Consider the following 112892-nt stretch of genomic DNA (forward strand, 5'->3'; position numbering starts at 1 on the left):
TGCCCAGGCGCGGCGGCTGCTCACGCCGCAGGAACTGGCGCCGCTGACACGGCTCTCGTCCTGGCGCTCGGCCCTTTCCATCGCCCACACTTTCGGCCTGATCGCACTGGCGATGGCGCTGGCGATCGCCACCTGGCCGAGCGCCTGGATGCTGCTGTCCCTCGTGGCGATCGGGGTCGCGCAGCATGGCCTGTTCATCCTGGCGCACGAGGCCGCGCACTACCGCCTGTTCCCCGGCCGCAGCGCCAACGACCTCGTCGGCCGTGCCATCGGCATGGTCGGCGGCGTGTCCATGTGCACGTACCGCGTGACGCACCGGCTGCACCACAACAACCTGTACACCGAGGAAGACCCGGACACCGCCATCCACGGGGGCTACCCGCGCGGCAAGGGTTACCTCCTGAACAAGCTGGTGCGCGACGTGCTGGGGCTGAACGCCTGGAAGACCTTTGCCTACTTCTTCGGCGCGCCGGCGATCAACGACGACACCCGGCGGGAGATCCGGCCGCTGGACGACACCTCGCCGCAGCTGCGGGCCGCCGCGCGCGCCGATCGCCTCTGGGTCGCCGGTTTTCACGTGGCCGCGCCGCTGGCGGCCCTCGCGCTGGGCGGCTGGCGCGGCCTCGCGATGTACACCGTGCTCTGGGTGGTGCCGCTGGTCACCGTGCTGCAGCCGATCCTGCGCCTGCGCGCCATCTGCGAGCATGGCGCGGCCCATGACCTGGGCTCGCCGCTGACGGCCGCACGCACCAACCGGACCTGGGGCTCCTGGCCGAACCGCCTGGCGCGCGCGGTCCTGTTCCCGCACCACGTGAACTACCACGTGGAGCACCACCTCTACCCGGCCGTGCCGCACTACCACCTGCCGGCGCTGCACCGCCTGCTGCAGGACAAGGGCGCGCTGGAGGCAGCCGAGGTCCGCGATTTCACGGGGACCTGGCGACTGGTGTTCGCCCCCCGTTCGGCAGCCCGGCCACGCCCCCGCTGAGCAAGCACTCCGACAAGGACTTCGATGACCGAGCTGATCCTGCACCACTACCCCGAGTCGCCGTTCGCCGAGAAGATCCGGCTGGTGCTGGGCCACAAGAAGCTGGCCTGGAAATCGGTGCACATCCCGGCCGTGATGCCCAAGCCGGACGTGGTGGCGCTGACCGGCGGCTATCGCCGGACGCCGCTGCTGCAGGTCGGCGCCGACATCTACTGCGACACCTCGCTGATCGGCGACGTGCTGGAGCACGTGCAGCCCGAGCCCCCGCTGTACCCGGCGCACCTGAAAGGCGTGGCGCGGGTGTTCGCGCAATGGGCCGACAGCACGCTGTTCTGGGCGGCGATGACGTACAGCATCCAGCCCAAGTCCATGGCGCAGATGTTCCAGAGCGCCGAGATCGGCCAGGCCTTCGCGACCGATCGCAAGGCCATGCGCAGCAACATGACCCAGCTGCGCCTGGGCGACGCCACCTCGGCCTACCGCTCCTACCTGCGCCGGCTGGCCTACATGGCCGACGAACACGATTTCCTGTTCGGCTCGGAAGCCTGCGTCGCCGACTTCGCCGCCTACCACCCGCTGTGGTTCACGCGCACGCGCACCCCGGCGGTGGCGGACATCCTGCAGCCCACGCCCTCGCTGCTGGAGTGGATGGAGCGGGTGTCCTCGGTCGGCCACGGGCGCTTCGAGCCGCTGGCCGCCGCCGATGCGGTCGAGGTGGCGCGCCGCGCCGACCCCGAGCCGCCGGGCCACAACCTGCTGGTGGACAGCGCCTTCCAGGACGACCACGGGATCCCGCTGGGCAGCCGCGTCACCGTGGCCGCCGAGTCGTTCGGCCTCGAGGCCACCGAGGGCGAGCTGATCGCCGCCACCCGCACCCACTACAGCCTGCGCCGCGACGACCCGCGCGCCGGCACCGTGCATGTCCATTTCCCGCGCGTCGGGTACGTCCTGAGGAAGGCAGAAACCGCATGATCGACGACTTCAAGGGCAAGACCGCCGTGCTCACCGGCGCAGCGTCCGGCTTCGGGCTCGAGTGCGCCCGCATCGGCGCGCAACGGGGCATGAACCTGGTGCTGGTGGACGTGCAGCAGGACGCGCTGGACCGCGCGCGCGACGAGATGGAGCAGGCCGGCGCGCCGGTGCTGGCCCGCCGCGTGGATGTCTCCAAGGCCGCCGAGATGGAGGCGCTGGCGCAGGCCGTGCAGCAGCGCTTCGGCGCGCCGCACTTCGTCTTCAACAATGCCGGCGTCGGCGCCGGCGGCCTGGTCTGGGAGAACAGCGTCGCCGACTGGGAGTGGGTGCTGGGCGTCAACCTGTGGGGCGTGGTGCACGGCGTGCGCCTGTTCACGCCCCTGATGCTGGCCGCCGCGAAGGCCGACCCGGCCTGGCGCGGCCACATCGTCAACACCGCCAGCATGGCCGGCCTGCTGACGCCGCCCAACATGGGCATCTACAACGTCAGCAAGCACGCCGTGGTGGCGCTGACCGAGACGCTGTACCAGGACCTGCGCCTGGTCACCGACCAGGTCGGCGCCAGCGTGCTGTGCCCGTACTTCGTGCCCACCGGCATCAACAGCAGCGAGCGCAACCGGCCGGGCGAGCTGGCCTCGGGCCAGCCGACCCGAAGCCAGCTGATCGGCCAGGCCATGAGCGACAAGGCCGTGAGCTCGGGCAAGGTCACCGCGGCGGAAGTGGCGCAGAAGGTGTTCGATGCCGTCGCCGCCGACCAGTTCTACATCTACAGCCACCCCAAGGCGCTGGGCAACGTGCGCAGCCGGATGGAAGCCATCGCCGACCTCCGCAACCCGCCCGACCCGTTCCTGGAGCGGCCCGAGGTCGGCGCCCAGCTGCGCGCCGCCCTGCGCGGCGACTGAGGCGGCGCGCCATGGCCGTGGCCGCCGGCTGCTGCCTGTTCGACACGGCCATCGGCCGCTGCGGCATCGCCTGGCGAGCCGACGGCCGCATCGCCGCGGTGCAGTTGCCGGAGACCACCGACGCCCGGACGCTGGCACGGATGCATCGCTGGTGCGGGCCGGCGCCGGAGGCCGTGCCGCCGGCCAGCGTTGCCGGCGTGATCGGACGGGTGCAGCGCCAGCTGGAAGGCGAGGGCGACACGTTGCAGGACGTTCCGCTGGACTACGAGGGGGTCGGTGCGTTCCAGCGCCGCGTCTACGAGCTGGCGCGGGCGATCCCGCCGGGCCAGGTGCGCACCTATGGCGAGCTGGCGCGGGAACTGGGCGAACCGGGCGCCGCGCGCGCCGTCGGGCAGGCGCTCGGGGCGAATCCCTTCGCGCCCCTCGTGCCGTGCCACCGCATCCTGGCCGCCCACGGCGGCAGCGGCGGCTTCTCGGCCGAGGGCGGCACCCGCACCAAGCTGCGGCTGCTGGAAATCGAAGGCGCGCCGCTGGGGCCGGACGGACCGGGGCTGTTCGACTGAGGCTGCGGTCGTTCCTGCTGGCGCGCGGTCGATGGTCTTAGCGCCCGTGCGGCGCGTGCAGCGGTTCCGGCTCGACCATCCGCCCCGGCGGCACGTCCTCGGGCTGCGCCGACATCGGCGTCTCGACGTGCTCGACCCGCTCGACACGGGCCGGGCGGTTGTCCAGCCGGCGCTCCAGTTCCCCCATCCGTGACGTCAGCAGGTGGTACATCTGCTCGAGCTGGTTGCGCAGCTCCCGGTGGTGCTGCGACAAGGTCTTGTCCAGCTCGGTGTTGGCGGCCTGCTCCCGTTGTCGCATCTCGCGCAGGTGGTTGTCCAGCACGCCGCGCAGGTCGGTGAAGCGGGAGGCCTCGGCGCGCTCGGCCAGGTCGCGCTGGGCCTGCAGGGCCTTGGCGTGCTGGCGCGATTCCACCAGGCTGTGCGTGCGCATCGACACGGCGCTGGCCAGGAACACCAGCAGGGTCAGGGCCAGCAGCGTCAGCAGGATCAGGCCCAGCGGTGCCGTGGCCGTCACCGTGCCGAAGGTCAGCTGCGTGGGCTGGTTGATCTGCGTCCAGTTCTGGGCGGCGAAGCCGGCGACCAGCAGGATGGCCACCAGCAGCAGGACGGTTCGTGCGCGCATCGGTTTCTCCCGTGAAGAGGATGGGCGGAGCTGACCGCATTCTTGGATGTGCCGGGCCTGCGCGGATGTCAGCCGCAACCCCGAATCGCTGTGCGGGGCCTGTGGCAAACTTCCGCGCTCCGCCCGGAGCCCCAGCAGTACCCATGAAGAAAATCATCCGGCAGATCGCCGCCGAGATCCGCGTCGGCGAGCAGCAGGTGCAGGCGGCCGTCGACCTGCTCGACGGCGGTGCCACCGTCCCCTTCATCGCCCGCTACCGCAAGGAAGCCACCGGCGGCCTCGACGACGTGCAGTTGCGCACGTTGCAGGAACGCCTGGGCTACCTGCGCGAGCTGGAAGAGCGGCGCGAAGCCGTGATCCGCAGTGTCGAGGAGCAGGGCAAGCTCACGCCCGAACTGCGCGCCGCCTTCGAGGCGGCGCCGACCAAGCAGGAACTGGAAGACCTGTACCTGCCGTTCAAACCCCGGCGCCGCACCAAGGGCCAGATCGCGCGCGAGGCCGGGCTGGAGCCGCTGGCCGATCGCCTGTTCGCCGACCCCGGGCTGGATCCGGCCGCCGAAGCCCAGCCTTTCGTCAAGGCCGAGAAGGGTGAGGGCGGCGAGGATTTCACCACCGTGCCGGCCGTGCTCGACGGCGTGCGCGACATCCTGTCCGAGCGCTGGGCCGAGGAGCCGGCGCTGGTGCAGTCGCTGCGCGAATGGCTGTGGCAGGAGGGCCTGTTCCGCTCGAAGCTGGCGGCCGGCAAGGACGAGAACCACCCCGACGTCGCCAAGTTCCGCGACTACTTCGACTACGAGGAGCCGATCGGCCGGGTGCCGTCGCACCGCGCGCTGGCGGTGTTCCGCGGCCGGCAGCTGGAACTGCTGGATGCCAAGCTGGCGCTGCCGGTGGAACCCGAGCCCGGCAAGCCGTCGATCGCCGAAGGTCGGATCGCGCTGCAGCTCGGCTGGAGCCACCAGGCGCGCCCGGCCGACGACCTGCTGCGCAAGTGCGTGGCCTGGACCTGGCGCGTCAAGCTGTCGCTGTCGCTCGAGCGTGACCTGTTCGCGCGCCTGCGCGAGGACGCCGAGAAGGTCGCGATCAAGGTGTTCGCCGACAACCTGCGCGACCTGCTGCTGGCCGCACCGGCCGGGCCGCGCGTCGTGATGGGGCTGGACCCGGGCATCCGCACCGGCGTCAAGGTCGCGGTGGTCGATGCCACCGGCAAGCTGGTCGCCACCGCCACCGTCTACCCGCACGAGCCGCGGCGCGACTGGGAAGGCTCGCTGCAGACCCTGCAGCGGCTGTGCCTGCAGCACGGCGTCAACCTGATCGCCATCGGCAACGGCACCGCCAGCCGCGAGACCGACAAGCTGGCCGCCGACCTGGGCAAGCGGGTCGAAGGCCTGCAGCGGGTCGTCGTCAGCGAGGCCGGTGCCTCGGTCTATTCGGCCAGCGAGTTCGCCTCGCAGGAGATGCCCGACGTCGACGTGAGCCTGCGCGGCGCCGCCAGCATCGCGCGCCGGCTGCAGGACCCGCTGGCCGAGCTGGTCAAGATCGATCCCAAGTCGATCGGTGTCGGCCAGTACCAGCACGACGTCAACCAGACCGAGCTGGCGCGCACGCTCGATGCCGTGGTCGAGGACTGCGTCAACTCGGTCGGCGTGGACCTGAACACCGCCAGCGTGCCGCTGCTGACCCGCGTGTCGGGCCTGAGCGGCAGCGTCGCCAAGGCGGTGGTGCGCTGGCGCGAGGCGCACGGCGCCTTCCGCAGCCGCCAGCAGCTGCTGGACGTCAGCGGCCTGGGGCCCAAGACCTTCGAGCAGAGCGCCGGCTTCCTGCGCATCCGCGGCGGCGACAACCCGCTGGACATGACGGGCGTGCACCCGGAAACCTATCCGGTGGTCGAGCAGATGATGGCCGCCACCGGCAAGCCGGTGGCCGAGCTGATGGGCCGCGCCGAGATGCTGCGCACCCTCAAGCCCGAGCTGTTCGCCAACGAGCGGTTCGGCGTGATCACCGTCAAGGACATCCTGGGCGAGCTGGAAAAGCCCGGCCGCGACCCGCGCCCCGACTTCAAGGTGGCGCGCTTCAACGAGGGCGTGGAAGACATCGCCGACCTGCAGGAAGGCATGGTGCTGGAAGGCACGGTGAGCAACGTCGCGCAGTTCGGCGCCTTCGTCGACCTGGGCGTGCACCAGGACGGCCTGGTGCACGTCAGCCAGCTGTCCAACCGCTTCGTCAACGATGCGCGCGAGGTCGTCAAGACCGGCGACATCGTCAAGGTCAAGGTGCTGGAGGTGGACGTGGCGCGAAAGCGCATCAGCCTGACCATGAAGCTCGATGCCAAGGCGGCGCCTCGCCGCGACGGCCCGCGCGACAACCGCTACGAAGGGGCTGGGCGGGGCCAGCGGGCGCCGGGCAATCCGCAGCTCAACACGGCGATGGCGGGTGCCTTCGCCAAGCTGCAGCAGGTGCGCAAGTAGAGGCCCCATGGCGCGCGCCCTTCGCCTGTACGCCGGTCCGAGGGCGCGCCGCCACATCGAACGGCACGGCCTGGCGCCGCAGGACATCAGCGTGGTGCCCGGCGCGGCCGGCGGGCCCAAGGGCCTGATCCTGGGACCGCTGGACCGCTTCATCTTCGGCGAGTGGCTGCCGCGTTCGCAGCAGCCGGTGCACCTGGTGGGCGCCTCGATCGGCGCCTGGCGCATGGCCACCGCCTGCCTGGACCAGGCCGTGCCGGCCTTCGAGCGGCTCGAGCGCGACTACATCGCGCAGGACTACGAACCGGAGCCGGGCCGCAAGACCCCGAGCCCGCGCCAGGTCAGCGAACGCTTCGCCGCCAACCTGGCCGATTTCTACGGCGGCCGGGTGCGCCAGGTGCTGGACCATCCGCGCTACCGCGTGCACATCGTCACCTCGCGCGGGCGCCACCTGCTGTCGCGCGAGCACCGGTTCGGCACGCCGCTCGGCTACCTGGGCGCGTACCTGTGCAACGGCGTGCACCGGCGCGCGCTGTGCGCGTGGCTGGAGCGGGTGGTGTTCTCGTCGGGTCGGGATGCGCAGGCCCTGAGCCTGCCCTTCGACCAGCAGGACTACCGCACGCGGCAGGTGCACCTGACCGAGGCCAATTTCCAGCCGGCGCTGCAGGCCAGCTGCTCCATCCCCTTCCTGCTGCAGGCGGTCCACGACATCCCCGGCGCGCCGCCCGGCGCCTACTGGGACGGCGGCATCACCGATTACCACCTGCACCTGAACTACGCGGCGGCGCATCCGCAAGGACTGGTGCTGTACCCGCACTTCCAGAAGGCGGTGGTGCCCGGCTGGCTGGACAAGGCCTGGCGCTGGCGCCATGGCGCGACCGCGTTCCTGGACAACACCCTCGTGCTGGCGCCCGATCCGCTGTGGGTGCAGGGCCTGCCCAACGGCAAGCTGCCGGACCGCACCGACTTCACGCGCCATGGCAGCGACCTGGCCGGGCGGATGAAGGTGTGGCAGGCGGCGGCGTCGGCGAGCCGGCAGCTGGCGGACGAATTCGCGCAGTGGCTGGAGCGGCCGGAGGCGGGGCGGGTCGAAGCCCTCTGACACCGCTGCCGAAGTGGTGGTCATTCCCGCGAAGGCGGAGGATGACCCTTCACCTGGCTACATCGACGCCGCCAGCATCCCCTCGTAGTCCTGCACGCTCGCGATTCGCGGATTGGTCTTGTGGCAGTGGTCGGCGAGGGCGCCCTCGATGATCTTGCCGAACTGCCCGCGCTGCACGCCCATCTCGGCCAGGCCCTTGGGCAGCCCGAGGCGGGCGTTCATGTCGCGGATCGCCTCCGGGATGTCGCCGCCGCAGGAGAGCCCCATGGCGTGCGCCATCCGGTCCAGCCGGCGCTCCGTGCGCACCGATTCGGCTTCGGCGTTGAAGCGGATCACCGCCGGCAGGAACATGGCGTTGAGCGTGCCGTGGTGCAGCCGCGGATCGACGCCGCCCAGGCTGTGGCTCAGCGAGTGCACGCAGCCCAGGCCCTTCTGGAACGCCATGGCGCCCTGCATGGAGGCGCTCATCAGGTTCAGGCGCGCCTGGCGGTCGCTGCCGTCGCGGGTGGCGCGCTCGATGTGCGACCAGCCGCGCTCCAGGCCGTCCAGCGCGATGCCGTCGGCCGGCGGGTTGAACGCAGCCGACATGAAGGTCTCCATGCAGTGCGCGATGGCGTCCATGCCGGTGGCGGCCGTCAACCTGGGAGGCAGCCCCAGCGTGAGCTCCGGGTCGCAGATGGCGGCCTTGGGCAGCAGGTTCCAGGAATGGAAGCCGAGCTTGCGGTGGTCGTCCACGATGATGATGGCGCCGCGGGCGACCTCGCTGCCGGTGCCGCTGGTGGTGGGCACCGCGATCAGCGGCGCCGCCTGGTCGGTGATGCGGGGCGAGCCGCCCTCGATGGTGGCGTAGCGGGTGAGGGGGCCGTCGTGGGTGGCGGCGATGGCCACGCCCTTGGCGCAATCGATGGCCGAGCCGCCGCCGACGGCGACCAGCCCGTCGCAGCGGTAGTCGCGATACACCTGCACGGCGGCGCGCACCGCAGCTTCGGTGGGGTTGGACGGCGTCTGGTCGAACACCGCGTGCGGCAGGCCCGGCAGCGCGTCGATCGCCTTCTGCAGCACGCCCGCGGCGCGCACGCCGGGGTCGGTGACGATCAGCGGGCGGGTGATGCCCACGCGCTGGCATTCATCCTTGAGCAGGCGCACCGCGCCGAAGTCGAACTGGATCTGGGTCAGATAGTAGATCAGGGCCATGGCAGCGCTCGGTCGTAAGATGCCTTTCCACTTTAGCCCAGAGGAGCAAGCCCATGAATCGGTGGTTTCGTCCGCTTGTCGCGCTGGCGTCGGGCGGCGGCGCCGGATCCGCGCTGGCGGTCGCCGCCACGTCCCAGGCGCTGCCCCGCGCCCAGCCGGCCGGCGCCCGTTTCAAGTGAGCTTCCTGCCCGAATACCCGGAACTCACGCCGAAGATGCGCTCGGTGCTCGAGCGCATGGCGCGGGTGCGGCGCGAGCCGCTGCACCTGCAGTCGCCGCAGCAGGCGCGCGCGAGCTACGAAGGCTCGGCCGACGTGCTGGAGGTGCCGCGCCGGCCGCTGGCGCGCATCGAGGACATCGAGCTGCCCGCGCGCGACGGCGTGCGGCTGCCGGCCCGCGTCTACCAGCCCGACGACCGCAGCCAAGGCGTGCTGCTGTACCTGCACGGCGGCGGCTTCACCATCGGCAGCATCGGCACGCACGACATCCTGTGCCGCGAACTGGCCGGGCTGGCCGGCTGCGCCGTGCTGTCGCTGGGCTACCGGCTCGCGCCCGAGCACCGTTTCCCGGTCGCGGTGGAGGACACCTGGGATGCCTTGCAGGGGCTCGCCGGGCAACGCACTGCATTGGGCTGGCGCGCCGACGAGCCGATCGCGGTGGGCGGCGACAGCGCCGGCGGCACGCTGGCGGCGGTGGCGGCCCTGCACGCGCGCGACCGGGGCCTGCCCCTGTCGCTGCAGCTGCTGTTCTATCCCGGCACCGCCGCCCGGCAGGACAGCGCCTCGCATCGCCGCTACCACCAGGGCCTGGTGCTGGAGCCGGCCCACATCGAGTACTTCTTCGGCCACTACATCGACCTGGATGTGCGCGAGGACTGGCGCTTCGCGCCGCTGAATGCGCCGGACGTGGACGGCGTGGCGCCGGCCTGGATCGGCCTGGCGGACTGCGATCCGCTGTTCGACGACGGCATCGCGTACGGCGATAAACTGCGCGCGGCCGGCGTGGCCGTCGAGCTGGAAGTCTGGCGCGGCGTCACCCACGAGTTCATCAAGATGGGGCGCGCGCTGCCCGAAGCCCGGCAGGCCCATGCGGCCGCCGCCCGCGCCCTGTCGCAAGCCTTCCGCACACCATGAAACGAGACGATTTCCGCTTCTTCCACCACCTGCGCGTGCGCTGGGCCGAGGTGGACATGCAAAAGATCGTGTTCAACGCGCACTACCTGATGTACTTCGACACGGCGGTGGCGGACTACTGGCGCGCGCTGGCCCTGCCTTACGAGGAGGCCATGCACCAGCTGGAGGGCGACCTGTACGTCAAGAAGGCGACGGTGGAATTCAACGCCTCGGCGCGCATGGACGACCAGCTCGACATCGGCCTGCGCTGCGGCCGCATCGGCAATTCGTCGATGGTGTTCCACGGCGCCATCTTCCGCGGCGAGCAGTTGCTGATCACCTGCGAGCTGGTCTATGTGTTCGCCGACCCGGCCACGCAGACCTCGCGCCCGGTGCCGGGCAAGCTGCGCGAGATCCTCTCCGGCTACGAGGCCGGCGAGCCGGTGGTGCAGGTGCGCACCGGCTCCTGGAGTGAACTGGGCCAGGACGCCGCGGCCATCCGGACCGCCGTGTTCGTCCAGGAGCAGCGCATCCCGGCGGACATGGAGTGGGATGACGCGGACCACACCGCCGTCCACGCCGTCGCCTACAACCGCCTGGGCCAGCCGGTGGCCACCGGCCGCCTGCTCCAGGCCGAGCCCGGCGTGGCCCGCATCGGCCGCATGGCGGTGCTGCAGGTGCTGCGCGGCTCGGGCGTGGGGCAGCAGGTGCTGCAGGCCCTGCTGCAGGCCGCCGAGCGGCGCGGCGACCGGCGCGCCGTGCTGCACGCGCAGCGCACGGCCCAGGGCTTCTACGGCCGGCTGGGCTTCAGCCCCGAGGGTGATCCCTTCGAGGAAGCCGGCATTCCGCACATCGGGATGGGGGCGGCGCTTCCGCTGCCGGGGCGCTGATCACCGAGCGCATGGGCAAGCGCCAGCGGGCCAGCGGCGGGGCGGCAGCGTCCGCCGTCGATCCGCCATGGGCTGCCCCGGCCGAGGCGACGTCCGCGGCAGGGCAGGGCGCCGGTCCGGCCGGCGTCGCCGCGCTGCTGGCGGCGGCGATCGCGCTGGCGCCGGCGCTGGGTGTACCCAGCGAGCTGATGCTGCAGGACACCCTCAAGTCCATCGTGGTGTCGTTCGCGGCGCTGCTGGCCGCGCTGCTGTTCTTCTGGCAACGGCGCGCATCGGCCGATCCGGTGCGCTGGCATCCGGTGCTGTGGCTGCCGCTGCTGCTGCTGGCGTACGCGCTGGGCAGCATGGCCTGGTCGCACACCTACCTGGCGGCGGTGGAGGCGATCCGCTGGTTCGTCTTCGCCCTGCTGCTGTGGCTGGGGCTGAATGCCTTCACGCGCGAGCGGCTGCCGCTGCTGGCCTGGGGCATCCACGCCGGCGCGGTGCTCGCCTCGCTGTGGGCGGCGTTGCAGTTCTGGATCGATTTCCGGTTCTTCCCGCAAGGGCCCAATCCCGCTTCCACCTTCGTCAACCGCAACTTCTTCGCCGAGTTCGTGGTGTGCACGCTGCCGTTCTCGGCGCTGCTGCTGGCGCGCGAGCGCCGCACCGCCATGGCCGCGGCGCTCGCCGCCAGCACCGCGCTGGTCGTGGTGGCCATCCTGATGACCGGCACCCGCGCGGCGCTGATCGCACTGTGGCTGCAGTTGCTGGTGGTGCTGCCGCTGGTGGCCTGGCGCCTGCGCTCGCTGCCGCGGGCCGGCGTCGTCGCCGTGCTGCTCGGCGGCGTCCTCGCCATGGGCCTGATCCCGTCCGGCAATGCCAGGATCCTGGGCGAAGGCCGGGGGACGACGGCGCTCGAACGCGGCCTCGACCGCACCGCCTCCATCCAGCCGGGCGATCCCTCGCTGCAACTGCGCGCGCTCATGTGGAAGGCCACGCTGCGGGTGATCGAGGCACGGCCGCTCACCGGCGTGGGTGCCGGCGCGTGGGAAGCGATGGTGCCGCTGTACCAGCCCGACAGCCAGCAACTGGAGACCGACTACTACGTGCACAACGAGGCGCTGCAGTTGCTGGCCGAGTATGGGCTCGTGGGCGCCTTGCTCCTGGCCGGCCTGCTGGGCTACCTGCTGGCGGCCGCCTGGCGCACCTGGCGGCTCGCGGGCGGGCCCCACGCCGATGAAGTGCCCTGGCGCGCCGCCGCCTTGTCCAGCCTGCTGGCCTTGCTGCTGGTCAGCAACGTCGGCTTTCCCTGGCGCATGGCCGCCACCGGCGCGCTGTTCGCGCTTGCATTGGGCCTGCTGGCGGCGTCGGATGCGCGGCTCGGCCTGGCGGCCGGGCGCTTCGGCGTCCGCACGCTGGCATGGGGGCCCCGCCGCAACGCCGTGGCGCTGGCGGCCACGCTGGCGGGCCTGCTGCTCGCGGGCTTCATCACGCAACAAGCGGCCGAGGCCGAGCGCAAGATCGTGCGCGCCACCCAGATCGCCTATCGGATCAGTGCCTCGGGACAGCCCGGCGATCCGCGCTGGGACCCGGCCAAGGCCCGCGTGCTGGAGTTGACGCGCGAGGCCGTGGCGATCACGCCGCACTACCGCAAGATCACGCCGATCGTCGCCGACCAGCTGGCGTCCTGGGGCGATTGGCGCAATGCCACCTGGATCTGGGAATCGGTGCTGCAGTCGCGGCCCTACGTGGTGGCCATCCTGACCAACGCCGCGCGCGGCCACGCCGCCATGAACGAGCCCGATCGCGCGTTCGAGTACCTGGCGCGGGCCCAGGCGATCGCGCCGCAAGCGCCCTCGGTGCTGTCGCTGGAGGTGATCCTGTTGTCGCGCTTCCGCGATGCGCGCGAGGCACTGCCGATCGCGCGCCAGGCGCTGGCCAGCGGGCACCACGATTTCGACCTGGTCAACAACGCCTTCGTGATCGCCTGGCGCAGCGGCGACCACGAACTGGCGCAGCAGGCGATGCAGACCTGGCTGCGCGACTACCCGCAGGAGCAGGTCCAGGGCTACCTGCAGCTGGGCCTGTACCGGCTTCAGGCGCGGCAGGACGAAGCCGGGGCCCTGCAGGCCTGGCGCCGCGCCTACGAACTGGGTTCGCCCCGGCAGCGGCAGGGCGTGCTGCAGCGGGTGCCGCCGCGCTACCGCGAACGGGTGGCAGCCGGCGGCTAGATGTCCGCCAGCAATTCGTACGGCAGCGGCAGCCGTTCCAGCGCGGGTCCGTCGGCGCTGCCGACGCTGAGCCGGCCGCCTTCGGCTGCGCTCACCTGCATGGACACGATGGCGTCCCAGCCGCCGCCGGGCGCGGGCGCGGCCTGGGCCACCAGGCCGCAGGGCTGCTCGCGATCGCTTTCGTGGAACACCTCCTGCCCCGCCGCCATGGCAGCTTCGCCGTGCACGACATACGCGCGCCGCTTGAGCGTGCCGCGGAACTGGCTGCGCGCCACCACCTCCTGGCCGGGGTAGCAGCCCTTCTTGAAATTGACGCCGCCGACCGACTCGTAGTTCAGCATCTGCGGCACAAAGGCTTCGCTGACCGGTGCCGTCACGCTGGCGATGCCGCTGCGGACCTCGCCCCACAGCCAGGTGTCCAGCGGCAGGTCCGCCCCTTGCGGCAGCGGCTCGCCCGCCGGCGCCACCCACAGGGCGCGCGCCTGGCCGGCGGCAGGGTAGAGCGCCACCACCTGCGCGGCGCCCACGGCCCGCTTGCTCCAGGGCGCGGAAGCCGCGCCCTGCAGCACGCCCCGGGCTGCTTCGCCGGCCAGCCCGTGCACGGCGTAGTCCGCCGTCGCATCGGCCAGCTTGACCTTGGAGCGCAGCACGAACATCGACAGGCGCTTGAGCGTGGGCGCCAGCAGATCGCGCGAGGTGAGCAGCAGGATGTCGTCCGGCGCCGGGGCGACGCCCACGAAGCTGGCCAGCATCCGGCCCTTGGGCGTGCAGAAGGCGGCGAGCCGGGCCTGGTCGGGCGGCAGCAGCGCGAAGTCCTGGGTGAGCTGGTTGTGCAGGAAGCGCGCGGCGTCCTCGCCTTGCGCGCGGATCACGCCGAGGTGCGACAGGGCACTGCGGCCTTCGAGAGCAGGGGACATCGCTCCATTATCATGGCCGGTCCAATCTTTCCGGGTGTACAGGGACAGTGGCGCGCTTGCTCAAGACGGTATTCCTGCTCGCCGCGATGGCCCTGCTGGCTTTCGGCGCCGCGGGCTGGTGGTGGGTCAACCAGCCGCTGCGCCTGCCGGCTGCGACGGTCGACCTGTCGGTCGAGCCCGGCACCCTGCCGCGCGCGGTGGTGCAAGCGGTGGCCGATGCGGGCGTCGAGGTCGATCCGGGCCTGCTCTATGCCTGGTTCCGCCTGTCGGGGCAGGGCCGCCAGATCAAGGCCGGCAGCTACGAACTGGAGACCGGCATCACGCCGAGGCGCCTGCTGTCCAAGCTGGCGCGCGGCGAGGAAAGCCTGCGGGCCGTCACGCTGGTGGAAGGCTGGACCTTCCGCCAGATGCGTGCGGCGCTGGCCAAGGAGGAGAGCCTGAAGCACGACACCGCCGGCCTGGACGATGCCGCCGTGATGGCGCTGATCGGCCGTCCGGGCCAGCACCCGGAAGGCCGCTTCTTCCCCGACACCTATGCCTATGCGCGCGGCAGCACCGAATCGCACCTGCTGGAGCGGGCCCTGCGCGCCATGGACAAGCGGCTGCAGGCGGCCTGGGCCGAGCGCAGCCCGCAAGCCGCGGTCAAGTCGCCCGAGGAGGCGCTGATCCTGGCCAGCATCGTGGAAAAGGAGACCGGCCGCGGTTCCGACCGCCCGCTGGTGTCGGCCGTCTTCAACAACCGGCTGCGGGTGGGCATGCCGCTGCAGACCGACCCGACGGTGATCTACGGCATGGGCGCCGCCTTCAACGGCAACCTGCGCAAGATCGACCTGCAGACCGACACCCCCTGGAACACCTACACCCGGCCCGGCCTGCCGCCGACGCCGATCGCCATGCCGGGCAAGGCGTCGCTGCTGGCCGCGGTGCAGCCGGCGCCCGCCAAGGCGCTCTACTTCGTGGCCCGCGGCGACGGCAGCAGCCATTTCAGCGAATCGCTCGACGAGCACAACCGCGCCGTCAACAAGTACCAGAGGGGCCAGTGACGAGCGGCCTGTTCATCAGCTTCGAAGGCATCGACGGGGCCGGCAAGTCCACCCACCTGGAAGCGCTGGCGCAGGCGTTCCGCGCCGCCGGCCGGGCCGTGGTGCTCACGCGCGAGCCGGGCGGCACGCCGCTGGCCGAGCAGTTGCGGGCGCTGGCGCTCAGTGCGCCGATGGACCCGCTGACCGAGGCACTGCTGATGTTCGCGGCCCGGCGCGACCACCTGCAGCAGGTGATCGAGCCGGCGCTGGCCCGCGGCGACGTGGTGCTGTGCGACCGCTTCACCGACGCCACCTTCGCCTACCAGGGGGCCGGCCGCGGCTTCGACCTCGGCGTGCTCGGCCAGCTCGAGCGCTGGGTGCAGGCGGTCGATGCGCTGCCGGCCGGGCAGTTGCGCCAGCCGCAGCTGACGCTGTGGTTCGAGCTCGATCCCGAGGCGGCCGCCCGGCGGCTGGCCGGCGCGCGGGCCCCGGACCGCTTCGAATCGCAGCCCGCCGCATTCTTCCGCCGGGTGGCCGATGGTTACGAGCGCCGGGCCCAGGCCGATGCGCAGCGGTTCGCCCGCATCGACGGCAGCCAGCCGCGCGAAGCCGTGTGGCAGCAGGTGCTGGCGGCCGTGCAGGGCAGGGGGTGGTTGTCGTGAGCGGCGTGGCACCCTGGATCGCGCGGCAGGCGCAGGCGCTGCTGGCCCAGCGCGGCCATGCCTGGCTGCTGCACGGGCCTTCGGGACTGGGGCAGTACACGCTGGCGCTGGCGCTGGTTCGCGCCTGGCTGTGCGAGCAGCCCACGGCGCAGGGCGCCTGCGGGCAGTGCGCGAGCTGCCATGCGGTCGACGTGCGCACCCACGCCGACCTGTGCGTGCTGATGCCCGAGACCGTGATGCTGGAGCTGGGCTGGCCGCTGTCGGAGTCGGCGCAAAAGGAGATCGACGACAAGAAGCGCAAGCCCAGCCGCGAGATCCGCATCGATGCCATGCGCGATGCGGTGGAATTCGCCCAGCGCACCAGCGCGCGCGGCCGCGGCAAGGCGGTGCTGGTGTACCCGGCCGAGCGCATGAACCACGTCACGGCCAATGCGCTGCTCAAGACGCTGGAAGAGCCGCCCGGCGACGTGCGCTTCGTGCTGGCCACCGAGTCGGCGCACCAGCTGCTGCCCACCATCCGCAGCCGTTGCCTGGCGCACACGCTGCTCTGGCCGGCCGAGGGCGAGAGCCTGGCCTGGCTGCAGGCGCAGGGCATCGAGGCCGCCCAGGCCCGGGTGCTGCTGCGCGCCGCCGGCGGCCGCCCGGAGGAGGCCCGGGCGCTGGCCCGGACCGGTTGCAGCGCGCGCGACTGGGCGCAGCTGCCCAAGGCGCTGGGCCGAGGGGAAGTGTCGGCGCTGGGCGACCGCACGCCGGCGCAGGCCATCGACGTGCTGCAGAAGGTCTGCCACGACCTGCTGGCGGTGCGGGCGCAGGCGGCGCCGCGTTTCTTCGAGCCGGCCGACCTGCCGCAGCCGGCCTCGTACGAAGCCCTCACCGCGTGGTGGCGCGAACTCGCGCAGGCCAAGAAGACGGCGGAACACCCGTTCAATGCCGGCCTGATGCTGGAAGCGCTTGTGGGGCGCGCCCGCACGGCCCTACACTCGCAGGCCTGAAGCCGCCGCCATGAGCACCGCCCCCAGCAGTCCCCGCCCGAGCGTCATCCAGCTCGCCATCAAGGAGAAGGCGGCGCTGTATGCGGCCTACATCCCGCTGTTCGCCGACGGCGGCGTGTTCATCCCGACCACGCGCGAGTACAAGCTGGGCGACGACGTCTACGTGCTGCTGTCGCTGCCGGATGACCCGCAGCGCTACCCGGTGGCCGGCAAGGTGGCCTGGGTGACGCCGCCGCGCGCCGCCGCCAATCGCACCCAGGGGGTGGGCGTGCGGTTCCCGGCCGACGAGAAGTCCAAGCTGCTCAAGATCAAGATCGAGGAAATCCTGGGCAGCCACCTCGCCTCCGAGCGGCCGACCCAGACCATCTGAGGCGGCGCCGCAACCGGCCATTGGCGCTGGTGCATCATCGGCGGATGTTCGTCGATTCGCATTGCCACCTGAGCTTTCCTGAACTGTCCAGCCGCCTGGACGACATCCGCGCCGCCATGGCGCAGGCCCGGGTCGACCGGGCCCTGTGCATCTGCACCACGCTGGAGGAATTCGAGGCCGTCCACGCGCTGGCCCTGGCCCACGACAACTTCTGGGCCTCGGTCGGCGTGCACCCGGACAACGAAGGCGTGGCCGAGCCGTCGCTGGACGACCTGCTGCGGCGCGCGGCGCTGCCCAAGGTGGTGGCGATCGGCGAGACCGGGCTGGACTACTACCAGATGGACGAGCGCAAGGGCGGCCGCACGGTGGCCGACCTGGAGTGGCAGCGCGAGCGCTTTCGCACCCACATCCGCGCCGCCCGGCAGTGCGGCAAGCCGCTGATCATCCACACCCGCGCCGCGTCGGCCGACACGATCGCGATCCTGAAGGAGGAGGGCGAGGACGGCTCGGCGGGCAGCGCCGGCGGGGTGTTCCACTGCTTCACCGAGACCGCCGAGGTGGCGCGCGCCGCGCTGGAACTGGGCTTCTACATCTCGTTTTCCGGGATCCTGACCTTCCGCAACGCGGCCGATCTGCGCGAGGTGGCGGCCTTCGTGCCGGAGGACCGGCTGCTGATCGAGACCGACAGCCCCTATCTGGCGCCGGTGCCGTTCCGCGGCAAGACCAACGACCCGTCGCTGGTGGTGCATGTCGCCCGGCAGGTGGCCGAGGTCCGCGGCATGGCGGTGGAAGCGGTCGGGGAAGTGACCAGCCGCAATTTCGAGCGGCTGTTCGCGGGGGTCAAAGGATGAGAAATTACTTCAAGTTCATTGGCTATCTATGGGTGGCCATTGGGATTTCCTGCGCGCACGCAGGCTCGTACGAAGACTTTTTTGCGGCCGTGAAGAAGGATGACGCGGCGGCCATCCATGGGCTGCTGCAGCGGGGGTTCGACCCCAATACGCCCGCTCCGGATGGGCAGCACGGCCTGTTCCTGGCCTTGCGCGACGGCGCCCTGAAGGCGGCGCAGGTGCTGCTGGACTCGCCGGCCACCCAGGTCGATGTCCGCAACAGCCAGGACGAGACCCCCCTGATGATGGCGGCGCTCAAGGGCCACACGGACCTGGCCCGCAAGCTGGTCGAGCGCGAGGCCGACGTCAACAAGCCCGGCTGGGCGCCGCTGCATTACGCCGCCACGGGCGGACACCTGGCGATCATGGAGCTGCTGCTGGAGCACCATGCGTTCATCGATGCCGAATCGCCCAACGGGACGACGCCGTTGATGATGGCCGCGCACTACGGCACGCCGGCGGCCGTCAAGCTGCTGCTGGACGCCGGCGCCGACACCGCCATGAAGAACCAGCTCGGCCTGACGGCGATCGAATTCGCCAAGCGAGGCAATCGCCCGGATGCCGCCGAACTGATCGCCCAGCACATCCGCAATCAGCAGCCTCGCGGGAAGTGGTGACTGGCGGCGGGTGGCGGCGTTTGCCGGGCAGACGCTGTTTCTTGGCGATCCGCACGTCCTGGAAGCCGGTTTCCCGAGGCCGGCTTTGGGTCTCATTGAATTCATACGATGTGCGTTATGTAAAATGAAAGATAGAGACCCGTGGCGGCGCTCCGAATTCTGAGATTCTTCCCACTGTGCCGCTTCAGCGAACCACCCCCGCCAGCGGCCGTGGCCGCCCTCCGCCAAAGCGCTCCCGTTCGGCCCTCAAGCCCCGATCTCGATCAGCGCCAGGCCGCTCTCCGGATCGCAGCGCTTGACCAGATAACTGGGCGATTCGACCAGGATCACTTCCAGCGTCGGCCGCACCGTGGCCACCAGCAGATGGCCGCCGACCGTGCTTCCGTCGCGGCGCCCGAGGACAGCGTGGGCATGCGCCCTGGGTTGAGTGCCGTCGAGCGCGATGTCGCCGATCAGCGAGAGCACCTCGACCTGTTCGTCCACCGGGATCCGGTCGTACGCCTTGCGGTCCCAGTCGAAATAGCCCAGCACGGCGCCGCTCAGCGCGCCGATGGCCGTGAAGCGGCTGGCCACCAGTTCGTGTTCCGTGGCGAAGCGCTGCAGGGTCGCGATCACCTCATCGTCCTTGTCGAACACCAGGGCGATCGTGCGCTCCGGCCCGGGGTTGAGCACCTTGGCTTTCATCGCAGGGCCTCTGGACAGTTTCAGGTGTGCTTGGGCGGTTCGCCGACCGGCGGGGTCTGGTCGGGCGCGGGGGGATCCTGCACCGGCGGCTCGTAACCGGCGGGCGGCGGTGTCGGCGCGGGCGGCGGCAAGGACGGATCCCGCGGGACATCGTGGGCCCGCAGCGCGACCGGCTGGCCCCCGGCCGCCCGGCCCCGGTACACGGATGGATGCGCCATGCCACCAGCATGGGCGCAAAGCGAGCCTGGCCGCGTCGGACGGCTTCGCCTCCGTCGGCCCAGGATGTCCAAACGAACGCTGCGGCGCCGCCCGCCGCGCGCACCCTCCCGGAGACCTACTGCAGCTTCACCTCGCCATCGAAGCTGACCTGCAGCTGCAGCGACGGAATGCTCAGGGTCATGGTGGCCGGCAGCGTTTCATGGCCCGCCAATGCGCCCTGCTGCAGAGCCTTGGCCACCGCCTGCTCGATCTCGCGCTGCGAATTCACCCCGACCGTCCGGAGGAACTTGCGGATGCTGTTGTTGAGGGCTTCGTCGTCCATGCCGGTCTCCATCGTCGTGACGGCGCCATCCTAGCCTTGACGCGCGCCGGCCCGCCCGGAAGAATGGTCTGGCGCCCCTGATCCGGAGACGTCCCATGCCGAGGTACCTGATCGAACGCGACATCCCGGGCATCGGCCAGGCCGGCCCGCGGGAGCTCAAGGCGCTGGCCCTGAAGTCCGCCCGCGTGCTGCGACAGCTCGGCCCCGAGATCCAGTGGGTGCACAGTTACGTCGCCGGCGACCGGATCTATTGCGTCTACCTCGCGGCCAACGAAGACCTGCTGCGCGAGCACGCACGCTTGGGCGAATTTCCGATCAGCCGCATCAGCCGGGTCGCGACCGTGATGGACCCGACGCTGGCCGAGTAGCTTCGTCGGACGCTCGCACGCCCGGCGTCCCGCGCAGCGGCCTCAGCCTGCCTGGGCCCGCTTGGGCTCGAGGACAGCGCCCTCTTCTGTGCCGGTCGCCAGCCGCAGGCCCGGACGCCGCTCGATCTGCTGCTTGCGCCAGGCGGCCGGCGGCACGCCGAACTCGCGGCGGAAGGCGCGGCTGAACGCGGCATCGGTTTCGTAGCCGACCTCCTCCGCCACCCGCGCCAGGCTCAGCGAACTGCCGCGCAGCAGGTTGGCCGCCAGAGCCATGCGCCAGCGCGCCAGGTAGGCCATCGGGGTCTGGCCGACGAAGTGGGCGAAGCGCTCGGCCAGCACCGAGCGCGAAGCCCCGGCCTCGCGCGCCAGGCTTTCCACGGTCCAGCCCTGCGCCGGGCTTTCGTGCAGCCGCGAGAGCGCCTTGCCCACGATGCGGTCGCGCAGGCCCGCCAGCCAGCCGGTCTGCTCGGGCGGCAACTGCGCCATGTGGCGGCGCAGGGTCTCGACCATCATCACCTCGGACAGCTTGGCCAGCACGCCCTCGCCGCCCGGCCGCGGCGAGCCGGCCTCGGCCACGGCGTAGCGGATCGACGCTTCCAGCCAGTCGGCACTGGCGTCGCCGCGCAGGCTGACCCGCAGCACGCTCGGCAGCGCCGCCAGGATCGGGCGGCACAGCCGCGGGTCGCATTCGAGATAGCCGCAGATGAAGCCGGTGGCCTGGCCGCCGCCGCCAAAGCGCAGCATGCGCGGCTTGCGCCGCAGCAACGCCGGCAGGTCCACCGGGGGACCGGGTGCGACCTGGGCCTCCGAGGCCATGCGGTGCGCGTCGCCGTGCGGAAACATCACGATGTCGCCGGCCACCAGTTCCAGCGGCGGGCCGTCCGCCATGGAGATCGTGCAGCGGCCCTCGGTCACGAAGTGGTAGAGGATCAGCTGCTCGGCGCCGGGATGCAGGGTCTGCATCACCGACGCGGCCTGCGGCGCCTGGAAGCACCAGGGCGCCGTGAAGCGCGCATGGAAGAACACCGCGCTGCCCAGCCGCACCACCTTCAGCACCTCCGACAGCGCATCCATACCGGCCTCCGGGTTCGAGCAGGGCACCGCCCACTCCGCAGCATTCTCCGGCCCCGGTTGCGCGCTGTCGATGTGGCGTCAGCCCGGCGCTGCAGGTGCGGACGGCTGGACACAGCCGGCGGACGGTTGGGCAGGAATGGACCGGGACGCCGCGCCGGCGGCCGCGCAGCGCCGGACGCCCGGACAAAGCTGGCCGACGCGCAGCCGGGCGCACGCCGGGGGAACTCCGAAGAATTCCCTTCGCGCATTTCGCGCTCCTCCACCTTCCAGGAAGCCCATCATGTCCATCGTCCTCGACTCCCCAACCCAGGCCAGCGCGACCCCCGACTACGCGGCCATCAAGCAGCGCCAGCAGGCCACCTGGGCCAGCGGCGACTACGCCGTCATCGGCACCACGCTGCAGATCATCGGCGAGACGCTGTGCGAAGCCGTCGACCTGCGTGCCGGCGAACGCGTGCTCGACGTGGCGGCCGGCAACGGCAATGCCACGCTGGCGGCCGCGCGCCGGTTCGCCCGCGTCACGTCCACCGACTACGTGCCGCGGCTGCTCGAGCGCGGCGCCGAGCGCGCCCGCGCCGAGGGCCTGGAGGTGCAGTTCCAGGTCGCGGACGCGGAGGCGCTGCCGTTTCCCGACGGCAGCTTCGACGTGGCGCTGTCCACCGTGGGCGTGATGTTCGCGCCCGACGCCGAACGCTGCGCCGCCGAGCTGCTGCGGGTGGTGCGCAGCGGCGGCCGCATCGGCCTAGCCAACTGGACGCCCGAGGGTTTCCTGGGGCAGGTCTTCAAGCTGCTCGGCAAGCACATGCCGCCCCCGGCCGGCGTGCGCTCGCCCATGCAGTGGGGCGACGAAGGCCGCCTCGGGGAGTTGTTTGGCGCGCGCGGCGACGTTCGCTGCCAACGCCGGATGTTCAACTTCCGCTACGCATCGGCCGCCCACTGGATCGACGTGTTCCGCCGCTGGTACGGACCGACCCACAAGCTGTTCGCCGCGCTCGACGCAGCCGGCCAGCAGCGGCTGGACAGCGAGCTGACCGCCCTGCTCGACCAGTGGAACCAGGGCGGTCCGGCCTCGCTGCTCATCCCGGCCGAATACCTGGAAGTCGTGGTGACCGTTCGCTGAGTGGAGTGCAGGCGCCGTCAGGCCGACGGCGCGTAGTGCTGGCAGACCGCATCGACCAGCGCACGCGCGAAAGCCGGCAGCGCCTCCTTGTCGCGCACCAGCAGGTAGCGCTCGCGGATGCTCCAGGCATCGGTCAGCTCGACCAGGGCCAGGTTCATGGCGGCCTGGTTGCGGCGGGCGGCGCTTTCGGGCATCACGCCCACGCCCACGCCGGCGCCGATCATCCGGCACATCGCCTCGAAGCTGCTCAGCTGCACCCGCAGCTTCAGCCGCTGGCCCATCTGCTGGGTGATGGCGGCCAGGAAGGTCTGCAGGGTGCTGCCCTCGTGCATGCCGATCGCGTCTTCCTGCAGGGTCTCGGCAAAGGACACCCGCTTGCGGCGCGCCAACCGGTGCCGGCGCGAGGTGACCAGCACCAGCCGGTCGGTGCTGAAGTGGATGGTGCGCAGCCCCAGCGTGTCCAGCGGACCGGCCACGATGCCGATGTCGGCGCGGCCGTCGAGCACGCCGCGCGGGATCTCAGCGTTCGGTTTTTCCTGAAGGTCCACGCTGACCCGCGGGTTGCCGGCCAGGAAGGCGGGCAGGATCTCGGGCAGGAAGTCGGTGACCGCGGTGGTGTTGGCGAACACCCGCAGGTGGCCGCCCAGGCCGTCGCCATACTCCAGCAGGTCGGCCCGCAACTCGTCGGCCTGGCGCAGCACGCCGCGCGCATGGTGCAGGAAGGCTTCGCCGGCCGGCGTCAGCCGCACGCCGCGCGCCTGGCGCAGGAACAGCGGCAGGCCGGACTGCGCCTCCAGTGCCTTGATGCGCGCACTGGCGGCCGCCAGCGACAGGTGCTGCAGCACCGAGGCGCGGGTGAGGTTGCCCTCCTCCGCCGCCGCCACGAACAGGCGCAGGTCGGTCAGGTCGAAATGCATGGCGGTTGCGGGCAAGCCTTCAGTTTATCCGAAGGCTCGCTTGCAAAATCGCGGATGGTGCGCGGCGCTGCGACAGGGCACCATCGCGGGATGAGCGCACCACCGTCCGCGACCGCCATCGATCCGCAGACCCTGTCGCACCTGCAGTCCTGGGTGGGCCGCACCGAGACGCTGGACGACGCCGTGACGCCGGTCCCGATCCGCGCGCTCTCGGCCACCCTCGACCTGCCCGCCGCGGATGCCACTGCGGGCACGGCCCTGCCCCCGCTGTGGCACTGGCTGTATTTCCTGCCGCTGTACCGGCAGAGCGAGCTGGGAGCCGACGGCCATGCGCGGCTGGGCGGCTTCCTGCCGCCGGTGCCGCTGCCGCGCCGCATGTGGGCCGGTGGCCGCCTGCAGTGGGAGCCCGGCAACCCGCTGGTGGTGGGCGATGCGATCCGGCGCGTGTCGCGCATCGCCTCGGTCGCGCACAAGGCGGGCCGCAGCGGCGACCTGCTGTTCGTGCTGGTGCGCCATGAGATCCACAACGCGCAAGGCCTGGCGCTGACCGAGGAGCACGACATCGTCTACCGCGCCCTCCCCCAGCCCGGCGATCCGACGCCGGACCCGGTCGCAGCGCCGCAGCAAGCCGCCTGGCAGCAACAGGTCGAGCCCGACCCGGTGCTGCTGTTCCGTTTTTCCGCACTGACCTTCAACGGCCACCGCATCCACTACGACCGCCGGCACGTGACCGAAGTCGAGGGCTATCCCGGCCTGGTCGTGCACGGGCCCCTGATCGCCACCCTGCTGGCCGGGCTGGTGCGCCGGCACGCGCCGCAGCGCTTCATGCGCCGCTTCGAGTTCAAGGCCGTGCGGCCCACCTTCGACCTGCACCCGTTCCGGGTCATGGGCCAGCCCGCCGCCGATGGCAAGACCGTGCGGCTCTGGTCGCAGGACCACCAGGGCTGGCTGGCCATGCAGGCCACGGCCGAGATGGCCTGACCCATTCAAGGACACCATGAAACAAGCTCCCGACGAATACCAGGACATCCGCGACGCGGTGCGCGCACTGTGCGCCGGCTTTCCGCCCGAGTACCACCGCCAGGTCGATGCCGAGCGGGCCTACCCCGAGGCCTTCGTGGACGCGCTCACCAAGGCCGGCTGGCTGGCGGCGCTCATTCCCGCCGAGTACGGCGGCTCGGGCCTGGGCCTGGCCGAGGCCTCGGTGATCATGGAGGAGATCAACCGCAGCGGCGGCAACGCCGGCGCCTGCCACGGCCAGATGTACAACATGGGCACGCTGCTGCGCCACGGCTCGCCCGAGCAGAAGCGCAAGTACCTGCCGAAGATCGCCTCCGGCGAATGGCGCCTGCAGTCGATGGGCGTGACCGAGCCGACCACCGGCACCGACACCACCAAGATCAAGACCACCGCCGTGAAGAAGGGCGACCGCTACGTGGTCAACGGCCAGAAGGTGTGGATCTCGCGCGTGCAGCACTCCGATTGGATGATCCTGCTGGCGCGCACCACGCCGCTGGCCGAGGTGAAGAGGAAATCGGAAGGCATGTCGATCTTCATGGTCGACCTGCACGAGGCCGAGAAGAGCGGCCTGACCGTGCGGCCGATCGCCAACATGGTCAACCACGAGACCAACGAGCTGTTCTTCGAGAACCTGGAGATCCCGGCCGAGAACCTGATCGGCCAGGAGGGCCAGGGCTTCAGGTACATCCTGGACGGGCTCAACGCCGAACGCACGCTGATCGCGGCCGAATGCATCGGCGACGGCTGGTGGTTCCTCGACAAGGTGACGAAGTACGCCGGCGAGCGCATGGTGTTCGGCCGGCCGATCGGCCAGAACCAGGGCGTGCAGTTCCCGATCGCCGAAAGCTACATCGAGGTGGAGGCGGCCAACCTGATGCGCTTCAAGGCCTGCCGGCTGTTCGACGCCGGCCAGCCCTGCGGCGCCGAAGCCAACATGGCCAAGTACCTGGCGGCCAAGGCCAGCTGGGAGGCGGCCAACGCCTGCCTGCAGTTCCATGGCGGTTTCGGCTTCGCCCACGAATACGACGTCGAGCGCAAGTTCCGCGAGACCCGGCTGTACCAGGTGGCGCCGATCTCGACCAACCTGATCCTCAGCTACGTGGCCGAGCACGTGCTGGGCCTGCCGCGCTCGTTCTGAGGAAGGCCTGACCATGACCCGGCCCCTGGACGGCATCACCGTCGTTTCCCTGGAACATGCGATCGCCGCGCCGTTCTGCACCCGCCAGCTCGCCGACCTGGGCGCGCGCGTGATCAAGATCGAGCGCCCCGGCATGGGCGACTTCGCGCGCGCCTACGACAGCCGGGTCAAGGGTTTGGCCTCGCACTTCGTCTGGACCAACCGGTCCAAGGAAAGCCTGACCCTGGACCTCAAGCAGCCCGGCGCGCTGGCGGTGCTGTGGCAACTGGTGGCGCGCGCCGACGTGCTGGTGCAGAACCTCGCGCCGGGCGCCGCCGCGCGCATGGGCCTGGGCTACGACGCGTTGCGGCAGCAGCACCCGCGGCTGGTGGTGTGCGACATCTCGGGCTACGGCGAGGACGGCCCGTACCGCGACAAGAAGGCCTACGACCTGCTGATCCAGAGCGAGGCCGGCTTCCTGTCGGTCACCGGCACGCCCGAGGATCCCAGCAAGGCCGGCATCTCGGTGGCCGATATCGCCGCCGGCATGTACGCCTACACGAGCATCCTGTCGGCCCTGCTGCTGCGCGACAAGACCGGCGAAGGCAGCCACGTGGATGTCTCCATGCTGGAGTCGCTGGCCGAATGGATGAGCTTCCCGCTCTACTACGCGTTCGACGGCGCGGCCCCGCCCCCGCGCGCCGGTGCCTCGCACGCCAGCATCTATCCCTACGGCCCGTTCCAGGCCGGCGATGGCGGCACCGTCATGCTGGGCCTGCAGAACGAACGCGAGTGGAAGGCCTTCTGCGAAGGGGTGCTGCAGGACGCCTCGCTCGCCGCCGATCCGCGGTTCGCCAGCAACGCCGCGCGCAACGAGCACCGCGACGAGCTCCGGGCGCTGATCCTCGCCACCTTCGCCGGCCTCGCCACGCAGGACGTGCTGGACCGGCTGGAGCAGGCGCAGATCGCCAATGCCCGCATGAACGACATGGCCGGCCTGTGGGCGCATCCGCAGCTGGCCGCCCGGCAGCGCTGGCGCCAGGTGCAGTCGCCCGCCGGCGCCCTGCCCGCCCTGCTGCCGCCCGGCCGCACCGACCGCTTCGAGCACCGCATGGATCCGGTGCCGGCCATCGGCGAGCACACCGACGCCATCCTGCGCGAGTTGGGGCTGGCCGAGGCCGAGATCGCCGGCTTGCGCCACAGCGGCGCGATCTGACCTCACGCCTCGCTCCCGCGCGCTCGGGCTCGATGCGGGCGCGCGCGACCGCGTGGACGCGCGCGAGCGAGCGCGCGTGAGAGGCGGGCACATGCCCGTTCTCCGGCAGGGACAAGCCCGGCTCACGGTCTAAGTACTTCCCCCCGCAGCGCCGCGCCGGCGATTTGCCTAGCATGGGGGATCTTCCGATCACTTGGTTTCATCTTCAACCCAAGGAGAGCAGCATGCCGATCGAACATCCCTCCCGACGCAAGGTCCTGGTCACCGGGGCCGCCGTGGCAGGCGCGGTGGCCGTGCCCTTCATTGCTTCGGCGCAGTCGCCGCTCGTCGTCAAGTTCAGCCACGTGGTGGCGGACCAGACGCCCAAGGGCCAGGGCGCGGTGAAGTTCAAGGAAGTCGCCGAGAAGAAGCTGCCCGGCAAGGTGCAGGTCCAGGTGTTCCCCAACTCGCAGCTGTTCGGCGATGCCAAGGAGCTCGAGGCGCTGCTGCTGGGCGACGTGCACTTCATCGCGCCGTCGCTATCCAAGTTCGACCGCTACACCAAGAAGATCCAGGTGTTCGACCTGCCCTTCCTGTTCGACGACATGGAGGCCGTGGACCACTTCCAGTCCACTGCCCAGGGCAAGGCGCTGCTCGATGCCATGGTCGGCCGCGGCCTGCGCGGACTGGCCTATTGGCACAACGGGCTGAAGCAGTTGTCCACCAACCGCGACAAGCTCACCCGTCCCGAAGACGTGAAGGGCCTGAAGTTCCGCATCCAGGCCTCCGACGTGCTGGAGGCGCAGTTCCGCGCGCTCGGCGCCAATCCGCAGAAGATGGCCTTCGCCGAGGTGTACCAGGCTCTGCAGACCGGCGTGGTCGACGGCCAGGAGAACACCTGGTCCAACATCTACTCGCAGAAGTTCCACGAGGTGCAGAAGACCATCGCCGAGACCAACCATGGCGTGATCGACTACATGGTCGTGACCAACGCCAAGTGGTGGGACGGCCTTGCCGCCGACGTCCGCAAGGGCTTGTCGGAAGCCATGGCCGAAGCCACTGCGCACTCCAACAAGCTGGCGGCGGAGATCAACGAGTCAGACAAGAAGAAGATCGCCGACGCCGGCAAGGCCAAGATCCAGAAGCTGTCCAAGGACGATGTGGCCGCCTGGCGCAAGGCCATGGAGCCGGTCTGGAAGAAGTTCGAGGGCGACATCGGGGCCGACTTGATCGCCGCCGCCCAGAAGTCGAACAAGTAACCACAACACAGGCAGGGCCCGGTTTCTTCCCGGGCCCTTCTTACGTCCGATGCGCTGGCTCGAATACCTCGAAGAAGGCCTGGTGATCGTGCTGATGGCGGCCATGACCCTGGTCACCTTCATGCAGGTGGTCGCCCGCTACGTGTTCAACTACAGCTTCGTCTGGGCGCTGGAAATCACCGGCGTCATGTTCGCGTGGCTGATCTTCATCGGCATGTCGTATGGCGTGCGGGTGGGTGCGCATATCGGCGTCGACCTGCTGGTGCGCTCGCTGGGCAGGAACGCGGCGCGCGCCGTCGGGGCAGTCGCCGCGGCGCTGTGCATCGTCTACGCCCTCATCGTGGCGTGGGGCGGCTGGCAGTACGTGAGCAAGATGCACGACGTCGGCATCCTGATGCAGGACATCCCGATCCCGCAGTGGATTCCCCGGCTGGTCGTTCCGCTGGGATTCGCCCTGCTGGCGTTCCGCTTCGCGCAGGTGCTGTGGCGCAGCTTGTCGGGCCAGGAGGTGCACCTGCTGGGCGACGAGGCCCAGGAGGCCCTGAAGCTGCAGGAAGAAGAAGGCGCGGGGGGGCGCAAGTGACCATCGCCGTCCTGTTCATCCTGCTGTTCGTGTTCATGGTGCTGGGCATGCCCATCGCCATCGCGCTCGGCCTGTCCTCGCTGGCGACCATCCTGCTGTTCGCGCAGGACTCGCTGGCGTCGCTCTCGCTCAAGCTGTACGAGACGTCCGAGCATTACACGCTGCTGGCCATTCCGTTCTTCATCCTGGGCGGCTCGTTCATGACCACCGGCGGTGTCGCGCGCCGCATGATCCGCTTCGCCAATGCCTGCATCGGGCATCTGCGCGGCGGCCTGGCCATGGCTTCGGTGATGGCCTGCATGCTGTTCGCGGCCGTGTCGGGCTCGTCGCCGGCCACCGTGGTGGCCGTGGGTTCGATCGTGATCGCCGGCATGGTCAAGGCCGGCTACCCGCAGAGCTTCGCCGCCGGCGTGATTTGCAATGCCGGCACGCTGGGCATCCTGATCCCGCCGTCGATCGTGATGGTGGTGTACGGCGCCGCCACCGAGACCTCGGTCGGCAAGCTGTTCATGGCCGGCGTGATCCCGGGCATCCTGCTCGGCCTGTGCCTGATGGTCGCGATCTACATCCGGGCCCGCATCCTCGACCTGCCGCGCCAGCCCCGCGCCACGCTCCGCGACGTGCTGACCTCCGGGCGCGACTCGCTGTGGGGCCTGCTGCTGGTGGTGATCATCCTGGGCGGCATCTACGGCGGCATCTTCACGCCCACCGAAGCGGCTGCCGTGGCGGCGGTGTACGCCTTCATCATTGCCGTGTTCGTCTATCGCGACATCGGCATGCGCGACGTCCCGCGGGTGCTCCTGGAGTCGGGCAAGGTCACGATCATGCTGATGTTCATCGTGGCCAATGCACTGCTGTTCGCACACGTGCTGACCACCGAGCGGATCCCGCAGACGATTGCCGAGACCATCGTTGGCTGGGGCATGCCGGCCTGGCAGTTCCTGGTGGTGGTCAACATCCTGCTGCTGATTGCGGGCATGTTCATGGAGCCCACCGGCATCATCCTGATCCTGGCGCCCATCCTGTTCCCGATCGCCATGCGGCTAGGCATCGACCCGGTGCACCTGGGGATCATCATGGTGGTCAACCTGGAGATCGGCATGGTCACGCCCCCGGTCGGGCTGAACCTGTTCGTCACGGCCGGCATCACACGCATGACCATCATGACCGTGGCCCGTGCCGCCCTGCCCTGGACCCTGGTGCTGCTGGCCTTCCTGATCTTCGTCACCTACGTACCCTCGGTGACGCTGCTGCTGCCCAACCTGCTGTTCTGACGCGAGTCGCGCCCGCCTTCAGCGTGACCTCGCGGATCCGTACGTCGCCACCCCGAATCGTCGCCAGACGGCCACCACCAGCGCCGCCATGGCCGCGGCCGCCAGCGCCAGCAGGCTCCAGTTCAGCGCGTCGGGCTGCTCCAGCACGCGGCGTACGCGCCCGGCCAGCAGGAGCGCCAGCGCGATCGGCGGCACCAGGCCGACCGCGGTGCCGACAAGGAAGTCGCGCAAGCGCACGTGCGAGGCGCCGGCCACCAGGTTCAGCTTGGCGAACGACGCCAGCGGCAGCAAGCGCAAGGCCGCCACCGCCAGCGGCCCGTTGCGCGCCAGCCGCCGCGTGATCTCGTTCAGCCGCGCGCCGGCGATGCGGCGCACGGCGCTGCGGCCGATCAGCCGGCCTGCCGCGTAGTTGGCCGTGGCGCTGAGCAGCGCGCCCCCGGTGGCGAACAGCGCGGCCGCCAGCGGGTCGTAGGCGAAGCAGGTAGCGACGATCAGCAGGGACAGCGGCATGCCCAGCAGGCCCGCCATCACGTAGGCGCCGAGCAACGCCAGCGGCGCCGCCGGCGCCTCGGACAGCGCGCGCAGCGGGACCGGCGCCAGCCACTCGCGCAGCGGCGTCCAGCGCCAGGCGATCGCGAACAGGGTGATCCCGGCCAGCACCAGGGCAAAGCCGATCACCCGCCCGGCCATCGATCGCGCCAGGTCGGGCGGTACGAACTCCTGCATCAGCACCTCGGGGTCGGCCGGGCGCTCCGGGTCGATCAGCGCGCCGGCGGGCAGGATCATCTCCAGCTCAGGCGTGACCGGCGGGTCGATGGGCAGCAGCGTGCGCCCGGGCCGCCGCAGCGATTCCACCGCCGGCACCAGCCGGCCGCCCTGGCTCGCGATCGCTTCCGCCACGGCTGCCGCCGGGACGTCCAGGTGCTCACCCAGCAGGCGGTCGCGCAGCCCGGCGATGGCGCGGCGGATGCGCTCGTTGCCGCCGGCCTCGATCACGAGGTTGCACTCGGTATCGAAGCCCATCGAGCGGTTGTTGAAGTTGGCCGATCCCACGCTGCACAGCTCATCGTCGACCACCAGCACCTTGCTGTGCACGTTCAGCAGTTGCGCGGCGTCCAGCTCCGGGATGTGCGGATAGAACAGCCGGTAGCGGCCCAGGCTATCGGCGGCCTGCAGCCGCTGGTGCAGGCGACCGCGCAGCGCGCCCATGGTGCGTGCCTCCAGCCAGCCTTCTTCCGTGAGGCGCGACACCACCAGCACGTCCGGCGCCGCCGGCGACCGCAGGCGCTCCTCCAGCGCCGCGCCGACCCCGCTGGAGCTGAAGTACTGGTTCTCCAGGTACAGCGTCCGGCGCGCCGCGGCGATGCCGTCCAGGTACAGCTGGCGGATCTCCTCCACCGCCGGCCAGGAAGGCCAGCCCGGATCGGTGCGGGCGATGGCCACCGGCAGGTCGGTGGCTTCCGGGCGCACCTGCGGCGGCCAGGGATCGTGCGAGGCGGGTCCGCCGAGGGGCGGGGTGCGTTCGCCCAGCCGCGCCCAGCGCTGGCGGCACAGCTCGCCCAGTGCGCGCGCCGCGTCGCCGTCGACCAGCGCCTGCACGTCGTGGTTGGGCCGGGCCTGCCGTCCCTGCACGTCGCGCCGGTGCGGCTGCTCGCGCCGGTGCTCGGGCGTGTCCCAGCGGCCATGGGTCAGGTCCAAGCCGCCGACGAAGGCTACGGCATCGTCGACCACCACCACCTTCTGGTGGTGCGAGCCGCTGGGCGGGTGGCGGGCATCGAGCTTGAAGTGCAGCCGCGGATGCGGACCGGCGCGCCAGCCCAGCTTGTAGAGCGGGAACCACTTGCGGTCGCCGGCCATCACCACCGCGAAATCCCAGCACAGGACGTGCATCCGCAGTTCGCGGTTGCGATGCACGACCTCGCGCAGGAACGGCCCGAGCGCGCGCGGCCAGCCGTCGTCGGCGCCGCCGGGCACCAGTTCGATGTCGGTGTCGATGTCCCAGCCGAGGATGAAGACGCTGTGGCGGGCGCGCGAGATCGCCGAGCGCACCGCCGCAAAATAGTCGGCGCCATCGACCAGGAAGGCCAGCCGGCGGGCCTGCTCGATGCGCCAGCAGTTGCGGCCCGGCTGCAGCAGCATGCCGGCTCCCTCAGGCCGGCAGCGGCCGGCCGGGCAGCTCGGGCGCCGGCGGCAGGCCGGTTGCCTGCAGGATCTCCCGCTCGCCGACCGTCTCGCGCTCCAGCAGGGCCTTGACCAGCGCATCGAGCGCCGGCCGGTGCTCGCGCAGCAGGCGCTTGGCCTGCTCGTGGCACTCGTTGATGATGCGGCTGACCTCGGCATCGACCAGCCGCGCCGTGTCCTCGCTGAACGGCTTGTCGCCGCCAACAAACCCGGCCGGGCCGCCCAGGTAGGGGTTCTGCCGCGGTGCCAGCTGCACCATGCCGATGGCATCGCTCATGCCCCAGCGCGTGACCATGCCGCGCGCCAGCTGCGTGGCCTGCTCGATGTCGTTCTCGGCGCCGGTGGTGCGGGTGCCATAGACCACCTCCTCGGCCGCCCGCCCGCCCAGCATGCCGACGATGCGGGCGCGCAGGTAGGCCTCGGGGTAGTTGTAGCGGTCGGTGGCGGGCCGCTGGTAGGTCACGCCCAGGGACTGCCCGCGCGGCACGATGCTGACCCGGTGCACCGGGTCGGCACCCGGCATCACCAGCCCCAGGATGGCATGGCCGCTCTCGTGGTACGCGATGCGCTCGCGGTCCTCGGGGCCGAGCAGCAGCGGCCGCTCGGGCCCCAGCACGATCTTCTCCAGCGCATCGAGGAAGTCCTTGTGGCGCACCTCGAGCTCGTCGCGCCGGGCCGCCAGCAGCGCCGCCTCGTTGACCAGGTTCTTCAGGTCGGCGCCGGAAAAGCCCGGCGTCGCCGAGGCCAGGTCGGCCAGGTGCGCGTCGGCGGCCAGCGGCACCTTGCGCGTGTGCACCTTCAGGATCGCCTCGCGGCCGACCTTGTCCGGCAGGTTGACCACCACCCGGCGGTCGAAGCGCCCGGGCCGCAGCAGGGCGCGGTCCAGCACGTCCGGCTGGTTGGTGGCGGCCAGCACGATGATGCCCTCGCGGCCAGTGAAGCCGTCCATCTCGGTCAGGATCTGCTGCAGCGTCTGTTCCTGCTCGCTGGCGCCGCCGATCGCCATCGGGCCGCGGGCGTGGCCGATGGCGTCGATCTCGTCGATGAAGATGATGGCCGGCGCGTGCTCGCGCGCCTGCTTGAACAGGTCGCGCACGCGGGCGGCGCCGACGCCGACGATCATCTCCACGAACTCGGCCGCGCTCATCGAGAAGAACGGCACGCCGGCCTCGCCCGCCACCGCCTTGGCCAGCAGCGTCTTGCCGGTGCCCGGCGAGCCGACCAGCAGCACGCCCTTGGGCGCGCTGCCGCCCAGCCGCGTGTACTTGTCGGGCGACCTGAGGAAGTCGACCACCTCGACCAGCTCGTTCTCGGCCTCGTCGATGCCGGCGACGTCGTCGAAGGTCACCCGCTGAGCGCCTTCCACGTCGTAGCGGCGCGCCTTGCTGCGGCCGATGCCCATCAGGCCGCCCATGCCCATGCCGCCGCCCTGCGCGGCGCGGCGGTACAGCCAGACGTAGAAGGCGATGATCAGGATCGCCGGCCCGAACCCGAACAGCAGCGTGGCCCAGCCGCTGCCCTCGCGGATCGGCACCGCGCTGATCTCGACGCCGTGCTCGATCAGGTACTGCTCGAGGCCGGGATCGACGAAGGCCGGCAGCTCGGTGGTGAAAACCGCCGACGTCTGCGGCTGGACCTGCTGCCAGCGCCGCGGGGCAGGCGGCTTGTTCTCCTGCCCGCTGGCCACCTCGGCGGGCGTGGGCCAGGTCACCGGCGCGGCGAAGCGGCCCTCGATGCTGGTGCCGCGGCTGTAGATCACCTCCACGTTGCGCTTGCCGGCCTCGGCCTTGAACACCGTGTAGGGCACCGACACCGGCTCGCCGGCCCCCGGGAACAACAGCCGCACCAGCAGGTAGTTGCCCAGCACGATGGCGATGAACACCAGCCAGGCGTTGCGCGGAGGCACGCGCGGCGGCATTCCGGGACTGCCGGGCGCCGGACGGCTTGGCGGCGACGCAGGGGACCGGCCGTTCATGCCGCCCCGGCTGCGCCGGCCGCCCGCAGGACTCGCCGGAGTGCGGCACCCCGGGGCCGAGAGGGATGGGGAAACGGCTGCATGGCGTGGGCGGCGACTCGGGCCACTCTATCAAAGGGGGCTGTTTTCCGGTGGCGGCACCTGCTTGCTGCTGGTTCCGCCCCCCGGAGCGGAATCCCTGCGATTGAAACAACTCCAGACGGGTATTCACGCCTCGTAACCAACGAAGCCGTGCGACTGTCGCGTTTAGCGGAACAAGAGCGGGTTCCACACTTGTGTTGAACGCCGAAGCCGCCTACCTTCGCTGCTTCAGGGACAGCAGTACAGAAGAACGACCATGCGCTGGTTCAAGTCCAACCTCCGCAACAGCATTTATGGACTGCTCGGGCACTCGCAGCCGCCGAGCCAGTCGACCCTCGACAACCGCCTCGAGGAGATCCGTGAAGCCATGCTCGACCTGGTCGGCGAGACCGCGTCGCAGGACTTCCCGCAACTCACGCGCCGCATCCGCTATGCCGGTGAAATCCAGGGCCTGTGGTACCTGCGCGGCGAACTGATGGCGGCGCTGGCGGCACGCCACGGCGAAACCATCGCCCGCGAGCAGATCGGCGGCATCACCACCCTCTTCAAGGGCGTGCTGCCGCCGGGACTGGCGGCGCGTCCGCGTCCGCTGCTGGGGTAGCGCGCCCTCCTCCGCCGCCGCCTTCGCGGGGGCAGGCTCCGAACGCGACGACCGCGCTATCGCGCTCGGGCGCGCGCGTCGCGCTGGGTTCCCGCCGTCGCGGGAACGACGGACATCAGTGCCGGTGCCCCCACAGCAGGAAGGCGTCGCGCCCTTCCACCGCCAGGTGCACTTCGGCGCCGACCGGCAGCGCCACCTTGGTGGGCACGTGGCCGAACGGCAGGCCCGTGAACACGGGCGCGCGCACCTGGGTGCGCAGCCAGTCCACGACCGTCTTGAGCTTGAAACCGCGGTCGTGCGGGGCCGGCTTGTAGTTGGTGAAGTGGCCGAAGACGATGGCCTTCTGCTGCCCGAGCACCCCGGCGTACAGCAGTTGCGTCAGCATGCGCTCGACCCGGTAGGGATGTTCGTGCACGTCCTCGATGAACAGGATGCCGCCCTTGATGGCCGGCAGCCAGGGCGTGCCGGCCAGCCCCGCCAGGATCGCCAGGTTGCCGCCCCACAGCGTGCCGTGCACCGGGCGCATGGCGTCGACCCGCTCGGCCGCGGGCAGCTGCCAGCCGGCGCCCTCGCCCTGCCCGCTGAGCAGGTCGTCGAAGCAGGCCTGCATGATCTCGTCGGCCCCGCCCTCGGGGCCGAAGTCCTCGCCCATCGCCGGGCCGGCCCAGGTCACGGCGCCGGTCTTCGCCAGCAGCGCGGCCTGCAGGGCGGTGAAGTCGCTCAGCCCGACCCAGTTCGTGCCCTTGGCCACCGACTTGGCGATCGCCTTGTACGGCAGGCGCGGCAGCAACCGCGTCAGGCCGTAGCCGCCGCGCGTGATCAGCGCGATGTCGGCGCCGCTGGCGGCGGCCCGGCCGATGGCGGCCAGCCGGGTGTCGTCGTCGCCGGCAAAGCGCATGTGGACGGCGAAGGCGGCGGGGTCGACCTCGACCTCGTGTCCCATCGCTTTCAGCCGCGCGATGCCGCGTCGCACGGCGGCCTTGTCGCGAACGGCGCTGGAGGGGGAATAGACGTAGATGTGGCTCATGAGGCGTGGAAGTATCCCACCGCCCTTTTCGCCACCGCCTCGCCGTGCTCCTGCACGAAGTGCCCGCCCTGCGCCACGACCATGGGTTCGGGGCAGCCGCGGATCTGCGTGCGCAATTCGTTCATCACCGGAACGCCCAGCACGGGGTCCTGGGCGCCGATCGCCATGAAGCTGCGGCCCTGCCACTCGCCGCGCCAGAAGTCGCGCGCGCGCCGCGACAGCTCGGCGCCGTCGGCCGCCGGCGAGTCCGGCACCATCGGCGGAAAGGCGCGCAGCGCCGCCCGGTGGCCCCGGTCCGGGAAGGGCGCGTCGTAGGCGGCGCATTCCGGCAGCGACAGCTGCGGGTTGCCGCGGGCGAACAGGCGGCCGACGTCGAACTCCGGGTGCTTCGCGCACATCTCGCGCCAGGCCAGGAAACCGGGACTGAGCGGGGTGTCGCCCGTGCCCAGCAGGGTGTTCATCACCAGCAGGCCGCGGTAGCGCTGCGGCGCCTCCATCGGCAGCGTCAGGCCGAGCAGCCCGCCCCAGTCCTGCACCACCAGCACCACGTTGCGCAGGTCGAGGCGCTCGACGAATTCGAGCAGCACCTGCCGATGCCAGCCGAAGCGGTGGAAGGCGTCCTTTTTCGGCTTGTCGCTCTTGCCGAAGCCGACCAGGTCCGGCGCCACCACCCGGTCGCCCGCTGCCAGGAACACCGGGATCATTTTCCGGTACAGGTAGCTCCACGACGGATTGCCGTGCAGGCACAGCCAGGTCAGCGGCGCCTCGCGCGGGCCCTCGTCCAGGAAATGCAGGCGCAGGCCGGCGAGCGACGGCAGGTCGCTCAGGTAGTGGGGTGCCCAGGGGTAGTCCGGCAGGCCGGCGAAGCGATCGTCGGGCGTGCGCAGCGCGTCCTCGCGCAGGGGCTGGCCATTGGCGCGGGCCTCCTGCCGGCGCTGCAGGAAGAAACCGGACAGCCTGCGGCTGCAGTCGTCTCCCAGCACGCCGCCGTGCACCTGGGTGCGGTGGTTCAGGCGGCGCTCGGCGAACAGGTCCACCACCGAGCCGGCCGCGCCCGCCTTCGGATCGGCGGCGCCGTAGACCACCCGCGCCAGCCGGGCGTGCAGCATGGCGCCGCTGCACATGGCGCAGGGCTCCAGCGTGACGAACAGTTCGCAGCCGTCGAGGCGGTAGTTGCCGACCGCCGCGGCCGCCTCGCGCAAGGCGACGATCTCGGCGTGGGCGGTCGGATCGTGACCCGCGATCGGCCGGTTGTAGCCGCGGCCGATCACCTGGCCGTCGCGCACCACCACGGCGCCGATCGGCACCTCGCCGGCCTGCGCGGCCAGCGCGGCCTGCTCGAGGGCCGCTTGCATGAAGGCGGCGTCCTGCCCGGCGTCCATCGGGTCGTCGGTGCTCAGGCCGCCGGGATGCCGGCCCGCTCCATCCAGCCGGCCAGCTCGCGTTCGCGCTCGTTGCCGGCGGCGTAGGCGGCGTGGAGCGCGGCATGCGACTCGGGCCGGTGCTGGTTGAGCTTCAGCTTGCATTGCAGCTCGGTGACCTGCAGCTCGAAGCCGACGATGCCGGCCAGCATCCTGTGCGCGAAATCCTCCGGCAGGCTGCGCCACTGCTGCGCATAGGGCGGCTCGTGGTCGCCGATCAGCGTCTTGAGCAGGGCGTCCTTGTCGTTCGGGTCATCGACCAGCCGCGCCTGCACGGTGCAGTGCACCGCCACGTAGTTCCAGCTCGGCACCCGCTGCAGGTCGGGGTAGGCCTTGGGCGACACGTAGGCGTGCGGGCCGAGGAAGGTGACCAGGGCGCGAGGGCGCGCCTGCAGGTAGCGCCAGTGCGGGTTGGGCCGGGCGCAATGGCCGAGCAGCACCAACCCGCCGTCACTTTCCTCCAGGTGCAGCGGCAGGTGGGTGACGAAGGGCAGCCCCTCGTCGTCGCACGAAATCAGGCTGGCCAGCGGGTTCTCGCGGATCAGCGTGGCGGCGAGCTGCGGGTCCTTGGCGGCGAACTGGGGGGGCAGGTACATGGGCTTCCTCCAGCGCCGACTTTACCCCCGGGCCACACGCCCTACTCCCACTCGATCGTCGCCGGCGGCTTGCTGGAGACGTCGTAGGTGACGCGGTTGATGCCGCGCACCTCGTTGATGATGCGGCTGGACACCTTCTTGAGCAGTGCGTGCGGCAGCTCGGCCCAGTCGGCCGTCATGAAGTCGCTGGTCTGCACCGCGCGCAGCGCCACCACGTACTCGTAGGTGCGGTAGTCGCCCATCACGCCCACGCTCTTGACCGGCAGGAACACGGTGAAGGCCTGGCTGGTCAGGTCGTACCAGCTCTTGCCGGTCTGCTCGTCGCGCGTGTTGCGCAACTCCTCGATGAAGATGGCATCGGCCCGGCGCAGCAGGTCGGCGTAGTCCTTCTTCACCTCGCCCAGGATGCGCACCCCCAGACCCGGCCCGGGGAACGGATGGCGGTACACCATCTCGGGCGGCAGGCCCAGCGCCACGCCCAGCTCGCGCACTTCGTCCTTGAACAGGTCGCGCAGCGGCTCCAGCAGCTTCAGGCCGAGCTGCTCCGGCAGCCCGCCCACGTTGTGGTGGCTCTTGATCGTGACCGCCTTCTTGCTCTTGGCGCCGCCGGACTCGATCACGTCCGGGTAGATCGTGCCCTGCGCCAGCCAGGCGACGTGGCGGGCGTCGGCCTGCTTGATCTTCTCGGCCTCGGCCTTGAACACGTCGACGAACAGGCCGCCGATGATCTTGCGCTTGGCCTCGGGTTCGCTCACCCCGGCCAGCTGGCCCAGGAACAGCTCGCCGGCATCGACCCGCACCACCTTGGCGTGCAGCTTGCCGGCGAACATGTCCATCACCATGTCGCCCTCGTTCAGGCGCAGCAGGCCGTGGTCGACGAACACGCAGGTGAGCTGGTCGCCGATGGCGCGGTGGATCAGCGCGGCCGCCACCGAGGAATCGACGCCGCCCGACAGGCCCAGGATCACCTCCTCGTCGCCGACCTGGCGGCGGATCTGCTCCACCGCTTCGGCGATGTGGTCGCGCATCACCCAGTCGGGCCTGGCGCCGCAGATGCCCAGCACGAAGCGCTCGAGGATGGCGCGGCCCTGCACCGTGTGCGTGACCTCGGGGTGGAACTGCACGGCGTAGAACCGGCGCGCCTCGTCGGCCATGCCGGCGATCGGGCAGCTGTCGGTGGAGGCCATCAGCTTGAAGCCGGGCGGCATCTCGGCCACCTTGTCGCCGTGCGACATCCAGACGTTGAGCATGCCGTGGCCTTCGGGCGTGCTGAAGTCGGCGATGCCCTTCAGCAGCTCGGTGTGGCCACGGGCGCGCACCGCGGCCGGGCCGAACTCGCGCTTGTGGCCGCCCTCGACCTTGCCGCCCAGCTGGTGCGCCATGGTCTGCATGCCGTAGCAGATGCCCAGCACCGGCACGCCCAGCTCGAACACCGCCTGCGGCGCCTTGTCGGTGCTTTCCTCGTACACGCTGGCGTGGCTGCCCGAGAGGATCACGCCCTTCAGGCGGCCGTCGGCCGCGTACCGGCGCACCCAGTTGTCGCTGACGTCGCAGGGGTGCACTTCGCTGAACACGTGCGCCTCGCGCACGCGCCGGGCGATCAGCTGCGTGACCTGGGAGCCGAAATCCAGGATCAGAATCTTGTCGTGTTGCATATCAGTTCTCCGCTGCGCGCCGCTTCGGGGTGGTCTTTCAATTCAAATCGGTGATGACGGGGTGGTCCAGCTTCAGGCACGCTTGCCACAGCGCCCGGTCCATCGTGACCAGCGGGGCTCGCAAGTCCACGGCGACTTTCAGGTACGCCGCGTCGTAAGTCGTGAGCCCGAGAGCCTGGGACCAGTCCCAGAACTCGAGCGGCGAGATCCGCACGGGCGAAAGCGCCACCGGCAGGCGGCTGAGCAACCGGAGTACGTGCTGGTGCACGGAGGGCGTGAACCGGCCTCGCGCCAGCGCCTTGCCTGCTGCATGCAGCGCCTCGATGGGAAAGATGGCGGCGCTGGTCGCGCTCTCCTCTTCCGCCATCACCCGGATCAGCGCCTGCGACACCCTGTCGCCCTGCTCGTCGGGAAAGGCCCAGCTCGCGAAGGCCGACGCGTCAACGACCAGCATCGGGAGTCTTGGGTTCGTTCACCCAGGCGGCGCCTCGGGCGTCGCGTTCGCGCTTGTGCTCCTCCCACAGTTCGTCGAAGCCGGGGCGGGCGGCGCCGACCTTGGCGCGCAGCGCGTCCAGCTCGGCCCGGATGGCTTGCCGGCGCGCCTCGACGCTGGGCTGCTCCGTCTCCGGCTCCCGAATCAGCCGGATCACCCGCTTGCCATGGCGGGTGAGTACCACCTCCTCGCCCTGTTCCACGGCGCGGATGAGTTCGGAAAGCTGGCTCTTGGCCTGATGGATGGGGACCGTCTGCACAATTTCTGGCCCTTATCTGAGAAAATCAGCCCAGATTGTACGCCGCAGCCAAAAAAATGGCCAGAAGATTCTGGCCATTTCGCGGGGCGATGGTCGCGCTGGAATCGCGCGTTCAATCCGCCCGGTAGTTCGGCGCTTCCTTGGTGATGTGCACGTCGTGCACGTGGCTCTCGACCATGCCGGCCGAGGTGATCTCCACGAATTCGCCCTTGCTGCGCATGTCCTCGATGGTGGCGCAGCCGCAGTAGCCCATGGCGGCGCGCACGCCTCCGGCGAGCTGGTAGACGATGGACACCAGCGAGCCCTTGTACGGCACCCGGCCCTCGATGCCCTCGGGCACCAGCTTGTCGGCATTCGGGTTGGTGGTGGTGGCTTCCTGGAAGTAGCGGTCGGCGCTGCCCTGCTGCATGGCGCCGATCGAGCCCATGCCGCGGTAGCTCTTGTAGCTGCGGCCCTGGAACAGCACGATCTCGCCGGGCGCCTCCTCGGTGCCGGCGAACATGCTGCCCATCATCACGGTGTGCGCACCGGCGGCAAGCGCCTTGGCGATGTCGCCCGAGTAGCGGATGCCGCCGTCGGCGATCAGCGGCGCGCCGCTGCCGGCCAGCGCCGTGGCCACGTTGTCGATGGCGGTGATCTGCGGCACGCCCACGCCGGCCACGATGCGGGTGGTGCAGATGGAGCCGGGGCCGATGCCCACCTTCACCGCATCGGCGCCCGCCTCGACCAGCGCCCGCGCGGCGGCGCCGGTGGCGATGTTGCCGCCGATCACGTCCACGCCGGGGTAGTTCTGCTTGACCCAGCGCACCCGCTCGATCACGCCCTTGCTGTGGCCGTGGGCGGTATCGACCACGATCACGTCCACGCCGGCCTTGACCAGCGCCTCGACCCGCTCCTCCGTGCCGGCGCCGACGCCGACGGCGGCCCCGACGCGCAGGCGGCCCGAGGCGTCGCGCGCCGCATTCGGGAAGCTGGTCTGCTTGGTGATGTCCTTGACGGTGATCAGGCCCTTGAGCTCGAAGGCCTCGTCGACCACCAGCAGCCGTTCCAGCTTGTGCTTGTTCAGCAGGGCCTTGGCTTCGGCCGGGCTGGTGCCTTCGGGCACGGTGATCAGGCGCTCGCGCGGGGTCATGATCTGGCTGACCGGCACGTCGTAGCGGGTCTCGAAGCGCAGGTCGCGCCCGGTCACGATGCCCACCACCTTGCCGCCGTCGACCACCGGGAAGGCCGAAAAGCCCACCTGCTCCGACAGGCCCAGCACCTGCAGCACGGTGTGCTCCGGGGTGATGACGACCGGCTCGCGCACCACGCCCGACTCGTAGCGCTTGACGCGCAGCACCTCGGCGGCCTGCTGCTGCGCCGTCAGGTTCTTGTGGACGATGCCGATGCCGCCCTCCTGTGCCATCGAAATGGCCAGCCGCGCCTCCGTCACGGTGTCCATCGCGGCGGACACCAGCGGCAGGTTCAGGGAGATGTTGCGCGTGAGGCGGGTCGCGAGGGAGGTGTCCTTGGGCAGGACCTGGGAGAACGCCGGGACCAGCAACACATCGTCGAAGGTCAGCGCTTTGCCGAGAAGGCGCATGTCAGGGCTCCAAAAAAACGATTGTATCCATGCACTCGGTACTTACCCCAGTGCTACGTCGCCCGCGTCGCGCGCACGTGACGTGCCGCGCGCAGGCAGGCCGCATCGCCTTGGGACGGCCGCGCTGCGCCGCTACACTGCCCGGCATGACCGCCCTTCGTGCCCTCGCCCTCGCCTGCATCTGCATCGTGCCCCTGGCTGCATCGGCGCAATGGCAATGGGTGGACAAGGACGGCCGGCGCGTGTTCAGCGACAAGGCGCCGCCGCCCGAGGTGCCGGAAAAGAGCATCCTGCGCCGCCCCGGCGTGAAGGCGACGGCGCCCGCGCCCGCCGAGGAGCCCGCCGCGGCAGCCTCCGCGCCGGCCAAGGCGGTGGCGGCGAACCAGCCCCGGGTCAGCGGCAAGGACAAGGCGCTGGAGGACAAGAAGAAGCAGGCCGAAGCCGCCGAAGCCGAGAAGAAGAAGGCGCAGCAAGCCGAAGTCGCCAAGGCGCGCGAGGACAACTGTGCCCGCGCCAGGCAGGGCAAGGCGACCTTCGACTCCGGCATGCGCATCGCGCGCGTCAATGCCAAGGGCGAGCGCGAGATCCTGGACGACAACCAGCGCGCCGCCGAGGTCAAGCGCCTGGAGGAAGTGATTGCACGGGACTGCAAGACGGGCTGAGGCCCGTCGCTTCAGTAGCCCGCCTTGGACCCCGGACGCCGGTTGGCGAAGAGCCCCGCGCCCCGGCTGCCCTGCCGCTGGAACCGTTCGCGCCGAGCCAGCTTGGGATCCACCCGCAGCGGGCGAGCGACCTCCACCCGGTCGCGGTCGCGCAACGGCTGGTCGGCCCCGGCCTTGCGCCCCCACACCCCCACCGCCTCGCCCTCGCCGGGCGCCAAGCCGCATGCACGCAGCGCGTCGGCCACGGTTGCGCCCGCGGGCAATCGGAGCGCCTGTTCGCGCACCTCGCGCGGCCCGGGCGAGTGCAGCACGGTCACGCGCAGCGCGGCGTCAGCCATAGACGTGCTCGGCGCGCTTGACGAAGGCATCGACCAGGCTGCCGGCGATGCGGTCGAACACCGGCCCCACCACCGCGGCGAGCGTGCCGCTCTGGAAGCCGTAGTTCAGGTCCAGTTCCACCTTGCAGGCGCGGGTGCCGTCGTTGCCGACCGGATGGAAGTTCCAGCGGCCGTCCAGGTTGGAGAACGGCCCGTCCACCAGCTTCATGCCGACGTGGCGGCCCGGCACGTGGGCGTTGCGGGTGGTGAAACTCTGGCGGATGCCGGCGAAGGCGATGCCGATCTCGGCCTTCATGCCGTGCGGGTCCTCCTCCAGCACCTGCGCATGGTCGCACCAGGGCAGGAATTTCGGGTACTGCTCGACGTCGGTGACCAACGTGAACATCTCTTCCGCGCTATACCAGATGAGCACGGAGCGGTGAACGGATTTCATACGAGAATGCAGGGCCTCGCGGGATTGTAGATACGCCCTGCGGTCCCCACCTGTCAGCCCATGGCCCACAAGCAAGACGGCAGCGCGCGCATCGCCGAGAACAAGAAAGCCGCATTCAACTACTTCTTCGAAGAACGCTTCGAGGCCGGCATGGTGCTGGAAGGCTGGGAGGTCAAGGCACTGCGCGAGGGCAAGGTCCAGCTCACCGACGGCTACGTGGTGATCCGCAACGGCGAGCTGTATCTCATCGGCTGCCTGATCAACCCGCTGCGCACCGCCTCGACCCACGTCAACGCCGAGGCGGCGCGCACCCGCAAGCTGCTGATGCACAAGGACCAGATCCGCCGGCTGATTGGCAAGGTGGAGCAAAAAGGCTACACCCTGGTGCCGATCAACCTGCACTGGAAGGGCGGCCGCGTCAAATGCGAGGTGGCGCTGGCCAAGGGCAAGGGCGAGCACGACAAGCGCGAGACCATCCGCGAGCGCGAAGGCAAGCGCGAGATCGAGCGCGTCATGAAGAGCCGCCACCGCTAGGCTGGCGCGCCTCCGACCGGCGTCGGGAATAAATCCACCGCCGGCATCGTTCATCGCGGCAGATTCACCTTTTCAGGAGAGCCCCATGAACCTGTCCCGCCCGCACCTCACCCTGGCCACCCTGGCACTGGCCGCCGGCCTGGGCGCCTGTTCCTCGATGGCCGCCGATCCGGCTCCGGCCCGCGTCGCCGATGGCGCGCTGGTGGGGCCGAACGGCATGACCCTGTACACCTTCGACCGCGACACGGCCGGCAGCGGCAAGTCGGCCTGCAACGGCCCGTGCGCCACCAACTGGCCGCCGCTGATGGCCCAGGCCGGTGCGATGAACGCCGGCAACTGGACCGTCGTCACCCGCGACGACGGCAGCAAGCAGTGGGCCTACAAGGGCAAGCCGGTCTACTACTGGACCAAGGACACCAAGGCCGGCGACCGCACCGGCGAGGGCTTCAACAACGTCTGGCACGTTGCCCGGCCCTGACGATGGGCGCGGTCCTGCCGACGCCGCCGCAAGCCGGGGTTTCCCGGCCCGCGCCGTTGCGCTAGCCTCGCGCTCCATGCAGGCCGGCGAGCTCGAGGCGCAGATCCCGCAGCTGCGGCGCTACGCGCGCGCGCTGACCGGTGACGCCTGGGCCGCCGACGACCTGGTGCAGGACACGCTGGAGCGCGCCTGCGACCGCTGGCAGCTCTGGAAGGCCGGCAGCGACCTGCGCGCCTGGCTGTTCACGCTGATGCACAACCTGTTCATCGACGGAGCCCGGCGGGCGCTGCGGCAGGCCGGCCAGCGGGTGGACATCGACGACGTGGCGCCCGAGCTGGCGGTGCCGGCCGCCGCCACCGACCAGGTGCTGGACCTGCAGCGCTGCCTGCTGCGGCTGCCGGAGGAACAAAGGGAGGTGCTGCTGCTGGTCGCCCTGCAGGACCTCAGTTACGAAGAGGTGGCGCGCGTCACCGGCACGCCGATCGGCACCGTGATGTCGCGCCTGTCGCGTGCGCGCAGCCGGCTGCGCGAGTTGATGGAAGGCGCCGCCGCACCGGCCTCGCCCGCCGTGCTGCCATTCAAGCGCCCGAAATGAAGTTGCCCATGAAACAGGACTCCGCGCCGATCGACGAAGCCAGGCTGCACGCGCTGGTCGACGGGCGCCTTTCCGCCGCCGGGCGCGAGCACGTGCAGGCGCTGCTGGCGGCCGACCCTGATGCGGCCCGCACGGCCCAGGCCTGGCAGGCGCAACGCCACGCGCTGCGGGCGCTGCATGCCGAGGTGCTGCAGGAGCCGGTGCCGCCCGCGCTGGCGGAAGCTGCGCGCCACATCGGCCACGAAGGCCGGCGCCTCGACCGCTGGCAGCGCTGGGGCGGCACGGCCGCTTCGGTGGCGCTGGCGTTCGTCGTCGGCTGGCTGGCCCACATGCAGTGGGGCGGCAGCCCCGGCGAGCTGCTTGCCCGCGGCTCGCGGCCGCTCAACGACTTCGGGCGGCAGGCGGTGGCGGCCCACGTGGTCTATTCGCCGGAGGTGCGCCACCCGGTGGAGGTGCCCGCCGCGCAGCAGGAACACCTGGTGCAGTGGCTGTCCAAGCGGCTGGGGCGGAGCCTGAAGGTGCCCGACCTGTCGGCGCAAGGCTACGAACTGGTGGGCGGCCGGCTGCTGCCGGGCGAACAGGGGGCACGGGCGCAGTTCATGTACCAGAACGCCCGGGCCGAGCGCATCACGCTGTATGTCGGCGCCATCGATGCCGGCAAGGCCGGCCGCGCCGCCGCCGGCGAAACCGCCTTCCGCTTCACCCACGAAGACGGCGCCGCCAGCTTCTACTGGGTCGCCCAGGGCTTCGGCTACGCCCTGGCCGGCCGGATGGACAAGGGGCAGCTGCTGCCGCTGGCGGAGAGCGTGTACCGGCAGCTGTGAGGGGGGCGCTAAGTCCTCGGCGCAGGCGGAGGAGCCAGCGCAACGCGCCTGCAGCTCCAGCCTCGCGCCAGCCTACGCCAGTCCGCGCAGCGGGTGCGCGTGCACCGGCCAGGGGCTGCGAAAGAACGGCTCCACCATCTCCGCCGTGACGTCCTCGATCCGCGCCGGGCTCCAGCGGGGCGCATGGTCCTTGTCGATCGCCAGGGCGCGCACGCCCTCGACCGTCTCGCTGGCGCCGGGGCGCAGGTGGAAGCAGTGGCGCACCAGGTCGCGCTCCATGCGCAGTTCGTCGGCCAGGCTCATGCCGCGGGCCCGCCGCACCTGCTCCAGCGTCACGTGCAGCATCAGCGGCGAGCGCTTGCGCAGCAGCACGCCTGCCGTGTGCCGCGCCCAGTCGGAGCCGTCCGCCTCCAGCGCCGCGACGATCTCGCGCACGCTGCCCAGCGCGAACACGCGGTCGATGTCGGGCCGGCGGTCCGCCAGCTTCGAACCTTCGGCCCGCTGCGGCGCCGGCACGGCCGCGGCGCCTTCGCCGGCCAGCCGCTCCCACAGCGCCGGCAGCTCGGACGAGGGCATGGCGAGGTCGGCCAGGCCGGCGTCCACCGCATCCGCGGCGCCGATCACCTCGCCGGTCAGCGCCAGGTACTCGCCGATCCGCCCGGGGCAGCGCGAGAGGAAGTGGCCGCCGCCCACGTCCGGGAACAGGCCGATGCCCGTCTCCGGCATGGCCATCTTCGTGCGCTCGGTCACGATGCGGCAGCGGGCCCCCTGGGAGATGCCCATGCCGCCGCCCATCACGATGCCGTCCATGAACGAGACGTAGGGCTTCGGGTAGTGCTGCACCAGGTGGTTGAGGGTGTATTCCTCGGTGAAGAAGTCCTCCAGCTCCGGGTTGCCCGCCAGCGCCGCCGCATGGAAGAAGCGGATGTCGCCGCCCGCGCAGAAGGCGCCGAACGGGCCTTCCTTGCCCATGCCGCGAATGGCCACGACTTCCACCCGCGGGTCGTCCCGCCAGGCCCGCAGCGTGGCCTTCAGCTCGCGGATCATGGCCAGCGACAGCGCGTTCAGCGCCCTCGGCCGGTCCAGGGTGATGCGGCCGGCCTTGCCGGCCACTTCGGTCCTTACTTCGCTCATGCCCGTTGTTTCCATCCAATCAGTTCATTCATCACCAGCGCCCCGATCACCAGGGCGCCGCCGGCCAGCACGGTCTGCGTCGGCGCCTCGCCGGCTCCGACCCAGGCCAGCAGGATCCCGAAGATCACCTCCAGCAGGGCCAGCAGCGAGATCTCGGGCGCCTTGAGCACGCGCGCGCAGGCCACCGCCAGCGCGCACGGGATCGCCAGCTGCACCAGGCCCAGCAGCGCCAGCCAGCCGATGTCGTGCGTCGAAGCCTGGAACGGCAAGGCCAGCGGCAGCGTATAGGCCGAGGACAGCACGGCGCCGATCAGCACGGCGGGCACCAGGTCCACGTCCTGGCCCTGGGCGTGCGAGCGCTGGGTGACGGTCCAGTTGATCGCGCCGGCCGCCGGCACGCACAAGGCGACCAGCGTGCCGGCGAGCTGTCCGCCCGACAGCTGGGCGCCGTACATCCAGGCGATGCCGGCGCCGGCCACCGCGATCGCCGCCCAGGTGCGCGCCGGGATGCGGTGGCCGATGACGGCGCGTGCGACCAGCGCCGTCAGGAGCGGTCCCACCGCCATGGTGACCAGCACGTTGGCCACGCTGGTGAGCGTCAGCGCCACCATGAAGGCGGTGAACATCACGCTCCAGCACAGGCCCGAGAGCCACAGCGCCGCGCCGCCCGAGCGGATCTTCGCGAACAGTTCGCGGCCCTGGACGAAGGGCAGGATCACCAGCAGCGACAGCGCGGTGAAGAAGCTGCGCCAGAAGGTGATCTCGAAACTGCGCGCGTGCTCCAGCTGCCGGGTGACCACGCCGGCGATGGACCACATCAGGGTGACGGCGACCATCAGGAACACGGCGCGGGTGTGGGTGAGCTTCATCGTTGTGGGTGGGCCGGTGCTGCAGAGCTCGATTGTCGCCGCGTCCCGCAGCGCCCTCATCCACGCGCCCTGGCCCGCCTGCCCGTCATTCCGGCGAAGGCGGGAATCCACGCAGCGCAGGCGCATGAGCGCCGCCGGCGCGTTGCGCTGGATCCCCCGCCTTCGCGGGGGATGACGATCAGGCCGCCTCGCGCTGCGCCCGCTTGCGCTCGTGCTCCTTCAGGAAGCGCTTGCGCAGGCGGATCGACTTGGGCGTGATCTCCACCAGCTCGTCGTCCTCGATGAACTCGACGCCGTACTCCAGCGTCAGCTCGATCGGCGGCGTGATCTTGATGGCGTCTTCCTTGCCCGAGACGCGGAAGTTGGTCAGCTGCTTGGTGCGCGTGGCGTTCACCACCAGGTCGTTGTCGCGGCTGTGCACGCCGACGATCATGCCCTCGTACACCGGGTCGTTGGCGCGCACGAACATGCGGCCGCGGTCGTCCAGCTTGCCCAGCGCATAGGTGAAGATCTCGCCATCGTCCATCGAGATCAGCACGCCGTTCTTGCGCCCGCCGATCTCGCCCTTGTACGGCTCGTAGCGGTCGAAGATGTTGGAGATCAGCCCCGAGCCGCGGGTCAGGTTGAGGAACTCGTTGGTGAAGCCGATCAGGCCGCGCGCGGGAATGCGGTACTCCAGCCGCACCCGGCCGCGGCCGTCCGGCTCCATGTTCACCAGCTCGCCCTTGCGCTCGCCCAGGGCCTGCATCACGCCGCCCTGGTGCTGGTCCTCGATGTCCACGGTGACCAGCTCGATCGGCTCGTGCCGCTCCCCGTCGATCTCCCTGAACACCACGCGCGGCTTGGACACCGCCAGCTCGTAGCCCTCGCGGCGCATGTTCTCCAGCAGGATCGTCAGGTGCAGCTCGCCGCGGCCGGCCACCTCGTAGACGCCCTCCTCGTCGGTCTCCTTCACGCGCAGCGCGACGTTGGACTGCAGCTCCTTCTGCAGCCGGTCCCAGATCTGGCGGCTGGTGACGAACTTGCCCTCGCGCCCGGCCAGCGGACTGGTGTTGACGCAGAAGTTCATGGTCAGGGTCGGCTCGTCGACCTTGAGCATGGGCAGCGGCGCCGGGTTGGCCGGGTCGGTCAGGGTCACGCCGATCCCGAGGTCGGCGATGCCGTTGACCAGCACGATGTCGCCCGGGCCGGCCTCGGTCACCTGCACCCGGTCCAGGCCCTGGAACGTCAGCACCTGGTTGACGCGGCCCTTGTAGGACTTGCCGTCCGGGCCCTCCATCACCAGCACGTCCATCGCCGGGCGCAGGGTGCCGGCATTGACGCGGCCGACGCCGATGCGGCCGACGAAGGTCGAGAAGTCGAGCGCGGACACCTGCAGCTGCAGCGGCGCGTCCGGCTCGCCGGCGTGCGCCGGCACGTGCTTCAGGATGGTGTCGAACAGGGCCGACATGTCCGGGCCCCACTGCTCGCCGAACTCGCCCTGCTCCAGCGAGCTCCAGCCGTTGATGCCGGAGGCGTACACCACCGGGAAGTCCAGCTGCTCGTCGCTGGCGCCGAGCTTGTCGAACAGGTCGAAGGCGGCGTTGACCACCTTGTCGGGGGCGGCGCCGGGCTTGTCGACCTTGTTGACCACGACGATCGGCCGCAGGCCCAGCGCCAGCGCCTTCTTGGTCACGAAGCGCGTCTGCGGCATCGGGCCTTCCTGGGCGTCGATCAGCAGCACCACGCCATCGACCATCGACAGGGCGCGTTCCACCTCGCCGCCGAAGTCGGCGTGGCCGGGGGTGTCGACGATGTTGATGTGGGTGCCCTTCCAGCTGACCGCGCAGTTCTTGGCCAGGATGGTGATGCCGCGCTCGCGCTCGATGGCGTTGTTGTCCATCACGGTGTCCTGCACCTTCTCGTGCTCGGCGAAGGTGCCCGACTGGCGCAGCAGCTGGTCGACCATGGTGGTCTTGCCGTGGTCGACGTGGGCGATGATGGCGATGTTGCGGATCTGCTTGGTGCTCATGGTGTCTGTTCGGCGTGCGATCGGGCACGCAGGATCTGGTCGATTTCGATGGGGCTGAGCAGGCGGCTGGGGATCAGCTCGCCGGCCCGGGTGTGCGCGGTACCGAGGAGGACGGATTCGCTCCGGCCTCCTTCGGGAGGTGGGGAGGGGGGCACGCGCTGCGGCAGCTCGGGCCGCTGCGCGTGTCCCCACCCCGACCCTGCTCCCGGGGGAGAGGGAGAAAAGACCGCCACCCGGTCGGCATCGGCCCAGTGGCCGCGCCGGCGCAGGCCCGACAGGAAGCGCCCGGCATCGTCCGCACCGAGCGTGACGCGCGTGTGTCCATCCAGCAGCGCCTCGGGCGGCAGCAGCGCGGCCTCGCGTTCGGCTTCGCTCATGGCGGCGAAGGCCTCCAGCGTGACGCACCGCGCCACATCGAACGGTCCGGTCGCGATCCGACGCAGCAGCGACAGGTGCGCCCCGCAGCCCAGCGTCTCGCCGATGTCTTCGCCCAGCGTGCGGATGTAGGTGCCCTTGCTCACGCGGGCGGTGAAGCGGAGGGCGGCGCGGCCGCCCTCTTCCACCAGCTCGAGCCGCAGTTCGTGCACGACGACATCGCGCGGCGCGCGCTCGACCTCCTGGCCGGCCCGCGCGTATTCGTACAGGGCCTTGCCGTCCTTCTTCAGCGCGCTGTGCATGGGCGGCACTTGCTGGATCGGCCCGGTGAACTGGCGCTCGACCTCCGCCAGCCGCTGCGGCGTGACCGGCGGCACCGGGCGCTCCGACACGACTTCACCCTCGGCGTCGCCGGTGGTGGTCTTCACCCCCAGCACCGCCACCGCTTCGTAGGTCTTGTCGGCGTCCAGGTGCAACTGGCTGAACTTGGTGGCCGCGCCGAAGCACAGCGGCAGCGCGCCGGTGGCCAGCGGGTCCAGCGTGCCGGTGTGGCCGGCCTTCTCGGCGCGCAGCAGCCACTTGCATTTCTGCAGCGCGTCGTTGCTCGACAGGCCCAACGGCTTGTCCAGCAGCAGCACCCCGTGCACGGGGCGCCTCACGACCCGTGCCCGTGGTGCGCCCATGCCTACTCCCCGGATTCTTTGGAACGCGAGGCGACCGCGCGGGCGATCAGCGCGTTCATGTCGGCCGCACGCTCGGTGGTGCGGTCGAACTGGAAGTGCAGCGTGGGCACCGTGTGGATGTGCAGCCGCTTGAACAGGCCGTTGCGCAGGAAGCCGGCCGCGTGGTTGAGGGCCTCCTCGCACTCGTGCGGGTCGCCCTTGAGCACGCTGAAGAACACCTTGGCATGCGCGTAGTCGGGCGTGACCTCCACGGCGCTGAGCGTGACCATGCCCAGCCGCGGGTCCTTGATCTCGCGGATCAGCTCGGACAGGTCGCGCTGGACCTGGTCGGCGATCTGGTAGCTGCGATTGGGCTTGCTGGACTTCTTCATCGAAGGGCGAGCCTCGCGGCAGCGAGGCCCGCTTTCCCCTTGTTTACAGGGTCCGGGCGACTTCCTTGATCTCGAAGAACTCGAGCTGGTCGCCTTCCTTGATGTCGTTGTAGTTCTTCAGCTTGATGCCGCACTCGAAGCCTTCCTTGACCTCGCGCACGTCGTCCTTCATCCGCTTGAGCGACTCGATCTCGCCGGTGTAGATCACCACGTTGTCGCGCAGCAGGCGGAAGTGCGAAGAGCGGGTGACCAGGCCGGACGTGATGTACGAGCCGGCCACGGTGCCGATCTTGGACGCCACGAACACGGTGCGGATCTCGGCCGAGCCGATGACCTCCTCGCGCTTCTCGGGCGCCAGCATGCCGGACATGGCGGTCTTCAGCTCGTCCACGGCGTCGTAGATGATGCCGTAGTAGCGGATGTCCACGCCGTTGCCCTCGGCCAGCTTGCGCGCACCGGCGTCGGCGCGCACGTTGAAGCCGATGACCACCGCCTTGGAGGCGATCGCCAGGTTGATGTCGGACTCGCTCACGCCGCCCACGCCCGCGTAGACCAGCTGCACCTTGACCTCGTCGGTCGACAGCTTGACCAGCGACTGCGACAGCGCCTCCTGCGAGCCCTGCACGTCGGCCTTGACGATGATGGGCAGCGTCTTGACCTCGCCGGCGGTCATGTCCGAGAACATGTTCTCCAGCTTGGCGGCCTGCTGCCTGGCCAGCTTGGTGTTGCGGAACTTGCCGGCGCGGTAGGTCGCGATCTCGCGCGCCCGGCGCTCGTCGGTCAGCACCATGAACTCGTCGCCGGCCTGCGGCACCTCGGTCAGGCCCTGGATCTCCACCGGGATCGACGGACCCGCGCTCTTGATGGTCTTGCCGTCCTCGTCGAGCATGGCGCGCACGCGGCCGTAGGTCTGGCCGGCCAGCACCACGTCGCCCACCTTGAGCGTGCCCGACTGCACCAGCACCGTGGCCACCGGGCCGCGGCCCTTGTCCAGCTGGGCTTCGATGACCAAGCCCTTGGCGGCGGCATCTACCGGCGCCTTCAGCTCCAGCACCTCGGCCTGCAGCAGCACCTGCTCGAGCAGGTCGTCCATGCCCTGGCCGGTGAGCGCCGAGACGTTGACGAACGGCGAGTCGCCGCCGTATTCCTCGGGCACCACCTCCTCGGCCACCAGCTCCTGCTTGACGCGGTCGGGGTTGGCGCTGGGCTTGTCGATCTTGTTGACCGCCACGACGATGGGAACGCCGGCTGCCTTGGCGTGCTTGACCGCTTCCCGGGTCTGCGGCATGACGCCGTCATCGGCCGCCACCACCAGGATGACGATGTCGGTGGCCTGGGCACCGCGGGCGCGCATGGCGGTGAACGCCTCGTGGCCCGGGGTGTCCAGGAAGGACACCACGCCGCGCGGGGTCTCCACGTGGTAGGCGCCGATGTGCTGCGTGATGCCGCCGGCTTCGCCCGCCGCCACCTTGGCGCGGCGGATGTAGTCCAGCAGCGAGGTCTTGCCGTGGTCGACGTGGCCCATGACGGTGACCACCGGGGCGCGCGGCAGCGCCTCGGCGTTGGCCTGGGACACTTCCTCCTCGGTGAACGCCTCGGGGTCGTCCAGCGCCGCCGTGACGGCCTTGTGCCCCATTTCCTCGACCACGATCATGGCCGTGTCCTGGTCCAGCGGCTGGTTGATGGTGACCATCTGGCCCATCTTCATCAGCGCCTTGATCACCTCGGACGCCTTGACCGCCATCTTGTGCGCCAGCTCGGCGACCGTGATGGTCTCCGGCACGTGCACTTCGATGACGCGTTGCTCCGCCGGTGCGGCCATCGAGTCGTCGCGCTGGTCGCGGTCGCTGCCGCGGCGCCCGCGCGGGCCGCCACGCCAGCTGTTGCGGCCGACGCCGCCGGAGGCATCGCCCCGGGTCGGAATCGACTTCTTCTTGGCGGGGTCGGCGGCCCAGCTCGAGGAGAGCTTGGCCGACTTGACTTCCTTGCCGGCGCCCGGCGCCGCGGGCGCACCCGGGCGCGCCGTCACGGCCGGCTTGTGCAGCGTGCCCTTGGCGGCGGTCTTGCCGGCTTCGCCCGGCTTGGCGGCGGCCTTGATTTCTTCCGGCTTCTTGGCCACCAGCACCTTGCGCGGGGCGGCCATCATGGCGCGGATCGCCTCGGCCTCGGCCAGCGCCTTGCGGCGGCGGTCTTCCAGGTCCTTGGCACGGGCGGCCTCTTCCTCGGCCCGGGCCTTGGATTCGGCTTCGGCCTTGGCGCGTGCCTCGGCCGCGGCGGCGGCGCGCTCGGCGGCGGCGGCCGTCGCCTCGGCGCTGGCCTCGGCCTGCGCCGTGGCGGCAGCGATGCGCTTGGCTTCCTCGCTGGCCGCGTAGGCGGCGGCGCGCTCGGCGGCTTCGCGCTCGCGCTGCTCCAGTGCCTCGCGGGCGCGGCGCTTCTCGGCCAGGTCTTCCTCCTGGCGGCGGATCAGCTCGGCCTGGCGGCGCGCCTCTTCCTCGCGGCGGGACAGCTCGGCATCGTCGATGCGCGGGGCGGCCGGCGGCTGGCGCACTTCACCTTCGGGCGCTTCCACCACGGCGGTGTCGCCGCCGTCGTCGCGCTTGACGAAGGTGCGCTTCTTGCGCACTTCCACCTGGATGGTGCGGGCCTTGCCGCTGGCGTCGGCCTGCTTGATCTCGCTGGTGGACTTCTTGACCAGCGTGATCTTCTTGCGCTCGGGCGTGGCCGTGCCGTGGCTGGCCTGCAGGTAGCCCAGCAGCTTCTGCTTGTCAGCTTCCGACAGCGCGTCGGTCGGCGCCGACTTGGCGACGCCGGCGCTGCGCAGCTGCTCGAGCAGCGTCTGGGGTGATTTTTTGAGTTCGCTCGCGAACTCGGCGACGGTCGTACTGGACATAGGTATTTCGACCCTCCCCTTTTACTCTTGTGCCGCCGCAGCGCCGGTGAACCAGTGCTCGCGCGCCTTGATGATCAGGGCGGTGGCCTCTTCGGCCGTCTGCCCCGTGATTTCGGTCAATTCATCGACGGCCAGGTCGGCCAGGTCGTCGCGGGTGTGCACGCCGGCCTCGGCCAGCTGGCCGATCAGCTGCGGGCTCAGGCCATCGAGGTCGCGCAGGTCCTGCGAGACTTCCTCGACGCTCTCCTCGCGCTTGATCTCCATGGTCAGCAGGGCGTCCTTGGCGCGGGCGCGCAGCTCCTGGACGGTTTCCTCGTCGAACGATTCGATCTCCAGCATCTCCTGGATCGGCACGTAGGCCACTTCCTCGAGGCTGGTGAAGCCCTCGGCGATCAGGATGTCGGCGATCTCCTCGTCGACGTCCAGCTTTTCCATGAACAGGCCGCGGATGGCGCTGGACTCCTCGGCCTGCTTCTGGGCCGATTCGTTGGCGTCCATGATGTTGATCTTCCAGCCGGTCAGGTCGGAGGCCAGGCGGACGTTCTGGCCGCCGCGGCCGATGGCGATGGCCAGGTTCTCCTCGTCGACCACCACGTCCATCGCGTGCTTCTCCTCGTCGACCACGATGGAGCTGACGTTGGCCGGCGCCAGCGCGCCGATCACGAACTGCGCCGGATCCTCGGACCACAGCACGATGTCGACCCGCTCGCCGGCCAGCTCGTTGGTGACGGCGTTGACGCGGGTGCCGCGCACGCCGACGCAGGTGCCGATCGGGTCGACGCGCTTGTCGTGCGACAGCACGGCGATCTTGGCGCGGCTGCCGGGGTCGCGGGCGCAGCTCTTGATCTCCAGCAGGCCCTGCTCGATCTCGGGCACTTCCTGGCGGAACAGCTCGATCATGAACTCGGGCGCCGCGCGCGACAGGATGATGGGCGCGCCGCGCAGCGTCAGGTCCACCTCCATGATCATGGCGCGCACCCGGTCGCCGTTGCGCAGGTTCTCCTTGGGGATCATCTCGCCGCGGCGCAGCCGGCCCTCGACGCGGCCGCTCTCGACGATCACGTCGCCCTTGTCCATGCGCTTGACGGTGCCCACGAAGATCTTGTCGCCGCGCGACATGAAGTCGTTCAGCAGCATCTCGCGCTCGGCGTCGCGGATCTTCTGCAGGATCACCTGCTTGGCGGCCATGGCGCCGATGCGGCCGATCGGCAGCGACTCGACCGGCTCCTCGATGTAGTCGCCCGGCTCGACGTCGGCCACCCGGTCCTGGGCGTCCATCAGCATCTCTTCGGCGTCGGGGTTCTGCAGGCCGGCGTCGTCCGGCACCACCAGCCAGCGGCGGAAGGTCTCGTAGTCGCCGCTGTCGCGGTCGATCGCCACCCGGATGTCCACCTCGCCCTCGTAGAGCTTCTTGGTGGCCTGGGCCAGCGCCGATTCGACGGCGCCGAACACCACGTCGCGCTCGACGTTCTTTTCGCGCGAGATCGCTTCCACCAGCATCAACAGTTCGCGGTTCATCTTCTTTCTCCTAGCCCCTCTCCGAGGGGCGCCGCCCCTTGAAGTCAACCACCGGCGCGAGCCGCGCCTCCTTCAATTCGTCCAGCGTGAAGCCGATCGCCTGCAGCGGCGCCGGCTCCTTCTTGCGGCTGACGCGCTGGCCCGGCTTGCGCTCCGGCTCGTCGCTCCATACCAGTTGCCAGTTGCCGTCGGCCCGGCCCAGCCGGCCGCGGAACTTCTTGCGGTTGGCCGCCACCTGGCCTGCTCCCGCCGCGCCCACCGGCGCCTTCAGCGTGATGTCCACCATCTCGCCGGCGAAGCGCTCGAAGTCGCGCTCATCGCGCAACGGCCGGTCCAGCCCCGGCGATGACACCTCCAGCCGCCTGTAGTCGATGCCCTCGACCTCCAGCGCATACTGCAACTGGCGCGTGACCTTCTCGCAGTCCTCGACGTTGACGAAGGCCTCGTCGGCCCCCGGCTGCCAGGGCAGGTCGATCGTCACGCGCAGCAGACCACCGGCGGAGCGTTCGATCTCCACCAGCTCGTAGCCCAGCCCGGTCACGGTCTGCTGGGCGATGTCGTGCAGCGCCACGGTTTTTTGCGTCATTCCCTGAAGTAAAACGACCCGGCTTGCCGCGATTCGCGCAAGTGCTTGTCGCGGCAAGCAAAAAAAAAGGGCCGGTGATTACCCGCCCGTCCTTTGGTCGTGAAGCAAAGATTGTACCGTGGCAGGCGTGTCTGTGCAACTTGGAGACCGGCGAGTTTTTCGTGTGGCCGTCCTCCCGGCCCAGCCAGCTCTTCGCTGGGTCCGTGCAGTTGGAGGTATCCAGCCTCAACCGTGCGCAGCGCCTGGCGCCCCCGCGTTGCGGTGGATCCCCGCTTTCGCGGGATGACGGTCAGAGATCCTGCCCCGAGCGGCTGAGCTTGACTTCCGCGCGCCGGCGCTTGTCGGCCAGCCGCCGGCGCGCGGCCGAAGCCGGGGGCCGCGTCGGTTTGCGCACGTGGGGCGGCTCGGCCACGCTGTCCACCAGCTCCTGCAGCCGCTCCCAGGCCTCGGCACGGTTCAGCTCCTGGCTGCGATGCACCTGGGCCTTGATGACCAGCACGCCGGAGCGGGTGATGCGCCGGTCGGGCAGCGCCAGCAGCCGCGCCTTGTGTTCGTGCGCCAGCGAGGAGGCCCGGATGTCGTAGCGCAGCTGCACGGCGCTGGACACCTTGTTGACGTTCTGGCCGCCGGCGCCCTGGGCGCGGATGGCGATGATTTCGACGTCCTCGGGCGGGATCGGCGTCGGCCGGGCGTGCAGCGGCATGGCGTCAGGCGGCCGCCGCCACCAGCGCCCGGGTGTAGCCGTGCGAGGGGCGGTCCAGCACGGCATCGACCGGTCCGGATTCCAGCACCTGGCCGTCCTTCATCACCAGCACCTCGTGCGCCATGGCGCGGATCACGTCCACGTCGTGGGTGATCAGCAGGTAGGCCAGTCCCTTCTCGCGCTGCAGGCGCTGCAGCAGGCCCAGCACCTGCTTCTGGATGGTGACGTCCAGCGCGCTGGTCGGCTCGTCCAGCACCAGCAGCTGCGGGCCGACGATCAGGGCCCGGGCGATGGCCAGGCGCTGGCGCTGGCCGCCGGAAAACTCGTGCGGGTAGCGGTCCAGCAGGCCGGGGAACTGGTCCTCCGTCAGCCCGACCTCGGCCAGCCCGGCCAGCACGCGCTCGCGGCGGGCCGGGCGCGGCAGCTGCGGCTCGTGCACCAGCAGGCCCTCGCCGACGATCTCCTCCACCGTCATGCGCGGCGAGAGCGAGGAGAACGGATCCTGGAACACGACCTGGACCTGGCGCCGGACCGGCCGGTCGGCGCGGGCTTCGCGCCGCCACTGGCGGCCGACCACGTCGAGCCCGCCGCGATGGGGGATCAGGCCCAGGGCCGCCAGCGCCAGGGTGGACTTGCCGGAGCCCGATTCGCCGACCACGCCGAGCGTGCGCTGGGCCGGAATGGCGAAGTCCGCGCCCTGGACCGCAATGAACTCGCCGCGCCGGAACCAGCCGCGCACGCCGGGGATCGGCACCGGGTAGGCCACCTGCAGGCCGCGTGCCTGCATCACCGGCGGCTCCGGCGGGCCGCCCTCCTCCACGTTGCGCACGGGGCGGCTGTCGATCAGCTTGCGGGTGTAGGCGTGTTCCGGGTGCTGGAAGACTGTTTCGACGGTGCCGGCTTCGACCAGGTGGCCGTTCTCCATCACCGCCACCCGGTCGGCGAACTTGCGCACCAGGTTCAGGTCGTGCGTGATCAGCAGCACCGCCATGCCGGCCTGCCGCTGCAGGTCGTCCAGCAGGCCCAGGATCTGCGCGCGCAGGGTGACGTCGAGTGCGGTGGTGGGCTCGTCGGCCAGCAGCAGGCGCGGCCGGCTGGCCAGCGCCATGGCGATCATGGCGCGCTGGCGCTGCCCGCCCGACAGCTGGTGCGGGAAGCTGTGCGCGCGCCGCGCCGGCTCGGGGATGCCGGTGGCCGCCAGCGCCTCGACGGCGGCGTCCCAGGCCTGGCGGCGGCCGAGCGCCTGCTTGAGCTCCAGCACCTCCGCCACCTGGTCGCCCACGGTGAACAGCGGATTCAGGGCCGTCATCGGCTCCTGGAAGATCATGGCGATGTCGTCGCCGCGGATGCCCAGCAGCTCGCGCTCGGGCAGTTGCAGCAGGTCGACGGTGCGGCCTTCCGCCCGGACGTTGGCGAGGCGGGCCGAGCCGGTGACGCTGGCGTTCTGCACCAGGCCCAGCAGCGCCAGCGCCGTCACGGTCTTGCCCGAGCCGGATTCGCCCACCAGCGCCAGCTTCTCGCCTTCGCCGATGCGGAAATCGACGCCATGCACGACTTCCTTGGCGCCGAAGGCGACGCGCAGGTTGCGGACGTCGAGGAGGTCGCGGCTCACGCCCCCGCCTTCCGCGGATCCAGCGCGTCGCGCAGCGCGTCGCCCATGAACGTGAGCAGCAGCAAAGTCACGGTCAGCACGGCAAAAGTCGAAATCGAGATCCACCAGGCGTCCAGGTTGGCCTTGCCCTGGTTCAGCAGTTCGCCCAGCGACGGCGTCCCCGGCGGCACCCCCAGCCCGAGGAAGTCCAGCGATGTGAGCGCAAGGATCGCCGCGCTCATGCGGAACGGCAGGAAGGTCACCACCGGCACCATGCTGTTGGGCAGGATGTGCTTCCACATCAGGCGGCCGTTGCCCACCCCCAGCGCCCGCGCGGCGCGCACGTAGTCCATCTGCCGGTTGCGCAGGAACTCGGCCCGCACGTAGTCGGACAGCCCCATCCAGCCGAACAGCGACAGCAGGACCAGCAGCAGGGCCACGCTGGGGGCGAAGATCGCCGAGAAGATGATCAGCAGGTACAGCTCGGGCATCGCGCCCCAGATCTCGATGAAGCGCTGGAACGCCAGGTCGGTCTTGCCGCCGAAGAAGCCCTGCACCGCGCCGGTGAGCACGCCCACCACCACGCCGATGGCGGTGAGCGCCAGCCCGAACAGCACGCTGACGCGAAAGCCGTAGATCAGCTGGGCCAGCAGGTCGCGCCCGCGGTCGTCGGTGCCGAAGAAGTTCTCGCCCGAGGGCGCGGCCGGGTTGGGGTTGCTGGCGAAGTAGTTCAGCGTCCTGGGGCCGTAGGGGTTGGGCGGGTAGATCGCCCAGTTCCCGCCGGAGGTGACCTGCTGGCGGACGAACGGATCGAGGTAGTCGGCCGGCGTGTGGAAGTCGCCGCCGAACGCGGTCTCCGGGTAGTCGCGCAGCACCGGCACATAGAAGCTGCCCTCGTAGCGCACCAGCAGCGGCTTGTCGTTGGACAGCACCTCGGCAAACAGGCTCAGCACCACCAGCACCGAGAAGACCAGCAGGCTGACGAAGCCCAGGCGGTTGCGGCGGAAGCGCTGCCAGGCGCGGCGGCTGGGTGAAACGGAAACCGGCGCCGCCACCCGCGCGGGCGTCGCGGCGGCACTTCCAGTGCCACCGGGGATCCGGCTGCGCCGGTCCCCTGGTGGCGCCCCCCCGGGGGGGAGGCGGCCGGCGGCCGCTTCGGGGGGGTTAATCGAATTTGACACGAGGGTCTACCAGCACGTAGGAAAGATCGCTGATCAATTTCGTGAACAGCCCGATCAGCGTGAACAGGTACAGCGTGCCCAGCACCACCGGGTAGTCGCGCCGGATCACGCTTTCGTACGACAGCAGGCCCAGCCCGTCGAGCGAGAACAGCGTCTCGATCAGCAGCGAGCCGGTGAAGAACGCGCCGATGAAGGCCGAGGGGAAGCCGGTGATGATCGGGATCAGCGCGTTGCGGAACACGTGCTTCCACAGCACCCGCCGCTCGTCCAGCCCCTTGGCGCGGGCCGTCAGCACGTACTGCTTGCGGATCTCCTCCAGGAACGAGTTCTTGGTCAGCATGGCGGTGACGGCGAAGCTGCCGAACACCATGGCCGTGACCGGCAGCGCGATGTGCCACAGGTAATCGACGACCTTGCCGGCCAGGCTGAGCTGCTCCCAATTGGCCGAGGTCAATCCGCGCAGCGGAAACCACTGCAACTGCCCGCCGAACACCACCAGCAGCGCCACGCCCAGCACGAACCCCGGAATCGCATAGCCCACCAGCACGACCAGCGTGGTGACGAAGTCGAAGCGCGTGCCGGCGCGCACCGCCTTGGCCACGCCCAGCGGCACGGCTATGAGGTAACTGAGGAAGAAGGTCCACAGCCCCAGGCTGATCGACACCGGCAGCTTCTCCTTGACCAGCTGCCAGACGTCCTTGTGCTGGTAGAAGCTGCGGCCCAGGTCGAACCGGGCGAACTGCCCCAGCATCTGGAAGAAGCGCTCGTGCGCCGGCTTGTCGAAGCCGTACAGCTTCTTGATCTCCTCGATGCGCTGCGGATCGATGCCCTGCCGGCCGCGGTAGCCGGCCCCGCTGGCGGCAGCCCGCTCGCCGCCCGAATCGCGGCCCTGCAGCTGGGCGACCATCTGCTCCACCGGCCCACCCGGGACGAACTGCACGATGGCGAACGTCACCAGCAGCACCCCCAGCAGGGTGGGAATCATCAGCAGCAGGCGCTTGAGGATGTAGGCCGTCATGGCGACCCGCGATTGTCCGGCGAGGCCCACCAGGTGGCCAGTGCCCAGGTGTCGGCCTCGTAGTACGGCGGGACCACCGGCGGCAGCACGAAGCGCTGCGCCCGGTAGCCGATGAAGAAGGCGCCGCTGTAGTACTGCGGGATCGAGTAGTGGCCGTGCGACAGCACCCGGTCGAGCGCGCGCATCGCCGCACTCAGCTCGGGCCGGGTGGTGGCCTGCACCACCTTCTGCAGCAGCGCGTCGACGGCCGGGTCGGCGATGCCCCAGTAGTTGGCCGAGCCGTTGGTCTTGGCGGCGTTGGAGCCGAAGTACTCCAGCAGCTCGGCGCCCGGCGCCAGCATGCCCGGGATGCGCCGGGTGGTCAGCTCGAAGTCGAACCGGTCCATGCGCTCCTTGGACAGCGAGAAGTCGACCTGCCGGTAGACGAACCGGATGCCCAGCTTGGCCAGCGCCTGCTCGAACGGCGCGACGATGCGCACGATGGAGGGCTGGTCGTTGAGGAACTCGATGACGAAGGGCTCGCCCTGGGCGTTGCGCAAGGCGCCGTCGCGGTAGGTCCAGCCGGCCTCGGCCAGCAGCCGCTGGGCCTGGCGCAGGTTGTCGCGCAGGCTGCCGGGCGGCGCGGTGCTGGGCGGGACGGGCGCCGGGCCGAACACCTCGGGCCGCAGCTTGTCGCGCAGCGGCTCCAGCAGTGCCAGCTCGTCGGGCTGGGGCAGGCCCTCGGCGTGGAAGTCGCTGTTCGGGAAGTAGCCCTGCACGCGCTTGTACAGGCCGTAGAACAGCTGGCGGTTCATCCACTCGAAGTCCATCGCCAGCCCGAGCGCCCGGCGCACCCGGATGTCCTGGAACTTGGGCTTGCGGATGTTGAACACGTAGCCCTGGAAGTCGCCCGGGTTGCGGTTCTCGAAGGTCGCCTTCTTCAGCTCGCCGCTGTCGAATTGCTTGCCCTTGTACTGGCGCGCCCAGTTGCGCGAGGTGAACTCGCGCATGAAGTCGAACTCGCCGGACTTCAGGCCCTCGAAGCGGGCGGTCTCGTCCAGGTAGATCTTGAAGCTGACGCGGTCGAAGTTGAACTGGCCGCGCCGCACCGGCAGGTCGCGGGCCCAGTAGCCGGGGTCGCGCGCGTAGGTGACGTCGCGCCCGAGCTGCGGGTTGGCGATGCGGTAGGGCCCGGAGGCGATCGGCACCTCCATTACCACCTGGTCGAACGGCTTGCCCTTGCCCCAGTCGCGGCTGAAGACCGGCATGCCGCCGACGATCAGCGGCAGCTCGCGGTTGGGCGAGGCGAAATCGAAGCGCACCGTGCGCGCATCGACCTCCACCGCGCGCCGCACTTCCTGGTAGATGGTGCGGTACTGCGGCGCCGCCTGCTCGCTGATCAGGGTGCGGAACGAGTGCACCACGTCGGCGGCCAGCACCGGCTTGCCGTCATGGAAGCGCGCCTCGCGCCGCAGGCGGAAGGTGGCCGACAGTCGGTTGGGCGCCACGTCCACGTCCTCGGCCAGCAGGCCGTAGGCGGTGGTCGGCTCGTCGAAGTTGCCCGTGAGCAGGCTGTCGAACATCAGCGCGGCCATGCCGTAGGGCTCGGTGCCCTTGAGCGTGAACGGGTTGAACTTGTCGAAATTGGTCGGCCGCGTGGGCGGCACCATGCGGATCTCGCCGCCCTTGGGCGCCTTCGGATCGACGTAGGCGAAATGGCTGAAGTCCGGCGGGTACTTGATGTCCCCGAACTGCGCATAGGCGTGGGCGGCCCAGGAAGGCGCCGCCGCCATGCATGCCAGCAGTACCAGCCAATCCCGCATGAGACAATTCTGCCGACTTTTTCCCACGACAAGACCCATGGGTTTCCTCACCGGCAAGAAATACCTGATCACGGGCGTGCTCTCGAACCGCTCGATCGCCTACGGCATCGCCAAGGCCTGCCACCAGCAGGGCGCGGAACTGGCCTTCAGCTACGTCGGCGAGCGCTTTCGCGACCGGATCGTCGAGTTCGCCTCGGAGTTCAACTCCGACCTGGTGTTCGACTGCGACGTCAGCGACGACGCACAGATCGACAAGCTGTTCGCCGACCTGTCGGCCCGCTGGCCGAAGTTCGACGGCTTCGTGCACAGCATCGGCTTCGCCCCGCGCGAGGCGATCGCCGGCGACTTCCTCGACGGCCTGTCGCGCGAGGCGTTCCGCATCGCGCAGGACATCAGCGCCTACAGCTTCCCGGCCATGGCCAAGTCGGCCCTGCCCTACCTGACCGACAACGCCTCGCTGCTCACGCTGAGCTACCTGGGCGCCCTGCGCATCGTGCCGCACTACAACACCATGGGCCTGGCCAAGGCCTCGCTCGAGGCGTCGGTGCGCTACCTGGCCGGCTCGCTGGGGCCGCGCGGCATCCGGGTCAACGGCATCAGCGCCGGCCCGATCAAGACGCTGGCGGCCAGCGGCATCAAGGATTTCTCCAAGCTGCTGTCCATCGTCGCCAAGGCGGCGCCGCTGCGCCGCAACGTGACGATCGAGGACGTCGGCAACGTGGCCGCCTTCCTGCTGAGCGATTTGGCGTCCGGCGTGACGGCCGAGATCAGCTACGTCGACGGCGGCTTCAGCCAGACGGCGATCGCGGTCGAGGAATAAGAGGTGTCATGGCGGCCTTGAGCCGCCATCCACCTCCTGCGCAGGGTATTACGTCGGGAGGCGGATCCCGGCCTTCGCCGGGATGACACGGAAGTGCCGGGAAGTCCCCACGGCCCCCGCCTGCGCGGGGGCGAAGGTCGTCAGCCCTTCACGCAGTCCGCGTAATACCGCCGCTTTCCGTCCTCGCCGACCTCCTCCACCAGGCCGTGGATGTCCGTCTCGAAGCCGGGGCAGGCTTCGTTGAACTCGCGCGAGAACTTCAGGTAGTCGACGATCTTCTTGTTGAACACCTCGCCCGGGATCAGCAGCGGGATGCCCGGCGGGTACGGCGTCACCAGCGAGGTGGTGATCCGCCCCTCCAGCTCGTCGATCTCGACCCGCTCGGTCTTGCGGTGCGCGATGTGGGCGAAGGCGTCGCTGGGCTTCATGGCCGGCGTCAGGTCCGACAGGTACATGTCGGTGGTCAGCCGGGCGATGTCGTACTTGGCGTACAGCTCGTGCACGTGCTGGCACAGGTCGGCCAGGCCCATGCGCTCGTAGCGCGGCTGCTGGGCGCAGAACTCCGGCAGGATGCGCCACATCGGCTGGTTGCGCGCGTAGTCGTCCTTGAACTGCTGCAGCGCCGTCAGCAGCGTGTTCCAGCGGCCCTTGGTGATGCCGATGGTGAACATGATGAAGAACGAGTACAGCCCGGTCTTCTCCACGATGATCCCGTGCTCGGCCAGGAAGCGGGTCACGATCGACGCCGGGATGCCGGTCTTGGCGAACTTGCCGTTCAGGTCCAGGCCCGGGGTCACGATGGTGGACTTGATCGGGTCCAGCATGTTGAAGCCCTCGGCCAGGTTGCCGAAGCCGTGCCACTTGGCGGTGCGCGCCTCGCCCTTGATGATCCAGTCGTCGGCGCGGCCGATGCCTTGCTCGGCCAGCTTGTCCGGGCCCCAGACCTTGAACCACCAGTCCTTGCCGTAGGCCTGGTCGACCTGGCGCATGGCGCGCCGGAAGTCCAGCGCCTCCATGATGCTTTCCTCCACCATCGCCGTGCCGCCGGGCGGCTCCATCATCGCGGCGGCCACGTCGCAGCTGGCGATGATCGAGTACTGCGGGCTGGTCGAGGTGTGCATCAGGTACGCCTCGTTGAACAGGTGCCGGTCCAGCTTGTTGGTCTTGGCGTCCTGCACCAGCACGTGGCTGGCCTGGCTGATGCCGGCCAGCAGCTTGTGGATGGACTGGGTGGCGTAGACCAGCGACTTCTCCGGCCGCGGGCGCTTCTTGCCCATGGCGTGGAAGCTGCCATAGAACGGGTGGAAGGCCGCGTGCGGCAGCCAGGCCTCGTCGAAGTGCAGCGCATCGACGTAGCCGTCCAGCATGCCCTTGATGGTCTCGGTGTTGTACAGCACGCCGTCGTAGGTGGACTGGGTCAGCGTCACGATGCGCGGCTTGACCTGCTCCGGGTCCACCCCCGCCAGCAGCGGGTTGGCGCGGATCTTGTCCTTGATCGCCTCCGGCGTGAACTCGCTCTGCGGGATCGGGCCGATGATGCCGAAGTGGTTGCGCGTCGGCTTCATGAACACGGGGATCGCCCCGGTCATGATGATCGAGTGCAGGATCGACTTGTGGCAGTTGCGGTCCACCACCACCACGTCGCCCGGCGCCACCGTGTGGTGCCACACCATCTTGTTCGAGGTGCTGGTGCCGTTGGTCACGAAGAAGCAATGGTCGGCGTTGAAGATGCGCGCCGCATTGCGCTCGCTGGCCGCCACCGGGCCGGTGTGGTCCAGCAGCTGGCCCAGCTCGTCCACCGCGTTGCAGACGTCGGCGCGCAGCATGTTCTCGCCGAAGAACTGGTGGAACATCTGGCCGATCGGGCTCTTGAGGAAGGCCACGCCGCCGGAATGCCCCGGGCAGTGCCAGGAGTAGGAGCCGTCCTCGGCGTAGTCCAGCAGCGCCTTGAAGAACGGCGGCTGGATCCCCTCCAGGTAGCTCTTGGCCTCGCGGATGATGTGGCGGGCCATGAACTCCGGCGTGTCTTCGTACATGTGGATGAAGCCATGGAGCTCGCGCAGCACGTCGTTGGGCAGGTGCTGCGAGGTCTTGGTCTCGCCGTAGATGTAGATCGGCACGTCGGCGTTCTTGCGCCGCACTTCCTGGATGAAGGCGCGCAGGTTCAGCACGGCCGGCGCCTCGTCGGGGCCGGAGGTGGTGAACTCCTCGTCGTCGATCGACAGGATGAACGCGCTGGCGCGGCTTTGCTGCTGCGCGAACTGCGACAGGTCGCCGTAGCTGGTGACGCCCAGCACCTCCATGCCCTCGGCCTCGATGGCCTGCGCCAGGGCGCGGATGCCCAGTCCCGAGGTGTTCTCGGACCGGTAGTCTTCGTCGATGATGACGATGGGAAAGCGGAACTTCATGCGTGACTCCCGGCACCGGGCGGACGAACAAGGCGCGAAGTGTATGCAATCGGGCAATCCCTTCGTCGAAGCCTGAGCGCGCCGAAGGCGGCATTGCGCACTCGGCCGGGCAACGGCCGCCCTTGCGACGACAATCGCGGCAAAGGACGAGCCAGGAGACAGGAGGCGCAGATGACCGAATCGACCTTGTGGTGGCTGCTGACCGGGGCGGCCGTGGCCGCCGAGCTGGTCACCGGCACCTTCTACCTGCTGATGGGAGCCATCGGCCTGGCCGCCGGCGCGCTGGCCGCGCATGCCGGCTTCGGCATGCCGGCGCAGCTGGTCACGGCGGCGGTGGTCGGCGGCGGCGCCGTGGCCGCCTGCTACGCCGTGCGCCGCAGCCTCCCGGCGGCCCCGCCGGCCGGCGCCAATCGCGACGTCAACCTGGACGTCGGCGAGACCGTGATGGTCGAGCGCTGGCAGGCCGACGGCACCGCCCAGGTGCGCTACCGCGGCGCCAGCTGGACCGTCTCCCACCTGCCCGGCGAGATCCCCGTGGCCGGCCTGCACCGCGTGCGCGAGGTGGTGGGCAACCGCCTCGTGGTCGAGAAAGCCTGAACCCGTTACCCCCCGGAGGAGAAGAAAGCATGGAAATCGCACTGGTCCTGTTCGTCATCGCAGTCATCTTCGTGGTGCGCGCCATCAAGGTCGTGCCGCAGCAGCACGCCTGGGTGGTCGAGCGGCTGGGCAAGTACAACGCCTCGCTGGCGCCCGGCCTGAACTTCCTGATCCCGTTCATCGACAAGGTCGCCTACAAGCACAGCCTGAAGGAAATCCCGCTGGACGTGCCCAGCCAGGTCTGCATCACCCGCGACAACACCCAGCTGCAGGTCGACGGCATCCTGTACTTCCAGGTGACCGACCCGATGCGCGCCAGCTACGGCTCGTCCAACTACGTGGTGGCCATCACGCAGCTGGCCCAGACCACGCTGCGCAGCGTCATCGGCCGGATGGAGCTGGACAAGACCTTCGAGGAGCGCGACATCATCAACGTGCAAGTGGTGCAGGCCATCGACGAGGCGGCGCTGAACTGGGGCGTGAAGGTGCTGCGCTACGAGATCAAGGACCTGACGCCGCCGGCCGAGATCCTGCGTGCCATGCAGTCGCAGATCACCGCCGAGCGGGAAAAGCGCGCCCTGATCGCCGCCTCCGAAGGCCGGCGCCAGGAGCAGATCAACATCGCCACCGGCGAGCGCGAGGCCTTCATCGCCCGCTCGGAAGGCGAGAAGCAGGCCGAGATCAACCAGGCCCAGGGCGAGGCGGCGGCCATCCTGGCGGTGGCCGAAGCCAAGGCCGAAGCCATCCGCAAGGTCGCCGAAGCCATCCGCCAGCCCGGCGGCGACCAGGCGGTGCAGCTGGAAGTGGCGGAGAAGGCGGTGGACGCCTTCCGCAACGTGGCCAACGAGTCGCAGACCACGCTGATCGTGCCGGCCAACATGAGCGAGGTCTCGACCCTGATCGCCTCGGCGATGCGCATGATCCAGGCGGGCAAGCCCGGGGCGTCGGCCTGAGGGGCCTTGCCGCCGCCCTGACGCCATCGTCGGCCTGGGAAGGCCGACGCCTCAGTTCCACTGTGCCGAGGCCGCTTCCGCCTGGCACATCGCTTGCCCCGGTTCCCTTGCCGGCGTCCACCCCGGGCGCCTCAACCAGGAGTGAATCGATGCAAGGTACCGAGTTGAAGCAGCGTGTCGACCAGATCGAGCAGTGCACCGACGACGCCAAGCGCGCGGTGACCAGTGGTTCGGCCACGCCCGAGCTGCGCCAGTGCGTGCAGGACATGCACCAGCAAGCCCGCCAGTTGCAGCAGGCCTGCAGCGGCGGCCAGCAGCAGATGGGGCAGCAGCAGATGGGCCAGCAGGGCGGCCTGGACAGCGGCTTGCGCCAGCAGGTGGCCCAGCTCGAGCAGACGGCCGACCGCGCGATGCAGGCCTGCCGCCAGGCCGGCAGCAACGTCGACCAGCAGACGCAGCAGGCCGTGCAGCGGGCGCACCAGGAAATCTCCAGCGTGAAGAAGCAGATGCAGTAGCGGCATCCGCCCTCGCCCGAGACCAAGGACACCTCCAGCAGCGAGTGACAGGGGCCGCCCATGCAAGTCGGCCTGCTCACCCTGCACCGCTGCATCAACTACGGCTCCTATTGGCAGGCCCGCTGCCTGCTGGAAGGACTGCAGGCGCTGGGCCATGACGCCCGGCTGCTGGACCATCGCACGCCGCGCATCGAGCGGGCCGAGTACCGCTGTGCACTGAATCCGCTGCTGCCGCTGCCGTCCCCCGCCGCGGACCGCCCGGCCTACGCCCGCAAGCTGCGGCGCTTCGCCGAGGCGGCGGACGCACTGCCCCGCACCGCCCCCTTCAGCCTGGACGGCCCCTGCGCCATCGAGGACTTCGACGCTGTCGTGGTCGGCAGCGACGAGATGTGGAACTTCCACCATCCCTGGTACGCGGCCTGCCGGCTGTTCTTCGGCGAAGGCATCCGGGCGGGCCGGCTGGTGGCCCATGCCTGCACCTTCGGCAACTACCCGGCGGCGCGCGGCCTGCAGCCGGAATGGGTGCGCCGGCTGCTGCGCTTCGACAGCATCTCGGCGCGCGACCACAACACGCAGGACCTGCTCGAGCAGGCCACCGGCCGGCCCAGCCCGCTGGTGCTGGACCCCTGCCTGCAGTTCGCGCCGGCGCTGCCCGAGACGCCCGCCGCCGACCCCCACACCGCCGCGCTCTATGGCCACAGCTTCAGCCCCTGGTTCCGCCAGGCGGCGCGCGCCTGGGCCGGGCGGCGCAGCGTGCGCCTGGTCAGCATCGGCTATCGCAACGACTGGGCCGACGAGCAGTGGCTGGATGCCGGGCCCGATGACTTTGCCGGCTTCATCGGCGAGACCGGCTTCCTGCTGACCAACTTCTTCCACGGCTGCGTGTTCGCGCTGCGCCACGGCAAGCCCTTCGCCTGCGAGGACTCGCCCTACCGGTCGATCAAGCTGCGCTCGCTGCTGCTGCACCTGGGCTGCAGCGAGCGCCTGGTGCTGGAGTCGGCCGGCCCCGATGCGATCGCCCGCGTGCTGGACACCCCCCTGCCTGCCTCGCTGCGCCGGCGGCTGGCCGAGTGCCGCGCAGCCTCGCACGCCAGCCTGGCCGACGCCCTGCAAGTGGACCGGGCGGTGGCATGAACCCGGGGCCGGCCGGCGCCGCACCTCGACTTGCGCCCCGCGACGTGCTGCGCGGCGGCCTGTGCGTGGGCTGCGGCAACTGCGCCGCCCAGCCCGGCGCGCCCGGGCGCCGCATGGCCTGGGACCGCGACGGCCAGCTCAAGCCGGCCGGGCGCCGCGCCGACCTAGCGCGGGCCGATGCGCAGCTCGCCCGCCTGTGCCCGTCGTCGCCCTGGGCGGCGAACGAAGACGAACTGGCGCGGGCGCTGTACCCGCAGGCCGCCCACGTCGATCCGCTGGTGGGCCGCTACGAAAGCGCCTTCGTCGGCTCCGTGGCTGAAGGGCACTTCCGCGCTCAGGGCAGCTCCGGCGGCATGGTGTCCTGGGTGGCCACCGAGCTGCTGCGGCGCGGCCTGGTGGACGCAGTCGCCCACGTGGTGCCCACGGCCGACCCCGCCGCCGACGGCCGCTTCTTCCGCTACCGCCTGTCGCGCACGCCCGCGCAACTGGCGGCCGGGGCCAAGTCGCGCTACTACCCGGTGGAGCTGTCGCAGGTGCTGGAGGAGATCCGCGCCACGCCCGGCCGCTATGCCGTGGTCGGCATTCCCTGCTTCACCAAGGCCGTGCAGCTGCTGCGGCGCCACGACCCGCTGATGCGCGATCGGATCCGCTTCACCCTGGGCCTGTTCTGCGGCCACATGAAGAGCGCGCGCCTGCTGGACAGCTTCGCCTGGCAGTTGAGCGTGGACCCGGCCGAGGTGGTGGGCGTGGAGTACCGGCTGAAGAGCCCGGACCGCCCCGCCAACTGGTACACCGCCCAGCTGCGCCTGCGCGACGGCCGGCTGGTGCAGCGCGACTGGTTCCACCTGGCCGAGGGCGACTGGGGGTCGGGCTTCTTCCAGAACGGCGCCTGCAACTTCTGCGACGACGTCGTGGTCGAGACCGCCGACATCTCGTTCGGCGACGCCTGGGTCGAGCCTTACGCGCAGGATGGCCGGGGCACCAACGTGGTGCTGGTGCGCTCGCCGGAGCTGCACGCGCTGGTCAGCGAAGCGATCGGGCAAGGCCGCCTGGCGCTGGCGCCGGTCGATGCCGATTTCGTGCGCCGCACCCAGGCCGCCGGTTTGCGGCACCGGCGCGAAGGGCTGGCCTACCGGCTCACGTGGGCCAGGCGGTCCGGCCTGCAGCCGCGCAAGCGGGTGGCGGAGGGGGCCACGGAGCTGCCGCGGCCGCGCAAGCTGCTGTACCGGATCCGGGCGCATGTCACGCGCTGGAGCCCGAAGGCGTTCCGGGTGGCGAGGGTGCTGCGATGGCGGGGGCTCTACCTGGCCTGGGCGCACGGGGTGGTGGCGCTGTACCAGGGGCTGGCGTACGCGCGCGGGCGGCTGGGGGCGGCGCTGGCGCGGATGGGGTGGCGGGGCTGAACTCGGCCCTGGCATCAACTGTCCGGCTCGATTTGGACAGCGTGCTGGACAGTTAATTAGACAGATCCTTGGCAGCGTTGCGTCTCGCAAATGAGACACTCCGGCCTACACTGTCTTGACATCTCTATCTAGACACTTAAACATAGTCCAAGACTGTTCAAGCAGAGACCCTCCCGTGCTCACCAGCAAGGAAGTTCTGGAGCGGACCGGCATCTCCCGGGCCACCCTGAACAACTACATCGCCACCGGCCTGATCCCCAGGCCGGACGTGCAGCCGCCCGGCCCCGAGCATGGGGCGGCGCCGCGCATCGGCTACTTCCCGGATGGCACGGCGGAGCGCATCGCGGAGATCCAGCGCCTCAAGCGCGAAGGCTGGACGATCGCCCGCATCGCCGCCCATTTCGGTGGCACGCCAGCGCACCTCGGCGCGGCGAGCGGGATCGGCGGCCTGCCCCGATCCGACGCACCCGAACCCGCGGCAAGGCCCGATCTCCTGCCGGCCACCGCCGTGCCGCAGGTCGGCGCCGCCGCAACCGAACGGCCCGACGGCGACCCCGCCGCAAGCACCCAGCCGCACCGCACCACGCCCACTCCCGGACATCCGCCCCTCGCCCTGGCCACCCCGCCCCTGCCCTCGCGCCAGTCTCCCGCCCCGATCCTCACGCCCGTCGTCGTCCTGGTCAGCACCCTGCAGGACGCCGGCGACCTGTGGCTGCAACTGCCGGCCGGCGAGTACTTCGAGCTGGTCAACGAGATCTGGACCGAGCTCGATCGCATCTTCGTGCGCCACGGCGGCCGCCACGGCAGGCACCCGGGCGAAGGCATGGTCTGCCACTTCCTGCCGCAGCCGCCGGCCAGCTACCTGTGGAACGCACTGGCCGCCGCGCACCAGGCGCGCCAGGCGATGCGCCAGGTCAGCAGCCGCTGGCAGGCGCGCAAGGGCTGGGACCGGGAGTTGTGCATGAACACCGGCATAGACGAGGGCCAGGAGTGGCTGGGCCCCCTGCGCCTGTCCGAGCCGCTGGAGCTGACCGTGGTGGGCGGCGCCGCCGACCATGCGGCGCAGCTCTCGCGCAGCGCCCGGGGCGGCGCGATCTGGATCACCCGCAACCTGGCCGGCAAGCTGGCGCCGCAGGAGCGCTCGCGCATCGATTTCGGCGTGCCGGGCCACGCGGCCGGCCCCGAGCCGCGCCGCCTGCTGGCCAGCTTCGCGCGGCTGGAGGAACTGGCCGCCCTGCAACCCCACCCTGCCGCCGTCCCGCCGGCGCTGGCCTTGCTCGCCGTCACCGAACTGCTGGACCTGCGCGACGGGCCGGCAACCCCACCTGGATCACCCCGCGAGGGCGCCGTCTGAGCGCCCCAGAGGAGCAACCATGCGCTGGTACAAGCCCAATCTCCGCAACAGCCTGCACGCGATCTTCAGCGCCAGCCTGGGCGCACGGCGCGAGGAGGACGACCCCGTCACCCTCGTGACCATCGAAGACATCCGCGAAGGCATGCTGGAGCTGCTGCAGGCAGAGACGTCCGAACGCGCCACCACCGTGCGGCGGCGCATCCGCTACGCCGTCAGCGTCGAGTCGCTGTGGTTTCTGCGCGGCGAGCTGATGGCCGTGCTGTCGCGAAGCCGGGGCGAATCCGCGGCGCTGGAGCAGATCGCGGCGATCAGCGACATGTTCGATGGGCTGCTGCCGGAGGGGTTGCGGTCGCGGCCGAGTCCGCTCGGGCGCGGCTAGGTTCAAGGGCACCAACAAAAAAAAGCCCGGCAGGGGCAAGCCCCTCGCTTAACTTACAGGGGCCGAAGAATGTCTTTTCCAGGGCCCAATCCAGAGCGCCGCTCGGCCGACTCGAGCCCCTCCCGCTTCGGCCCGGGGGCTTCGCTTTGGGCGACGGTGTTATGCAGCAGACGACCCAAGAGGGAGTCTGAGTCCTGAAACCTCCGGTGGGGGGGAAAGGCTCTTAGGTTCCCAAGGAGCTCTGGCTGCCTGGAGCTCGGTAGAATGGAGGGGTCGAAAAAGACAGGCCGGTATGGTTAGTCCGGCCATTCTCCCCGGGAGAATTCTGCGCCGGCTTGCCGGACCCGCGACCTTCACCTGAAGTGGCAACACTTAGGAGGCGGGTCGTGCTGTCGAGTGCTATACGGCTCCATCAGGTGATGTGGAAATCACACCTTCACTTTTATGGAGTACGTCATGAAGCCACGAATCACCGTCATTACCCTCGGCGTCCAAGACCTGGAGCGAGCAGTCGCTTTTTATCGCGATGGGCTCGGGCTGCCTACCAGCGGAATCGTCGGGCAGGAGTTCGAGAACGGGGCGGTGGCATTTTTCGACCTGGAAGGCGGGCTCAAACTCGCGGTGTGGCCTCGGGTGAGCATGGCCGCTGATACGGGCATCCCGCTGGGAGCAGGAGGTCCGCTCGAATTCACCCTCGGTCACAACGTTCACTCGAAGAGCGAAGTGGACGCCGTGTTGCAGCGAGCCACGAGAGCAGGCGCCACCTTGGTGAAGGCCGCGGGAGAAACCTTCTATGGGGGCTACGCTGGCTACTTCATGGACCCTGATGGACACCTTTGGGAGGTGGTCTACAACCCCGAGATGCTGCCGCCCAATTAGGGTTACGCCTAGAGTCGGTCGCCTCCTCCGGAATCCGAGGCGTCGGAGTTGCCGGCGGCGACGCGATTGGAAATACCAAGAAAACTGCCCCGTAAGTCGTTGAACTTACGGGGCAGCGTGCCGAATCAGGCCCTGCTTTTCAACAGTTTAAGCGAGGGGCTTGCGGCAGAGGCCGGGCTTTTTTTCGCAAGTCGAAACCGAACGATCAGCTCGCGCCGGTGGGGGTCTTCACCGAGACGGTGCCCACGGTCTGGCCACCGATCTGGATCGAGCCACTGCTGGTGATCACCACCGAAATCGAGACCGGCGTGGACGTGGAGCCGCCGATCGTGATGGTGGACTGCACGGTCGTGGAGCTGCCGTTGGCGGGCTGGTTGGCCGTGTCCAGGTCGATCGCAAACGGCAGCGCAGGCGCCGGCCCGGTGGGCACGGGGGTGCCGCCCGCGTCGGTGACGTCGAAGATGATGCTGCTGAAGGTCACGGTGCCGGTAATGGTGTTGTTGTTGCCGTCCTTCAGCGTGAAGCCGTTGCCGGCCGTGAACGTCAGCGTCACCGGGCCCGGCAGGGGCACGCCACTGAGCGTGAGGCCATTGGGGAGGGTGATGGTCTGGCCGACGAGCGCCTGGGCCACCAGGGGACCGGTCGTTGCACTCAGTGTGATGGCGCCGATATCGACCGCCACCGGCGTCGCCGGAGCGCCGCCACCACCACCACCGCCGCACGCCACGAGCACCGCCACCAGGCAGGCGCCAGCAGCCAACTTCCAAGAACGCTTCATGTTCCTCATCCCCATTTGATCGATCCAGCTGTAGAGCTTACCGTTATTCGTATCAGAACGTAAATAGGGGTGAGCGCGGCACGGGGGCAAGACGGCCGAAATGTGACTCATCGGTAACAATCACGGCCTTCGCCATGCGCGTACCGAAAAGAAGTCAGCTCACTGCGATCGCGCTTGGCCTGGTGGCCCTGCGCGCGGCTGCCGCCGTGGACACCACGATGACGCCGGCCGGCTACACCGGCCTGGGCATCACCCCCAACGCCCACCTGCTGGGCTGGGGCCGCCTCGAGGCCACGTACGACAACCAGTTGCCCGGCGTAGTGGCCAACACCCGGGGCCACAACTACGTCGTCGGCTTCGGCTTGATGCCGAACCTGGAGATCAGCGGGCGCCTCGCCACCAATACGCTTGATTCGAATTGCTTCATTGCGCCAGGCTGCGGCGTGCGTGACCTGTCAGGCTCCGGCAAGGTGGCGATCGGCCTCGATGCAGCCAACCGCTTCCGTATCGCCGCGGGTGCAACGGACGTCGGCGGCGCCGCCACCAACTTTCGTACGTATTACGGCGTCCTTACGTACAACGAAGGCCCTGTAGAAGCCAGCGTGGGATGGGCGCGTCGCTCCGGTGCCCGCGCCGGCGGACCGCGCTCGCCGCTGGATGGCCCCTTCGCCGCCGCGGCCTGGCAACCCTTGCCGCTGGTGCGCGGACACGTGGAGTACGCCGACGGCAATGCCTGGGCGGGCGTGCGAGTGTTCGCCCCGAGCGAGTGGCTGCCGGAAGGCTGGTCGCTTTCCGCCGGTGCCAACTTCCGGTTGAACGAGAACCGGCTGACCGAACGCGCGTGGTGGACCACCTCGCTGTCGATCCCGCTGTACAAGGTGCCGGCCTTGCCGGGCACTCGCAAGGCGCCGCTGCCGCCCCTGCAGCCAGGACAGCACCCGCTGCCGGCGTACGAGGCGCGTATCGCCGCTCCCCTGGACGCCGAGCGGACCGAGGCGCCCTCCTCTCGTGCCCAGGCCGATGCCCCTGCACAAGCGCCGTCGGTGCCTGGCCCAAACCCCCAGCCCCTCACCGACGACCGCCTCCACGCCCTGGGCGAAGCCCTGCAGGCCAAGGGCCTGGAAGACATCTGGGTCGGCCGCATGCCCGATGGCACGGTGGCCGTTCGCGCCAACAACGCCAGCTACGCCTGGAACGCGCTCGATGCCCTGGGCGCCGCGCTCGGCGCCATTGCCCGCGGCCTGGGCGACAGCAAGGCCGGTTATCGCCTGGTGCTCACCCAGCGCCAGTTGCCCATCGTGGCCGTGACCGGCCAGGCCGACTGCCTGCGCGAATGGATCGAGCAGCCCACCAACAGCTGCACGGCCGGCCAGCTTTCGACGCCCGGCACGATGCCGCTGGACCCCCTGCACGAAGGCGCCAGCTGGGTGGTGCAGCGGCAGAAGCCCGCGTGGCAGACGGTGCGCGTCAGCGTCAGCCCGGTGCTGCGCACCACCGTCGGCACGGAGGTCGGCGCCCTGGATTACCAGGTGGGCGCCAACGTGAACGCCCTGCTGCCGCTGTGGCCCGGCGCCAGCGTGGACTGGGGTGTGAACATCCCGCTGGCCCACTCCGACGATTTCGAGGCGCGCGGCGTCTTCGCCAACCGCCGCATTCCGTCCGGTACGGAGCGGCTGGCGTTCACGCAGACGGCCCGCATTCCGCTGGAGCGCTGGCTGGCGGCCGGCGAGCAGCGCCGCTGGGGCGGCGGCGCCCTGACGGCGCAGGCCACGGTGGGCCGCATCGGCAGCTTCTATGACGGCGCGCTGGGCGCCCTGCGCTGGGAGCCGGGCGAAGGCCGCCACCGGCTGGGCGCCGAGGCCGGCCTGTTCCGCAACAACGCCTTCGACAACGGCCGTGGCCCGCTCGGCACGCTGCGCCGCGCCGCGCCGGTGCTGGGCAGCTACCGCTACAGCTTCATGCCCACCCGCACGGACCTCGAAGCCACCGCCGGGCGCTTCATGAACAACGACCGCGGCTTCCAGGTCGGATTGCGCCAGTGGTTTGCCGACACCGCTGTCAGCATCTATTACCGGCGCACTTCATTCCCCGGCCAGTCCCTGCGCCAGATGGTCGGCATCACCCTGTCGCTGCCGATCGGGCCGCGCCGCGACTGGCAGCCCATTCCGCACGTGCAGGTGGGCGGCACGCCGCGATTTACCCATCGCGTAGAAACCGTGATTCGCGACAAGGCCAACCCCCTGTCGTTTGGTCACGGAATGCACCCCCCCACCTCCGGTCTGGACGCTGTCTTCAACTCCGACCGCGCCAGCCTTGTCTACTTCGAAGACAACATGCGCCGCATCCGCGATGCAGCCCGTTAGCAGCGTGGCCGCCACCATGAAAAAGTCCTCATCTGCGTCGCACCTCCCCCGCACGGACGGCGACTTACCTCATCCGTAAGCTAAAGTCCGTTCTTGTAACCAGATCATTCAAGAGATTTCCTGACATGCGCAAAGCTGCATTCGCCGCGGCCGGCCGGCGCGCGGCGCTCGTGCTCATGGCAGCCTTGTACGGCTGCGCCGTGGTCACCACCCCCGGCTTCGACTACGCCGACCCGAAGACGCGCACCAGCGTCACGCTGGGCCAGTACGTGCCGGGCGACGTTGACAACCCGCCGCAAGGGGTGGTGATGCCGATCACCCAGGCGCTCGTGCGCGCGCAGGCTGAGGCGGGACCCAAGACCGTTTCTGAAAACGTGCAACGGCTATTTGCCAATCCGAAACCCTACACGATCGGCGAGCGCGACGTCATCGCGATCATTGTCTACGACCATCCGGAATTGCTGCCTGCAGGCGGCACGGTAATCAATCAGCAGCCCGATCCCACCGGGTTAGCCGCGGCGCCCGGCTTCATAGTGAGCGCCGACGGTGAAGTGACTTTCCCTTACGTAGGCCGGGTGAAGGTCGCAGGCCTGACGGAAATCGAGGCCTCCGAGCTTTTCGCGAAGCGGCTGGCCAAGTACATCAGGGATCCCCAGATCACGGTGCGGCTTCAGTCTTTCCGCAGCCGCCGTGCGTACGTAGACGGCGAGGTTCGCACGCCGGGACCGCAGATTTTCACGGATGTTCCACTCACGCTGCCGGAGGCGATCAATCGGGCCGGTGGGATTACAAGCGCAGGAGATCGATCGAACATACTACTGACCCGCCAAGATCAGTCGACCGTCATCGACTTAAAGCGATTGCAGGAGCTGGGCGTCAATCCCAACCGCATCCTTCTGCAGCCTGGCGACATGGTCACTGTAGCCAGCCGCGACGAAAACAAGGTTTATGTGATGGGTGAGGTGCTGCGGCCCTCTGCTTTGCCCATGCACAGCGGCCGGCTGAGCCTGGCGCAAGCGCTCGGCGATTCCGGCGGGCCCAACCTGGCAACTGCCAACACGGCCCAGATATATGTGATCAGGAAGAACGTGCAGGGCCAGCCCGTGCTTTTTCACTTGAACGCCTCAGCACCCACAGCCTTAGCGTTGGCCGACATGTTTCAGCTGCAGCCACGCGACGTGGTGTACATCGATCCCGTACCCCTGGTTCAATGGAATCGGATCATCAGCCTGATCCTGCCAACTGCCCAGACCGTCAACATTGGGCAGCGGATTGGGGGCCAGTGAACTCAATACTTGTCCTGTGCGAAGGAAACATCTGCCGAAGCCCAATGGCCGAGGGGCTGTTGGCGCGGGCGCTGCCCGAACTCAGGATCCGATCTGCTGGTCTGGGCGCGCTTATCGGTCACCGGGCTGACGAAACCGCGATTCACCTGATGGCGGAACGACAAATCGACATCTCCTCGCACATCGCGACTCAGGTCACCCGAGAGCTCTGCCTGGCGGCGGAACTGGTCCTTGTCATGGACCACACCCAGCGCCGGCGCGTCGAGGATCTGTATCCGCAAGCTCTTGGGCGCGTGTACCGGATCGGAGAGTTCACCAGGCAGGACATACCCGACCCCTATCGGCAGCATCAAAGCACCTTCCGTCTCGTGCTGTCGATGCTGGAGGCCAGCATCGACTTGTGGCTTCCACGTATCCAGAAGATTTCCAGAGTTCGCTCATGAACGCACCGCTTTCACTGACCAAGCCGCTGCACGTCGGCCAGCCGCAGCCGAGCCCCGAAGACGACGAGATCAATTTTTCTGAGTACATCGATGTCATCGTCGACAACCGATGGCTGGTAGCGGCTATCACGGCGCTCATCGTCCTCATCGGAGCTGCCTATGCGACCCTCGCCAGTCCGGTGTACCAAGCCGATCTGGTCGTGCAGGTCGAAGACGGAAGTTCGGCCAAGAGTCTGCTCGGCGACGCTGCCAGCGTTTTTGAAGCTAAGACGGGCGCCAGTGCGGAAATGGAAATCCTTCGCTCTCGCCTGGTGATCGGCCAAGCGGTTGATACCAGCCTGCTCTATATCCTGGCCAAGCCAAATTACCTCCCGCTCATCGGCGAGTGGCTCGCCAAACGCGCATCCGGACTTTCCGATCCAGGCTTTGCCGGAATGCGAGGCTATGTGTCGGGCAAAGAGCGAATCGCGGTCGACGTTTTCGAGGTCCCGACCGCACTGGAGGGCACGACATTCAAGCTGACTGCCGTCGAGGATGGTCACTACGTGCTCTCGCACCCCAGGATCGACGGTGAAATCCGCGGGAAAACTGGAGCCCTGACGACCGTCACGACGCCGCAGGGTGCCGTCAAGCTGCTGGTGCGGGAGTTGCATGGCAAACCCGGAGCAGGATTCACGGTCCTGAGGCGGTCGCGGCTCGCCACTGTCGAAGACCTCCAGCAGCGCCTCAGGCTCGCCGAAAAAGGTCGCCAGTCGGGCGTCATCGAAGCGACCCTGGAGAGTGCAGATCCGCAGCTGCTGACGGTCATTCTCAATGAGATCGGCCGCCAGTATGTGCGGCAGAACGTGGAGCGCAAGGCAGCGGAGGCACAGAAGACGCTCGCGTTCCTCGACGCACAGCTGCCCCAACTCAAGAAACAGCTCGATCAGGCGGAAGATGCCTACAGCAGGTATCGGAACCAGCAGGGCACCGTCGCCCTCGATGAGGAGGCCAAGGTCATCCTCGGCAGAGGAGTCGAACTCGGAACAAAACTCCTGGAAGCCCAGCAAAAGCGGCGCGAGCTGATCGGACGGTTCATGCCTGAGCATCCTGTTGTTCGCACGCTCGATGAGCAGATCGCTGCCTGGAACCGGGAGATCGCTGCGTTGAACGACCGGGCACGCAAGCTGCCGTCGGTTCAGCAGGATGCGGTTCGGTTGGAGCGCGACGTCCGGATCAACGGCGAGCTCTATCAGCAGCTGCGCAACAACGCGCTGCAGCTGCAACTCGTGCGCGAAGGCAAGACCGGCAACGTGCGGATCATCGACGAGGCCGTTGTGCCGGAGCGGCCCATCAAACCCGCCCGGGCCCTGGTACTTGCCCTCTCAGTCGCTGTCGGGCTGCTGCTCGGCGTGACGGCCGCCCTGGTACGCAGCGCCATGTTCCGGGGGATTCGCGACCCGCAGGAGATCGAAGCGCACTCCGGAATGAATGTCTACGGCTCCATTCCGCTGAGCGCGCTGCAAGGCGCAATCTCCGAAAAGATCGCGCGCGGCTCGCCCGGCATCCATGTGCTCGCTCAGTCCGCTCCCCATGATTCCGCGGTGGAAGGTCTTCGCAGCCTGCGGACCGCTCTGCAGTTCGCCACTCTTGATGCCGGCAACAATCGAATCCTGGTGACAGGCGCCACCCCCGGAGTCGGCAAGAGCTTCATTTCCACGAACTTGGCTGCTGTCTTCGCAGCAGCAGGCAAACGCGTGCTGCTGATTGACGCAGACATGCGCAAGGGCTACGTGCACTCCTACTTCGGCCTGTCGCGCGGCACTGGCCTTTCAGAGGTGCTGGCCGGTCAGGTCTCTGTGACAGAGGTGATCCACCGCGCAGTCATGCCGGACCTCGATCTGCTCACCACCGGTGCGATGCCGCCCAATCCGGCCGAGTTGCTGGTTCGGCCCACGTTCGCTCAGATGCTGGACGCCGTGTCCGCGGACTACGATCTTGTCATTGTCGACACGCCGCCCGTTCTCGTTGCGTCGGACACCATGTCGATCGCTCCCCACGCGGCCACGGTGCTCCTTGTCGCACGCGCGGACCAAACGCAACTCGGTGAACTCAATGAGAGCGCACGACGCCTGCGGCAGGTCGGCACACCCGTGAGCGGCGCTCTCTTCAACGCCATGGACCTGTCGCGGCGGCACTATGGAAGCTACGGGTATCGCTACGGCGGCTACAAGTATCGCCAGTACAAGTACGAATCGGTGCAGCAAAACTGAGCCGACTCGCCGGCCACACGCGCAAACGCACGTGTGCCGTGGCCTCGATCTGAGAGCTAGCGAACGCCGAGTTCTTGCAGCATGCGCGCGTTCACCTGATGCACGTCGTACTTCGACTCGGCGATTTGCCGTGAGCGCTGCCCCATTCGTGATGCGAGTGTCGGATCCCCGATGAACTTGAGCATCGCAAACTCCAACGCATCCACCGATTTCACGGGAACCAGAAAACCGTTGTCGCCGTCGGTCACGGTCTCCCGACAGCCTGGCGCATCCGTCGTAATGATAGGACGCCCCATGGCCATCGCTTCCAGCACAGTCCGCGGCGTTCCCTCCCGATAGGACGGCAGCACGTAGACCGTGCATTCTCCAATTGCCGGCCGGACATCACTGAGCCGGCCGGGAAATTCGATGATGCCGTCAGCAATCCAGGCTTTCAGCTCGTCTTGTTCTATGGCGTCGGGACTCTCGTCTATCCAGCCGACGATAGTGAAACTGACGTCCGGGTTGTGTACCTTCACTCGGGCCGCGGCATTCGCGAACTCCCGCACGCCCTTGTCACCGAGCAGACGAGCAATGAGCAGGAAGCGTACCGGCCCGGACGGAAGCGGCACAACGGAAAATTTCGCAGTATCGATTCCCGAACCGTTGACAACGCACGTCGGCACATGGGACGGCACTATTCCTATTTGACTGAAGAGAAGCCGATCATCGGAATTCTGGAAGATGACGCAGTGGACTCGTGATAAAGCCACGGCGTACATGCGCTTGACTAGGGAGTGAAGTCGCCCCCGGCGCCCCTCGCCCATGAATGCGTAGCCAAGTCCGGTGATGAGCGCAAGACGCCGGGGAACTCGCGCCAACCACGCCGCAAGGGTGCCGTATATGACGGGTTTGATCGTGTAGGAAAGAACGCAATCGGGGCGGATGCGTCTGAACAAGGACCAGAGATCCACCAATGTCCGCAAGTCGGCAACCGGCTCCGTACCCGTGCGGCGCAAGCGATAGTCGTGCGCAACCACTCCCATGCGATCAAGAGCGTTGCGAATGGGCGTTCCCAACGCCAGCCCAGGGGCGGCCACATGCACTTCGACTCCGCTTTCGAGAAGCGCGCTGATGAGCGCCCCCCGGAAGTCGATGATGGAGTCCGGGAAGCTGGCAACCAGGATAATCTTCACGGCGCCGCGTCCGGTGCGACGAGCGCTTCATCGGCGACTCTCGCCGGCATGGTGTTCTTCACAATGCGGAACTTGCCGCTGCGTTCCCGCGGAATATCGTCAACGCACTCCAGCGTGACTTGCATGGTGTCGCCCAAGCGCAAGCGCATTTCCTGCAGAAAGCGCGTCCGCTGCTCGCTGTCAAAGCGCTCATTGGCCACGACCTTGACGTGAACTGCTGACTCAGAGTCCTGCAACACCTGGAAGCAGACGATGCCCGCTACGTCCTTCGTGCAATTACTGACATTGCCCAGATTGACCCGACCGGTGTCAGGTGACCAAATGAAATCGCTCGTGCGGCCTTCAATCCACTTCACGATCGGGGATGACGATCCGCAAACACAACGCACGTCTGACGGAGCCAAGGCAATCCGATCCCCGATGCGGTATCGAATCAGGGGCGTGCCGTGCGTGGTAAATGAAGTCACAAGCATTTCCCCCTCAATGGAAGGGCGCAGGCTCTCGTCAACAACCTCAAAAATACCGGTGAGCGGCTGAATGTGGAGACGTCCTTCGGGGCACTCCAGTATGAATGGCGCCCCCTCCGAAGAGGCATACTGATCGACCAGCCTGCAACCCAGCACTTCGCCGATCACCGCACGGTGAACGGGCAGGACTGTCTCCGCGGTCGGAAAGAACACACGCACGGCATGTTTAGCCTTCAGTCCGCGCTCTTTTGCGACCCGGCAGATCTCGTACACACTTGATGGAAAACCGACAATGAATTCCGGCGCAAACGCCTCGAGTGCGCTCCAGTAACTCTCGAAATTGGCTTGGTTGATATGGAACGTCGAGAAGAACCTGATCTTATTGATCAGATCGTCGCGATAGCAGCGACCCCTCTGGACGTCTTTGTCAGAGGCCAAGGATTTACCGCTGAACCACGCAGTCTTGGACCCGAGCCTGCACCCATAGCTCTCCCGAAACAGATCCAGTATGGCGAACCGCTCACGGGTATCGTCGTACGTGTAGAAAACCTTCATAGAGGCCCCAGTCGTCCCTCCGGTAAGACTGACGACGGCATCCTTGGCATCAATTGTCGCGATCTGATCCAGATGCTCGATCAGCATCTTTTTCTCCAGCACCGGGAAATCCGCGAGCGAAACGCCGTTCACTGCTCGATACCAGGCTGCTTTATTCTTCGCGAACAAAAGAAAGCGATTCAGGCGCGCCCTTGACTCCGCCTGGACATGCTCAGAAGATGCCTCCGCCATCCTGGCGTGGTACTCACGAGAAGCTCGGTACGATCCGGCTCTACGCATCCTGTGCAGCTTGGCGTTGTAAATGCTGATCGCAACGTCTTGCAACCAATAGGGCGCAACGCGTAAGAAAATGGCTTTAAAGCTCATCGACCTTGACCCCGCGGATTGTTCCGCACCACCACCTCAAGCACGGCCTCATTCATCCGTTCGCCTGCTTGCCGTGCCGCCGCCTGCGAGCCTTGTTGGCTGCCCGAACCAGCAAGTACACGAGATACGCCAACGGGCGACCCAGCCATCCGGTGCCGGCGACGGCAATAAACAGTGGATAGGACTCCACGCTGAAGCGGCTCTTGTAGTCCGCCGCACCCTTCCCCAGATCCAAGACGCCCCCCCGCAGAACACAAGCGTCGGCAATATCGAGCAGAAGCTGCATACCGGGAGAGTATTTTTGATACGCGCTGTCGTAGGTTGGCGTCATGTACACCAAACGGTTTCCGTCAACAATATGGCAGTGCGCCATTGCGATTGGACGGCCATCCAATCGCAACTCGTAGACAACGGAATCCGGAGCACGCACGACCTCGTCCAGTCGTGCCCGCAAGCGAGACCGGTGCCAGCGGGCACTCTTGCCTGCTAGCATGAAAGAAGCGTCGAGCATGCCTCGAAAATCCTCGAAGGAGGAGACGCTCATCTCACGACCTGCATACGAAACGCACTCGACCTTCCCAAGCTCATTGAGTTGGTTGCGGGCGCGCCGCAGGTTGTAGCGGGACTTGCCCTTCAGAAAAGAGCCCTGCTCATTGGTGGTCGCCGCGTAGCAGTCATAGAGAACGTCTGCGTACGCTCTAGGTGTTGCCTGCGAAAGGATGACTTCCTTGCCGCGCTCCGTCAGATCCAGAATGACGCTGAGGGTCGATCCCCTTACGAGCTCGAAAACACGCGCGGCAGTGCGCTCATTATCCATTTGCAAGTAGGGCAATAGGCGTTCCGAATTCACCAGCGTGAGGAGAGTATTGCTCGTGCCGATTACCCCGTAACTCTTCGACGTTGCCAGTTGATGCCTCTCTTCATCAACGAGGTTCAGTGTATGTTTCCAAAACATGTCAAAAGTCCAGCGTCAAAGGAGAAACCACGCTCACCCCATCCTGCACAGGCGCCATCCGGAGCAACGTCTGCAGAAAATCCATCAGCTGTGGGTGAAAAACAATGTTTTCGGGATGAAGCCATATGTGACTTGTCTCTCCGCGCTGTGAAGCCTCTGCAATCGAACGAGCCAAATAGTCCGAGTAAAGACCGAAGGCTACGGACGAATACTTCGGCGGAAAAAGCGGAATCGAGCCGCCAAAAAACCAGACCACCCCTTGAGCGTCACGCCGCCATGGGTTTAGCGAGGAAAAAGTGGACGCCCTCAGGCGCCTAAACGTTCGGATCAGACGGTTAATTCCATGTTCGGGGCTCTCGCGAGTTAGTCCAAGCTTAACAGCATGCAGCACACTGGCGCTCGCTGCTTCGTTTCGCGGAAAAATGATCCCAGGCTCATACTTAGATAGCCTGGAAAGCACGCGGGCCGCCTCCGTATACTCGTATATCAGCAAATCCTCAGGAACGTCTCTCCCTGCAGGCATGTGCGTGAGTCCGTGTTGCCAAACCTTGTTTCTCGGGTTCTTGCAAACGAGATCACCGATCTCGGGAAGATGAAATCCCTCGCCGTGCCTCCGCTTCCATTCCCTGAGAACAAATCCGTACCATCCGGCGGACTGTGGGGTGAAGCGGATTAAATGCTCCTCATACTCTCCAAAACACTCGGCCGGCCTCGAGAACAGACCTGTTATTGCAAAGGTTGCCCCTGCTCCGTGCGGCATCAATAATGCAGCGAGTTCCTTATAGACACGGAAGAGCGTCGTTTGATTGATTGCGTCGAATTTTGGACCGAGCACATCACAAGAACCCCAAAGTCCTTCACAATCGAGCGACAGAAAGATCTTGCCCGGCAATGTCACAGGACGCCCTCGAGAGATTGCGCTAGGATTGCCTCGCGCGTAAACCTTCGCGCTACGTCAGCTTTGAGCCTGCAAAAGTCGTGCTTGGCAAGCAGCTCAGCCAGGGCCTCTGTTTTCTCCGGCGCGAGCGAGGCGCTCGTAGGAATTTCCCGAACAATCTGGTGAATGTCGAACCCGTCCGGCGCCAGGGCAACCACCGGCAGACCTGCCGCGACATAGTCAAATAACTTTGTCGTCAATTCGCCTCGTGCTCGCGGATCCTTTCTGGTGATCACCAGCCCCGCATCCCAAGACGCACAAATGGAGAAGAATTTTTTCATCGAAACCGGAGCATGAACGCGAATAGCATTCGTTACTCCAGCCCGCTCAACGAATTCAAGAATATCCTCGCGCTTGTCAGAGGTGTAAATATCAAATTGGACGCAAACGTTCGACCGAGCTTTCAGCACCTTGAGTGCCTCTATCACGGGCCCGAAATCACGCCCTGCACCAGTCAATGAGCCAAAATATCCGAAAACACGGACCCCTGGCTGTCGATCATCGGGAACGACTTCAACCTTGTCTGCGCCGTTTGTGATGAGCTTTGATAGGCCTTTCCTCTTAGAGAAATCAATTAGTTGAAGGGAAACACCAGTTGAAACAAAACTCAGGACGTCGGCGCTCTTCACCAAATAACGCTCCAGCATTTTGGTGACAGGCGTAAAAACGTTGAAGCTGTAGTCCGCATCCAGTGTCCAGGCATCTCTGAAATCAACAAAAAGGACGCCCTTCAACATGAACTTGGCGCAAGCCGCTACAAATACATTGACGCCGCCAGGAAACGACCCCAAAACAATGCAACCTCGAAGCTCGGACCGGAGTCGCCACACCTTCGCCAAGAGCTTCAGTCCCGCGAGAAAATCTTTGTCAATCCCGCTGTACCTCAGAAAGGCACGCAACAAGCCAAGTCGGGACGAGTTGCGGTGTGCCGAAGCCCTGATCGCCCGCTTCGGGACTGGATCGCGGACGAAATGAACATGGACCCCTAGCTCTTGCCAGTTGCCACGGAAACCTGGATCGACGTACAAGCTGTCCTGATTTTCCAGCGTTATAACGTGTACTTCTCGGTCATTGCTGAAGTAATTTGCGAACGCAACCATTCTGCGCGCACCTGGTGAACTCGTAGGTGGCCAAACTGTAGTGACGAGCAGAATCTTGGACGAATGTTGCATTACCGCTGGAACTCCCTCAATACTTCAAGGCCTATTCGGCGGGCAGCGTGGGGCTCGGTGCCGATGAATGCTGACACAGATTTATAGCACCCCAGCCTCATTCTTTTCTTCACCCGCCTTTTTCGCGTAGAAATGCATTAGTACCAAAACAAAAAAAATGATCCAAAATTCTCTTTTCCGGAGATGATAGGTGTACGCCCACGAAACCAGCAGGCCCAAAAAAAGCGGAAGACTGTACCGGAGATAGAGCCCAAATGCATTGCGAGTTCGCACTCTTAGCCACGGTGCGACGAGCAAAAGCATGAAAATCACATAGAGCAAGAAGCCAAGCACCCCGCCATTGGCAAACATGGCAAGATACGTGCTATGAATTTCATATTTTTCAGTAATGTAACCTTGAACACCTCCAAGTCCAACTCCAAGAAACGCATTTTCTCTCAAGGCAAGAAACGTCGCGTGAATGTTCTCAGCCATGAATCCTTCAGAGAAATCATCAATCGCGTCCGAGTTGAATTTGCTGCTAAACCGCCATGCCATTCCAGAAACATTATCCATTCCCCACAGAAATGCCGGATAGCCAACGAGAAGCAACCCAGCGATCGCGAGCAACGTAGTAACTCCGTACTTCTTATCCCTCTTGCTTGTAGACGCCGCCATCGAAATCGTTAGCAAGAAGACGCCGAGCGCAATTCCTATCAGGGCCGCGCGCTTTAAGGTGAAAACCAGAGCAAGCACAATAATGAATAATATTGCCAAATTTCTCTTGTTTGCCCTAAGCAGCTTGGACAAAAAACCTGGAATTAAAATGGCAAGATATACGCCAAAAAAGGAGCCTGCCTGACCCGTATTGCGAAATGTACCGATCAAGCCAAATGTAGGATTCTCAATCAGGGTGGGCCAAATAAGAAAGTCGACGAGTCCCACTCCTGCCAAGATGCCACCGCTATAGAGGACCATCTGCAGCAGCAGTCGGGTTGCCCGCTCCGCCTCAACCCGACAGTAGAGGTTGAACAGCGCCAAAGACACTAGAAATCCGAACGCATGGACAACCAACTCCAGCGCGCCACGCGAAGGAAATCGAGAAAATACCACGCCGACCAGAAAGCAAAGCAAAAGTGGCAGAAACGCCAAATACTGGATCGGCATGCGCAATGTTGATTCACGCGCCAGCGATCGATCCGCGAACAAAAGGCCGATCAAGAGAAGACCAACGATATCCGCTACCGTTATTCGCCCTCCTGCGCCCGCCCCAGCTTCCCCGGCCACCCAAGTGACACCGGAAAACAAGAAGTAGATGAATGTCAAAAAAAGCAGGATGCTGCGGATTTTCATCTCATTATTCTGCGGTAGCAGTAGGTATGACATGCTGTCTTTAACATAATCGACTGCTGGCAAATTACCGCAAACGGCGCGTCTTCTTGATCCCGACCAGATCCACCTAGATGCCTTGCGCGAACGCTTACTCATTGTCAACTGCAACCATCAACGCGTTCAATTAATTTTAATACCCGGGCAGGCGCTCCGCCGATTAAACACGAGCCTTGAGCAAAGCTCGTATTCACTACGGCACCGGCTGCCACGATAGTTCCTGATCCCAGGACCACACCTGGCAATATCACCGCATTCATCCCAATCCAGCAATTTTCAGATATGACCACATCGCGCCCGTCTTCATGCTCCGCCAAACTGCCGGCTCTATGATTGGCGGTGATAATCCCAACATTTGGCCCGATGTAAGTTCCATGACCGATGTGAATACATGCCTTGAAATTCTGGAAGTAGGTGCCCGGTGACTGAAAATTGTTTAAATCATCGGGGTGAAAATATATATTCTCAGGAACGGATATGTGGCAAGTTAGCGCCGTCGGCCACGGCCTTGGTGGCGAGATTCTTAAAATGTTCTGAGTCCATATTGATCTGAGCGCCCAAACGAACCCGCCGAGGCTCTGATCAAAGTATCGACCTCTGAGATACTTGCGATCAAAAAAAAATGAGAGCATCAGAATCAGGAGCGGCCGCACGGAGCGAGCGATCTTCTTTAAAGCAGCTTGCATGATTTTATTTTGCCAGCATAACTGTCACCACTCCAGCCGCTCCCAGCCAACCAGCCAACCAAGGGAGTGAGCGCGTGGCGACAAGAAGTAGACTTCGCCAGGTGACCTCTGCCGCCCTAGCGAAAACAAACAGGCATACCAAATAGTAAGCGGCACTTGCCAGTGCATAGTATTCAGACAAGCGCGCCGAGGCGACTTCCGCTGCAATTGCTATTGCACCGAGCCGCAAAAGTAGTCCCGAGATCGTCAAGGCTAGCATGGCTTGTTGGCGTGAGCGAACATGCATCACCATCGAGATTGGCGAAGCCACGAACTGAAAGGCAAGCCAAGGCGTCATCCATGTGGCAATTTGGCCGGCACGGACCCACTCGTCGCCGAAGAGCTTAGGAAATACAGTTGGTGCGATGCAACCGACGAAAAGTATGGGACCGACACCAGTCTTGAGCAATCCCGACATGGTTTTCGCGGTGAAGGTGGCTAATCTTCCTGCCCGGGCCTCTTCCGCGGCCCGCGACAGATAAACCTGTGCGACTGCACCACCAACGAGGCCTATGGGTGCCTGCATCGAGCGCATGGCGAGCATTAGGAATCCCGCCTCAGGGCCAACTGCCATTGCGGCGATGATAACGAGGGGCAGTTGAACGCCAGCAGTGTTCGCCAATGCATCCAATGTTGAGTACTTGGGGAACCGTTTATACTCAAGAAATACCTGCTTCATCCCGGGGCCAGATATCTCGCGAATTTCGCAATCATCGCGTTTCAGGAGCGCCCGCCCGAGGGTCACAACCCCCGCACCACTACTGATTAGATGCCCCAGCAAGAGTCCTAACGGGGCTAGTCCGAGATAACCTAATATCACTTGTGATGCTCCCCCGCCCAATGCTTGGGTGAAGCGAGTTCGTGCGATTTGCTCGAAACGTTTCTTGCGAGTGGCCCAGTACTGCAAGGCCGCGTAAGAACTTATCAGCCAAACACCAACGGGCAAGAGCCACAGGTAGGGCAACAGTTTGGGCTGAGAAAGCAGTGAAGAGGCCTGGGACGGATACAGCAGCACCAAAGTAGCGAGTGCCGCGCTAACAAGCGCGGAACTGCACAGCGCCAAGGCGAGCAGGTTTACCGCCGATCGCTCTTCAACCGGCAGAGGAATGGCGATCTCCAACCGCAGCCCCGCAGCAACGGACGCAATCCCCACGATCGCAGCGTACACAGCCAGCACGCTGAAATCCTCGGGCGTGTAGAGTCGGGTGAGAATTGGCAGGAGCAGAATCATCAGTGCTTGGCCAGCGGCAGTTCCACCGACCAAAACACCTACTGACCTTAAGAACCCGTGCCTTGAAATACCACTCAAGAGATTTCGGATTCGTAACATGAAGCGTCTGACAGATTTGATGTCAAGCTTTGCTGACAAAGTGCGGAGTCGTCTTCTGCTCAATTTCGCTCAGCTAGCCGCATGTCAGCAAACTGAGTTTTTTATTTAGAGCATCAATGGGATCTGGCAGCGGAAAATAACGGTGCAATCCAAAATGGGATTTTGCTCATTCGCACGTCGAACTTATCGCCCGACTCTCCTATGACCCATCCGCAAGGAACTCGTCTTCGGCCGTCCACTGAGATCGCGCCTGAGCTCTAAATTAGAACTATGCGGCAGAGCGACTGAGGAATGGGTGATGGTCGCCACATAAGCCCGTCGGTTCCAAGTTCCGAATTTTTGTAACCGTTTCAATCGCGGTGCGGTTTGCGTCCAGTCCGAATCCGCGACCGGCAAGGATTTCTTCGTAGCTGCGGATGTGCAGATCCGTGAATCCCCCCGAGAACTCGATTTCTTCCCCATCGACAGTGATCGATCGGTAGGTTCGTTGCCCAGCGTTCAGCTGGGCTTCCGGCACGTCCTGCACGTCTACCGACAAGAACCAGCGCACGCGAGCGTGGTCGTACTCGAGGTACCCGCCGGCCTTCGTATCGGACGCGTAGTGAACGACGTTGTTCTGGAGGTTCCCAAAAATGAAGTGCAGCATGTCGAAGAAGTGCACACCGATGTTGGTTGCGATTCCACCGGACTTCTTCACATCGCCCTTCCACGACTGGAGGTACCAGTGCCCCCTGGACGTGATGTAGGTCAGGTCGACCTCGTGCTTGGTATCGCGCCTGCCGGACAACACCTTCTCGCGCAGCGCGAGGATTGCGGGATGGACGCGCAACTGGAGGATCGTGTTGACCTTGTGGCCCGTCGCTTGCTCGATCTCGAGCAGGCCGTCGATGTTCCAGGGATTGAGAACGAGCGGTTTTTCGCAGATCGCATCAGCGCCGGATCGAAGCGCAAAGCGCATGTGCGAATCGTGGAGGTAGTTGGGCGAGCAGATGGAGACGTAGTTCACCTGCTTCTCGTCGTTCGAGCGGCGCAGCTTGTCGATATGCCGGTCGAAGCGCTCGAACTCCGTGAAGAAGTCCGCGTCGGGGAAGTGGCTGTCGATGACGCCGACCGAATCGTTCGGATCGAGGGCCGCGACGAGGTTGTTGCCGGTTGCCTTGATGGCCTGCATGTGGCGGGGTGCAATGTACCCTGCCGCGCCGATGAGTGCGAAATTCTTCATTTTCAAGCTCCAGATTTCAGCGTGCTTCAGCCGCTTGCGCCGGCGCGTGCGTGACGTACCAGCCCAGTGCTTCTTCGATGCCGGCCCGCAAGTCATGCGTCGGCGAGTAGCCCAACAGCTCCCGGGCCTTTGAAACGTCGGCCTGCGAGTGGCGCACATCGCCCGGCCTGAACTCGCGATATTGGGGGGTTGCCGCCGGGTCCACGCCATGGCGAACGAGGTTGTCTCGCAGCAATCCGAACAGTTGGTTGAGCGTCGTGCGGTCCCCCACCGCCACGTTGTAGATTTGATTGCGCGCTTCCGGTGAGGCGCCAGCCGCCGCGATCAGGTTCGCCTGGATGGCATTCGCCACGTAGCAGAAGTCTCGGCTGGTCTCGCCGTCGCCATTGATGAAGACGGTCTCGCCGCGGAGCAGCGCGTCGGCCCACCGCGGGATCACGGCCGCGTAAGCGCCATTCGGGTCCTGCCGAGGTCCGAATACGTTGAAGTACCTCAGGCCGATGCTGTTGAAGCCGTAGCAACGCGCGAACACCTCGGCATAAAGTTCGTTCACGTACTTGGTTACCGCGTACGGACTGAGCGGTTTGCCGATCGTGTGTTCGACCTTGGGTAGCGCCGGGTGATCGCCGTACGTGCTGCTGCTGGCGGCGTAGACGAACCCGGCCACGTTCGCGTCCCTGGCCGCGACCAGCATGTTCAGGAATCCCGTGATATTGGCGCTGTTGCTTGTCACAGGGTCCGTCAGGCTCCGCGGCACCGATCCGAGCGCCGCCTGGTGCAGGACGTAGTCGACCGCAATCCCCTTTTCCGAACCGAGCGGCGGCATCGAGTACCAGAGCGCCCGCTGGCAGTCTTCCTGGTTGCGGGTGTCGCCCCTGTGCATCTGGAAGCGCGACCACTGCTCTGCTGCTACTCGGGTCTTGACCTCGTCGAGATTGCGCTGGTGGCCGGTCGAGAAGTTGTCCAGGCCAACCACCCTCTGGTTCAGGCCCAGCAAGGTCTCGAGCAGATTGCTACCGATGAAACCCGCCACGCCCGTGACAAGCCAGGTACGGGGGGTCTGCCTCAACTCCGCCCGCAGGCGTTCGTACGCATTTTCTTGGCTCGCTGCCGTGCTCATTGCGCTATCCCGCTCCCTGGCTGCTAAAGCCTGCAATCGGCCGCCCCGAGAGGCAGGATGCCTTTGACGTCGAACACGACGGCGTTGGGTTGGCCCAAGGCCCGGATACCGGACGCACCGAGTTCGACGAACTGCCGGTGTCCGACTGCGAGGACGATGGCTGCGTACTCACCTCCTCCGGGTAGTTCAGACAGGCACCTGATTCCGTATTCGCTCTCGGCTTCTTCCAGGTCGACCCAAGGGTCGTAGACATCGACCTGTGCGTTGTAGCCACGCAGGGTTCGCACGATGTCCGCGACCTTGGTATTGCGCACGTCCGGACAGTTTTCCTTGAACGTCAGGCCCAGCACGAGGATCCTCTCGCCCAGCACCGGCAGCCCCTTGCCCAGCATGAGCTTGATGGTCTCGTTGGCCACGTGCGCTGCCATGTTGTCGTTGATCCGCCGCCCGGCCAGGATGACCTCGGGGTGGTATCCGACTTCCTGCGCCTTGTGCGTCAGGTAATAGGGGTCGACACCGATGCAGTGTCCGCCGACGAGGCCGGGTCGGAAGCGCTGGAAGTTCCATTTCGTTCCGGCCGCTTGAAGGACCTCGAGCGTATCAATGCCCAGCCTGTGGAAGATAAGACTGAGCTCGTTCATCAGCGCGATGCTGACGTCGCGCTGCGTGTTCTCGATCACCTTGGCGGCTTCGGCCACCTTGATGCTGCTCGCCTTATGGGTGCCGGCCGTGATGATCTGCGCGTACAACCGGTCCACCGCGTCGGCGACTTCAGGCGTGCTCCCGCTGGTGATCTTCTTGATGGTGGGAAGCCGGTGCTCTTTGTCTCCGGGATTAATGCGCTCCGGGCTGTAGCCGCAGAAGAAGTCGACGTTGAACTTCTTGCCGCTGACCCTCTCGAGGACCGGGACGCACACCTCCTCGGTCGCACCCGGATAGACGGTTGATTCGTAGATGACTACCGCACCGTCGGGCATGTTCTTGCCGATGGTCTCGCTTGCCTTGACGAGTGGCGTCATGTCGGGGCGGTTGGCCTGGTCGACCGGCGTTGGCACCGTGACGATGAAGATCTTGCAGGCCTGCAGTTCAGTGGGCTCGTTTGTGTACCGAAGGTGCTTGGCCTCCCCCAATTCATCGTCGCTCACTTCCAGCGTGTGATCCTTGCCGGAGCGAAGTTGCGAGATGCGGGAAGCATGGATGTCGAAGCCAAGCACGTTGCGTTTCTTGCCGAACTCCACGGCTAATGGAAGCCCGACATAGCCGAGACCAATGACGGCGATGTTTTCGTCTCTGAGGTTCATTGTTGATTCATTGGGGCACCAGCACGGTCTGGCACTCGTGTGGAATGGCTTCAGGGCGATAGCCGCGAACGGCACCGGCCAGCAAGTTCCTGACAGTGTCCAGTCGGGATTCATCGAGAGACCTGTCAACAGCGGAGAGCACCTCGGCCAACTCTTGCCAGTCCAGGCACTCCTCGTGGCCTTTCATCACACGGGGATGCCCTGTCGCCAACGGGTTGTCTCCGATCAGCAGTTCTTCAAAGAGCTTTTCTCCGGGCCGCAGCCCTATGACTTCGATGGCGATGTCTCCGTGGGGCTCCGATGCATCACGCACGGTCATCCCTGAGAGTTCCACCATTCGCCGGGCCAGGTCGGCGATTCGGACCGGCTCGCCCATGTCCAGCAGGAAGACGTCCCCGCCAGTGGCCATGGCGCTCGCCTGAATCACCAGCTGCGCGGCCTCAGGGATGGTCATGAAATAGCGCGTGATCTCCGGGTGCGTCAGCGTGATCGGGCCGCCGGCCCGGATCTGGCGGCGGAACAGCGGCACCACCGATCCGCTGGAGCCGAGCACGTTGCCGAAGCGCACCATTGAAAAGCACGTCGCCCCACCCTGCTGCGCGAAGGCCTGCAGCACCATCTCGGCCAGCCGCTTGCTAGCGCCCATCACGTTGGTGGGGCGCACGGCCTTGTCGGTGCTGATCAGGACGAAGTCGCTCACCCCGCACTCGCGCGCCAGGCGCGCCATGGTCAGCGTGCCGAACGTGTTGTTGCGGATGCCTTCGGCGGGGTTGTGTTCGACCAGCGGCACATGCTTGTACGCCGCGGCGTGGTAGATCGTGTCGGGGCGCCAGGCGTCCAGGATCTTGCGCATCTGCGACTCGTCCCGGACCGAGCCGAGGTTCGGCACGAGCGTGAAGTCGCGGCATTCGTCCAGGCGCTCCAGCTCCTGGTGGATGGAATAGAGGGCGAACTCGCTCACGTCCACCAGGACCAGCGCCTTGGGTTGCAGGCGCGCGATCTGGCGGCACAGCTCGCTGCCGATCGAGCCGCCGGCGCCTGTCACCAGGACGACCTTGCCGGTGATCTTGGCGGTCAGCAGCTCCTGGATGGGCGCCACCGGCGGCCGCCCCAGCAGATCGTGCAAGTCGAGCTCGCGCACATGGTCGATCTGCACCCGGCCCTGGGCGATGTCCGCCAGATCGGGAAGCGTGCGCACGTGCAGTGGCAGGCGCAGCGCATGGATGTCGCGCACGATTTCCGTGCGGCGCGCCGCGCTGGTCGAAGGCATGGCCAGCAGGACATCGGTGATGCCGTGCTTGCGCATCACCTGCTCCAGGTCGCGAGGCGGTGACACGCGCAAGCCGCCGATGGTCGTGCCATGCAGCGAGGGGTCGTCGTCCACGAAGGCACAGACGCGCATCTCGCGGCTGCGCTCCAGGGCTTGCGTGAGCTGGTGCCCCGCGCTTCCGGCGCCGTAGACCAGCACCCGCGGGGCGTTGGCCGCGCGCGGCGCGGAAGCGCCAAGCAGCCACAGCTGGGTTGTCTTGCGCACGCCCCAGGCACCCAGGCACACCAGCACGGGCACCAGCACGCCCAGGCTGCGCGGCACCACTTCCGGGATGCCGATGACGACGAACACGAACATGTACGCCAAGGCGAAGCGGACGCAGGCGCGCAGCAGGGTGCGCCCGGTCGCGAAGCGCGCAACGGCGCGATAGACACCCGAAGCGTAGAAGACGGGCAACGCCAGGCCGATGGTCCACAGCACCGCCCACCACTGGACACCCTCCGGGCCTGTCCACTGATCCACGCGGATGCCATACCCCAGCCACACGGCGACGATGCACAGGAAGGCGTCCGTCGCCGCCGCCACCGTCTGCTTGGCCGGGCGCGGCAGGCCCAGGAGCCCTTGTGTGAGCAGCGTGTTCACGAAGCAGCCCTCTCCTTCCTGTCGCCTCGTGCCACCTGGATCACCAGCATTGCCAGGCCGATGCCGGCCGCGTCGGCCACCACGTCGCGCCATTCGGCAAAGCGATAAGGCGTGAGCGCCTGCAGCAGTTCGATGGCTATGCCATAGGCCAGCAAGGCAATGGCCACGCGGGACTTTCGCTGGGGGAACGCCCGCACCCCGAGCAGCGTGAGCACGACGAAGCCAAGCAGGTGATCGGACTTGTCCCAGCCGGTACTGGGCAGCCGCTGGTCGATGGGCATCAGCGCCAGCGCCAGCACCACGGCCAGGCACGCGGCGAAGGCGAGGCGCCAGAGACGCAGCGACAAGGCAGGCATGGGACGCTCAGGCGCTTGCGGCGCGCAGGACTTCGCTTGCTACCGTGCAGGTCTTGTCGATCTCGCGGGCGGTGAGCGTGGGATGGACCAGGAACATCAGGCTGGTCTCTCCCAGCTCCCTGGCAACGGGCAGGCGTTCCGCGGGGCGGAAGCCCGACGACTCGAAAGCCTTCTCGAGGTACACCTCGGAGCACGAGCCGTGGAAACAGGGCACGCCTTCCTGGTTGATGGTTTCCACCACGCGGTCGCGCGTCCATCCCGAAGCGAGGGCCTCGGGACGCAGGTAGACGTAGCACTTGTATTGCGCGTGCACTGAATCAGGGGGAAGTTGCGGCACTCGCGCCGCCGCAATGGGTCTGCAGGCATTCCAGATCGCCTGCGCATGGCGGGTGCGGGCGGCAGTCCAGTCGGCCATCCGGCCCAGCTGGATCCGGCCGATGGCCGCCTGCATCTCCAGCATGCGCCAGTTGGTTCCGAAGCTCTCGTGCAGCCAGCGGAACCCCGGAGCGTGCTTGCGTTCGTAGACGGCCGCGTAGCTCTTGCCGTGGTCCTTGTAGGCCCACATGCGGCGCCAGAGCGCTTCGTCGTTGGTCGTGACCATGCCGCCCTCGCCGCCGGTGGTCATGATCTTGTCCTGGCAGAAGCTCCAGGCGCCCACGTGGCCGATGGAGCCGACGCTGCGGCCCTTGTAGCGGGCGCCGTGGGCTTGGGCGCAGTCCTCGATCACCACCAGTCCGTGCTGCCGCGCCAGGTCCATGATCGGATCCATGTCGCACGGCCAGCCGCCCAGGTGGACGCAGATGATCGCGCGCGTGCGCGGGGTGATCACTTGCGCGATCGTGGATGCGGAAAGGTTTCCGCTATCGGCCTCCACGTCTGCGAAGACGGGCACCGCGCCCGCATTGACCACGCAGGATGCCGTTGCGATGAAGGTGCGCGGGGGCACGACGACTTCGTCGCCGGGGCCGACGCCCAAGGCTTTGAGTGCCACGTCCAGGGCCAACGTCCCGTTGGCCAATGCCACGGCATGCCGGGTGCCGCACCATGCCGCGAACTCGGTCTCGAATGCGCGGCATTCGCTGCCGGTCCAGTAGTTAACCTTGTTGGACAGCAGGACGGAGCGAACGGTGTCAGCCTCTTCGCTCGTGAAGCTTGGCCAGGGGGAGACCTGCGGGTTCATGAATACGTGTAGCTAGGTTCCAGTACTCGGGCCGGGTTTCCGACGACCGTGACTCCATCGGCCACCTGCCGGATAACGACCGTGCCCGCACCGACCAGGACGCCGGTGCCGACCTTGGTGCCCTGCTTGATCACGGCGCCCGCACCCACCCAGGTCCGGGCGCCGACATTGACATTGCCCAGCAGGTGCGCACCGGGCGCAACGTGAACGGCGTCGCGAACGACGCAGTCGTGATCGATGGTGGCGCGCGTATTGACGATGCAGGCGTCGCCGACCTGCGCATCGACATTGATCACTGCGCCGGCGATCACGACGCACCCGGCCCCCAGCTTGGCGCGAGGGCTCACCCAGGCGACCGGGTGGACGATGGTGGCCATGGTCGCGCCAGCGCTGACAAGCTCCTGGTGCTTCTCCCAGCGGATGTCGCAGTCGCCGATGGCCACGATCACGCCGTCATACTCGTGGCAGCGTTCTTTCAGCGTGGCGGTGTCTCCCACGACCGACCAGGAGCCGTGGGTGGAACGGGTAGGCCATGCGTCGTCGAAGAACTCGACCGCATCCCAACCCGCGGCCAACGCCGCGTCGGCCACCACCTTGCCGTGGCCGCCGCACCCGAGGAGTGCCAGCCGCTTCACTGCTGGCTCCCGGTGAACCTGGACATGGTCGCTTCGCCCTCCGCGGCGATCCCGCTGCGCGCGAAGACGCACCCGACTGTCCTGGCGATGATCTTCGCGTCCAGCCAGAGGCTACGGTTGTCCGCATACCAGACATCGAGCTTCAGCCTTTGCTCCCAACTGATGGCATTCCGCCCGTTGACCTGCGCCCATCCCGTGATGCCGGGACGAACCTCGTGGCGGCGGGCCTGCTCGGGGGAATACAGGGGGAGGTACTCCATCAGCAGGGGCCGCGGGCCGACGAAGCTCATGTCGCCCTTCAACACGTTCCACAGCTCGGGCAGTTCGTCCAGGCTGGTGGCCCGCAACATGCGGCCGAAGGGCGGCAGGCGTTGCGCGTCCGGCAGGAGCTCCCCATCGGCGCCCCGTTCGTCCGTCATGGTCCGGAACTTCACCATCTCGAAGGGCACGCCGCCCTTCCCTGGCCGGGTCTGACGGAAGAGCACCGGTCCGCCGAGCTTGAGGCGAATGACGACGGCCAGCAGCAGCATCAGCGGTGCGAACAGCAGCACCAGCAGCAAGGCAGCAACCAGGTCGGCGGCTCGCTTGAGCCGGTCTCTGGTTGGTTTCGTTCGAGCATCTTTTGCCAGCCTGCTTCCTTGAGCGCTGCCGGTGAGGTCTATTTGCATTAGGTCTTGCTCAATCTCGCTTGTGCTGCTGCCCCCGCCCCCTCTCCTGGCGCGCTCCTCGGGGCCCCTCAGGCTTGTTCCTCGATGCCCTCATTGATTGATGACAGCGACCCTCCGTCCGCACCTTCCATTTGCCTGATCTCGTTCTTGCCCAAGCACTTGCCGGACTGGCTCTCGGCCAGAACTACGAGTTGTTGGAGGAAGGCCTTGCGCGGGAGCGGCCGGAGCCGCGGCCCGACGACCACACAGATGACGGACTGGATGCTTGCTTGTCGTTCTAGAAATGAGGACGTGAAAACGTCAAGATACTAACGCAACAAGTAGTTACGTTGCTGAGCCGTGAAGGTTCCATCGGGGAAATCACGAATGAAAAGTCACGTGTGTGCGCCGGTTGTGCCGCGGCTGCGATGCGGGCTGGCAACGGGAAGCAGACTGCGTTAGAACAAAAGTAGGCCGCGCCGCGAACGTGCTCGCGTGTGGTTGCTTGCGCACCGTGCACGCCATCGACTTGGCTGGTCACCTGGTCGCGCTCGGCCCCGTCCCGAGGCAGGCCGCTTCGCTGTGGCTGCATCGGTCCCTAGATCACACGGCCGGGCGGGTCATCAGGTAACCCACGGCGCGGCAATCTGCAGATCGGCGTCAACGGTCTGCCGAATTCACGCCTTGGCGCGAAATTCGCCGAGCTTCACGACGCTGGTTGAATCGAACCTCATTCCAAATGAGGTAAATTCCGCTCTCCAAATCACGGAGGCGAAATGGCAACTTACCTTGAATTGAAGCAGCAAGCCGAGAAACTGATGGCGCAGGCGGAAGAAATGCGTCAGCAGGAAACGCAACAGGCCATCGACGAGATCAAGGCCAAGATGAAAGCCTATGGCCTGACGGCGCAGGACTTGGGTTTTGGCGGTGGCGGCACCCGGGCGCGTCGCGCCCCGCGGGCCAAGTCGTCCGGTACGGACAAGGCGGTGAAATATCGCGGGCCCAATGGCGAGACCTGGTCGGGCGGACGCGGGCGCAAGCCGCAATGGGTGCGGGATGCGCTGGCCAGCGGGAAGTCGCTGGAGGAATTCCAGGTCAAGTAATTTGGCGAGCTTCTACCGTGATCACAGCCGTTTAGGCGCGTTGCGCTGGATCCTCCGCCTTCGCGGAGGATGACAAAGGGCGGAAGATTGCACCCGGCGGACGATGGCCGAATGCGCGGACGCCAAAAGAAATGCGGGGCTCGAGGCCCCGCATTTTCTTGGTTGCGCCGTCCGCGTCAGCGCGCGGCAGCCTGGATCAGATAGATCATTCCGGCCCAAATGGCCAAGCTGAGCACGCCGCTGATCCAGAACGCGCGGCTGGCGAGCAAATTGTGCAGCGGCTCTTCGTCGATTTCGGGCAGTAACGCCACGTGCTCCGGCAGATCCCGTTTCATGTCCAGCATGATTGACGAGTTCTGCCGCTGGTTCGTAAGAGAAAAGCTCGTGCAGGTGTAAGTTTTTGCGCAGCCAGCGGTCGGTCGGCGGGCACTACCGCTGCCGCACGGGATTCAATGATGCGGGCACGAGCGCCGCAACCCAGCGCTCCTACAGCGCCGGAGGCCACCGCCTGACAGACGCCGGCGGACGCTTCGGCAGACTTCGGATCGAAGGCCATTCGCCGCCGCGGCGCAGCGCCATGTCCAGCATCCCGACCTACGTCTATCCCTTCATGCTCGCCATCGTCGCGGCGGTCGCCGGACGCCTGCTGGGCGGGCCGCCCAGTGAGAAGTCGTTTCCGGGCTGGATCCTGTACGCCGTCGCGATCGCCTGCGTGATCATCGGCTTCGCCACGATGTGGCTGGATCAGGCGGCTTAAGGCAAGCCGGCGCTGCCCCGGGTGGGCGCAACCTCAATAGGGGCCGGGCAGCCCTCCTTTCGCCTGCTCGCAAGTGAGCCATGCGCCGAGTGCTCTATCTCGATTTCGACGGCGTGCTGCACCCCGCCACCTGCGAGCCGCACCAGCGCTTCTCGCGCGCCGCGTCGCTCGCGCAGGCGCTGGCGCCGTTCGCGTGCGAGCTGGTGATCTCCTCCAGCTGGCGCTTCGCCGAGCCCCTGCCCGGGCTGCTGCGCCTGCTGCCGGCCGAGCTGGCGCGGCGCGTGACCGGCTGCACCGGCGAGGCCGTGCTTGGGCGCCATGCGCGCGAGCGCGAGATCCTGGCGCACGCGTGCGGCCCGGACGGCGCGGCCGACTGGCGCGCGCTGGACGACAGCAGCGGGGAGTTCAGCGATCACACACGGCTGGTCGCGTGCGATCCGGATACCGGGTTCAACGCCGAGCAGGCGCGCAGGCTGGCGGAGTGGCTGGGGGCTTAGGTGGCTCGTTCGCGCCGCGCTGTTGGCGCGGCAAACGGCCGATGCGCGAGCTATCGGTCAGCTCGGCTGGTAGAGGTGAAAGCTTGGTGATCTCGAAGTTGCCCGATGAAGGGCGAAGATCACTGGCGGAGAGGGCGGGATTCGAACCCGCGGTGGGCTATTAACCCACACACGCTTTCCAGGCGTGCGACTTAAACCGCTCATCCACCTCTCCTGCGAGCCGGCGATTGTACCTTGCCGCTGGTGCACTCCTTCACCAGCCACCGTGGTCGAAGTCGGGGGGCGCCCTCCCCGTCACCCTCCGCGCAGGCGGAGGGTCCAGCGCAACGCGCCCTGGCGCTTGCGCCAGCGCGTTGCGGTGGATTCCCGCGCCGCGGGAATGACGGAGAGGCGGGAATGACGGAGACGCGGGGGTGACGGGTACGCGGGAATGACGAAACCTCAGGCGACTTTGCGCCGCCGCGCTTCGCGCGGGTCGGCGATCATGGTCAGCAGCAGGTTCACGTCGGCGGGCTTGACCATGTGGAAGTCAAAGCCGGCCTGGGCCGAGCGCGAGCGGCTCTCGGCTTCGCCGTAACCGGTCAGCGCGATCAGCAGCGCGTCGCGCGAGGCCGGCTGCTTGCGCAGCTGGTGCGCGACCTCGAAGCCGTTCATGCCGGGCAGCCCGATGTCGAGCAATACCACGTGGGGCCGGAAGTCCTGCGCGATCTGCAGCGCCGAGTGGCCTTCGTTGGCCACCTTGACTTCGAAGCCTTCCATCTCGAGCAGCGTCATCAGCGTCTCGGCCGAGGCCATCAGGTCATCGACCACCAGGATGCGCGACGGCGATGCGGCGGGCGCAGCCGCCGGCTTGCGCGGCTCGGCCGGCGCGGCCGTGGGCAGCGGCGCGGCCACGCGCGCCGGCAACACGACCCGCACCTCGGCGCCGTGGCCGATGCCCTCGCTGTGCGCCTCCACCGTGCCGCCGTGCATCTGCACCATGTGCTTGACCAGCGTCAGGCCGATGCCCAGCCCGCCTTGGGCGCGGTCGAGCGACTGGTCGCCCTGGGCGAACAGGTCGAAGATGCGCGGCAGGAAGGCCGGGTCGATGCCGGCGCCCTCGTCCTTGACCAGGATCTCGACCTTGCCGTCGACGTAGGCGGCACGCAACTGGATGCGGCTACCCGAGGCCGAGAACTTGGACGCGTTGTTGATCAGGTTGGAGAGCACCTGCGCCAGCCGCACGGAGTCGCCATCGATCTCCACCGCCTCGGCCGGCAGCTCCAGCACCAGCTGCTGCTTGCGCGCCTCCAGCTTGGGCAGGCTCGACTCGGCCGAGCGCTCGACCAGCGATGAGAGCGAGAGCTTCTCCGGCTTGACCACCACCTTGCCCTGCACGATGCGCGAGACGTCCAGCAGGTCGTCGATCAGGCGCGCCATGTGGTCGGCCTGGCGGCTGATGACGTCGCGCGCCCAGGTCAGCGTCGTCGCCGGAACGTCGGGCGACTGCATGATGTGCACGGCGTTGCGGATGGGCGCGAGCGGGTTGCGCAGCTCGTGCGCCAGCATGGCCAGGAATTCGTTCTTGCGGCGGTCGGCTTCCTGCACCGCGCTGTACAGGCGCGCGTTCTCCATCGCGATGGAGGCGCGGTCGGCCATCTCGCGCACCAGCGCCAGCCGCGCGGAGTCCATCTGCGCGGCCGGCCCCAGGGTGGCCAGCACGCCCAGCACCCGGTCGCCCGCCACCAGCGGGCACAGGATCGCCGCGCGGTCGCCCTCGCGCCAGAGCCTGGACTGCCGCTCGCGCAGCACATGGTGGGCCGAGTCGCGCAGGGCGGGCGTGAAGACCTCGTGGTCGTGGGCGCTGCTGGCCGGGTGCATCTCGATGCGGCGCACTGCGCCTTCGGCATCGGCCAGCGCGACGATGGCCCGGTCGCCGAGCATGGGCACGCACAGGTCCAGCAGGGCCGCCAGCGTGGCCTGCAGGTCCAGCGAGCGCGACAGGCCCTGGCTGGCCTCGGCCAGGAAGTCGGCGCGGTGGATGGCCTCCTCGGCCGCGCTGCGGGCGGCTTCGGAACGGGCCAGCGCCTCGCGCTCGACGGCGCGCAGCTGCAACTGGCGGTTCATGCGCCACAGGTCGACGAACACCCGCACCTTGGAGCGCAACACCTCGGGCACCACCGGCGACGGGATGTAGTCCACCGCGCCCAGCTGGTAGCCGCGCTTGGCCTGGACCTCATCGACGTACGCCGTGATGAAGACGATCGGCGTCTGCGCCGACTTCTTGTACTGGCGGATCAGCCCGGCGGTCTCCAGCCCGTCGATGTCGGGCATGTTGACGTCCAGCAGGATGACCGCGAACTCCATCTCCAGCACGTAGCGCAGCGCCTCCTGGCCCGAGCGCGCGCTGACGATGTTCTCGCCCAGCTCTTCGAGGATGGAGCGGAAGACGACGTGCTTTTCCTGGAGGTCGTCGACCACCAGGATGTTGGCCTTGTCGCGCGCATCCAGCGCGGCCTGGGCCTCGGGGTTGATGCGCGCAGTCACTGGTGGAGCCAGGCCCTCAGCACGGCCAGCAGGTCATGGGTATTGACCGGCTTGGACAGGTAGTCCCAGGCGCCCGCCTCGATGCACTTCTCCCGGTCGCCCTTCATGGCCTTGGCGGTGACGGCGATCATCGGCAGGTTCCGGCCCTGGGGAAGTTTCCTGATTTCCTTCATGGTGGCCATGCCGTCCATCTCGGGCATCATGATGTCCATCAGCACGACCTCGATCTGCGGATCGTTGGCGATGCGGCTGATGGCTTCGCGGCCATTATCGGCCCACACGATGTCCATCGCATGCTCTTCCAGCACGGTGGCCAGCGCGAAGATGTTGCGCATGTCGTCGTCAACGATCAGCACGCGGTGGCCGGCCAGCGGCCGGGCCTGCGAGGCGCATTCCTCCAGCTGTGCGCGCCGGCGCTCCGGCAGCCGGCGCAGGTTCTGGTGCAAGGCCAGCAACGCGGCATCACACAGCCGGATGGGGCTGTGCAGCTCGGTGACGGTCACCCGGTCGTCCGAGTGCCAGGCGAAGCGGCCGCCTTCGCCGCCCGTCGCGTTGAGGTAAAGCAGCAGCGGCAAAGGCCCGACCCCGGCCTGGTTGGCCAGCGCCTGGCGCACCTGGCTGCTGTCGAGCCGGGCGAAGGCGCCTTCCAGCACCACGCAGTCGAACGGCGACTCGTCGAGCGCCGCAATGAAGGGTTCGGCGCCGTCTGCCAGCACCGGGGTCACGCCTGTGCCTTCCAGGCAGGCCAGCAGCTCGTTGCGCGCCGCGCCGTCGTTCAGGGCGACCAGCACCTTGCGCTCCTTGCGCGTGCACCAGGCGCGCAGCCGCTCCAGCATCGCATCCAGCACTTCCCGCGAAGGGATCGGCTTCTCGACGAAGGCCAGGGCGCCGCCCTTGAAGGCTCGCTCCTTCGAGTCGTCGGTCGAGATCACGCACACGGGGATGTGGCGCGCGCCGAAGTCCTGCTTCAGGCGATGCAGGACGCGCCAGCCGTCCATGTCGGGCAGGTACATGTCGAGGGTGATCGCGGCCAGCGGGTACTGGCTCGCAAAGGTGAGCGCCGAAGCGCCCTGCGCCGTGACGATGCCCTTGAAGCCCTTGGCACGCGCGGCGTCCAGCAGGAAGCGGGCAAAGGCCAGGTCGTTCTCGACGATCAGCAGCACCAGGTCGCCGTCCTGGATGGCGTTGCGGTCGTCGTCCGCGTCGTTGGCGGGCTGGACCACGGCGTCGTCGGCCGGCGCTGGCGCCGCAGGCCGCGCCGGCGCCGGCGGCCGGCGAGCCGGGACGGGCAACGGCGCCGGCAGCTCGCCGGTGCGGGGATCGGCGAATGAGCTGGTGCGGCGCGCGCTGCGGGTGGCCGGGTAGTGCACCGGCAGATACAGGGTGAAGGTGCTGCCCTGCCCCGGCGCGCTCGCCAGCCGAATCTCGCCGCCCAGCAGCTTGGCCAGCTCGCGGCTGATCGCCAGCCCCAGCCCGGTGCCGCCGTACTTGCGGCTGGTGGAGCCGTCGGCCTGCTGGAAGGCCTCGAAGATGATCTGCTGCTTGTCGCCCGAGATGCCGATGCCGGTGTCGGACACGGCGAAGGCGATCACCTGCTGGGCCCGGTTCAGCTCCTCGTGGTCGGTGCTCCAGCCGGTGACCACCTCCTCGATGGTCAGCGTCACGTTGCCCTGGTGGGTGAACTTGAAGGCGTTGGACAGCAGGTTCTTCAGGATCTGCTGCAGGCGCTTGGCGTCGGTGACCACCGCCGCGGGCAACTGCAGGCCGGGGTGGATCAGGAAGTCCACGTTCTTGGCCTCGGCCACGTGGCGGAAGGTGCGCTCCACGTACAGCTGCAGGTCCTGCAGCGGCAGCTCGCTCACGTCGACCGCCACCGTGCCCGACTCGATCTTGGACAGGTCCAGGATGTCGTTGATCAGCATCAGCAGGTCGTTGCCCGACGAATGGATGGTGCGGGCGAACTCGACCTGCTTGCCGCTGAGGTTGCCCTCGGGGTTCTTGGACAGCTGGTCGGACAGGATCAGCAGCGAGTTCAGCGGCGTGCGCAGCTCGTGCGACATGTTGGCCAGGAACTCGGACTTGTACTTGGACGTCAGCGCCAGCTGCTTGGCCTTTTCCTCCAGCGCCTGGCGGGCCTGCTCCACTTCCTGGTTCTTGCGCTCGACCTCGTGGTTCTGGTGCACCAGCAGCCGCGCCTTCTCCTGCAGCTCCTCGTTGGTCTGCTGCAGTTCCTGCTGCCGGCTTTGCAGCTCCTGCGCCAGCGACTGCGACTGGGTCAGCAGGTCCTCGGTGCGCATGTTGGCCTCAATCGTGTTGACCACGATGCCGATCGACTCGGCCAGCTGGTCCAGGAACTGCTCGTGGGTCGGGTTGAAGCGCTCGACCGAAGCCAGCTCCAGCACGCCGCGCACCTGCCCTTCGAAGATGATGGGCAGCACCAGCACGTTCAGCGGCGCGGTCTCGGTCAGGCCGGAGGCGATGCGCAGCGTCTCCGGCAGGTTGGAGGTCAGCAGGATCTTCTTCTTGTCGAAGGCGCACTGGCCGACCAGCCCCTGCCCCAGGTCGACCTGCTTGCCGTAGGCGCCGTGGCCGTCCGAGGCATAGCTGGCGGTCAGGCGCAGGCGCTGCGGCTCCGAGCTATTGTTGAGCACGTAGAACTCGGCCTGCTGGGCGCCGACCACCGGTGCCAGCTCCGACAGGATCAGGTGGCCGACGGCAACAAGGTCCTTCTGGCCCTGCAGCATCCGGGTGAACTTGGCCAGGTTGGTCTTGAGCCAGTCCTGCTCGGTGTTTAGCTGCGTGGTGTCGCGCAGGTTGCTGATCATCTCGTTGATGGTGTCCTTCAGCGCGGCCACCTCGCCCAGCGCCTCCACCGTGATCGAGCGCGTCAGGTCGCCCTGGGTCACGGCGGTGGCCACCTCGGCGATGGCGCGCACCTGGGTGGTGAGGTTGGCGGCGAGCTGGTTGACGTTCTCGGTCAGGCCCTTCCAGGTGCCCGAGGCGCCCGGCACCTTGGCCTGGCCGCCCAGCTTGCCTTCCACGCCGACCTCGCGCGCCACCGTGGTCACCTGGTCGGCGAAGGTGTCGAGCGTCTCGATCATGGAGTTGATGGTCTCGGCCAGCGCGGCGATCTCGCCCTTGGCCTCCACCGTCAGCTTCTGCTGCAGGTCGCCGTTGGCGACCGCGGTCACCACCTTGGCGATGCCGCGCACCTGGCCGGTCAGGTTGCCGGCCATGAAGTTCACGTTGTCGGTCAGGTCCTTCCAGGTGCCGGAGACGCCCTTCACCTGGGCCTGCCCGCCCAGCCGGCCTTCGGTGCCGACCTCGCGCGCCACCCGCGTCACCTCGGAGGCGAATGACGACAGCTGGTCCACCATGGTGTTGATCACGTCCTTGATCTGCAGGATCTCGCCGCGCACGTCCACCGTGATCTTCTGCGTCAGGTCGCCCATGGCGATGGCGGTGGCCACCTTGGACACGTCGCGCAGCTGCACCGTCAGGTTGGAGGCCATCGAGTTCACCGACTCGGTCAGGTCCTTCCAGGTGCCGGCCACGCCCTGCACGTCGGCCTGGCCGCCCAGCCGGCCCTCGGTGCCCACCTCGCGTGCCACCCGCGTCACCTCGGCGGCGAAGGAGGACAGCTGGTCCACCATGGTGTTGATCACGTCCTTGATCTGCAGGATCTCGCCGCGCGCATCGACCGTGATCTTCTGGGTCAGGTCGCCGGTGGCGATGGCGGTGGCCACCTTGGACACGTCGCGCAGCTGCACCGTCAGGTTGGAGGCCATCGAGTTCACCGACTCGGTCAGGTCCTTCCAGGTGCCGGCCACGCCCTGCACGTCGGCCTGGCCGCCCAACTTGCCCTCGGTGCCCACCTCGCGCGCCACCCGCGTCACTTCCGCGGCGAACGAGCGCAGCTGGTCCACCATGGTGTTGACGGTGTTCTTCAGCTCCAGGATTTCGCCCTTCACATCCACCGTGATCTTCTTGGACAGGTCGCCGGCGGCCACCGCCTTGGTCACATCGGCGATGTTGCGCACCTGGGCCGTCAGGTTGCCGGCCATGAAGTTCACGTTGTCGGTCAGGTCCTTCCAGGTGCCGGCCACGCCCTTCACGTCGGCCTGGCCACCCAGCTTGCCCTCGGTGCCCACCTCGCGCGCCACCCGCGTCACTTCGGAGGCGAACGAGGAGAGCTGGTCCACCATGGTGTTGATGGTGTTCTTCAGCTCCAGGATCTCGCCCTTGACGTCCACCGTGATCTTCTTGGACAGGTCGCCGGCCGCCACCGCCTTGGTCACGTCGGCGATGTTGCGCACCTGGGCCGTCAGGTTGCCGGCCATGGAGTTCACCGAATCGGTCAGGTCCTTCCAGGTGCCGGCCACGCCCTGCACGTCGGCTTGGCCGCCGAGCTTGCCCTCGGTGCCCACCTCGCGCGCCACCCGCGTCACTTCGGCGGCGAACGAGCGCAGCTGGTCCACCATGGTGTTGACGGTGTTCTTCAGCTCCAGGATCTCGCCCTTGACGTCCACCGTGATCTTCTTGGACAAGTCGCCGGCCGCCACCGCGGTGGTCACGTCGGCGATGTTGCGCACCTGGGCCGTCAGGTTGCCGGCCATGAAGTTCACCGAATCGGTCAGGTCCTTCCAGGTGCCGGCCACGCCTTGCACGTCGGCCTGGCCGCCCAGCTTGCCTTCGGTGCCGACCTCGCGCGCCACCCGCGTCACCTCGGAGGCGAACGAGGAGAGCTGGTCCACCATGGTGTTGACGGTGTTCTTCAGCTCCAGGATTTCGCCCTTGACGTCCACCGTGATCTTCTTGGACAGGTCGCCCGCCGCCACCGCCTTGGTCACGTCGGCGATGTTGCGCACCTGGGCCGTCAGGTTGCCGGCCATGAAGTTGACGTTGTCGGTCAGGTCCTTCCAGGTGCCGGCCACGCCCTGCACGTCGGCCTGGCCGCCCAGCTTGCCCTCGGTGCCCACCTCGCGCGCCACCCGCGTCACCTCGGAGGCGAAGGAGCGCAGCTGGTCCACCATGGTGTTGATGGTGTTCTTCAGCTCCAGGATCTCGCCCTTGACGTCCACCGTGATCTTCTTGGACAGGTCACCGGCGGCCACCGCGGTGGTCACGTCGGCGATGTTGCGCACCTGGGCCGTCAGGTTGCCGGCCATCGAGTTCACCGAGTCGGTCAGGTCCTTCCAGGTGCCGGCCACGCCCTGCACCTCGGCCTGGCCGCCCAGCTTGCCTTCCGAACCGACTTCGCGCGCCACCCGCGTCACTTCGGCGGCGAAGGATCGCAGCTGGTCCACCATGGTGTTGACGGTGTTCTTCAGCTCCAGGATCTCGCCCTTGACGTCCACCGTGATCTTCTTGGACAGATCGCCGGCCGCCACGGCCGTGGTCACTTCCGCGATGTTGCGCACCTGGGCCGTGAGGTTGGAGCCCATCGAGTTCACCGACTCGGTCAGGTCCTTCCAGGTCCCGGCCACGCCCTGCACGTCGGCCTGGCCGCCCAGCTTGCCTTCCGAGCCCACCTCGCGCGCCACCCGCGTCACTTCGGAGGCGAACGAGGAGAGCTGGTCCACCATGGTGTTGATGGTGTTCTTCAGCTCCAGGATCTCGCCCTTGACGTCCACGGTGATCTTCTTGGACAGGTCACCGGCCGCCACCGCCTTGGTCACTTCCGCGATGTTGCGCACCTGGGCCGTCAGGTTGGAGCCCATGAAGTTCACCGATTCGGTCAGGTCCTTCCAGGTGCCGGCCACGCCCTGCACGTCGGCCTGGCCACCGAGCTTGCCTTCGGTGCCGACCTCGCGCGCGACCCGCGTCACCTCGGCCGCGAAGGTGCCGAGCTGCTCGACCATCTTGTTGATGGTCATGGCGGTGCGCAGGAACTCGCCCTCCAGCCGGCGTCCGTCCGGCTCCAGGGCCATCGACTTGGACAGGTCGCCCTGCGCGACGGCCCCGATCACGCGCGCCACTTCCGAGGTCGGATGCACCAGGTCGCCGATCAGCGAGTTGATCGATTCGGCCGAGTCGCGCCAGAAGCCCATGGCGTTGGGCAGCTGGGCGCGCTCCTTGAGCTTGCCCTGCTTGCCCACCACGCGCGACAGGCGCGCCAGCTCCTGCGCCATCCGCACGTTCTCGCCGACCACGTCATTGAAGGCGTCCGCGACCTTGCCGAACGCGCCCGGCCAGTCGGGCGGCAGCTGCGCGCGCGCGTTGCCCTTCTTCAGGTCGGTCAGGGCCTTGAGAAGGGCCCGCGTGTGCTCGCCGCTGGCAGCGAGTTCGTCCACCAGCAGGTTGACGGTGCCGGCCTGGTCCTGCCAGAAGCCGCTGAGTTCCGGGTCCTCGATGCGGCGGCTGCCCTTGCCGCCCACGCGCGAAATCGTCTCGATTGACCGCAGCCGCTGGCTGGTGCGGGCGGTCTGCGCCGACAGCTCGTTGAACTCGGCGGCAACGCGGCCCCAGACGCCATCCCACCCAGTCGGGAGCGTGACGCCGCCCTCGCCGCGACGGAATGCGCCCAGGGCCTTGAGCAGCAAGGCCAGCTCGTCGTCGCGCGGCCCCGTCTTCGGGAGTTTGGCCACTACGTCCATTCCAGTCCCCATACATGAAATGCCCGCCGGGTGGCGGGGAGAGGCGCAGCGTAGTGACTGGCGACGGATGAGGCAACCTCGTCCATGCACGGATGGCCTGCAAAGCCAATGCCGGCGCGGTTTGTAGGCGCGCGCCTACAAAAAGACGGTGCGGTGTACTACAGGCATCGGGCCGCCCGGATGTTGCGGCTTGCAGGGCTCTTCCAAGGCTGCGGACCGAACCTGGACCGGGCCCATGCCGGCCAGGGGGCTGCCGGTCAGAAAACCGGCTCAAGTCGCGACCCGGGGAGATGGCGGCAGCCCTACGACTTGTACTCGCAGACGGCGTCGAGCAGCGCCGCAGCAACGCTGCCTTCCGTGACGCTCTTCCACTCGGTTCTTGAATCGGAAAGGATCAGATCCGTGCCGTCCAGGTTGGCGTAGTACCTCTGCAAGCCGTCCATCATCTTCCGTACCTTGCAGTCGAAGGAGGAGTCTCTCACCGCGAGCTTTTCCCCGTACATGGGCTTCGAATCGCTGCTTTCCCACTTCACGATGGCGCGCGCGATGTCCCCCGAGCGGGAGTGGCTCCGGCGATCGAAAAAGACAGTGACTGTCGCGCCCTTGGCAGTCTGGGTCCAGCTGGGCTGCTGGAACCTGCGCCTGTCGCTGTCGGCGGCTGCCAGCACGGAACCCGCCTTGGCAGCCCCCCACGCGTCGGTGAGCAACTCGCGCAGGCCCGGATGGGATGCCCACTGGCCTCCTTCTATCCTTCGAGTGCGCATCGCGTCTTCGAGCAGGCCTTTGCGCTGCAGCGCCTTCAGTTGCGACTCGAACTGCGGCCAGGTCCCCGAAGTGGCGAGGTGATGCGCCAATGCAATCTGGATGTCCGGATCGTCAGGATTCATTGCAATGGCCCGGTCGATCAGGAAACCCCGGTCGCTCGCGTTGCCAGACCGGACGGCTACGCGGGACCACAGGACCGCCGCCTTGTTCACGGCTGGACGCATGCGCGTCAACTCCGCTGTGGCCGTTGCCGCCGCTGCGGAGCCGGGAAAGCGCGCCTGCACCTGCCGCAGGATCCGCCACGCCCCGGTCACGTCGGACATCTTCTCTTCCAGCAGGCTCGCAGCTCGCAACCCGATCTCGGGTCGGCCGCCGGCGTCGAACGCGGCCTCGTACAGGCGCGCCGCCTTCGCGTGGAGCCCTTCTTCCAATGCCTTGTCGGCTTCGACGACACCCTGCTGCGCCTTGATCGCGGCGCCGAGGTCCGCCACGGCCTTCTTCTGCTCCTCGGACCCAGCCAGGGCAAGGCTCTGCTCCTGCGCATCAGTGGCGCCCGCGAGATCGCCCAGGGCCATCAAGGCCACGCCAATGTAATAAAGCGGCTTGTAGCTCTCGGCATCGGCCCGGCGCGCGGCCTGTGCGATCGACAGCGCCTTGGTGGCATCGCCCGCCTCCAGGGCGGCACGGGCGCGCTCCACGAGCTTGGCCGCGCTGGCGGGCTGCTCCCGGGCAGGCGATGCAGCGGGACTCGCGGCAGGCTTGCGGGTCGCATTCTGCGCACCGGCGGGCAGCGCGACGACGACGAGGAGCAGCGATAACAACAAGGTATGCATGGGACCATCCAGCGAACTTCCGCACAATTGGAAATGGTAACTTGCACTTGCGAACTTGAACTCATGGAGAGCCCCGATGCAGCCTCAGACCCGGCGTGCAACCCTGCGCGCGCTTTGCGCATGTACCCTGGCGACCGGCAGCGGGCAGCTGTTCGCGCAGGTGTTGCCCACCGCTTCGCTCGCAAGATCGCCGGCGGAGACCTGGCGCGGGGCTGGAGCCCACATCGAGCGCGCCATCAGCATGTCTTCCTCGGTGACCGCGTCGCTTGACTCGCTGACGCGGGAGGTGGCGCGCATCCTCGACTCGATCGGGCAGCTGCAGCGCAAGGCGAGTTCGCTGTCCGGTGAGATTTCCAAACTCAAGGAGCGCAGGCAATCGCTGCTGGAGGAGTATCGCAACGGCCTGTTCTGCAGCGGCTGCAGCCAGACGAAATCGCAGATCCTGGCCAAGGGCGAGACATTTCCGCATCCCGGCCAGAAGATCATCCAGCCGACGCCCGAGCAGATCAAGGCGAAGGACCGCGAGCTGCAATCACCGATCGACGACGCCGTGCGGCGGCTCGGCCAGGTCGAGAAAGACTTGAAGAAGAACCAGGACCAGTCGGTGGTCGGCCTCGAGCAGGTGCGACTGGGCGTCCTGTTCTGGCGAACCGCTTCGAGCTACGCGCGGCTGTCGCAGGCCGCCGGCGCCGAGCTCTCGCTCAAGCAGCTGGAGATGCAAGCCAAGGACATGGAGGACCATCTTGCTGCCTCGCGCCAGCTGCTGCGGACAGCCCGCACCGAGCCCGAGCGCGAGAACGCCCGGCGCGAGATGGAAAGCTGGCAACGCCTGCTGGCCAAGAGCAAGGCCGACGCGCAGGAGCTGCAGGACCGGATTGGCACATCGTCCACGCGTGTGTCCGACCGGGTGGACGGCGAGTTCCGTCGCATCCAGGGCTTCGTCAACAGGGGCGAACTGTTCGCCCGCGTGGGCGGACCCTCGGAGGTCCTGGTGTTTCCGAGCGCGCCGGAGTTCGCGATGGGCGCCACCTACCTGATGGGGCGCCTGCCGGAGCCGGGGGTGCCGCCCAGCCCGCTGCCGTCGGTGCGCGGCTTTGCCTCCAGCTATCAGCGGTTCGGCGGCGAGTTCGGGCAAGCGCGTTCCGTGCTGTCCGCCGCGACTGCAGCGCCGGTAGCCCCAGCCGTCTCCAGCGCTGCAAGCCCGGCGACGGCTGCGGCCGCTCCCGCCGCGCCATCCAACCTGCTCAAGGCCTTGCCCTGACTTGGGGGGATGCTCACCAAGGGGAGTGACGCCCTCGCACACTCGGCGGCGCATCACAGCAGCCGTAGCGCCGAACTGCAAACTGCTGGCGTAAAAAAAGGCCGCCTTGCGGCGGCCTTTGCATACAGGGCACAGCCCCGGGAATCAGTTCAGCGGCGTCTTCTTGCCGCCCTTGTACGTGTACAGGGTGGTCGCCGGGTTCTTCAGTTCGCCGTTCGGCTCGAACGCGATCGTGGCGGTCACGCCCTTGTAGTTGGACTTCTTCAGCTCGGGGATGTACTTCTTGGGATCGGCCGAGTTGGCGCGCTTCATCGCGTCGACCAGCAGGTAGGTGGCGTCGTAGGTGTACGGGCTGTAGACCTGGAACTGGCCGGGGTACTTGGCGTCGTACTTCTTCTTCCACTCGGTGCCGCCGGGCATCTTGGCCAGCGAGGAACCGCCCTCGGCGCAGATCACGTTCTCCAGCGTCTTGGCACCGGCGGCCAGCTTGATGATCTCGGACGTGCAGATGCCGTCGCCACCGAAGTACTTGACGTTGGACAGGCCGAGTTGCTCCATCTGGCGCAGCATCGGGCCGGCTTGCGGGTCCATGCCGCCGTAGAAGATGGCGTCGGGGCTCTTGGACTTGATGGCGGTCAGGATGGCCATGAAGTCGGTGGCCTTGTCGGTGGTGAACTGCTCGTCCACGACCTGCATGCCCTTTTGCTGCGCCGTCTTCTTGAACACCTCGGCGACGCCCTGGCCGTAGGCCGTGCGGTCGTCGATGATGGCGACCTTCTTCAGCTTGAGCGTGTCGGCGGCGTACAGGGCCAGCGCAGCGCCCAGGGCGTTGTCGTTGGCGATGATGCGGAACGTGGTGTTGTAGTTCGGCTTGGTCAGGTTCGGGTTGGTGGCCGCGCCGGTGACGTGCGGGATGCCGCAGTCGTTATAGACCTTGGAGGCGGGGATGGTGGTGCCGGAGTTCAGGTGGCCCACCACGCCGGCGACCTTGGAGTCGCACAGCTTCTGGGCGGCCGCGGTGCCCTGCTTCGGGTCGGCCGCGTCGTCCTCGGCCTGGATCTCGAACTTCACCTTCTTGCCGCCGATGGTGATGTTCTGCGCGTTCAGCTCCTCGAGGGCCATGCGCACGCCGTTCTCGTTGTCCTTGCCGTAGTGGGCCTGGGCGCCGGAAACCGGGGCAACGTGACCGATCTTGATCACCTCCTGGGCGGCCGCCAGGCCGCAGGCAGCTGCCAGTGCGGCGGCCACCGTCAACTTCAACTTCATCTGCATGGATTACCTCCGAAAGTGGGGATGGGTTGAGATCTTTTGTCAGCTCAACGGCCGCGAACATAGCCGAATTTGATTGCTCAAGCCATAAGGGGAAACGCACGGGAGCAGCCGGTGCGGCGGCCCGTTGCAGGGGGTGCGGAGGGCCTAGCGGCCGGACGGCTGAGGCGTGGCGGCCGAGCGTGCTTCGGTC

General features: G+C 67.8%; 103 protein-coding genes and 1 tRNA gene (2 of these 104 cut by a window edge). 47 read left to right on the top strand and 57 right to left on the bottom strand.

What is annotated here, in order from left to right:
- The 4 genes in view from PE066_RS00235 to PE066_RS00250 are tightly spaced (at most 24 nt apart) and all read left to right on the top strand, a layout consistent with a single transcriptional unit that may run on beyond the window.
- Window positions 1-988: the 3' portion of a fatty acid desaturase family protein gene (locus PE066_RS00235; RefSeq protein WP_271234568.1), read on the top strand. The gene continues 56 nt to the left of window position 1, outside the view; 988 of the gene's 1044 nt are visible here — the last part of the coding sequence; its start codon lies off the left edge, out of view; it ends in the stop codon at window positions 986-988.
- Between the two features lie 24 nt (window positions 989-1012).
- Window positions 1013-1960, top strand: a complete 948-nt coding sequence (locus tag PE066_RS00240) for a glutathione S-transferase family protein (RefSeq protein WP_271234569.1) — start codon at window positions 1013-1015, stop codon at window positions 1958-1960.
- Window positions 1957-2862: an SDR family oxidoreductase gene (locus tag PE066_RS00245; RefSeq protein WP_271234570.1), complete on the top strand. Its 906-nt coding sequence runs from the start codon at window positions 1957-1959 to the stop codon at window positions 2860-2862. Before PE066_RS00240 ends, PE066_RS00245 begins: the two co-directional genes overlap by 4 nt.
- Before the next feature lie 11 nt (window positions 2863-2873).
- Window positions 2874-3425: a methylated-DNA--[protein]-cysteine S-methyltransferase gene (locus tag PE066_RS00250; RefSeq protein WP_271234571.1), complete on the top strand. Its 552-nt coding sequence runs from the start codon at window positions 2874-2876 to the stop codon at window positions 3423-3425.
- Window positions 3426-3462: 37 nt separating this feature from the next.
- Here the strand turns inward: PE066_RS00250 and PE066_RS00255 are convergent, their stop codons facing one another.
- Window positions 3463-4047 (bottom strand): hypothetical protein, encoded by a 585-nt coding sequence (locus tag PE066_RS00255; RefSeq protein ID WP_271234572.1) that lies wholly within the window; start codon window positions 4045-4047, stop codon window positions 3463-3465.
- Between the two features lie 143 nt (window positions 4048-4190).
- Here PE066_RS00255 and PE066_RS00260 point away from each other — a divergent pair, with 143 nt between their 5' ends.
- Together PE066_RS00260 and PE066_RS00265 are read left to right on the top strand one after the other, a co-directional pair.
- On the top strand, window positions 4191-6512 hold the full coding sequence (locus PE066_RS00260; RefSeq protein ID WP_271234573.1) for a Tex family protein: 2322 nt from the start codon (window positions 4191-4193) through the stop codon (window positions 6510-6512).
- A 7-nt stretch (window positions 6513-6519) separates the two neighbouring features.
- A complete protein-coding gene (locus PE066_RS00265) occupies window positions 6520-7611 on the top strand; it encodes a phospholipase (protein ID WP_271234574.1) in 1092 nt (363 codons plus the stop codon).
- Between the two features lie 57 nt (window positions 7612-7668).
- Here the strand turns inward: PE066_RS00265 and PE066_RS00270 are convergent, their stop codons facing one another.
- Complete coding sequence (locus tag PE066_RS00270) at window positions 7669-8805, bottom strand: iron-containing alcohol dehydrogenase (protein ID WP_271234575.1); 1137 nt, start codon at window positions 8803-8805, stop codon at window positions 7669-7671.
- A 53-nt stretch (window positions 8806-8858) separates the two neighbouring features.
- Between PE066_RS00270 and PE066_RS00275 the strand changes: the two genes are divergently transcribed.
- Genes PE066_RS00275 through PE066_RS00290 form a run of 4 tightly spaced genes read left to right on the top strand, consistent with a single transcriptional unit; the run spans window position 8859 to window position 13016 of the window.
- Window positions 8859-8984, top strand: coding sequence for a hypothetical protein (locus PE066_RS00275; protein ID WP_271234576.1), 126 nt, complete (start codon window positions 8859-8861; stop codon window positions 8982-8984).
- Window positions 8985-9019: 35 nt separating this feature from the next.
- Window positions 9020-9937, top strand: a complete 918-nt coding sequence (locus PE066_RS00280) for an alpha/beta hydrolase (RefSeq protein WP_271236641.1) — start codon at window positions 9020-9022, stop codon at window positions 9935-9937.
- Window positions 9934-10806: a YbgC/FadM family acyl-CoA thioesterase gene (locus PE066_RS00285; RefSeq protein ID WP_271234577.1), complete on the top strand. Its 873-nt coding sequence runs from the start codon at window positions 9934-9936 to the stop codon at window positions 10804-10806. The genes PE066_RS00280 and PE066_RS00285 overlap by 4 nt, the downstream gene beginning before the upstream one ends.
- Window positions 10807-10817: 11 nt before the next feature.
- Entirely contained in the window at window positions 10818-13016 is a 2199-nt protein-coding gene (locus PE066_RS00290) for an O-antigen ligase family protein (RefSeq protein WP_271234578.1), read from the top strand.
- Here the strand turns inward: PE066_RS00290 and ygfZ are convergent.
- The gene (ygfZ, locus tag PE066_RS00295) at window positions 13013-13933 is read right to left on the bottom strand and encodes a CAF17-like 4Fe-4S cluster assembly/insertion protein YgfZ (protein WP_271234579.1); all 921 of its coding nucleotides are present in this window, start codon (window positions 13931-13933) and stop codon (window positions 13013-13015) included. The genes PE066_RS00290 and ygfZ overlap by 4 nt on opposite strands.
- Before the next feature lie 86 nt (window positions 13934-14019).
- Between ygfZ and mltG the strand changes: the two genes are divergently transcribed.
- Genes mltG through PE066_RS00325 form a run of 6 tightly spaced genes read left to right on the top strand, consistent with a single transcriptional unit; the run spans window position 14020 to window position 18486 of the window.
- A complete protein-coding gene (gene mltG, locus PE066_RS00300) occupies window positions 14020-14976 on the top strand; it encodes an endolytic transglycosylase MltG (RefSeq protein ID WP_271236642.1) in 957 nt (318 codons plus the stop codon).
- Entirely contained in the window at window positions 14973-15617 is a 645-nt protein-coding gene (gene tmk, locus PE066_RS00305) for a dTMP kinase (protein ID WP_271234580.1), read from the top strand. Before mltG ends, tmk begins: the two co-directional genes overlap by 4 nt.
- Window positions 15614-16609, top strand: a complete 996-nt coding sequence (locus PE066_RS00310) for a DNA polymerase III subunit delta' (RefSeq protein ID WP_271234581.1) — start codon at window positions 15614-15616, stop codon at window positions 16607-16609. Before tmk ends, PE066_RS00310 begins: the two co-directional genes overlap by 4 nt.
- A gap of 10 nt (window positions 16610-16619) precedes the next feature.
- Entirely contained in the window at window positions 16620-16979 is a 360-nt protein-coding gene (locus PE066_RS00315) for a PilZ domain-containing protein (RefSeq protein WP_271234582.1), read from the top strand.
- A gap of 44 nt (window positions 16980-17023) precedes the next feature.
- On the top strand, window positions 17024-17830 hold the full coding sequence (locus PE066_RS00320) for a TatD family hydrolase (RefSeq protein ID WP_271234583.1): 807 nt from the start codon (window positions 17024-17026) through the stop codon (window positions 17828-17830).
- The gene (locus PE066_RS00325; RefSeq protein ID WP_271234584.1) at window positions 17827-18486 is read left to right on the top strand and encodes an ankyrin repeat domain-containing protein; all 660 of its coding nucleotides are present in this window, start codon (window positions 17827-17829) and stop codon (window positions 18484-18486) included. The genes PE066_RS00320 and PE066_RS00325 overlap by 4 nt, the downstream gene beginning before the upstream one ends.
- A gap of 246 nt (window positions 18487-18732) precedes the next feature.
- On the opposite strand, the gene PE066_RS00330 is transcribed toward PE066_RS00325, so the two are convergent.
- The 3 genes from PE066_RS00330 to PE066_RS00340 form a co-directional block, all read right to left on the bottom strand.
- Window positions 18733-19170 carry a PPC domain-containing DNA-binding protein gene (locus PE066_RS00330; RefSeq protein ID WP_271234585.1) on the bottom strand — a complete coding sequence of 146 codons (438 nt, stop codon included), beginning with the start codon at window positions 19168-19170 and terminating at the stop codon, window positions 18733-18735.
- A gap of 20 nt (window positions 19171-19190) precedes the next feature.
- Window positions 19191-19388: a hypothetical protein gene (locus PE066_RS00335; RefSeq protein WP_271234586.1), complete on the bottom strand. Its 198-nt coding sequence runs from the start codon at window positions 19386-19388 to the stop codon at window positions 19191-19193.
- 116 nt (window positions 19389-19504) lie between these two features.
- A complete protein-coding gene (locus tag PE066_RS00340) occupies window positions 19505-19711 on the bottom strand; it encodes a DUF6494 family protein (protein WP_271234587.1) in 207 nt (68 codons plus the stop codon).
- Between the two features lie 95 nt (window positions 19712-19806).
- On the opposite strand from PE066_RS00340, the gene PE066_RS00345 reads away from it, so the two are divergent.
- Window positions 19807-20079 (top strand): DUF4242 domain-containing protein, encoded by a 273-nt coding sequence (locus PE066_RS00345; protein WP_271234588.1) that lies wholly within the window; start codon window positions 19807-19809, stop codon window positions 20077-20079.
- A gap of 42 nt (window positions 20080-20121) precedes the next feature.
- Here PE066_RS00345 and PE066_RS00350 read toward each other — a convergent pair whose 3' ends face one another.
- Window positions 20122-21153: an AraC family transcriptional regulator gene (locus tag PE066_RS00350; RefSeq protein WP_271234589.1), complete on the bottom strand. Its 1032-nt coding sequence runs from the start codon at window positions 21151-21153 to the stop codon at window positions 20122-20124.
- A gap of 280 nt (window positions 21154-21433) precedes the next feature.
- Between PE066_RS00350 and PE066_RS00355 the strand changes: the two genes are divergently transcribed.
- On the top strand, window positions 21434-22273 hold the full coding sequence (locus PE066_RS00355) for a class I SAM-dependent methyltransferase (protein ID WP_271234590.1): 840 nt from the start codon (window positions 21434-21436) through the stop codon (window positions 22271-22273).
- A 17-nt stretch (window positions 22274-22290) separates the two neighbouring features.
- Here the strand turns inward: PE066_RS00355 and PE066_RS00360 are convergent, their stop codons facing one another.
- Window positions 22291-23190, bottom strand: a complete 900-nt coding sequence (locus PE066_RS00360; RefSeq protein ID WP_271234591.1) for a LysR substrate-binding domain-containing protein — start codon at window positions 23188-23190, stop codon at window positions 22291-22293.
- A gap of 90 nt (window positions 23191-23280) precedes the next feature.
- Here PE066_RS00360 and PE066_RS00365 point away from each other — a divergent pair, with 90 nt between their 5' ends.
- From PE066_RS00365 to PE066_RS00390, 6 genes are all read left to right on the top strand, one after another.
- The gene (locus PE066_RS00365; protein ID WP_271234592.1) at window positions 23281-24171 is read left to right on the top strand and encodes an FAS1-like dehydratase domain-containing protein; all 891 of its coding nucleotides are present in this window, start codon (window positions 23281-23283) and stop codon (window positions 24169-24171) included.
- 16 nt (window positions 24172-24187) lie between these two features.
- Entirely contained in the window at window positions 24188-25348 is a 1161-nt protein-coding gene (locus PE066_RS00370) for an acyl-CoA dehydrogenase family protein (RefSeq protein WP_271234593.1), read from the top strand.
- 13 nt (window positions 25349-25361) lie between these two features.
- The gene (locus PE066_RS00375) at window positions 25362-26543 is read left to right on the top strand and encodes a CaiB/BaiF CoA transferase family protein (protein WP_271234594.1); all 1182 of its coding nucleotides are present in this window, start codon (window positions 25362-25364) and stop codon (window positions 26541-26543) included.
- Between the two features lie 224 nt (window positions 26544-26767).
- The gene (locus PE066_RS00380; RefSeq protein ID WP_271234595.1) at window positions 26768-27781 is read left to right on the top strand and encodes a TRAP transporter substrate-binding protein; all 1014 of its coding nucleotides are present in this window, start codon (window positions 26768-26770) and stop codon (window positions 27779-27781) included.
- A 49-nt stretch (window positions 27782-27830) separates the two neighbouring features.
- A complete protein-coding gene (locus PE066_RS00385; protein ID WP_271234596.1) occupies window positions 27831-28364 on the top strand; it encodes a TRAP transporter small permease in 534 nt (177 codons plus the stop codon).
- Window positions 28361-29638 (top strand): TRAP transporter large permease, encoded by a 1278-nt coding sequence (locus PE066_RS00390; RefSeq protein ID WP_271234597.1) that lies wholly within the window; start codon window positions 28361-28363, stop codon window positions 29636-29638. Before PE066_RS00385 ends, PE066_RS00390 begins: the two co-directional genes overlap by 4 nt.
- A gap of 18 nt (window positions 29639-29656) precedes the next feature.
- On the opposite strand, the gene PE066_RS00395 is transcribed toward PE066_RS00390, so the two are convergent.
- Together PE066_RS00395 and ftsH are read right to left on the bottom strand one after the other, a co-directional pair.
- Window positions 29657-31777 (bottom strand): VTT domain-containing protein, encoded by a 2121-nt coding sequence (locus PE066_RS00395; RefSeq protein ID WP_271234598.1) that lies wholly within the window; start codon window positions 31775-31777, stop codon window positions 29657-29659.
- A 10-nt stretch (window positions 31778-31787) separates the two neighbouring features.
- The gene (gene ftsH, locus PE066_RS00400; protein WP_271234599.1) at window positions 31788-33725 is read right to left on the bottom strand and encodes an ATP-dependent zinc metalloprotease FtsH; all 1938 of its coding nucleotides are present in this window, start codon (window positions 33723-33725) and stop codon (window positions 31788-31790) included.
- A 406-nt stretch (window positions 33726-34131) separates the two neighbouring features.
- On the opposite strand from ftsH, the gene PE066_RS00405 reads away from it, so the two are divergent.
- Window positions 34132-34476, top strand: a complete 345-nt coding sequence (locus PE066_RS00405; protein WP_271234600.1) for a hypothetical protein — start codon at window positions 34132-34134, stop codon at window positions 34474-34476.
- A 115-nt stretch (window positions 34477-34591) separates the two neighbouring features.
- Here PE066_RS00405 and PE066_RS00410 read toward each other — a convergent pair whose 3' ends face one another.
- From PE066_RS00410 to guaB, 7 genes are all read right to left on the bottom strand, one after another.
- Entirely contained in the window at window positions 34592-35503 is a 912-nt protein-coding gene (locus PE066_RS00410) for an LD-carboxypeptidase (protein WP_271234601.1), read from the bottom strand.
- Complete coding sequence (gene tadA, locus PE066_RS00415) at window positions 35500-36885, bottom strand: tRNA adenosine(34) deaminase TadA (RefSeq protein ID WP_271234602.1); 1386 nt, start codon at window positions 36883-36885, stop codon at window positions 35500-35502. The genes PE066_RS00410 and tadA overlap by 4 nt, the downstream gene beginning before the upstream one ends.
- A 14-nt stretch (window positions 36886-36899) precedes the next feature.
- Window positions 36900-37520, bottom strand: a complete 621-nt coding sequence (locus PE066_RS00420) for an FMN-binding negative transcriptional regulator (protein ID WP_271234603.1) — start codon at window positions 37518-37520, stop codon at window positions 36900-36902.
- A gap of 41 nt (window positions 37521-37561) precedes the next feature.
- Complete coding sequence (gene guaA / locus PE066_RS00425) at window positions 37562-39175, bottom strand: glutamine-hydrolyzing GMP synthase (protein WP_271234604.1); 1614 nt, start codon at window positions 39173-39175, stop codon at window positions 37562-37564.
- Window positions 39176-39212: 37 nt separating this feature from the next.
- Window positions 39213-39629 (bottom strand): type II toxin-antitoxin system VapC family toxin, encoded by a 417-nt coding sequence (locus PE066_RS00430; protein ID WP_271234605.1) that lies wholly within the window; start codon window positions 39627-39629, stop codon window positions 39213-39215.
- On the bottom strand, window positions 39616-39927 hold the full coding sequence (locus tag PE066_RS00435) for a type II toxin-antitoxin system Phd/YefM family antitoxin (protein WP_271234606.1): 312 nt from the start codon (window positions 39925-39927) through the stop codon (window positions 39616-39618). The genes PE066_RS00430 and PE066_RS00435 overlap by 14 nt, the downstream gene beginning before the upstream one ends.
- Before the next feature lie 112 nt (window positions 39928-40039).
- Window positions 40040-41509: an IMP dehydrogenase gene (gene guaB / locus PE066_RS00440; protein ID WP_271234607.1), complete on the bottom strand. Its 1470-nt coding sequence runs from the start codon at window positions 41507-41509 to the stop codon at window positions 40040-40042.
- A 146-nt stretch (window positions 41510-41655) separates the two neighbouring features.
- Here guaB and PE066_RS00445 point away from each other — a divergent pair, with 146 nt between their 5' ends.
- Window positions 41656-42171 carry a DUF4124 domain-containing protein gene (locus PE066_RS00445; RefSeq protein ID WP_271234608.1) on the top strand — a complete coding sequence of 172 codons (516 nt, stop codon included), beginning with the start codon at window positions 41656-41658 and terminating at the stop codon, window positions 42169-42171.
- 11 nt (window positions 42172-42182) lie between these two features.
- Here PE066_RS00445 and PE066_RS00450 read toward each other — a convergent pair whose 3' ends face one another.
- Together PE066_RS00450 and PE066_RS00455 are read right to left on the bottom strand one after the other, a co-directional pair.
- On the bottom strand, window positions 42183-42509 hold the full coding sequence (locus PE066_RS00450) for an RnfH family protein (RefSeq protein ID WP_271234609.1): 327 nt from the start codon (window positions 42507-42509) through the stop codon (window positions 42183-42185).
- Window positions 42502-42942 (bottom strand): type II toxin-antitoxin system RatA family toxin, encoded by a 441-nt coding sequence (locus PE066_RS00455; RefSeq protein WP_271234610.1) that lies wholly within the window; start codon window positions 42940-42942, stop codon window positions 42502-42504. The genes PE066_RS00450 and PE066_RS00455 overlap by 8 nt, the downstream gene beginning before the upstream one ends.
- Before the next feature lie 60 nt (window positions 42943-43002).
- On the opposite strand from PE066_RS00455, the gene smpB reads away from it, so the two are divergent.
- The 4 genes from smpB to PE066_RS00475 all read left to right on the top strand — a co-directional run bounded on the left by smpB (window position 43003) and on the right by PE066_RS00475 (window position 45373).
- Window positions 43003-43476, top strand: coding sequence for an SsrA-binding protein SmpB (smpB, locus tag PE066_RS00460; protein WP_271234611.1), 474 nt, complete (start codon window positions 43003-43005; stop codon window positions 43474-43476).
- An 85-nt stretch (window positions 43477-43561) separates the two neighbouring features.
- Window positions 43562-43954 carry a COG4315 family predicted lipoprotein gene (locus tag PE066_RS00465; RefSeq protein ID WP_440480559.1) on the top strand — a complete coding sequence of 131 codons (393 nt, stop codon included), beginning with the start codon at window positions 43562-43564 and terminating at the stop codon, window positions 43952-43954.
- Window positions 43955-44030: 76 nt separating this feature from the next.
- A complete protein-coding gene (locus PE066_RS00470) occupies window positions 44031-44549 on the top strand; it encodes a sigma-70 family RNA polymerase sigma factor (protein WP_271234612.1) in 519 nt (172 codons plus the stop codon).
- Window positions 44550-44557: 8 nt separating this feature from the next.
- Window positions 44558-45373 (top strand): anti-sigma factor family protein, encoded by an 816-nt coding sequence (locus PE066_RS00475; RefSeq protein WP_271234613.1) that lies wholly within the window; start codon window positions 44558-44560, stop codon window positions 45371-45373.
- Between the two features lie 72 nt (window positions 45374-45445).
- On the opposite strand, the gene PE066_RS00480 is transcribed toward PE066_RS00475, so the two are convergent.
- The 13 genes from PE066_RS00480 to PE066_RS00540 form a co-directional block, all read right to left on the bottom strand.
- Window positions 45446-46522 (bottom strand): enoyl-CoA hydratase/isomerase family protein, encoded by a 1077-nt coding sequence (locus PE066_RS00480; protein ID WP_271234614.1) that lies wholly within the window; start codon window positions 46520-46522, stop codon window positions 45446-45448.
- Complete coding sequence (locus PE066_RS00485; RefSeq protein ID WP_271234615.1) at window positions 46504-47376, bottom strand: DMT family transporter; 873 nt, start codon at window positions 47374-47376, stop codon at window positions 46504-46506. Before PE066_RS00485 ends, PE066_RS00480 begins: the two co-directional genes overlap by 19 nt.
- A 178-nt stretch (window positions 47377-47554) precedes the next feature.
- Window positions 47555-49387, bottom strand: coding sequence for a translational GTPase TypA (gene typA / locus PE066_RS00490; RefSeq protein ID WP_271234616.1), 1833 nt, complete (start codon window positions 49385-49387; stop codon window positions 47555-47557).
- Window positions 49384-50445, bottom strand: coding sequence for a tRNA pseudouridine(55) synthase TruB (truB, locus tag PE066_RS00495; RefSeq protein WP_271234617.1), 1062 nt, complete (start codon window positions 50443-50445; stop codon window positions 49384-49386). Before truB ends, typA begins: the two co-directional genes overlap by 4 nt.
- Window positions 50446-50447: 2 nt before the next feature.
- The gene (gene rbfA, locus PE066_RS00500; RefSeq protein WP_271234618.1) at window positions 50448-50816 is read right to left on the bottom strand and encodes a 30S ribosome-binding factor RbfA; all 369 of its coding nucleotides are present in this window, start codon (window positions 50814-50816) and stop codon (window positions 50448-50450) included.
- Window positions 50817-50859: 43 nt separating this feature from the next.
- A complete protein-coding gene (infB, locus tag PE066_RS00505; RefSeq protein ID WP_271234619.1) occupies window positions 50860-53706 on the bottom strand; it encodes a translation initiation factor IF-2 in 2847 nt (948 codons plus the stop codon).
- Window positions 53707-53727: 21 nt separating this feature from the next.
- Window positions 53728-55224, bottom strand: coding sequence for a transcription termination factor NusA (gene nusA, locus PE066_RS00510; RefSeq protein ID WP_271234620.1), 1497 nt, complete (start codon window positions 55222-55224; stop codon window positions 53728-53730).
- Between the two features lie 10 nt (window positions 55225-55234).
- Window positions 55235-55795 carry a ribosome maturation factor RimP gene (gene rimP, locus PE066_RS00515; protein WP_271236644.1) on the bottom strand — a complete coding sequence of 187 codons (561 nt, stop codon included), beginning with the start codon at window positions 55793-55795 and terminating at the stop codon, window positions 55235-55237.
- A gap of 304 nt (window positions 55796-56099) precedes the next feature.
- Window positions 56100-56513 (bottom strand): alternative ribosome rescue aminoacyl-tRNA hydrolase ArfB, encoded by a 414-nt coding sequence (gene arfB, locus PE066_RS00520; protein ID WP_271234621.1) that lies wholly within the window; start codon window positions 56511-56513, stop codon window positions 56100-56102.
- Window positions 56514-56517: 4 nt separating this feature from the next.
- Window positions 56518-58125, bottom strand: coding sequence for an ABC transporter ATP-binding protein (locus PE066_RS00525; RefSeq protein ID WP_271234622.1), 1608 nt, complete (start codon window positions 58123-58125; stop codon window positions 56518-56520).
- On the bottom strand, window positions 58122-59159 hold the full coding sequence (locus PE066_RS00530) for an ABC transporter permease (RefSeq protein WP_271234623.1): 1038 nt from the start codon (window positions 59157-59159) through the stop codon (window positions 58122-58124). The genes PE066_RS00525 and PE066_RS00530 overlap by 4 nt, the downstream gene beginning before the upstream one ends.
- A gap of 109 nt (window positions 59160-59268) precedes the next feature.
- Window positions 59269-60303: a microcin C ABC transporter permease YejB gene (locus tag PE066_RS00535; RefSeq protein WP_271234624.1), complete on the bottom strand. Its 1035-nt coding sequence runs from the start codon at window positions 60301-60303 to the stop codon at window positions 59269-59271.
- Window positions 60300-62105, bottom strand: a complete 1806-nt coding sequence (locus tag PE066_RS00540; RefSeq protein WP_271234625.1) for an extracellular solute-binding protein — start codon at window positions 62103-62105, stop codon at window positions 60300-60302. The genes PE066_RS00535 and PE066_RS00540 overlap by 4 nt, the downstream gene beginning before the upstream one ends.
- 37 nt (window positions 62106-62142) lie before the next feature.
- Between PE066_RS00540 and fabI the strand changes: the two genes are divergently transcribed.
- A complete protein-coding gene (gene fabI, locus PE066_RS00545) occupies window positions 62143-62925 on the top strand; it encodes an enoyl-ACP reductase FabI (protein ID WP_271234626.1) in 783 nt (260 codons plus the stop codon).
- Window positions 62926-63065: 140 nt separating this feature from the next.
- Here fabI and PE066_RS00550 read toward each other — a convergent pair whose 3' ends face one another.
- Window positions 63066-65333 (bottom strand): arginine/lysine/ornithine decarboxylase, encoded by a 2268-nt coding sequence (locus PE066_RS00550; protein ID WP_271234627.1) that lies wholly within the window; start codon window positions 65331-65333, stop codon window positions 63066-63068.
- A 171-nt stretch (window positions 65334-65504) separates the two neighbouring features.
- Between PE066_RS00550 and PE066_RS00555 the strand changes: the two genes are divergently transcribed.
- From PE066_RS00555 to PE066_RS00590, 8 genes are all read left to right on the top strand, one after another.
- The gene (locus PE066_RS00555; protein ID WP_271234628.1) at window positions 65505-65930 is read left to right on the top strand and encodes an NfeD family protein; all 426 of its coding nucleotides are present in this window, start codon (window positions 65505-65507) and stop codon (window positions 65928-65930) included.
- 29 nt (window positions 65931-65959) lie between these two features.
- Window positions 65960-66883 carry an SPFH domain-containing protein gene (locus tag PE066_RS00560; RefSeq protein ID WP_271234629.1) on the top strand — a complete coding sequence of 308 codons (924 nt, stop codon included), beginning with the start codon at window positions 65960-65962 and terminating at the stop codon, window positions 66881-66883.
- A 149-nt stretch (window positions 66884-67032) separates the two neighbouring features.
- Window positions 67033-67398 carry a hypothetical protein gene (locus PE066_RS00565; RefSeq protein WP_271234630.1) on the top strand — a complete coding sequence of 122 codons (366 nt, stop codon included), beginning with the start codon at window positions 67033-67035 and terminating at the stop codon, window positions 67396-67398.
- 60 nt (window positions 67399-67458) lie between these two features.
- The gene (locus PE066_RS00570) at window positions 67459-68532 is read left to right on the top strand and encodes a polysaccharide pyruvyl transferase family protein (protein ID WP_271234631.1); all 1074 of its coding nucleotides are present in this window, start codon (window positions 67459-67461) and stop codon (window positions 68530-68532) included.
- Window positions 68529-69935 (top strand): Coenzyme F420 hydrogenase/dehydrogenase, beta subunit C-terminal domain, encoded by a 1407-nt coding sequence (locus tag PE066_RS00575; protein ID WP_271234632.1) that lies wholly within the window; start codon window positions 68529-68531, stop codon window positions 69933-69935. Before PE066_RS00570 ends, PE066_RS00575 begins: the two co-directional genes overlap by 4 nt.
- Window positions 69936-70110: 175 nt before the next feature.
- Window positions 70111-71289 carry a MerR family transcriptional regulator gene (locus tag PE066_RS00580; RefSeq protein ID WP_271234633.1) on the top strand — a complete coding sequence of 393 codons (1179 nt, stop codon included), beginning with the start codon at window positions 70111-70113 and terminating at the stop codon, window positions 71287-71289.
- Window positions 71290-71308: 19 nt separating this feature from the next.
- Window positions 71309-71668 carry a hypothetical protein gene (locus tag PE066_RS00585; protein ID WP_271234634.1) on the top strand — a complete coding sequence of 120 codons (360 nt, stop codon included), beginning with the start codon at window positions 71309-71311 and terminating at the stop codon, window positions 71666-71668.
- A 456-nt stretch (window positions 71669-72124) separates the two neighbouring features.
- Window positions 72125-72547: a VOC family protein gene (locus PE066_RS00590; protein ID WP_271234635.1), complete on the top strand. Its 423-nt coding sequence runs from the start codon at window positions 72125-72127 to the stop codon at window positions 72545-72547.
- Between the two features lie 205 nt (window positions 72548-72752).
- Here PE066_RS00590 and PE066_RS00595 read toward each other — a convergent pair whose 3' ends face one another.
- Window positions 72753-73325, bottom strand: a complete 573-nt coding sequence (locus PE066_RS00595) for a hypothetical protein (protein ID WP_271234636.1) — start codon at window positions 73323-73325, stop codon at window positions 72753-72755.
- 134 nt (window positions 73326-73459) lie between these two features.
- Between PE066_RS00595 and PE066_RS00600 the strand changes: the two genes are divergently transcribed.
- The 4 genes from PE066_RS00600 (at window position 73460) to PE066_RS00615 (ending at window position 79669) form a co-directional block, all read left to right on the top strand.
- A complete protein-coding gene (locus PE066_RS00600; RefSeq protein ID WP_271234637.1) occupies window positions 73460-75688 on the top strand; it encodes a YjbH domain-containing protein in 2229 nt (742 codons plus the stop codon).
- A 125-nt stretch (window positions 75689-75813) separates the two neighbouring features.
- On the top strand, window positions 75814-76974 hold the full coding sequence (locus PE066_RS00605) for a polysaccharide biosynthesis/export family protein (protein WP_271234638.1): 1161 nt from the start codon (window positions 75814-75816) through the stop codon (window positions 76972-76974).
- Window positions 76975-77018: 44 nt separating this feature from the next.
- Entirely contained in the window at window positions 77019-77417 is a 399-nt protein-coding gene (locus PE066_RS00610) for an arsenate reductase/protein-tyrosine-phosphatase family protein (protein ID WP_271234639.1), read from the top strand.
- A complete protein-coding gene (locus tag PE066_RS00615) occupies window positions 77414-79669 on the top strand; it encodes a polysaccharide biosynthesis tyrosine autokinase (protein ID WP_271234640.1) in 2256 nt (751 codons plus the stop codon). Before PE066_RS00610 ends, PE066_RS00615 begins: the two co-directional genes overlap by 4 nt.
- A gap of 56 nt (window positions 79670-79725) precedes the next feature.
- Here the strand turns inward: PE066_RS00615 and PE066_RS00620 are convergent, their stop codons facing one another.
- The 16 genes from PE066_RS00620 to PE066_RS00695 all read right to left on the bottom strand — a co-directional run bounded on the left by PE066_RS00620 (window position 79726) and on the right by PE066_RS00695 (window position 96975).
- Window positions 79726-80844, bottom strand: coding sequence for a glycosyltransferase family 4 protein (locus PE066_RS00620; protein ID WP_271234641.1), 1119 nt, complete (start codon window positions 80842-80844; stop codon window positions 79726-79728).
- Window positions 80841-82232 carry a phenylacetate--CoA ligase family protein gene (locus PE066_RS00625; RefSeq protein WP_271234642.1) on the bottom strand — a complete coding sequence of 464 codons (1392 nt, stop codon included), beginning with the start codon at window positions 82230-82232 and terminating at the stop codon, window positions 80841-80843. The genes PE066_RS00620 and PE066_RS00625 overlap by 4 nt, the downstream gene beginning before the upstream one ends.
- A 52-nt stretch (window positions 82233-82284) precedes the next feature.
- On the bottom strand, window positions 82285-83187 hold the full coding sequence (locus tag PE066_RS00630; RefSeq protein WP_271234643.1) for a GNAT family N-acetyltransferase: 903 nt from the start codon (window positions 83185-83187) through the stop codon (window positions 82285-82287).
- Between the two features lies 1 nt (window position 83188).
- Window positions 83189-84079 (bottom strand): hypothetical protein, encoded by an 891-nt coding sequence (locus PE066_RS00635; RefSeq protein WP_271234644.1) that lies wholly within the window; start codon window positions 84077-84079, stop codon window positions 83189-83191.
- Window positions 84080-84081: 2 nt separating this feature from the next.
- Window positions 84082-85224 (bottom strand): hypothetical protein, encoded by a 1143-nt coding sequence (locus PE066_RS00640; protein WP_271234645.1) that lies wholly within the window; start codon window positions 85222-85224, stop codon window positions 84082-84084.
- Window positions 85225-85377: 153 nt separating this feature from the next.
- Window positions 85378-86628 carry an O-antigen ligase family protein gene (locus PE066_RS00645; RefSeq protein ID WP_271234646.1) on the bottom strand — a complete coding sequence of 417 codons (1251 nt, stop codon included), beginning with the start codon at window positions 86626-86628 and terminating at the stop codon, window positions 85378-85380.
- A 137-nt stretch (window positions 86629-86765) separates the two neighbouring features.
- On the bottom strand, window positions 86766-87350 hold the full coding sequence (locus PE066_RS00650) for a hypothetical protein (RefSeq protein WP_271234647.1): 585 nt from the start codon (window positions 87348-87350) through the stop codon (window positions 86766-86768).
- 4 nt (window positions 87351-87354) lie between these two features.
- Window positions 87355-88620, bottom strand: coding sequence for a lipopolysaccharide biosynthesis protein (locus tag PE066_RS00655; RefSeq protein ID WP_271234648.1), 1266 nt, complete (start codon window positions 88618-88620; stop codon window positions 87355-87357).
- A gap of 367 nt (window positions 88621-88987) precedes the next feature.
- Entirely contained in the window at window positions 88988-89941 is a 954-nt protein-coding gene (locus tag PE066_RS00660) for a Gfo/Idh/MocA family protein (RefSeq protein WP_271234649.1), read from the bottom strand.
- Window positions 89942-89957: 16 nt separating this feature from the next.
- The gene (locus PE066_RS00665; protein ID WP_271234650.1) at window positions 89958-91061 is read right to left on the bottom strand and encodes an NAD-dependent epimerase/dehydratase family protein; all 1104 of its coding nucleotides are present in this window, start codon (window positions 91059-91061) and stop codon (window positions 89958-89960) included.
- Window positions 91062-91084: 23 nt separating this feature from the next.
- Entirely contained in the window at window positions 91085-92362 is a 1278-nt protein-coding gene (gene tviB / locus PE066_RS00670) for a Vi polysaccharide biosynthesis UDP-N-acetylglucosamine C-6 dehydrogenase TviB (protein WP_271234651.1), read from the bottom strand.
- Window positions 92363-92369: 7 nt separating this feature from the next.
- Window positions 92370-94274 (bottom strand): polysaccharide biosynthesis protein, encoded by a 1905-nt coding sequence (locus PE066_RS00675; protein ID WP_271234652.1) that lies wholly within the window; start codon window positions 94272-94274, stop codon window positions 92370-92372.
- Window positions 94271-94630, bottom strand: a complete 360-nt coding sequence (locus tag PE066_RS00680) for a VanZ family protein (protein WP_271234653.1) — start codon at window positions 94628-94630, stop codon at window positions 94271-94273. Before PE066_RS00680 ends, PE066_RS00675 begins: the two co-directional genes overlap by 4 nt.
- Before the next feature lie 7 nt (window positions 94631-94637).
- The gene (locus PE066_RS00685; protein ID WP_271234654.1) at window positions 94638-95810 is read right to left on the bottom strand and encodes a DegT/DnrJ/EryC1/StrS family aminotransferase; all 1173 of its coding nucleotides are present in this window, start codon (window positions 95808-95810) and stop codon (window positions 94638-94640) included.
- Window positions 95807-96445 (bottom strand): acetyltransferase, encoded by a 639-nt coding sequence (locus tag PE066_RS00690; RefSeq protein WP_271234655.1) that lies wholly within the window; start codon window positions 96443-96445, stop codon window positions 95807-95809. Before PE066_RS00690 ends, PE066_RS00685 begins: the two co-directional genes overlap by 4 nt.
- A complete protein-coding gene (locus PE066_RS00695) occupies window positions 96442-96975 on the bottom strand; it encodes a sugar transferase (RefSeq protein WP_271236645.1) in 534 nt (177 codons plus the stop codon). The genes PE066_RS00690 and PE066_RS00695 overlap by 4 nt, the downstream gene beginning before the upstream one ends.
- Before the next feature lie 893 nt (window positions 96976-97868).
- Here PE066_RS00695 and PE066_RS00700 point away from each other — a divergent pair.
- Window positions 97869-98195 (top strand): H-NS histone family protein, encoded by a 327-nt coding sequence (locus tag PE066_RS00700; RefSeq protein WP_271234656.1) that lies wholly within the window; start codon window positions 97869-97871, stop codon window positions 98193-98195.
- Window positions 98196-98371: 176 nt separating this feature from the next.
- On the opposite strand, the gene PE066_RS00705 is transcribed toward PE066_RS00700, so the two are convergent.
- Window positions 98372-98539 (bottom strand): hypothetical protein, encoded by a 168-nt coding sequence (locus tag PE066_RS00705; protein WP_271234657.1) that lies wholly within the window; start codon window positions 98537-98539, stop codon window positions 98372-98374.
- Between the two features lie 233 nt (window positions 98540-98772).
- Here PE066_RS00705 and PE066_RS00710 point away from each other — a divergent pair, with 233 nt between their 5' ends.
- Entirely contained in the window at window positions 98773-98952 is a 180-nt protein-coding gene (locus tag PE066_RS00710; protein ID WP_271234658.1) for a hypothetical protein, read from the top strand.
- Window positions 98953-99032: 80 nt separating this feature from the next.
- Window positions 99033-99449: an HAD domain-containing protein gene (locus PE066_RS00715; protein ID WP_271234659.1), complete on the top strand. Its 417-nt coding sequence runs from the start codon at window positions 99033-99035 to the stop codon at window positions 99447-99449.
- A gap of 123 nt (window positions 99450-99572) precedes the next feature.
- On the opposite strand, the gene PE066_RS00720 is transcribed toward PE066_RS00715, so the two are convergent.
- The 4 genes from PE066_RS00720 to PE066_RS00735 form a co-directional block, all read right to left on the bottom strand.
- A tRNA-Ser gene (locus PE066_RS00720) sits at window positions 99573-99663 on the bottom strand.
- A 227-nt stretch (window positions 99664-99890) separates the two neighbouring features.
- The gene (locus tag PE066_RS00725) at window positions 99891-101975 is read right to left on the bottom strand and encodes a hybrid sensor histidine kinase/response regulator (protein WP_271234660.1); all 2085 of its coding nucleotides are present in this window, start codon (window positions 101973-101975) and stop codon (window positions 99891-99893) included.
- Window positions 101972-108106, bottom strand: a complete 6135-nt coding sequence (locus tag PE066_RS00730) for a HAMP domain-containing protein (RefSeq protein ID WP_440480614.1) — start codon at window positions 108104-108106, stop codon at window positions 101972-101974. The genes PE066_RS00725 and PE066_RS00730 overlap by 4 nt, the downstream gene beginning before the upstream one ends.
- Window positions 108107-108873: 767 nt before the next feature.
- On the bottom strand, window positions 108874-110169 hold the full coding sequence (locus PE066_RS00735; protein ID WP_271234662.1) for a tetratricopeptide repeat protein: 1296 nt from the start codon (window positions 110167-110169) through the stop codon (window positions 108874-108876).
- A 76-nt stretch (window positions 110170-110245) separates the two neighbouring features.
- On the opposite strand from PE066_RS00735, the gene PE066_RS00740 reads away from it, so the two are divergent.
- Window positions 110246-111430, top strand: a complete 1185-nt coding sequence (locus tag PE066_RS00740) for a hypothetical protein (RefSeq protein ID WP_271234663.1) — start codon at window positions 110246-110248, stop codon at window positions 111428-111430.
- Window positions 111431-111574: 144 nt separating this feature from the next.
- On the opposite strand, the gene PE066_RS00745 is transcribed toward PE066_RS00740, so the two are convergent.
- Both PE066_RS00745 and PE066_RS00750 read right to left on the bottom strand, forming a co-directional pair.
- Entirely contained in the window at window positions 111575-112702 is a 1128-nt protein-coding gene (locus PE066_RS00745; protein ID WP_271234664.1) for a branched-chain amino acid ABC transporter substrate-binding protein, read from the bottom strand.
- Window positions 112703-112846: 144 nt separating this feature from the next.
- Window positions 112847-112892 carry the 3' end of a hypothetical protein gene (locus PE066_RS00750; protein ID WP_271234665.1) on the bottom strand. It continues 269 nt past the right edge of the window, so the window shows 46 of its 315 coding nt (coding positions 270-315); its start codon lies beyond the right edge, outside the window; its stop codon occupies window positions 112847-112849.

The organism is Ramlibacter tataouinensis (assembly GCF_027941915.1).
Classification (GTDB): domain Bacteria; phylum Pseudomonadota; class Gammaproteobacteria; order Burkholderiales; family Burkholderiaceae_C; genus Ramlibacter; species Ramlibacter tataouinensis_C.

Bases quoted from the DNA above. Each gene is read 5' to 3' on its own strand.
- PE066_RS00240 (WP_271234569.1), top strand. From the start codon at position 1,013: ATGACCGAGCTGATCCTGCACCACTACCCCGAGTCGCCGTTCGCCGAG.
- PE066_RS00245 (WP_271234570.1), top strand. From the start codon at position 1,957: ATGATCGACGACTTCAAGGGCAAGACCGCCGTGCTCACCGGCGCAGCG.
- PE066_RS00250 (WP_271234571.1), top strand. From the start codon at position 2,874: ATGGCCGTGGCCGCCGGCTGCTGCCTGTTCGACACGGCCATCGGCCGC.
- PE066_RS00255 (WP_271234572.1), bottom strand. From the start codon at position 4,047: ATGCGCGCACGAACCGTCCTGCTGCTGGTGGCCATCCTGCTGGTCGCC.
- PE066_RS00260 (WP_271234573.1), top strand. From the start codon at position 4,191: ATGAAGAAAATCATCCGGCAGATCGCCGCCGAGATCCGCGTCGGCGAG.
- PE066_RS00265 (WP_271234574.1), top strand. From the start codon at position 6,520: ATGGCGCGCGCCCTTCGCCTGTACGCCGGTCCGAGGGCGCGCCGCCAC.
- PE066_RS00270 (WP_271234575.1), bottom strand. From the start codon at position 8,805: ATGGCCCTGATCTACTATCTGACCCAGATCCAGTTCGACTTCGGCGCG.
- PE066_RS00275 (WP_271234576.1), top strand. From the start codon at position 8,859: ATGAATCGGTGGTTTCGTCCGCTTGTCGCGCTGGCGTCGGGCGGCGGC.
- PE066_RS00280 (WP_271236641.1), top strand. From the start codon at position 9,020: ATGCGCTCGGTGCTCGAGCGCATGGCGCGGGTGCGGCGCGAGCCGCTG.
- PE066_RS00285 (WP_271234577.1), top strand. From the start codon at position 9,934: ATGAAACGAGACGATTTCCGCTTCTTCCACCACCTGCGCGTGCGCTGG.
- PE066_RS00290 (WP_271234578.1), top strand. From the start codon at position 10,818: ATGGGCAAGCGCCAGCGGGCCAGCGGCGGGGCGGCAGCGTCCGCCGTC.
- ygfZ (WP_271234579.1), bottom strand. From the start codon at position 13,933: ATGTCCCCTGCTCTCGAAGGCCGCAGTGCCCTGTCGCACCTCGGCGTG.
- mltG (WP_271236642.1), top strand. From the start codon at position 14,020: ATGGCCCTGCTGGCTTTCGGCGCCGCGGGCTGGTGGTGGGTCAACCAG.
- PE066_RS00315 (WP_271234582.1), top strand. From the start codon at position 16,620: ATGAGCACCGCCCCCAGCAGTCCCCGCCCGAGCGTCATCCAGCTCGCC.
- PE066_RS00320 (WP_271234583.1), top strand. From the start codon at position 17,024: ATGTTCGTCGATTCGCATTGCCACCTGAGCTTTCCTGAACTGTCCAGC.
- PE066_RS00325 (WP_271234584.1), top strand. From the start codon at position 17,827: ATGAGAAATTACTTCAAGTTCATTGGCTATCTATGGGTGGCCATTGGG.
- PE066_RS00330 (WP_271234585.1), bottom strand. From the start codon at position 19,170: ATGAAAGCCAAGGTGCTCAACCCCGGGCCGGAGCGCACGATCGCCCTG.
- PE066_RS00335 (WP_271234586.1), bottom strand. From the start codon at position 19,388: ATGGCGCATCCATCCGTGTACCGGGGCCGGGCGGCCGGGGGCCAGCCG.
- PE066_RS00340 (WP_271234587.1), bottom strand. From the start codon at position 19,711: ATGGACGACGAAGCCCTCAACAACAGCATCCGCAAGTTCCTCCGGACG.
- PE066_RS00345 (WP_271234588.1), top strand. From the start codon at position 19,807: ATGCCGAGGTACCTGATCGAACGCGACATCCCGGGCATCGGCCAGGCC.
- PE066_RS00350 (WP_271234589.1), bottom strand. From the start codon at position 21,153: ATGGATGCGCTGTCGGAGGTGCTGAAGGTGGTGCGGCTGGGCAGCGCG.
- PE066_RS00355 (WP_271234590.1), top strand. From the start codon at position 21,434: ATGTCCATCGTCCTCGACTCCCCAACCCAGGCCAGCGCGACCCCCGAC.
- PE066_RS00360 (WP_271234591.1), bottom strand. From the start codon at position 23,190: ATGCATTTCGACCTGACCGACCTGCGCCTGTTCGTGGCGGCGGCGGAG.
- PE066_RS00365 (WP_271234592.1), top strand. From the start codon at position 23,281: ATGAGCGCACCACCGTCCGCGACCGCCATCGATCCGCAGACCCTGTCG.
- PE066_RS00370 (WP_271234593.1), top strand. From the start codon at position 24,188: ATGAAACAAGCTCCCGACGAATACCAGGACATCCGCGACGCGGTGCGC.
- PE066_RS00375 (WP_271234594.1), top strand. From the start codon at position 25,362: ATGACCCGGCCCCTGGACGGCATCACCGTCGTTTCCCTGGAACATGCG.
- PE066_RS00380 (WP_271234595.1), top strand. From the start codon at position 26,768: ATGCCGATCGAACATCCCTCCCGACGCAAGGTCCTGGTCACCGGGGCC.
- PE066_RS00385 (WP_271234596.1), top strand. From the start codon at position 27,831: ATGCGCTGGCTCGAATACCTCGAAGAAGGCCTGGTGATCGTGCTGATG.
- PE066_RS00395 (WP_271234598.1), bottom strand. From the start codon at position 31,777: ATGCTGCTGCAGCCGGGCCGCAACTGCTGGCGCATCGAGCAGGCCCGC.
- PE066_RS00405 (WP_271234600.1), top strand. From the start codon at position 34,132: ATGCGCTGGTTCAAGTCCAACCTCCGCAACAGCATTTATGGACTGCTC.
- PE066_RS00410 (WP_271234601.1), bottom strand. From the start codon at position 35,503: ATGAGCCACATCTACGTCTATTCCCCCTCCAGCGCCGTTCGCGACAAG.
- tadA (WP_271234602.1), bottom strand. From the start codon at position 36,885: ATGGACGCCGGGCAGGACGCCGCCTTCATGCAAGCGGCCCTCGAGCAG.
- PE066_RS00420 (WP_271234603.1), bottom strand. From the start codon at position 37,520: ATGTACCTGCCCCCCCAGTTCGCCGCCAAGGACCCGCAGCTCGCCGCC.
- guaA (WP_271234604.1), bottom strand. From the start codon at position 39,175: ATGCAACACGACAAGATTCTGATCCTGGATTTCGGCTCCCAGGTCACG.
- PE066_RS00430 (WP_271234605.1), bottom strand. From the start codon at position 39,629: ATGCTGGTCGTTGACGCGTCGGCCTTCGCGAGCTGGGCCTTTCCCGAC.
- guaB (WP_271234607.1), bottom strand. From the start codon at position 41,509: ATGCGCCTTCTCGGCAAAGCGCTGACCTTCGACGATGTGTTGCTGGTC.
- PE066_RS00445 (WP_271234608.1), top strand. From the start codon at position 41,656: ATGACCGCCCTTCGTGCCCTCGCCCTCGCCTGCATCTGCATCGTGCCC.
- PE066_RS00450 (WP_271234609.1), bottom strand. From the start codon at position 42,509: ATGGCTGACGCCGCGCTGCGCGTGACCGTGCTGCACTCGCCCGGGCCG.
- PE066_RS00455 (WP_271234610.1), bottom strand. From the start codon at position 42,942: ATGAAATCCGTTCACCGCTCCGTGCTCATCTGGTATAGCGCGGAAGAG.
- smpB (WP_271234611.1), top strand. From the start codon at position 43,003: ATGGCCCACAAGCAAGACGGCAGCGCGCGCATCGCCGAGAACAAGAAA.
- PE066_RS00465 (WP_440480559.1), top strand. From the start codon at position 43,562: ATGAACCTGTCCCGCCCGCACCTCACCCTGGCCACCCTGGCACTGGCC.
- PE066_RS00470 (WP_271234612.1), top strand. From the start codon at position 44,031: ATGCAGGCCGGCGAGCTCGAGGCGCAGATCCCGCAGCTGCGGCGCTAC.
- PE066_RS00475 (WP_271234613.1), top strand. From the start codon at position 44,558: ATGAAACAGGACTCCGCGCCGATCGACGAAGCCAGGCTGCACGCGCTG.
- PE066_RS00480 (WP_271234614.1), bottom strand. From the start codon at position 46,522: ATGGAAACAACGGGCATGAGCGAAGTAAGGACCGAAGTGGCCGGCAAG.
- PE066_RS00485 (WP_271234615.1), bottom strand. From the start codon at position 47,376: ATGAAGCTCACCCACACCCGCGCCGTGTTCCTGATGGTCGCCGTCACC.
- typA (WP_271234616.1), bottom strand. From the start codon at position 49,387: ATGAGCACCAAGCAGATCCGCAACATCGCCATCATCGCCCACGTCGAC.
- truB (WP_271234617.1), bottom strand. From the start codon at position 50,445: ATGGGCGCACCACGGGCACGGGTCGTGAGGCGCCCCGTGCACGGGGTG.
- rbfA (WP_271234618.1), bottom strand. From the start codon at position 50,816: ATGAAGAAGTCCAGCAAGCCCAATCGCAGCTACCAGATCGCCGACCAG.
- infB (WP_271234619.1), bottom strand. From the start codon at position 53,706: ATGTCCAGTACGACCGTCGCCGAGTTCGCGAGCGAACTCAAAAAATCA.
- nusA (WP_271234620.1), bottom strand. From the start codon at position 55,224: ATGAACCGCGAACTGTTGATGCTGGTGGAAGCGATCTCGCGCGAAAAG.
- arfB (WP_271234621.1), bottom strand. From the start codon at position 56,513: ATGCCGCTGCACGCCCGGCCGACGCCGATCCCGCCCGAGGACGTCGAA.
- PE066_RS00535 (WP_271234624.1), bottom strand. From the start codon at position 60,303: ATGACGGCCTACATCCTCAAGCGCCTGCTGCTGATGATTCCCACCCTG.
- PE066_RS00540 (WP_271234625.1), bottom strand. From the start codon at position 62,105: ATGCGGGATTGGCTGGTACTGCTGGCATGCATGGCGGCGGCGCCTTCC.
- fabI (WP_271234626.1), top strand. From the start codon at position 62,143: ATGGGTTTCCTCACCGGCAAGAAATACCTGATCACGGGCGTGCTCTCG.
- PE066_RS00550 (WP_271234627.1), bottom strand. From the start codon at position 65,333: ATGAAGTTCCGCTTTCCCATCGTCATCATCGACGAAGACTACCGGTCC.
- PE066_RS00555 (WP_271234628.1), top strand. From the start codon at position 65,505: ATGACCGAATCGACCTTGTGGTGGCTGCTGACCGGGGCGGCCGTGGCC.
- PE066_RS00560 (WP_271234629.1), top strand. From the start codon at position 65,960: ATGGAAATCGCACTGGTCCTGTTCGTCATCGCAGTCATCTTCGTGGTG.
- PE066_RS00565 (WP_271234630.1), top strand. From the start codon at position 67,033: ATGCAAGGTACCGAGTTGAAGCAGCGTGTCGACCAGATCGAGCAGTGC.
- PE066_RS00570 (WP_271234631.1), top strand. From the start codon at position 67,459: ATGCAAGTCGGCCTGCTCACCCTGCACCGCTGCATCAACTACGGCTCC.
- PE066_RS00575 (WP_271234632.1), top strand. From the start codon at position 68,529: ATGAACCCGGGGCCGGCCGGCGCCGCACCTCGACTTGCGCCCCGCGAC.
- PE066_RS00585 (WP_271234634.1), top strand. From the start codon at position 71,309: ATGCGCTGGTACAAGCCCAATCTCCGCAACAGCCTGCACGCGATCTTC.
- PE066_RS00590 (WP_271234635.1), top strand. From the start codon at position 72,125: ATGAAGCCACGAATCACCGTCATTACCCTCGGCGTCCAAGACCTGGAG.
- PE066_RS00595 (WP_271234636.1), bottom strand. From the start codon at position 73,325: ATGAAGCGTTCTTGGAAGTTGGCTGCTGGCGCCTGCCTGGTGGCGGTG.
- PE066_RS00600 (WP_271234637.1), top strand. From the start codon at position 73,460: ATGCGCGTACCGAAAAGAAGTCAGCTCACTGCGATCGCGCTTGGCCTG.
- PE066_RS00605 (WP_271234638.1), top strand. From the start codon at position 75,814: ATGCGCAAAGCTGCATTCGCCGCGGCCGGCCGGCGCGCGGCGCTCGTG.
- PE066_RS00610 (WP_271234639.1), top strand. From the start codon at position 77,019: ATGGCCGAGGGGCTGTTGGCGCGGGCGCTGCCCGAACTCAGGATCCGA.
- PE066_RS00615 (WP_271234640.1), top strand. From the start codon at position 77,414: ATGAACGCACCGCTTTCACTGACCAAGCCGCTGCACGTCGGCCAGCCG.
- PE066_RS00625 (WP_271234642.1), bottom strand. From the start codon at position 82,232: ATGAGCTTTAAAGCCATTTTCTTACGCGTTGCGCCCTATTGGTTGCAA.
- PE066_RS00630 (WP_271234643.1), bottom strand. From the start codon at position 83,187: ATGTTTTGGAAACATACACTGAACCTCGTTGATGAAGAGAGGCATCAA.
- PE066_RS00640 (WP_271234645.1), bottom strand. From the start codon at position 85,224: ATGGTTGCGTTCGCAAATTACTTCAGCAATGACCGAGAAGTACACGTT.
- PE066_RS00645 (WP_271234646.1), bottom strand. From the start codon at position 86,628: ATGAAAATCCGCAGCATCCTGCTTTTTTTGACATTCATCTACTTCTTG.
- PE066_RS00650 (WP_271234647.1), bottom strand. From the start codon at position 87,350: ATGCAAGCTGCTTTAAAGAAGATCGCTCGCTCCGTGCGGCCGCTCCTG.
- PE066_RS00655 (WP_271234648.1), bottom strand. From the start codon at position 88,620: ATGATTCTGCTCCTGCCAATTCTCACCCGACTCTACACGCCCGAGGAT.
- PE066_RS00660 (WP_271234649.1), bottom strand. From the start codon at position 89,941: ATGAAGAATTTCGCACTCATCGGCGCGGCAGGGTACATTGCACCCCGC.
- PE066_RS00665 (WP_271234650.1), bottom strand. From the start codon at position 91,061: ATGAGCACGGCAGCGAGCCAAGAAAATGCGTACGAACGCCTGCGGGCG.
- tviB (WP_271234651.1), bottom strand. From the start codon at position 92,362: ATGAACCTCAGAGACGAAAACATCGCCGTCATTGGTCTCGGCTATGTC.
- PE066_RS00680 (WP_271234653.1), bottom strand. From the start codon at position 94,630: ATGCCTGCCTTGTCGCTGCGTCTCTGGCGCCTCGCCTTCGCCGCGTGC.
- PE066_RS00685 (WP_271234654.1), bottom strand. From the start codon at position 95,810: ATGAACCCGCAGGTCTCCCCCTGGCCAAGCTTCACGAGCGAAGAGGCT.
- PE066_RS00695 (WP_271236645.1), bottom strand. From the start codon at position 96,975: ATGCTGCTGCTGGCCGTCGTCATTCGCCTCAAGCTCGGCGGACCGGTG.
- PE066_RS00700 (WP_271234656.1), top strand. From the start codon at position 97,869: ATGGCAACTTACCTTGAATTGAAGCAGCAAGCCGAGAAACTGATGGCG.
- PE066_RS00705 (WP_271234657.1), bottom strand. From the start codon at position 98,539: ATGCTGGACATGAAACGGGATCTGCCGGAGCACGTGGCGTTACTGCCC.
- PE066_RS00710 (WP_271234658.1), top strand. From the start codon at position 98,773: ATGTCCAGCATCCCGACCTACGTCTATCCCTTCATGCTCGCCATCGTC.
- PE066_RS00715 (WP_271234659.1), top strand. From the start codon at position 99,033: ATGCGCCGAGTGCTCTATCTCGATTTCGACGGCGTGCTGCACCCCGCC.
- PE066_RS00730 (WP_440480614.1), bottom strand. From the start codon at position 108,106: ATGGCGCAGGAGCTGGCGCGCCTGTCGCGCGTGGTGGGCAAGCAGGGC.
- PE066_RS00735 (WP_271234662.1), bottom strand. From the start codon at position 110,169: ATGCATACCTTGTTGTTATCGCTGCTCCTCGTCGTCGTCGCGCTGCCC.
- PE066_RS00740 (WP_271234663.1), top strand. From the start codon at position 110,246: ATGCAGCCTCAGACCCGGCGTGCAACCCTGCGCGCGCTTTGCGCATGT.
- PE066_RS00745 (WP_271234664.1), bottom strand. From the start codon at position 112,702: ATGCAGATGAAGTTGAAGTTGACGGTGGCCGCCGCACTGGCAGCTGCC.